The following is a 115,343-nucleotide window of genomic DNA, read 5'->3' on the forward strand; positions in this document are numbered from 1 at the left end:
GTATCCTTTTTTAATGTCTTGAAAATAATAGTAGACAAAGTAAGTGTATTTTTTAGCAACTCTATGTTGATACTTCCTACTATTAAGGAGAGATCAAATCATTATTTGTTGCCACCTGCTTTTTATTACAGCTTATGGTGCTTTAAATTAAGTATATTTATTTCTTTACGCTAGTCAATCTAGATCGCTTCTACACATACATCAAGTCACGTTTTAGATACTCGTAGTTGATATATTTAAGTGATTTGATTTGCACTCCATAGGCTTAACTTTTTATTGAGTAAGCCATCAAAACCTCCGCTATCCAAATCTATTTCATGCTCCTAGAATTATAAACATGAATATTATTCATGTTATATTTAAATAGTATCGTTTTTATTCATGTAATGTTTTAGGTATGATTCATCCCATACAGAAATTTGGTTTTATCTCAGTTAATGAGATTAGGGTAGGGGATTACCATGAATAAACAATTTACATATTCCATCTCAAGCATTCGTTTTGATGAAAACTATCAACCTGCAGACAGCACACGTCTGACGACGAACTTTGCAAATTTGGCGCGTGGCGAGAGTCGTCAAGAGAACTTGCGCAAGACATTAACAATGATAAACAATCGTTTCAACGATCTAGCGCATTGGGACAATCCGACCGCAGACCGTTATTCTGTTGAAGTTGATATCATTTCTGCCGACTTGGATATCGCAGGCAATGGTCATACCTTCCCAGTCATTGAGACCTTAAAAACAACGATTGTGGATCATAAGGAAAACAAGCGTATTGACGGTATGATTGGCAATAGCTTCTCCTCTTATGTGCGTGATTATGACTTTAGCATCGTGTTGCCAGAACACTTTGAAAACCATCCAAAATCCGCGCCGCCAGAAGCGTTTGGCGATTTACATGGCAAACTGTTTCAACATTTATTGAACTCAGAGGCCTACCAAGCCAACTTTGATAAACAACCAGTGATTTGTCTGAGTGTGTCAAGCAGTAAAGTCTATCAGCGTACGGGCAATCAGCATCCTGTATTGGGAGCCGAATACAGACAAGATGGCGGCTCTTTGAACAAGGGGTCATTAACTGATGAGTACTTTTCCAAAATGGGCTTAGCAGTGCGCTATTTTATGCCTGCTGGTAGTGTGGCGCCTTTAGCATTTTACTTCGCGGGTGATTTGCTAAGTGATTACACCGACCTTGAGCTAATCAGCGCCATCAGTACTATGGAGACTTTTCAAAAGATTTATCGGCCTGAAATTTACAATGCCAACTCGACCGCCGCTCAAGTGTATCAACCAAGCTTAAAGTACCAAGATTACTCACTGACGCAAATTATCTATGACCGCGAAGAGCGCAGTCAGATGGCAGTGACGCAAGGTAAGTTTACGGAAGATGAGTTCATCACACCGTATCAAGCTGTCCTTGATGAGTGGGCGGCAAACTATGTGATGACAAGCGAGACTTTTCAAAAAGAAGCGGTGCAAAAACGCGCTGATGATAAACAAGCTGCCTAGGGCGTGTCCTCAATTCAACCGATAGCGATCTAAATGGGCTAAAAGTGGTTAAATCTTGCCAAACATCGTCAACTAGCTAGGTAATATCTCGATATTATCTGCGCTATTTTCCTTGTTTGGCTGCCATTTACCTCACTTTTATCCTCATTTTTAAAATGAGGACACGCCCTAGCATAACCTCACTGGACACCAAAATAAAAAAATAAACATTATAGAAGATTAAAAATTATGACACTATTATTACCGACATCGACAGCTGGTAGCTTACCAAAACCATCTTGGCTCGCTGAACCTGAGAAAATTTGGTCACCTTGGGCATTAGAAGGGGAGCAACTGCTTGAAGCCAAACAAGATGCCTTACGTTTGACATTGCAAGAACAGCAGCATGCTGGGATTGATATCGTCAGTGATGGTGAGCAGACCCGTCAGCATTTTGTGACTACCTTCATTGAGCATCTAGATGGCGTCGATTTTGAGAATCGTAAAACCGTCAAAATCCGTGACCGCTATGAGGCCAGTGTGCCGTCAGTCGTTGGGGCGGTGAGCCGTCAAAAGCCAGTGTTTGTAGACGACGCTAAATTTTTGCGGGCGCAAACCGATCAGCCAATTAAATGGGCGCTGCCAGGGCCTATGACGATGATTGATACACTGTATGATGGTCATTATAAAAGCCGTGAAAAATTGGCTTGGGAGTTTGCCAAAATTCTGAATCAAGAGGCGAGAGAATTAGAGGCAGCTGGCGTGGATATTATCCAGTTTGATGAGCCTGCGTTTAATGTGTTCTTTGATGACGTCAATGACTGGGGTATTGCCACTTTAGAGCGCGCTATCGAAGGTCTAAAGTGCGAAACAGCGGTGCATATTTGCTACGGCTATGGCATTAAGGCCAATAACGATTGGAAAAAGACACTGGGTTCAGAGTGGCGTCAATACGAGCAAGCGTTTCCAAAATTGCAGCAGTCAAGCATTGATATCGTCTCGCTTGAGTGCCAAAACTCGCACGTGCCGATGGATTTGATTGAATTGATTCGCGGTAAAAAAGTGATGGTCGGTGCTATCGATGTGGCAACTAATACTATTGAAACCCCTGAAGAAGTGGCAGATACCCTACGCAAAGTTCTACAATTCGTCGATGCAGACAAGCTCTATCCTTCGACCAACTGCGGCATGGCACCTTTGCCTCGCGAGGTAGCACGCGGCAAGTTAAAAGCGTTGAGCGAGGGCGCGGCAATCATTCGTCAAGAGCTGAGCGCTTAGTTACTGGCTCGCACTTATCAATAGGTGGGATAGGTCTAATCAAGTTTGTTTATTCGGTTTGATTGAAATACTGTGGGTAGGCCATCAAGTAGTCTTAATGCCATTTAGAAATAAGTCATAGCCAAATTTAGGAGTTCAGCGATGAGTAAAGATATGATTGAAACCACCGACTTTAGAGATGCCATGTCGCTATTGACGACTGCCGTTAATGTGGTTACCACAAAAGGTAGCTCTGGTATTCATGGGTTTACGGCATCTGCGGTATGTAGCGTCACAGACACACCGCCTACCTTGCTGGTCTGTATGAATCAGACCTCTCGCTCACATGGCTACTTTCTTGAAAACAAAACGTTGAGTGTCAATGTATTAGGTGCACATCATGAGCCAATATCTAATGCCTTTGCCTCCAAATTAGGTTCGGAAGAACGATTTAAACAGGGCGTTTGGACGCAATTAGCGACAGGTGCACCTGTTTTAGAGGATGCGCTGGTCAGTTTTGATTGTGAGATTGAGGATATTCAAGAAGTCGGCACGCACAGTGTCTTTATGTGCCGTGTGGTTGCCATTAAGCACGCCGTATCACAAGGTGGCGCTGATGAAAGTTTGGTGTATTTTAATCGTGCCTATCATCAAGTGGGTCAAACAGAAATTGCTTAAGCTGACTTTCTGATATTGATTATTTAATGGTCATCTAACTATAGTCAGCTCAATATAAAGAAAATACAGTAAAACTGGAATGAATTTTTTGTAGCCTCTGTCGGCGTAGGCACAGCAAGCTAGAAAAATTTGTATCAATTTTACATTATCAGATAACGTATCCATTTTATTTAGCATCGACTATAAAACTATCCTTTAACCGAGAAGTAACTATCCCGTGGAAATACTCATTTTTTTAATAATTGGTGCGCTAGCAGGGTTTGCTGCAGGGCTATTTGGCGTGGGCGGTGGCACCATCATCGTACCACTATTATTTATCGTCTTTACCCAAATGGGCTACAGTCCTGACAATATCATGCATTTGGCGTTAGGGACATCACTAGCGACCATTATTGTCACCTCTATTAGCTCGCTCATGGCGCATAATAAAAAGGGCGCGGTCATGTGGCCTGTCTTTAAAAATCTCGCACCAGGTCTAGCGATTGGTTGCTTTTTGGGTGCGGGGATTGCAGGGCAAATATCTGGGCTATATCTCCAGCTTATCGTTGGTGTATTTCTGCTTTGGGTCGCCTATAAGATGTTTTTTGGTGGTAAAAAGCAGGTCGCTAGTCATTCTAATGATGTTAATCCAGAACTGCCGTCTAAGCCTAAGCAATTAGCAGCAGGCGGGGTTATCGGTGTCGCTTCTGCCATTTTTGGTATCGGTGGTGGCAGCTTAACCGTCCCTTATCTCACGCGTTATGGCGTGGTCATGCAAAAAGCTGTCGGCACTTCAGCAGCATGTGGTTTACCGATTGCCATTGCTGGTGCGTTAGGCTTTATGGTTTTTGGCATGCAGCAGCAAGTTGATGTGCCTAACACTATTGGCTTTGTCCATATTTATGCTTTTTTAGGCATTAGTATCATGAGCTTTTTTACCGCAAAAGTAGGCGCGAAAGTCGCGCATATACTATCACCAGCATTACTAAAAAAATGTTTTGCGATATTATTAACTGTGGTAGGGTTTTATTTCCTTTATAAAGGCTTGCTCTAAGTGCCGCTTATAAAGAAAAATAGTTAAGCAGCTGCCATGCATTAATACAAAATTCTATGGAAAATATGACAATCCAATATTTTTTATTTAGCCAAATACTTGCCACAATATCCAGAACAATCCTGTCATGATGAAGATAATGATTAGCAACCGCTTTGCCCAATACGGTAAAAGCGGTTTTTTATAGCCCAAATCATTCAACTGGCTGTCGACACCTCGCTGTAGGCTTTTGAATCCTTGATCTGTTTGAGTGGTTTTCACACGGTTTTTTATTAAACGATCTGGTTCTTCCTCTGCTTGCTCTCTATCAAAACTGATCGCTTGATTAGGAATACCTTGCTTATTGGCAATAGTATTTAATTTCTGCTGTTGTTTTACCTTTAGTGCCGTCTCATAAGCATCGATTCTACTCTTTGCTTCATCCATACTGATATTTTCATCGGCTGCCAATGTTTTGATCGCCATCACCAAATTGTTTTTTTCAATCATCATGATGATCGCTTTCGGCAACTTTGTATTGACTGGTTTTGCGCTAGGATCAGGATTAAACATGATTGTCCTTATTACAACATGAGAGTGTGAATAGGTCGTACGGTGGTTCATTATAACCATTTTCTATCAGCAAGATTCAAGCAAAAAAATACCGCAATCATAATAATGACTGCGGTATTTTAATAGTTATCTTTATCAGCATTTCTGCCAATCTTTGATAAATTATAGATCTTTCCAGCGTTGGATAGACTTTTTGATCACTTCTTTAGCTTCTGCAACATCATCCCAAGATTCAACCACTGTGCTACCTGGTTTTTTCAGGTCTTTGTAATGGCTGAAGTGGTACTCTAACTGGTTGATTAGCTGCTTTGGCAGATCAGCTAGGCTGTTGTAAGCATTGCCTGTGTCACGGTCGTCAGCAGGTACGACAACGATTTTGTCATCCACTTCGCCATCATCAACGAACTTCATGACGCCGATTACTTTGGCTTTTAAGAAAATACCTGTTGGTAATGGCTGCTCAGTAAGCAATAACACATCTAGCTCATCACCATCTTCGTCTAGCGTTTGTGGGATAAAACCATAGTTGCAAGGTTTGGCAAAAATCTGTGGATCAATACGATCAAGCTCAAATACGGCCAATTCGCGATTCCACTCAATTTTATGGCTGCTACCAGCAGGGATTTCTACTACTACGTTGATAATGCCGCCATCTACGTCGCCGGCGTCCAAAATTTTGTTAAAATCTGCCATAAAATGCTCCAATTTTCTTTTGTTTTAAGTGTTTGAATAATCAATGATAGTCAAAGGATTGAGCTGGACAAGCAGTAAGATTATTACTGTGCCCGATTTGTGCTGCATGCAATTATAGCAAGTTTGGTCTGAATTTTCTCATAATGCTTAAGTCTAAGCGGGCAAGATATTATGCAAAAAAAGATTATGCAAAATGGCCTCAGAAAATCACTTGGGTGCAATTGCTCGTAGCTCAATCAGTCCAGCATGACGTTTGGCAATATTATCAATAAGCTTTTGAGTTACTTGCTCATAGCTCAAAGAATTATGTATGTGCTGAGCTGTTTGCACCTCTGGCTCTTTTTGTATGGTCAAAAAATCAGCCAAGCGTAGCATTTGCATGCCAGCGTAGCCGCAAGGATTGATGGCATTAAAAGCTGATAAGTCACAATTGATATTGAGTGCAATGCCATGATAGCTAAAACCATGCTTAATCTTAAAACCCAATGAGGCTATTTTGCCAAGCATGATTTTGTCATCCAAAGAAGTGTTCTGGGCTTGCGCATCAGTATCAGTATCTGCATATAAATAAACACCGGGTGCATCACGGCGAGCGTGGGCGCTGATATTATCACTGATAGATGACGATGAGTTCTGTAGACAGTTATTTACCACGTCCTCGATCGCTTGCTCTGCATGCGATACCAGATTGCGTACACTCCAGCCTATACTGTCCAGATCAAATAGCCAGTATACAACCAGCTGTCCATGACCATGCCATGTCACCTGTCCACCGCGATCCGTCTTGATAATCGGGGTGTCAGTTCGTTGCAGGATATGTTCTTCTTTACCTGCTTGCCCAAGCGTGTAAACGTCATTATGATCGACAATCCATAGCTCATCAGGCGTGCGTAAGCCTTGCTCTTTTTTGAGTGCGATACGCTCCAAGGTACGCGCTAGCATAGCATCATGGGTAGAGACATAATCGGCGGCCGACAGCGATTTTGTAAGAAGGGTGTCGTAAGGAGAGGTATTGTGAGTCTGCTGCGTGACATTTTGCATAAGCGTGACTGTCTTATTGTTGTCTGGTGTAAAGTATTGGCGAATTTTGACTGGTGGCGAAAGCTCAACACCCCCCAATGCTGAGTGTAGCAGTTTTTGTGATTGCCGCCCAAATTTTAATAGATACCTACAATTTTAATCGATACCTACTATAAAGCCTAAATATTAAAGAGACTATAATTAAAGAGACTATAAGAGACGATATATCCTTTAAATGATGATTCAGTGCAGCTATTGTCTCTGTGACCGACACGTATTTTATACAAACCCAGCAGTCAATCAAAGACACTGTTCATTGCTTAGTCAATGCGCTACATTAAACAGCAACGAATGGAATCTTGTTAGTTCTTATAATGATATGCGCGCGTGCGGCTCTTTCCGCTAGCGCTTAAAGACAAATATAGAGTTATCAATCAAATACAGCGTACTGACTCTAACGCTTATGACAAGGAAGATATATGACAGACAATAATCAGAACACCACTAATCAGGCGCATACCAGTACCGATAAAGCGCTTAGTATTATGACTACTATCGATGAGATGCAAGCGCAGTTCTCTAGATTGCAAGCATTGAGCCGTGCTCAGCCAATAAATGATTGGGCGACGCGGGAGACTCAACTAGACAACTTAGAGATGATGCTTAGCGATAACCAACATAACCTTGCTCAAGCGATTAGCGCAGATTTTGGCTATCGCAGTGAGTCTGAAACCCAATTTGCGGAGCTTGTTCCCAGTTTTACGGGTATCAGCCATGCCAAAAAGCATGGCAAAAAATGGATGAAAACACGTCGCGCTTCTATTTCAGCATTATACATGCCAGCTCATAACGAGATTCAGCCGCAGCCATTAGGTGTGGTTGGTATCATGGTGCCGTGGAACTATCCATTGTTCTTAGCCGTCGGGCCAATCATCGATGCGCTCACAGCAGGCAATCGAATCATGGTTAAGATGAGTGAGTCAGCACCGCAGTTCGCGCAAGTGTTTGCAGATCTCATCGCTCACTACTTTTCGCCAGATATGGTTTGTGTTGTATTGGGCGAAGTAGAGATCGCTGCCGCTTTTAGTAAGCTGCCTTTCGATCATCTATTGTATACCGGCTCTACTGAAGTAGGCAAAAAGGTCATGGCTGCTGCTGCGCCTAATTTGACCCCGGTTACGTTGGAGCTTGGTGGTAAGTCACCCGTTATCGTATTGGACGGTGCCAATCTAGAAGCGGCTGTCAATCGCGTGATGATGGGTAAAACGCTGAATGCCGGTCAAACTTGTATTGCCCCTGACTATGTCCTAATCCAGCGCAAAGATCACGAAGCGTTCATTGGCTTAGCAAAAGAGTGGATGCAAAATCATTATCCGAACATCAGCGAAAACCCAGATTACTCGCGTATTATCAATGGTGAGCAGTTTAAGCGTATCAAAGGTTATCTAGATGGCGTCTCTAGCGAAAACATTCACAAGATAACTGATGCAGACTATGATATCGAAACGCGGTTGATGCCACCAGTTATTATCAGTGAGCCTGCACCCGATAGTGATGTGATGCAAAACGAGCTGTTTGCACCGATTCTGCCGTTGATGCACTATGATACGCTCGATGATGCGATCGATTTCGTCAATGCTCGTCCGCGTCCATTAGCGCTTTATGTGTTTGGTGAGCGTCACAGCGACATAGAAAAAGTACGTGACAATACGGTATCAGGTGGCTTAGCTATTAATGAAGTGATCCTGCATGTGGTGCAGCACGACTTGCCGTTCGGCGGAGTTGGGCACTCAGGCACTGGCGCGTACCATGGCAAAGCTGGTTTTGAGCGTTTAAGTCACATGAAGCCTGTGTTTGTACAAAATAAGCTCAACGGCATGAATTTCCTATTACCACCTTATGGCGGATTATTTAACAAAGCTATGGCATTTATGATGAAGTAAATGCTATGAGATTGTCCGTTTAATAACAATGGCATCTACGCAAGTAGGTGCTGTTTTTTTGTCGAAAAAACAAAATTTTGATGATTATAGTATTTATTTTGAATGGCTTTATAATATTTTTTATATATAAAAGAAAAGCTGAACCTAGCCAATAGTTATCTATAATCATTCTCATATGTCGCTACATTTCTTAATATTACTAGACGGTAGTTATGGTAAGTTTATATTTCTAATGAGAAATAAAGATTAAGTCCACATTTGCTATCAGCCAAGTGGTTCATAACTTAATATTGATACCTGACTTTGACATCGAAATAACTCATTTTAATAACGACATATAGGACATCCCATGCGCCAATGGATTGCGTTAAGTTTACTGTGTATGAGCGTGTTGTTAATGCCGGTCTCAGCGTCAGCCGCTTGCGCATCACCGATCAAATTTGGCGCGCTGACTTGGGAGAGTGGTCAGTTTACGACTGGGATACTCAAATATATTGCTGAGAGTGGTTACGACTGCACGATCGAAGAAGTACCTGGGGCAGGACCTGCACTCGAGACCGCATTGTCGCAAAACGATATTCAAATCATCGGCGAACAATGGATTGGGCGCTCACCAATTATGGAGCAGGCCATCAATGACAACAAAGTTGCGGTCATTGGCGATACGCTGCAGGGCGGTGCTACTCAAGGTTGGTACGTGCCTCAATATATCATGGATGACAATCCGGGACTGCGTCGTTATCAGGATTTGCCTAAGTATGCAGAGTTGTTTAAAGATCCAGAAGATCCTAGTAAATCACGGTTTATGAACTGTCCGTCGGGCTGGGCATGTGAGATTTTTAACACCCGACTGCTCAAAAATACTGGCTTAGATGCTGTTTTTAATAATGCCCATCCAGGTACTGGTGCAGCACTCGATGCTGAGATTGCCTCCGCCTTTGAACAAAAAAAACCGCTACTATTTTACTATTGGCAGCCAACGGGGCTCATCGCCAAATACGATTTTGCACCGCTAGCGTTCCCTGCCCATAAAGATGAGTGCTGGCAAGACTTGTTACTGGCTGATGGTACCTTGGATTGTGTCTCTGGCTTTCCTGTCTCCCCGCTTAAGATTGCTGCATCGACGCCTTTTATCAATGACAATCCTGAATTGGCAAGTGCCTTTGAAAAAATTCAGTTCACGCCAGACCAACTAAACAGTGCAATTTTAGAGATGAGTGAAAGCAAGCGCAGTGGTGATGAACAGGCGCTTGAGTTTTTACGTGCCAATCCTAATGTTTGGCAAGCATGGTTACCCAAAGAAGTCGCTGAAAATCTTGCTGCCAATTTAGGTATTAATCTAACGAACGATGGCACAGGCAATACCAGTGTCAATGCACCGTTGAATGACGCCACCTCAAGTAACGCCTTCCTAGCACTAACCTCCAGCTTTCCGTCATGGTCCCTTGAGACGCCACTTAATAAAGCCTTAGCGACTGTGGTTAGAGATTATGGTGATGTGTTTCGGAGTATCAGTAGCGTCACTTTGACCTATTTGTTGTTGCCTATTGAGCGCCTATTAACGGTAATTCCAGCATGGTTAATTATTGGTCTGGTGACCGTATTGGCATGGTTCGGGGTGCGCAAAGTATGGTTTGCCATTGCTTGCGGGGCAGGACTGTTTTTAATCGGTGCGTTTGGACTGTGGGGCGCTTTAATCGATACCTTAGCGTTATTGATCGTCTCCGTTTTGGTGACGGTGGTGATCGGTATTCCCATTGGTATTGCTATGTCGGGCAGCAGTCTGCTCCGAAAAATTGTCACGCCGATATTGGATGTGATGCAAACCATGCCAAGCTTTGTCTATTTAATCCCCGTGCTCATGCTATTCGGTATTGGTAAAGTGCCAGCATTATTTGCCACGATTATTTATGCTTTGCCGCCGCTTATTCGTTTGACGACGTTGGGCATCACGCAGGTCAATCATGAAATGATCGAAGCAGGGCGCTCGTTCGGTAGTACCCATTTTCAGCTACTCATTTGGATCAAGTTACCACAAGCGTTGCCCAGTATTATGGCTGGGATCAATCAGGCAGTGATGATGTCGCTTGCCATGGTCGTACTGGCGTCTATGATTGGTGCGCCGGGTCTGGGAGAAGACGTCTTACAATCTATTCAGACGCTCAATATCGGTCAAGGACTACAGGCGGGTACAGCCATTGTCATTGTGGCGATTATCATTGACCGTATTAGCCAAGCTTTTGGTCAAGGAAAACGCGCGCGGCAAAAGACCATTGAAGCTGGCAAACGTCCTATCGGTTAAACAATAATGAGAATAGCTATGAATCATATCCAGTTAGAGAATATCAGCAAAATTTATAATGCTAATGAGTCGCAAGCACAATCAGTGTTGAAACTACTAGCAGATGGTATGGATAGTGTCGCTGTCAAAAAGCAGACTGGCTATTCAGTCGGGCTTTACGATGTTAATTTGGCGATTAAAGCGGGGGAGCTGCATTGCATCATGGGACTCTCAGGCTCAGGTAAATCGACCTTGATACGTCATCTTAACCGTTTGATTGATCCAACCAGCGGCAAGATATGGGTCGACACCACTATTAACTCTAAAACCCTGTCATCAAAAGCACAAGGCATAGCAAAAGAAAAGGCATCGACTGCTGCTGCACCAGTAACCGCTAATACAGACGGGATAAACAATACCAACTCAAGCGACTCTATTAATATTCTAAAATTGGATGATAAGGCGTTACAGCAATATCGTCAGAATACCGTCAGCATGGTGTTCCAGCATTTTGGCTTGATGCCGCATATGACCGTCATACAAAATGTGGCTTATGGCTTACGTGTCCGTAAGATGAGCGTGGAAGCACGTCATGAAGTTGCGCGTCATTGGCTTAATGAGGTAGGGCTTCCCAATCTAGAGCACAGCTACCCTGATGAACTGTCGGGCGGTATGCAGCAGCGCGTAGGGCTGGCGCGAGCCTTAGCGACTGACAATCCGATTTTGCTGATGGATGAAGCGTTCTCTGCACTTGATCCGCTTATTCGTGCCCAACTACAGGATCAGCTGCTTGAGCTACAAGACCGTCTCAATAAGACCATTGTCTTTATTACTCATGATATCGATGAAGCGGTCAAAGTGGGTCAGCGTATTAGTATTTTAAATGGTGGTCGCTTGGTGCAAACGGGCACGCCTAGTGAATTAAGAGACAATCCTGCCGATGACTATGTCGCTCAATTTATGCGTGCTAAAGCCTAATAATGGATTTATTCACGTTGAGGTCACTCCAAACGTCTTTGTTATACCAATCTAAGCAGCAGTTTTTATAGACGTTTTTGATTATCGTATGATTTTTGCTGCTAGGGGTAGTCACGCCTGCAAAAAACAACAAATATCGTTATACTGAACGGTCTTTTAAAGGCTCATGAGCATTTATTATTAGAAGCCCTAAGATATCATTTAGTCAGTATCGCTTAGCTATTGAGCAATATGGATTTTTTACTTTTGCGTTTAAGGTTGTAACATGACGGTCACTTCTGCACCTATTATTACCTCGTTACTTGATAACGATTTGTACAAATTTACCATGCTACAAGCTATGTTACACCAGTTCCCGCAGACCCACGGTGTCTATCGGTTTCGCTGCCGTAATAATAGTGAGGCGGTTTATCCACTGGCCGATATTAAAGAGTCGTTAGAGCAGCAATTAGATATGCTATGTGAATTGCGCTTCTTAGAAGATGAACTGGAATATTTGCGTGGGTTACGCTTTATCCGTTCTGATTTTGTCGATTATTTAGAGTTGTTTAAACTTAAGCGCCGTTTTATTACCGTCAGTACGGACAGTAAAGGGCGCTTGTTGATCGATATCGAAGGGCCAATGATTCAGGCGATGTTCTTTGAAGTATTTGTGTTGGCCATTGTCAACGAGCTTTATTTCAATGCCTTATCGAGCCCTAGCGTGATAGAAGAAGGACAAAGGCGCTTGGATGACAAGGTTGCGCTGTTGCATCAGTATGCAAAGCAACAAAGTACAGATAAGCCACCGTTCATCGTTGCAGACTTTGGCACACGTCGACGCTTTAGCAAAAGCTGGCAAGCGCATGTGGTAGAAACCCTGCACAAAGCTGAGCCAAAAATTGTTAGCGGCACCTCTAACGTGTATTTGGCAAAGCAGCTTGGGATGACACCAATAGGGACGATGGCGCATGAGTTTATGCAAGCTTTTCAGGCATTAGATGTACGCTTGCGTGACTCACAAAAAGCAGCACTCGAATCTTGGGTGCATGAATATCGTGGGGATTTGGGTATTGCGTTGACCGATGTCGTTGGCATGGACGCATTCCTGCGTGATTTTGATTTGTATTTTGCCAAGCTTTTCGACGGTCTGCGCCATGACAGCGGCGATCCGTATATCTGGGGTGATAAAGCCATTGCTCATTATCAAAAGCTAAAGATAGACCCTAAGACAAAGATTCTAACCTTTAGTGATGGTTTGACGCTTGAAAAGGCGTGGGAGTTGCATCAGTACTTCAAAGAGCGTATCAGAACCAGCTTTGGTATTGGCACCAATCTCACCAATGACATGGGCATCACGCCGATTAACATCGTACTAAAATTGGTGGAGTGCAATGGACAACCTGTGGCTAAACTGTCTGATAGCCCAGGCAAGACCATGATTAACAATGATACTTATCTTGCCTATCTGCGCCAAGTTTTCGAGGTTGATGAACCTGAGTAGATGCCATTTAGCTATTTAGCTATCTAATTCCTCAGTTTTTACCTCTTCAGCAAAAGCTGCATCTAATGCTTGTTGTACGGCATTGATGCGTGTCTCGCAAACGCGGTAAGCAGCAATTGATTCTTCCACCGTAGTCATCAAATTGTCGATATCAGGCTCGTCTTGTTGCTGTAATTCAGCCGCATTGGTTTTTAGAATATCGTAAGCCGCTTTAAAGGTTTTTGGAGCGGCTTTTTTGCGCTTGCGAGTAGGAGTCGTCATGGGTTTTCCTAATTTTTAAAGTAAAAGTAAGTAGATAAGTAATCTTTAGATATTATTATATGGTTCAGTTGGTGTCTCTGAGATTTCTGTCGCTTTTTTCTCAATATTAACATCAATAATCTGAGCTTTAGCCTTGCCATCTTTTAAGACGATATGAATAGTTTGCTCAGGATAAAGCTGTGTACTGCTGGTGAGTATCTGTTTTTCTTTATCATCAGTCAGCATGGTATAGCCTTGCTTGAGCACACGAGACGGTCGGTGCAAAAGTACGATATCACGCAGATGGGCGCTATCACGCTGTGCCTGTATCAGCTGCTGCTGAGCGCTCTGCATGATGGTTTTTTGATAGATGCTACTATAGTTATGGGCGCTGGCTAATTGCTGATACGCAAGGGTTTGCGTCTGTGTGTGTAACTCAGTTGTCAGTCTCGCCGCTTGCTTTACTTGCCGCTGCGCACTCTGCTGAATACTACGCCACGCATAGTCGCTGTCTTTTTGCAGCGCGGTTAGCTGACCGATGGTACGCGACTGCATTTGGCTCAATTGTCGCGCCGTTTGTTGCTCCGCGATATTGAGTTGACGCTGGGCGGCTTGTTTGATTTGCGCTTGATAATGTAAAGTCTGCGTGACCAGTTGTGCTAAATGGCTACTAATGGCCGCTATCACTTTGGATGGCGTGTCAAAGCTGCTGTGCGCCACTTCATCTAAAATCACTTTATCGCGCTCGTGACCAATACCAACCCAAACGGGAACAGGCTGTTCAGCGACCAGTGCGGCAAGCTCGTAATCATTGAGGTAAGCCAAATCTCCCACCGCGCCGCCGCCACGAATAATCACTAATAAGTCAGGCAGGCGCTGATAAGTATCTTGGAATTGTTGCTGAGCACTGACGATGGCTTGGCGAATCTCGCTTGGGGCATGATTACCTTGAAAGGTCGCGTGATGGTAGTGAAATTGACAAGCGCCTGTACTCGCTAAGCGATCTGCATCGGCTTGAAAATCACCTAAACCTGCTGCCTTTTCGGGAGCAATCACTAGGACGTGCTCGATATCAAAGGGTACAGGCAACTGCTGATTGAGCTGCAATAAGCCTTCACCAGTCAAGCGATCGACCATTTCGGCATATTGCCGTGCCAAATCCCCTAAGGTATAGCTAGGATCAATGTCTTCAATGGTAATAGAGAAGCCATATTGTGCATGAAAACCTGCGGATACTTTGAGTAATACAGTCAAATCGCGCTCAAGAGGCATGCCAGTCGCCCGCTCAAATTTTGCCAATACGCGTGCAGCTTTAAAGCGCCAAAGGTTGCCACGGCAGCTGGCGACTACTTTGCCTTCCTCATCTTTTTCAGCCAACTCAAAGTAATAATGCCCACCTTTGCTAGACAGATTACGAATTTCAGCCTTCACCCATACGCGGTGGTCAAAGGTTTGTTTGATGACCATCTCAACCGCTGATAAATAGTCACTCAAACGCAAGACCGTATCTTCTAAATGATCTTCTTGTTCCGCCAGTTCGGCCTCCAGCGTCGCTAAATCTTTGGCAGGCGCTAACACTTTTGCTGGTTTGGTATTTGAAAGATTGGGTTTGCGCATAATAGTAGACCAAGGGTTTTGAAAACAAAGATTCTAAAAATAAGGACTCTAAAAATAAGGATTCTAAAAATAAGGATTCTAAAAACAAGCATTCTAAAAACAAGGGTTCTAAAAACAAGGGTTCTAAAAATAAGGATTCTAAAAATAAGGATTCTAAAAACAAGGATTCTGAAAACTAAGAAACTGAGTAGGGGGCGTAGAAGATTAGACAGGGTAGTTTACCCCAAAATCGCAGCTACAAAAAGTAAAGCCAGTAAGTCAGCGATCAATATATTATTTTCATCGCTGATTTACTGGCCAAACCCTATTATATTTTACACCAAATACCGTTATTTTTATTGAGCACAAGGCAAAGCTAGGGCTACTTACGTATTTATCAACTCATTCATTTAGCTTCAAAGTTTAGTAGAATGCTTTAACTTTGTCAGTTGATAATGGTTCTTTTATTGGCAACGGAAGTTGATCTTATACTCATAATCATCATCGCGTGACAAATTGGGTGAGCCCGTGCCAAAGATAGAACCGATAACCGCACTCGCTTGTCCGACCATACGACCCGTGCGCTCATCTAAAATACCATTATAAGCAACTTTGTCATCAACGATAATCACTTGTTTGCTGCGACAAGTATCCTTCGCGCTATCAAGCGCATTTTGCTGAGCTTTTACTTTGCTGTCCGCTATCCCAGTAGTCTCGTAAATAGAGTTGGCACGTTGAATGACTGGTGAGGAAGGCGTGCTCTGGCAGGCACTCAAAACAAGCGCAGTCGCTAAAGTAGCAGTAATGGTGGCAGTTTTATTAACAGTATTCATAAATTATTCCTCTTTTCTATAAATTAATCATAAAAACTAAAGACAAGTAGGGCAAGTATTTTGTTTATTAAAAGACAGATTAAATCTAACCTATTGCAGTCTGGGGTGTCTAGGCAGTTATTGTGTTCGGTATTGCGCTTGTATTACATGCTAACGTTGCAGCCAAGCAAATTATCCTAATTTTACTAGGGCGTGTCATCATTTAGATTTTAAGACCACTAAATGTATCCATGTGCTAATTGATGACACGCCCTAAGTGTTCCAAGCTATTATTTATGACAAAACCATGTACACCTGCCACAAACCTGAGGCGTACACAGCAAATCACTTGAAATAAAAATCATATCTAGGATAATTGAGGTATTCATTTTTAATTAGTAAGTAATTTTATGCCATTAATTCCTGCTCCTGCTGGCGTGCTCGAAGTTGACGCGCTATGGCAACAAGACAATCCTAACGATCCGAATACCGACACGGTGGCGCTGCTTTGTCATCCCAACCCGCTGTTTGATGGCACGATGAACAATAAAGTGGTCACCACAATGTACCGCTTTGCGCGTGATAACGGTATGCACGTGGTCCGTTTTAACTTTCGCGGTGTTGGTCAGTCGACTGGCGAGCATGATTATGCGGAAGGTGAGGTGGTGGATGCAATGACCGTGCTACAATGGATTGCAGAACAAACCAATGCGCGCAAGCTATGGCTTGGCGGCTTTTCTTTCGGTGGTTACGTGATTGCGCGTGCGGCTGAGCAGGTGCTCGAAGCCTCTCATGTTTGGGGGTTAAGTGATTTTGAGATTACTAAAATTGCTCTTATCGCTCCGTCTGTTGAAAAAAACGACAGCGAAGATTTAAGCTTGCCAGCTGACAGAACCTTTGAGATATATGGCAATGCTGATGAAGTGATTGATCCTGATAATATGCAGAAATTTGCAGAACGTTTAGGTCTAGCAGTCAGTGTCGTGGACGGCGCTGGACATTTTTTTCACGGTCGCTTATCTGAGTTAAAAAAACTGTTGCAACAGCATAGTTTTGATGAGCATTGAAGATCAAGTCACCTCATAAGTTTCACCACCTTCTTTGTTGAAAATAGGCGCTTAGAAATATTGCCTTACTGTCTCTAACGTCGAATCGCCTGAAAAATAGTCAGTGTCATGATCGAAGGATCAAACACGCCCTAATATTTATCTTTTTAAATGATGAGTCGTATTATGAGTTTATCTCCATTGCAACGTTACGAGCAAGCCGTCAGTACCGATGAGTTTACTCGAGATGAGCAGCAATATCAGGCCATGAGCTATCTTGATGAGCTACATCACCAGCTCACCAGTCGCGTGGAACAAAAAAAAGGCATTTTTAGTTTTTTAAAATCTAAGCCGGCTGCCCCAAAAGGTTTGTATATGTGGGGCGGTGTTGGCCGTGGTAAGACATGGATGATGGACATGTTTTATGATTCTTTGACGATTGATCGCAAGATGCGGCTTCATTTCCATCATTTTATGCAGCGCGTTCATCGTGAGCTAAACGCCATACAAGGCGAAAGTAACCCACTGGAGAAAGTGGCTGACATCATTTACAAAGAAGCAGTCATTATTTGCTTTGATGAATTCTTTGTCTCTAACGTCTCTGATGCGATGATTTTGGGCGATCTCTTTACCATGCTATTCAATCGTGGTATTACATTGGTCGCTACCTCAAATATTGAGCCAGCAGGACTCTATAAAGACGGTTTACACCGCGATCGCTTTATGCCCGCTATCGCTGAAGTTGAGCACCATACCGCCGTGATGAATATTGACTCCGGTATCGATTATCGTTTGCGCGTGTTACAGCAAGCAGAGCTGTATGAATCTCCCATGACCAAAGCCAACCACCATTGGTTGGCCAACCGTTTTGCGAGTTTATCTAATAATCAAAAAATCAGTAATGAGCCTATTACTATTAATGGTCGTCAAATTAAGATTAATGCTCGCACCGAAGATGTTTTATTTTGCGACTTCCGTCATTTATGTATGGAGCCACGTTCGGCTGCTGATTTTATTGAGCTTGCGAAACAATTTAGTACGGTCTTAGTCGATTCAGTACCATCATTGGATGATGACCTGCGTGATCCGACGCGGCGTTTTGTCTATCTGGTCGATGAGTTTTACGATCGCCGCGTAAAATTACTGATTCGAGCAGAGCAATCAATTCTTGAGCTGTATCAAGGCGAAAAACTGGCGTTTGAGATTGAACGGACGCGTTCGCGCTTGCTTGAGATGCAGTCAGAAGATTATTTAAAAATGGAGCACCGTGTTGAAAATGCAGATGTGGCTTGATGGTATGATCACTATTTAAAGTGAGAGGGTAAAGGCTGCTTGGTTTTTCGTTTACGGTTTTACGATTGTCTAATCATATTTATAACGGGATAATCTGCTGATATAAACAGTAGCAGTCAATATCAATAATAAATAAGGGTGAATAATGAATAAGTCTGACGAAACTAATTCTACAACAGACAATCAAGTAAAGAAAAATGAAAAAATATCGATTAAAGCACTAACGACTGAGAGTACGCCATTTACTAGCGACGAGCTGATTCACTGGATCAATTCAAGACGTAGCGTGGGTAACTTAGATCTTCCTGCACCAACGCGCGCTCAGATTGAAGAAGCGATTGGGTGTGCTGCGACCGCGCCTGATCACAAAAAACTGCGTCCATGGCGTTTTATCGTGACTGCGGGCGATGCTCGTCATGATTTAGGGCGTGCCCTTGTCGAAGCAGCAAAAGCAAAGGCGACAGAAGAGGGCGAGGTGCTCTCTGAGAAAACAGTGCAAAAAACGCAGACGATGCCGCTGCGTGCACCAGTTGTGATTACCGTGGTTACTCAGATGCAAGAACACAAAAAAGTACCGCATTTCGAGCAAATGTTAAGTGCAGGCGCTGCGGTTCAAAATCTTATTCTGGCTTTAAAAGCGCAAGGCTTTAGCACAGTATGGCGCACAGGCTTACTGTGTAACGAACCTGCTATAAAAGCATATTTTGGCGTAAGTGCAGATGATTATGTCACGGCTTTTGTTTATACTGGCACCAGCCCTAAAGACGAACCCACACGCAAAGCTATTGATATCGAGCCGCTGGTCCGCTTTGAGCCATAAACATACTTGAGTGCTACCGAGCTAAGATTGGTTACTTATTAAACATAACTGGTCTCAGTAGCTGTGCACTAAAGATATTATTAATAATAAGTCAGTCAATACGGATAAATGCATATGACAAGCGCTAATGACAGCAATACCAATGCCAACAAAGATACCAATGAAAATAGTAGCAACGAGAGTAATAAAGCAGCTGACAAACAAAACAGTCTGTTGTCGGGTATCATTGGACGAGCTAGTAAATCTGGTATTGGCCGTAAGAAGCTAGATCCTAGTGCGGTAGAGTCTGCGGTGGCAAAAAACATGGCAGAGATTCATAGTAATCCTACCAAGCTGCGTTTGGCATTTTTGGGCGGTGGTAGTTTTGGTACAGCGATGGCGAACCTAGCCGCGCGTAATGGTTGTGATACCACGCTGTGGGTTCGTAACAAGCGTACCGTCAAGGCGATGCAAAAAACGCAGATGAACAAGAAATACCTGCCCGGTCACAAGCTTGATGACCGCCTGAAGTACAGTCATGATCTAGCGTCAGCAGTCAAAGATACCGACATTATCTTTATTGCAGTGCCAGGCTTGGCCTTTCGTGAAACGCTGAAAAACATCGCGCCCTTTATCAGTGGGCAGTCTATTGTGTCGCTAACGAAAGGCATGGAAAAAGACACTTTTGCCATGATGAGTGATATTATCAAAGAGGTGTTGCCTGAAGTGAATTTTGGCGTTATGTCAGGGCCCAATCTTGCTATAGAAATTATGAAAAATATGCCGTCTGCGACAGTGATTGCGAGTGAGTCTGAACCACTACGTCATGCTGTACAAGCAGCACTGCATAGTGCCTTCTTTAGAGTGTTCGCCAGCGATGATATTCGCGGTGTTGAGCTGGGCGGGGCGCTCAAAAACATCTATGCTATTGCGATGGGTATGGCGGCTGCCTACGAAGTGGGTGAGAACACCAAAGCTATGATATTAACTCGCGCGCTGGCAGAGATGAGTCGTTTTGGTGTCGAAGCCGGTGCCAATCCACTGACGTTTTTAGGGTTATCAGGTGTTGGTGATTTATACGCAACCTGCAGCTCAGAATTAAGCCGTAACTACCGCATCGGTAATATGCTTGGTCGTGGCATGAGTATCGATGCCGCCGTCAAAAAGCTGGGTCAGACTGCTGAAGGCGTTAATACTATTCAGCAAGTTCACGAAAAAGCGACTAAAGACGGTATTTATATGCCGATTACCCATGCACTTTATGCGGTCATTTATGAAGATAAAGCAGCACTAGGTGTGGCGCTTCATTTGATGGAAGCGGGATTTCGTAGTGACGTCGAGTTTGTGATGGCTCATGACCATAGCAATGCTGCCCTTACTGCGCAAATGAAAGCTGCCAATAGTACCTCTAAAAACGAGAGTAGCGATAAAGACAGCGACTCTAAGTAAAATGATTGCTAGAAATGTGTATTGCTGAAAATGTGTAAGGTCAGGCAGTGGCAAAGCAGGTTATAGAAAGGCAGCTGATAAAAAGGCAAGCTATAGACAAGGAAAGTTATGAAAATTATACTAGTGCGTCACGGTCAAGCAGAAGACGAAACGCGTCCAGATAGCGCTCGTCAGCTGACCAAGTTTGGGCAGCAGCAAGCCGCGCAAACTGCAGAATATATCACGACCAATTATAGGCCCGATCGTTTTATCGTGAGTCCTTATGATAGGGCGCAGCAAACGTTAGCAGAGCTGCAAGCGCATGCGCCTACAATACCAGCAACGGTACAAGATAATATAACGCCTTCTGACGATGCTCATAGTGCGTTGACCGATATAGCAAAGATTGAGGCGCAGTGTCTCGTGGTGGTGTGTCATATGTCTATCGTCGCCAATCTCGCCGGCTTATTAACGGGTGATTATCCGGAGTCGTTTTCTTTGGCAGAAGCACGAGTATTTGAGATGGATTTCATCATGTCTGGAATGGCAACCGAGGTCGATCGCTTTGTACCTGAGCAACCGTATTGATATCGCTCTTTCATTGGCTATAGTCGATCCTAAATAAAATGGATACGCTATTTCATAATGCGAAACTGGTATAAATTTTTCTGGCTTGCTGTGCCTACACCGACAGAGGCTGCAAAAAATTCATCCCAGTCCCGCTGTATCTTTTTCATATTGGAATGACTATATTTAGTAGTAGTAATATTATTCATCATGACCCTGTTTAAAAATATTAAGATGTTTTAAACATAAACATGGTCATGGGCGCTTACAGAACGTATAAGTTTGCTATTTTACAGCTTTGATATAATTAAGGACACACTTAGTGTTACATGTTTGGTTAAGAGCGCAGCACAGTCCGCTAGCTGTCTGGCATGAAGACGTACAACAATGGCAGTCAGTTGCTGGCTGGCAACAGTTGCATGACATTTATAACAGCTATAAATCCAATAGCCATAAAAAAGTATGCTTGTACTTTCCGTCAAGCCACGTATTACAAGTGGATACCGAGCTTAATGGTGCTCAGCTGAAGCAATTGGGCAATACCGGTAAGCAGTATCTATTTGAAGAGACGTCCTTGACCCCTGTTGAGCAATTGGCAATACGGCAAACCAGCCTTGCTGATAGCCAGTATTTATATGCGCTCGCGCAGGGTGATATTGAGGCATGGCAGCAAAGTGCCAAACTTGTCGGTATGAGTATCGCGGCATTACTGCCTGATTTTTTATTGTTACCAGTTCCAGAAGAAGGCGCGGGGCAGCAAATCACTCTATATCAAGATGACCAGACGATGCTGCTACGCCAATCATTATATCAAGGGATGGCGGTCAGCTATTTACCGTTGATTTTTGAGCGCTTTCCGCAGTTGAGTGAAGTGATGGTGGTGCCAAGCATTGAAGCTTTTGGTAATATCAATTTTTCAGACCTTGATGCTACAAAATCTGATCCTAGTATCGATTTGCAAAACCCAGTAACGACCACCGATTTTTCGGCACAAACAGCCGCGCTTATCGCAGATCATCAGCTGCTATTGACTATGTTAACCAGTACGCCAAAGCCGATTGATAGCCCTGAACGTCATGCGCTTAATTTCTTTATCAAATCAACCGATTCGCAATTATCGCCTTACCTACGTGTAGCAATGATGGTGGCGCTGTCAGCCCTAGTGCTGCAAATAGCGACAGATGGGGTGCAGTTTTATCAATATAATCAAGCGACGGCTGCAACAAAAACAGCGATTACTAATCAATATCAGTCTTGGTTTCCTGATGAACGTCTAAACCCACGCACCAATTTGACCACGCAAATGGCGCCAAAACTGGGTACCAATGGTCAAGCATCCCCACATATAGCCGTGCTATCACGCATATCACCGCTGATTAAGCAATCCTCCTTAAAGGCACAGTCTCTAGTTATGCAACCGTCCGCGCTCAGTTTTACCTTGATTGCGCCTGACCGAGATAGCCTTGATAAATTTGCCAATACCCTGTTCACACAAGGATTAACGGCCAAGTTAGAACGGGTAAATAGCAATGAGCAAGGGCAGTTTAGTGGGCAAATTACTGTGAGTATAAATGAAGAAGGTATTACGCCAGAAAGCGTTGGTGCAGATAAGGTAGCAGCATCTTAAGCTCGCTGAGAATTTCAACTTCTTATGACTGATATATTTTTGATGACAATAAGTATTATAGTAGTCACTTGATCGCAAACTATTGGCAATAAAGGTTAGAGAATGAAACGATTACAGCGCCGTGCCAAACGTAGCACCACCGCGCCTAAAGCAAGCGCTTTTTCAGAGCGGGTGAATAGTTATCAAAATGTCCTATCATCACGCTGGCAGGCATTGTCTCCACGCGATCAATTAGCATTGGCCATATTGTCTGCTTTTCTGCTGTTGTTTGTGGGTGGCTACGGCGGTTATACGGTTCATCAAGCTGCAAGCGATAGCAAAAGTGAGTATCAAGAGCAGGTTGCCGACTATTTTTGGCTGCGCGCGCAAGCGGGTAATATTGATAGTAATACGGTTAATACTGTAGATGGGGCAGCCGCTATGCCACCTGCCAGTACTGTCAGCGCGCTGTTAAATACTTCGGGTATTACAGATGCACAAGTAGTCGCGGCTGGCGATGCAATTCAACTGAGCTTTACCAATGCCAGTCAGGCGGTTGTGAGTGCGGCACTTGGTAAACTTAAACAGCAAGGTTGGCAATTTACTCAGCTCTCGATGCAACAGGACGCAACCACCAAAGCCATTGAGGTACAAGCGACTGTCACTTCTTAGAATCATAGTCAATTCTATATAAATCAGACTTCCTTATATCCAAATTATATTGAACCGATGATACGCTTAGGATTTTCTGCATAAGAAAAGTCACAGCGTAAACCGTGTTTTATTAACATTACTTTCACCCGCTGTTATTGCTTCATATTTTGAATTGAACTTCATTGAAAAACATCCTATCCGACACAATTAAAGTTTTATGGCACGCTTTAGTGATAGGTATTTTCTATAAATTATTTTCTATAAAATGTTTTCCTGAGCTTGAATGGATAAGCATCTGCGTCAACAGACTAATGTGAACATTAAGACGTCTGATTATAATATGACCTGTTAAGGATCAAGACACATGATAAACGATAATATAAGCGGCAACATGAGTGACAGTAAACGCCGTTCTTTGACCACTTATAATCACATCACCTATCTATTGTATGTGATCAGTTATTTTACGGCTGGTCTATTGTGGGTTGTGCCGATTATCATGAATTATGCTAAGCGCCACGATGCGGACGGCTCATGGCTCGCTACACATTTTGATTGGCAAATCAAGACGTTTTGGTACAGTATCGTCTGGTTTATCATAGGCATTCTTATCATCACGTTTGCTTTAGGCGGTTTTGGTGTCAGCATGCTTGCTGATAGCAGCAATATAGCCATCGGTTCGTTTTTATTGGTCAGTGTTGGTTTTATTATTATGGGCCTTACCTTTATTTGGCACCTTTATCGTATTATACGAGGTTGGATCGCCTTAACAGATGGGCGACCTGTGCCATAATATGGGCAATCTCATATCATTTTGATACGGTGTTTAGCAGCGCTTATTGACTTTTTGGAATAGAAATTTGCTGTATGAAACTTTGGTCTTATTTCTGTTAAGCTGATATAATCGCTGCGCTTAACCTCTTTCGTTTTTCTCATTCATCATTGCTTTTCGAGCAGGGTCTGTCGTTACTATGTCTTATGCCTTACTTCGCCCTTTTTTATTTAAGATGGATCCCGAACACGCCCATGAGATGACTTTATCTTTATTAGATAAAGCTCATAAAGCGCGTGCTTTAGGTTTGGTATATGGTCAGTCGATGCAACCCACAGACTGTATGGGGTTACAATTCGATAATCCAGTCGGTCTTGCCGCAGGGTTGGATAAAAACGGCGATTATATCGACGCACTTGCCGAGCTTGGCTTTGGCTTTATAGAAGTGGGTACGGTCACGCCAAGACCACAAATTGGTAATGATAAGCCACGACTATTTAGAATCAAGCAAGCCGATGCTATTATCAATCGTATGGGTTTTAATAATCAGGGCGTTGATTATCTGATTGAAAACGTCAAAGGCTGTAAATATAAAGGTAATATCGGCATCAATATCGGTAAAAATGCCAGTACGCCAGTGGAACAAGCCGCTGATGATTACGTCTATTGCTTAGAGCGGGTTTATCCACACGCTTCTTATATTACCGTCAATATCTCATCACCAAATACCAAAAACTTACGTGATTTGCAGAGTGGTGAAGCGTTAACGCAGCTACTTGATACGATTAAAAACCGTCATAATCAATTGGCAACAGAGTATGGTTTTTATGTGCCATTGGTCTTAAAAGTAGCCCCTGATTTAGAGCCGCTACAAGTGGATTATATTGCACAGCAGTTGTTAGATTTTGAGATTGATGGTTTGATAGCTACCAACACCACATTGAGCCGCGTCGGTGTCGAAGACTTGCAAGATGGTGACCAAGCCGGTGGCTTATCTGGTCGTCCAGTGAGCCACATTAGCACCCAAATTTTACAACAATTCTCTGATCAGCTGGATGGTAAAGTGGCTTTGATTGGCGTGGGTGGTATTGATAGCGGTGCCAAAGCGGTTAAAAAGATTGAAGCAGGTGCCGATATGGTACAGCTTTATACTGGGCTGATTTATCGAGGTCCTGGGCTGGTACAGTCTTGCCTTCAAGCGATTGGTGGCTATTACGATGCCATGGAAGGTTAGACAACCACTAAAAATGAGGCGTTATATATGAGTGGTCTAGACATCGTGATTGCTATTGTGGTCTTGATTGGCCTATGGCGTGGCTTTCAGGTAGGACTCATTAAGACGGCAGTAGGTCTGGTAGGCTGGTTTATTGCTCTCATTGCTGCCACACGCTTGGCAGGCTCAGTTGCTCCGCAGTTATCAGGTGTTGTACAAGCTCCTGTCTTACAAATGGCAATGGCCTTTTTAATCGTTGTGATTGTTATATTAGCGATTATGCATCTAGTGGCTTTTGTATTTTCAGGCGTGCTAAAAACCTTGCGTTTGGGCGTAGTGGACAAAATGGCAGGTGGTGTCCTTGGGGCAGCCAAAAATGTATTGATGGTGTTGGTTGTGCTTAGTGTTAGCGCACCACTATTGGTACAAATGCCGCAATGGCAAACCTCGGTGCTCGCGCCTGAACTACTGCCTTATGCACCGATGGGCAAAGCCTTGGTCTCAGATGTGCTCGGTATGGCTTGGGATCAAGTCAACCAGTCTTAATGCTTAGAACTTGCCTTAGACTTATTCTTTGTTCCTAAGGCCTGCGTTTCTAACATGCCAAACTTACATATATTTTGATATTACCAATTAAAACTCCAAAGACTGTCATTTTAAAGCTTGTGTTTTTAGAGCATTATTTTTTAAACAATGTGATGCTAAAAATCATGACTGAGTCTTTGTAATTCATCCTTGATAAAAAGTTATTTGATAGCATTTAGGGTTCATAAATTCCGATTTATGAATGATTGATGACTTTGCCGACTATACCTCAGCAAGGAAGTTGTCATCAAGATTTTAAGCTTAAGCAACATCATCAGGTCAGCGGCAAGGGTTAGATAGCTGTTTTTTATAGAACACTGTCAAGATTATGCCGTTATTGTTTTACTAATGTGTGGTTCAAAATAGGATATAACTATGTGTGGAGTCATTGGAGTTGCAGCTCATGAGCCAGTTAATCAGATTCTTTATGATGGCTTAACAATGCTACAGCATCGTGGGCAAGACGCGGCAGGTATCGTGACTTTGCAAGATGGTCGGCTTTATTTGCGTAAAGAAAACGGCATGGTACGTGACGTTTTTATGAATCGCCACATGATGAAGCTAGTTGGTAAATTTGGTATCGGTCATGTGCGCTATCCGACGGCAGGCAGCTCAAGCAGTGCAGAAGCTCAGCCGTTTTATGTCAACTCACCCTATGGTATTACGCTGGCACATAATGGTAATTTAACCAATGCTGAAAGCTTGGCTAAAGCCTTATACAAAGAAGACCGTCGTCATCTGAATACGGACTCAGATTCGGAAGTATTGTTAAACGTACTTGCGCATGAGATGCAGAATTTGGGCAAAACACACCCAACGGCTGATGATATTTTTGAAGCGGTAAAAGCGGTCTACAGCCGCTGCGAAGGCGCTTATGGTGTCGTTGCCTTGATTACTGGTCATGGCTTGCTTGCTTTCCGTGATCCAAACGGTATTCGTCCGCTCATCTTTGGTGAGCGTTTGGCAGCCAATGGCGGTACAGAATATATGGTTGCCTCAGAATCAGTTGCATTGACTGGCTCTGGTTTTACCATCATTCGTGATGTCAAACCCGGTGAAGCGATTTTTATTGATTTAGACCATCAGCTGCATACATATCAGTGCGTTGAGCAGCAAGAGTATACGCCTTGTATCTTTGAATATGTCTATTTCGCTCGTCCAGATTCTATTATGGACAATATCTCAGTCTATAAATCGCGTCTGCGTATGGGTGAGAAGCTTGGTGATAAAATTCTTGCAGAATGGGGTGAAGATCACGATATCGATGTGGTCATTCCTATTCCGGATACTTCGCGTACCTCAGCGATGGAGCTGGCGCTCAAGATGAATATCAAGTACCGTGAAGGGTTTATGAAAAACCGTTATATCGGTCGTACCTTTATTATGCCAGGCCAGCAGCAACGCAAAAAATCAGTGCGTCAAAAGCTTAGCGCTGTACCGTTAGAGTTTAAAGGTAAAAACGTTTTACTGGTCGATGATTCAATCGTTCGCGGCACTACTTGCCATGAAATCATCCAAATGGCGCGTGATGCAGGTGCACGTAAAGTATTCTTTGCCAGTGCAGCGCCACCCGTAAAATATCCAAACGTCTATGGCATCGATATGCCAGTGCGTAGTGAGCTTATTGCTTCAGGACATAGCGTTGAAGAAGTACGTAAAATCATTGGTGCTGACCGCTTGATTTTCCAAGACTTAGACGATTTGATCGAAGCGGTAAAAGATACCAAACACAGCAAAGTCGAAGGGTTTGACTGTGCGGTATTTAATGGTTGCTATATTACTGGGCAAATCAATGAAGCCTATCTTGAGCATCTGCAAGAGCAGCGCAGTGATACCGCTAAGACCGGTAAAAAAGGCGTACAAATAGTGGCTGATACCCCCGTAGATATGATGGGTGTAGAAGAGCTTTAAGCCTCTAAATACTTAAAGTCCTGAATACAAAAAGGCTGGATTCTTGATAGAATCCAGCCTTTTTTATTGCTTAAAATAAGAGATATCCTTTGAAAACCGCTATTTATGGTAAGAGGTGATCTTGGGAATATATATAGCGCTTTATTGGTAGGATTACCACATTAGATCATCTGGAATCACATAGGCGGCATAAGGATCGTCATCCGCTAACGCATTGTCTGAGGTATCGTTAGACACCACCATAAAGCCTTCCAATTTTGTATCTATACGATCGGCTAAAGGGCGAGGAAGCAGGGCATAGCTTTCTTCCAAGCGTGCAATGACCACATGACCGGCCACGATTTGATCATATAATTTTTGCGTAATAGAGATTTTTTTGACTTTAGTGTCATCAACGAATTGATAATTGACCTCACCTTGTGTATCGGTGATTTGATGCTGTCTAATCATTTGGACGATATTGGCCTTTAGCATTTTCTCTTCTAAAAGCTGCTGTTTTTCTTGATTCAGCTTCTGATCTTTCTCCAGCTTTTTCGCTTGGGCTGCTGCCAACGCTTTTTTAGCTTCCACATTGGACACATCACCAGTGCGCTTGGCATGTTCAGATTGCTTACTTATCTTTTTGGCTTTTTTGCTATCAACCAATCCCGCTTTTAAAAGTTGAGCTTGTAGGGCATTCTTGGCCATAATTATATTACCTAGATGATAAAAATAAAAACTAAATAGTAGCAAATTTTGCGGCAGTGTGCCGTTAATTCATTGCAGACAGTAAAAGTGCGCATTGTTGTATGAAACATAACATAGTCGATACTAAGTAAAATAGGTACACGACATTATGATGCGTGACTGGCACAAATTTTTCTTGCTTGCTGTGCCTATGCAGGCAGAGGCTGCAAAAAATTTATGTCAGTCACGCTGTCTCTTTTTTATATTGACCTAACTATAAATAGTTATTAGCGATTAAGCCAGTTGAGTAAATAGCCAAAGCAAACCATTAATCGCAGCAATGCCGACAACCATGCTGACCAATAATTGACGGCTCAAATGATAGACCAATAATACCAGAAGTAAAGCACCGATTTGTGCCATTAGTAAATGCAGCTCTGCACTTTGCAGGCCAGTGCGCGCTGATAAATCTTGGTAAGAGAGGCTGGTCAAAACAAGCAGTACCATCACGGATAACGGCAAGCTTTCATTTAGGCGATGTAACCATGGTGTATCCAGCAGATTTTTGGGTATCAAGGCGGGAAGGGCGCGAGTGATAAAAGTGACAGCAGCCATGGCAAAGGTAGCAAAAATTAGATAACTACTGGTCATGACTTCCTCCTGTTAAGCTGCGTTTGGTCCAGAACCCGCGTGCCAAAATCATTAGCATACAAATGCTAATCGCGACCAATAACAGCCAGTTGCTAGTAAATAAGGAGGCAACGGCTAAAGCAATTACGGCAATACCGATAGGGAAATAGCGCTTGATGCTCTGAAATTGCTCATAAGCTAAAATTACAAATAGACATACTAAGGCAAAATCCAAATGTGGTATTAAGTCACTGAGCGTGCTACCTATCATCACACCAAGCGTACTCGCTAGCACCCACCAGCTTTGATTAAACAAACTAATAGGTAAGATCAGAGCTTGTCTCGACTCATTGGGTAAACTGGTCATGACTGAAAAAGTCTCATCAGTCAGGGCAAATAAGCAGTATGTTTTAGCAAGTTTTTGTTTCGGTAAATACTGTAGCAATGGCATGCCATAAAATACGTGACGCAAGTTAATAGCAGCAATATTTGTCGCAATATTACCAATCGGTAGACCGGCACTTAGCATGGGCAAACAGGCGTATTGCGCCGCGCCCGCATACAAGATAATACTGAGCATAATCGTCGCCCACACAGGGATGCCAGCAACTTGCGCCAGCACACCAAAGGCGATGCCCGCAGGCAGATAGCCCATCGCGACTGGCAGGCTCTTCTTAAAGCCTTCTGTCCAATCATAGTGAGCCGCTTGTTGATGATTTAGTTCATTTGAATGAGTAGTCACATGACATCCTGATTTTTCTGACTGTATTTTTATAATTGATGGTCGGTCTTTATTTGATAAGACTAAGAAAGTCCTGTTTTTTTAGGTAAATAAACCTTTAGGCAATCGATGCTAAACATTGGGCTGTAATTTTTCATAGCTACCGGTTTGACATGCACGGTATAAAAATCCACCGAGAATAATAAGTCTTAGCAGCAACAAACACCAGACGCTAAGCCAGATACCAGTCATATCCCACTGCTGATAGAGTAGCCAACTCAGTGGGAAAAACACCACTGCCAATATAAGGGCGGCGTTACGAATGACATTACCCGCCGTTAAGCCAAAGAATATGCCGTCTAACCAATAAGCGCCAACACCGACCAGCGGTAATAGCACTGCATAAAGATGGTAGTCATAGGCAAGGGCAAAGACCGGTTCAATATTGGTCATAAGCTGCAAATAAGTTGGCATGGCAAGCCACCATAGGGCACTTAGCACGATGGCAAGCCCATAGCTGACTACGCCAGTGCGTTTGACGATAATACGAAACCGTGGCCAATCGCGTCGTCCTGCTGCTTGACCGCTCAAGGTCTCAGCGGATACTGCTACGCCATCGAGGGCGAAGGCTGAAATGCTCAATACTTGCAATAAAATAGCGTTGGCAGCCAAAATTACATCACCACTTTGCGCAGATAGACGAGTGATCCAAGCAAAGCTTAACGTTAAGATCAGCGTACGAATAAAGATATCTTTATTAAGCGAAAATAGCCTAAGCATTTTTTCTTTCGCAAAATGCTTAGGATCAGCTGTAAACAGCGCCGTCCAAGATATCTGCAGATGTTGGCGGCTCAACCATAAGGCCAGTAACACGCCAGACCAAAAGGCTATAGTAGTACCTAGTGCCACACCGACCAACCCCATTTGCAGTCCGTAGACAAAGAATAGAGTGAGAATAATATTAAGTAGGGCGATAAAGCCTTGTTGGTAGAGCATGTAACGTGTCTTACCTTGACCCGCAAACCAGCCTATAAATGCAAAATTCATTAGCTCAGCGATGACGCCCCAAAAACGTACGTCCAAATAAGTTTTGGCAGCAAGGCCACTGTTAGGGTTGGCAGATAAGGCTCTTAAGCCAAAATCAATCAACCATGGCTTTGCCAGCAGTAATAGTGTGCCGATGATGAATGCTAACAATAAAGCACGTTGCAAAATAGACAGCAGTGGTGAAGCAAGCAGACTTGACTGTTCTGTCGTCGTGTTTTTAGCACTGTCAGCATGGCTGACTGATTGTCCCAACGCTTGAGCTGATAGTCCAGATGAAGCGTACTGTAAGAAGTTAAAACTGACGAGTAACAAAGACAATAACTGTATGGCCAACCCCATACCAGCAAGCTTAGCAGTGTCATTCATATTACCGACAATGGCGGTATCAATCACGCTTTGTAGCGGCATCGCCAAGTTAGCCAACAATACCGGTAATGCGATGGCGATAATACGCGTATAACGAGTATCAATCGGCGGTATGGAGCGTGATGGCGTGACAGTTGGCATTGGTGGCTCGTTTATACTTAATGGCTATGGTTGTAGCAGTATATAAAGATAAAAGCACCCAACACTCATTAGTTATGAGTCAGGTGCTTTTATTTGTAGCTTACTTCCGTACAGTGAAAAACGGATTATAAGCTTGTTTGAATACTCTTTTATTTAAAGATTAACTTAGGGTCTATTGAACATTCAAATATTAGGACTGCTGATCGCTAAAATCGCATCAAACGTTTTATCAAATCAGGCGTAAACCGACGATAATGTCGAGACCTTAGCTAGGTTTACAACAACGTTTGGGGTGATTTTAGTATCAGCCTTTCAGGGCAGGGCTATTTTTTGCCAATACATGGCGAAATTGTCTAACCTAGAACGACTAGGCGTCAAAAATTTCACTGCGTATTGTCTAAAAAATAGCCACTGCCAGTTCCACATTTGAATACTCAACAGACCCTAACTAAGTTGCTTTAAATATTGTCTTGTTCAAACATTTTTGGGTCATTAAAGGTGACGATTTCTTCTTCAAATTCAGGCTTAACCTTGACCACGAAATCATCACGAGATAGCCCCATACGTAGTGGAATCGAGCTTGCGATATAGGTTGACGAATAAGTACCAGCCAACAAACCAATGAATAGTGCAACCGAGAACCAATAGAGACCATCACCGCCCAAGAATAGCATGGCTAAAACAACCAGTAACACAGTTGAAATAGTCATAATGGTACGGCGTAACGTTTCTGTTAATGACAAATCAATCGTTTGACGCGGTGTAATACCACGGACGCGGCGGAAGTTTTCACGAATACGGTCATAGACAACGATCGTATCGTTCAATGAATAACCGATTAAGGCTAAGATAGCCGCCAAAACAGTTAAGTCAAACGGAAAGCCAAATAGGGCAAAGACACCAATGGTCACGATAGCATCGTGGAAGAGGGACAGCACCGCACCCAGAGACAGCTTGAACTGGAAACGTAGTGCGACATAGCCAAGCATACAGATCAAGGCTAGAACCAGTGACATAACAGAGTTCAAATAGACTTCATTACCTACTTGGCTACCAATGATATTCACATTACTGATTTCAACCGTGTTATTAGGCAATGCTAACGCGGCACTAAGACTGGCATTGAGTCCGTCAATATTGTCAGACTGAGGTGGCAAACGTACCAGTAACTCTTGACGTGTGCCAAGATATTGTACGACAGCATCATCAAAGCCATTATCAGCCAAGGCTTTGACCACTTCTACTTGTTCAGCAGGCTGCTCATAACGTACATCTGCTGAAACACCACCGGTAAAGTCTAAACCTAGATTTAGACCATTAACGGCAATCGCGATAATACTACCAATCACCATGAGTAACGATAAAATAGCCATCGGCTTTTCTATCTTCATAAAGGGAATGATACGTTGATTACCAACGGCTTTGATACCGCCTTCAGCTTGTGCAGCAGCGTCCTCAGCGGCATCACTCATTAATTGAGTCTGGTCGACAGGTGTACTTGTCTGTGTGGTCAATGCTTGAGCACTTTGACCGCCACGACGCGTTTTGCTTTTGTCTGATTTCGCCGTCGTAGGATTGTTGGTTTTAGTATTACTACCTTTACCATCACGACGCGGTTTGTTACGGCGGCGCGTACTGTTACTGTTTGAATCGCCGTTTGAGCCATTTCGATCTGGATTATTTTGCTGTTCTAGAGGATTATTCTTATCGATCGCCATATGTTTCTCCTAACCGATGCTCAGACGTTTGATAGATTTACGTTTACCGTAAGCAATTTGTACCAGCGCACGCGTTACCAAAATCGCGGTAAATAGCGAGCTGACAATACCAATCGCTAAGGTGATCGCAAAGCCTTTAATCGGACCTGTACCAATCGCAAATAAGATAAAAGCGACCAATAAGGTAGTGATGTTGGCATCGAAGATACTACTAAAAGCGCGATCAAAACCCGCCACAATGGCAGATTTTGGCCGGACGCCATTTGCCAGCTCCTCACGTATCCGCTCAAAAATCAGCACGTTGGCATCGACCGCCATACCAATGGTTAAGACGATACCGGCAATACCGGGCAGGGTCAGTGATGAGCCTAAAATTGACATAATAGCAATGATGATAATGACGTTAATCGCTAGCGCCACGTTGGCAATGACCCCAAACAGACGATAGAAAATAATCATGAACGCAAAGACTAACAAGTAACCAACTTGCGTAGAGAAGAGACCTTTATCGATATTTTCTTGACCCAGTGAAGGACCAATGGTGCGTTCTTCTACAAAGTACATCGGTGCGGCTAATGCGCCTGAACGTAGGAGTAGTGCAAGTTCTGCTGCTTCTGCACTACTATCAAGACCAGTAATGCGGAAAGAGGAGCCTAGTACGGCTTGGATATTGGCGCGATTGATGACTTTGGTTTCAGCATAAGGCGTACGTACTTCGACCGTTTCGCCAGTCGCTGGGTCTTCTTCGTAAGTGATTCTTTGCTTATTTTCAATGAATAGGACGGCCATTTGCTTGCCAACAGCAGTACGTGTGGCGTTTTGCATCAGCTTACCGCCAGCACTATCCAGCGTAATACTTACTTCAGGTGAGCCGCTCTCATCAATACCCGTCTGTGCATTAGTGACTTTATCACCTGTGACGATAGATTGACGCTCTAGCAATACCGGTGGACCATCAAGCGTCTCAAACGGGAATGCTTCGGTACCAGCAGGAGGAATGCCACCGGTGTAGTTTTCACTGTCCTCAGCCACCATACGGAACTCAAGGTTCGCTGTGCGTCCAAGGACTCGTTTTGCTTCTGCGGTATCTTGTACACCAGGTAATTCAACGACGATACGACTCGCGCCTTGTGATTGTACCAAAGCTTCGGTGACTCCAAGTTCAGCAATACGATTGCGTAGGGTTGTTAAGTTTTGATTGACCGCATAGCTATTGATTTCGTCTAGCGTTGCATCGTTGTATACCAAAATCAGGGCAGGGCCTTGGTCATCAATAGAAGACTGTAAACTAAAAGTATTGCTCATCGAGCCTTGCAAGACATTTTGTGCACGATTACGTGTGTCTGTATCGGCGAAATGTAGCACGATGCCTTGGTTTTCAGTTTTGATGCCTTTGATCGCAATACGTTCAGCCCGCAGGTCACGGCGTACATCACGGCTGGCACTGGTCAGGCGTTGATCGAGAGCCTTATCCATGTCAACTTCTAGCACAAAACGCACACCACCACGTAAATCAAGACCGAGCTTCATCGGTCTAGCACCGATATCACGTAGCCATTGCGGGGTTGTCTGCGCTAAGTTGAGCGCGACCACATAGTCCTCGCCCAAGTTCTGACGCAGTACTTCCTGTGCTTTGAGCTGATCGACTGGGTTATCAAGACGTACCAGCGCGCTGTTGCCCTCAAAGGTGCCGTCATGATTGTTCAAACCAGCATCTTCGAGTAAGCTTTGAGACTGGGTCAAGATACCATCAGACAGCTGCGTACCTGCTGCTGCACTAGTAATCTGTACCGCAGGTTCATCAGGATAGAGGTTAGGAGCAGCATACAGACCGGCAATGATTAGCACGACGGTAATAAGTAAGTATTTCCAAGCGGGATATTGCATAATCACTTCTTTAAGTTGATAAACTATTGGCGACGCAGGCCACAAGTTAGCAGATGGGAAGTTAGTGAGAGCAATGGTTGAGTGCTTATTTAGCAGCCGTCATGATGCACCATTGCGATCATCCGCGATGATAATAAAACGTAAAAAGGTAAAGCGAAAAGTGACCGTAAATCAGATACGGTCACTTTTATAGCGGTTGCTTTTATAGCTATGACAACTATTCATTAATTATTATCAAAGCTATTGACAATAATTAGACGCTTTCGATAGTGCCAGCTGGCAATACTGAAATAACAGAAGCACGCTGTACTTTGATATCTGTATTATTGTTCAAGCTAACGACTGCATAATCGCCTTCTAATGCTTTGATACGGCCCATTAGTCCACCAGCAAAGATGATTTCACTACCGACTGTCAACGCATTGACCATAGCACGGTGTTCTTTCGTGCGCTTAGATTGAGGACGGATCACTAAGAAGTAAAAAATTGCAAAAAAAGCAACAGGTAATAAGATTTGACCAAATAGTGATGCAGCACCGGCAGTTTCGGCAGCATGGGCCGCTTGGATAAATAACAACATAATCTCTCTCAGTGAGTCATAGATAATAATAAATTAAACGCATAGTAACAAAAAATCCTAGACTTGGTAACTGTTAATCATAGGCTGAGGATGTTTTTCTTAACGTACTGGCATACTAGCAGTCAATATTTATCACTACAATCTCTTTGGTGTATAAAATAGGGTATCGTGGAGTGGAGACTGACTTGGAATATCTAAGGGTTAAGTTCATGCAAACTATGCCTAAACAACATCAGAATTATGCAATATGATCAGTATGGTCAAGACAATACTATTAAAAACATCCATTTTGAGCACCCAGTTACATTAAAACAATCCGCTTAAAAACAAATAGTGACTTATTGTGCATTCACATCATCAGTGCTACTATCAAAAGACAATAATTGCCTGTATTTAGTGCGCGCTGCTATTAGGCTATAATTATATCTAATAGAAGGTATGACAGCAGCATTACTGGAACATTTAGCACGATCCAGTTTTTTATAATAGATGGTTTGCTGTTTGATGTAGTCTGCTAATTATCTTTTTCGATTCCTTTTTTCTCTTTTATGTTTAGGTTACCTAACTTGTCCACCACTTTTATGTTTATACCTCGTTTGTGTCGTCCGCGCGCTTTTAAAGAAGCGTCTGCTAAACCTCCTCCGACACCACGCTATTTACAGCGTCTTAGTCTTACTAAATCAGTCTCTAGGCTGTCGGCACTACTAGCAATGCTGATGTTCTTATTGCCTCATTCCGCTTTTGCAGCGGGGGGCGTAGTAACAGAAAGTCTAGTAGCAGAGCCGACTGCTATGAGTGTATTATTGTTGATATTTTTTGTGGTTATTGCCATCGGTATCTCATTTGTGTGCTCTTTATCAGAGGCTGCATTACTGAGCATGACACCATCCTATATTGCGGATGTTCAAGAACGCAATCCAAAAAAAGCAAATATGCTAAGACGATTAAAGGTCGATAATATCGATCAGTCGTTGGCCGCTATTTTGACCTTGAATACAGTGGCTCATACGTTAGGTTCTATCGGAGCGGGTGCTCAGGCTACGATCGTGTTTGGTAGTGCTTGGTTTGGGCTATTTTCTGCCATTATGACGTTGGCTATTTTGTTTTTATCTGAAATTATCCCAAAGACACTTGGAACGGTATATTGGCGTCAGTTAAGTGGCATGGTCGCTTACTTTGTGCGCGGTATCATTTTACTGCTTTATCCGCTTATTTGGATTTCGGAGCGGCTAACGAAACTGCTGGTACGTGGCAAAGAACCACAAGCATTTAGCCGTCGTGAGTTTGCTGCGCTTGCTAGTATTGGTGAAGAGTCTGGACAGATCGACCCACTAGAATCTCGAATTATTCGCAATTTACTCGCATTTGGTGCTATTAAAGTCGAAGATATCATGACGCCGCGCTCGGTGATGTTGGCGTTTGAAGAAAACAAAACCGTGGCTGAATTGCTGGTTGATCGTCCTAAACTGACTTTTTCACGACTGCCGATTTATGATGGCGACTTGGACAATATTACGGGTTTTGTCTTAAAAACAGATATGTTGTTGGCGAAAGTCAATCATGCGATGCATAAGCCGTTGACTCAGTTCAAACGTGATATCACCTTTGTATTTTCAAAGATGAAGTTATTTGATTTATTGGAGCTCATGCTAAAAAATCGTATTCATATCGCTATTACCGTGGGTGAGTACGGTGAAGTAAAAGGCTTGGTCACCTTAGAAGACGTGTTTGAAACGTTATTGGGTCTTGAAATTGTGGATGAGATAGACCGCGTTGAAGACATGCAGGCGTTAGCACGGCAAATGATGGACAGACGCGTAGAGCGTTTGGGCATGAAACTGAGCGATGATGAGCAGTATGAAGACAGTAATACAGAGAGTAAGTTATAGCGTTATCATTGATGCGCCAGACATTGGGCTTCTGAGTCATGACAGTGCAGTTGACGTATGGCCAGTGCTTTAGAGCAATAAGTGCTGTAGGGTAATAAAGCTGTAAGGCGTTCATAGTAAAGTGATATTCGCAATAATTACACAGGGTGTCACATGGCTGTGAGAATTGAGTGATAGGCTAAAATCACTAACAAAGTATGCTGTTAAAAGTTTTAAGCAAACGCGTTAATAAAAGGTTAGCGTCCAGCGGGGCGTTATATTTGTCATATCTTTTTATATTGAACTGACTATAGCCATCTATAATTAAATAGTAAATAGGTGCTAAACGTCAATTAATGCCAACGACAACAACGAAAACGGTATCGTTAAGGATTATCATGAAACGACTATGGGGAAAAGGGCTGTTGGCTCTATTGCTAAAAAGTGCTGGCGCAACAGCAGCGGTTGCTGTGGCAAGCACCGTAAGCATCACTGCGCAAGCCGCGACCATGACCGAAGATTTGGTACAAAGCTATGCAGCAGCCATGAAGTCATCAGCGAATAATAAAAGCATCAATCAAGTCGCCGGTCTTGTCTCTGACGATGCGCTGATTTCATTATCAAGAAAAGGTAAGTCTACCAGCTTAGATAAAGATGCCTACTTAAAGTTACTGCAAAACAGTTGGAATGACACGTCCAATTATCGCTACGATATTTCTGTAGATAACGTTGTCATCACTGGTAATCAGGCCAAGGCTAATGTTACGACCAATGAAAGCTGGGTAAAAGACGGTCGCAATGTGTCTTTTGTCACGACCTCGCGAGTGACTTTGACGTTGTCTACTGGCAATGCAGTTCTGCTACGCGCTGTATCACAAGTGGCTATTAATTAAGAATTCAGTACTTATAGTTAGTACTTATAACCAGTAGTTATGGCTTAGCGTGCATGTTCAGCGCTGAGCTATAAAAAAGATGATGATTATTCAAAGCTATATTAGTTACCAGTTCGAACGTGCAATTTTTATGCATGTCGTCGTAACTTCTAGAGTATCGGCTGATTATTATCTTTTATATTAGGCTAGTGTTTGCTTAACATTGCATACTATACTAGCCATCAATATTACCTTATCAATTCTTGTCGTTAGGAAACTTCCAATACCATGTCTAATGTGCTCTCAAACTCTCGCTCATTTATTGCCTTACCATTGACGCTTGCGGTAACGACTTTACTTATCAGTGCTTGTAGTAATACGTCAGCGGTAAAAAATAAGGGCATGACCAACAGCTCAGCTGTGGTTACCAAACGTCCTGCCAATCAAGTCGCTAACCCAAGCACTAATGCTGATTATTCAACGGCATTTTTGGATGCTGAAAGCTTAGATGAGCTTGCGGATTTGCTAGAAGCGACTGACATGACGATGGTTGAAGGCAATAAGCTTGCTATTCAACAATACGGGGACTTATGGAATCGCCTACGTGCGGGCTATCGCATGAATGGTGGTCAGCCTGTTTATAATCAGCGTATCGAAGGGCAGAAGGGTTGGTTTACCAGCAGACAGGACTATCTAAATCGCTTAACGGCGCGTGCCAGTCGCTATTTATACCATACCGTACGAGAAGCTGAGCGTCGTAATATTCCCACTGAGCTTGCGTTACTGCCCGTGATTGAGAGCTCCTATGATCCAAGTGGTACCAGTAGTGCTGCTGCCGCAGGTCTATGGCAGTTCATTCCGAGTACGGGTCGTATTTATGGTCTCAACCAAAGCAGTAGTTATGATGGCCGCCGTGATGTCATCGAATCAACGCGCGCTGCTTATGACTTTTTGACAGCTCTACATAATCAATTTGGTAGTTGGGAGCTGGCATTAGCCGCTTACAATGCTGGCCCTGGTCGTGTGCAAAAAGCAATCGATGCTAACGCAGCTCGCGGTTTACCAACTGACTATTGGTCACTCAGATTACCGACTGAGACCATGAACTATGTACCGCGCTTTTTGGCAGTGGCTGAAATTGTGGCCAAACCTGAGCAATATGGCGTTTATCTGCCCGCTATCGCCAACCGCCAGCATTTCCGTAGTGTGCCAGTGAACTATGGCGTTAGCTTAGCCGAAGTGTCACAAGTGACAGGCGTTAGTTATGATGAACTAGAAAGGCTGAATACTGCCCTGACATCAGCCCGTGTGGATTCCTCAGGCCCGCAGCGTATTATCATTCCGAATGATGTGAGTCTCAATACTGATGCAAAATTAAGCTCGTTAAGAGGCAACGGTAGTAGCAATGTTATCGCTACCAGCAACACGAATCCTAATGCACCAACGACACCAAGCTACAATAGCAAGCCCTATACCGGCACGTCATTGCCTTCTACAGGCAGTGCGCTTGCGGATTATGCGGCGAGTGCCAGTGTGCCTCAGCAAACGACCAGCTATATTTCACCATCAGTCACGCCGACGAGCAGCTCTGTCTATAGCAACAATGCTGTGCGTACTGAGCCGCCTTTGACTACAGCAGAAACCAACAAAATCAATGCAGAGCTCAAAAGCAGCAACAGTTTACCGACTACTTCTGCACAGATCACCCAAAACAACACTATCGTCCAAGAGCCACCGCTAAGCAAAGAAGAGCGCGACTTTATTGCCAATCAAATTCGAAGCAATACTGCTGAGACCAACGTCATCAATGCGGATGGTAATATCAATCTTTCCGCAGTACAGACACAGCAGTCTATTTTAGAAGCACGCGGTGAAGAGAAAAAGCTGAGTTTTCCAAAGACATCAGTCAGTAAGCCAAAACCACAAGGCACACGTACCACTTATACCGTAAAACGTGGCGATACTTTATCAAATATCGCCAGTCGTGCTGATGTTAGCTGGCGTGATATCGCTGAATGGAACCAAATAGATGCCAGTGCTAAGCTATTGTCTGGCAGTACGTTATACTTGTATAGTGCCAAAACTATTGAGCCATTAAGCAGCAGTAGCGCCACCGTAGCAAGCCAGCCTGAGAGTTATGTGGTACAAGGTGGCGACACCCTAATTGGTACGGCCAACCGCTTTGGTTTGTCTGTGACACAGTTAGCAAGTTACAACAACCTAAGCAGCCGTGCTGACTTACTTAGAGGTCAAAAGCTGTGGTTGATACCAGGTAAAGTGACCGCTCCAGCAAGCACACCTGCTGCGCCATCGACTAAACCAAGTAAGTCGTCGACTGCGACCAAAAACTATAAAGTAAAAGCAGGTGATGGGCTAATTGCCCTAGCACGCCAATTTAACATCTCAACTGAAACCTTGGCGAGCCTTAATAACATTGGTACGACTGATTCATTGTATGTGGGTCAGACAATGAAAGTACCGGCCAGCGTTGACTTTAATTCTACTAGTAACAGCACTAGTGCCAGTAGTTCGACTAGCCGTGCAAGCTCTTCAGTATCAACGACCAACTATAAAGTAAAATCAGGTGATACCTTGATTGGCATTGCGAACAGTGTGGGGGTCAGTGCGGCAGAGTTGGCTGCGGTCAATAGCAGTTTTGATGCTAAGGCACGTCTACAACGCGGTCAAACGATTAAAGTCCCAGCGTCTAAAGAGTTGGTTGATCGTCAGTTGAATGATAAGTCGGTCAGTTATAAAGTGAAATCAGGAGATACCTTAACGGGTGTCGCTCAGCGTTACAATATCGGTTTGGGTGATTTGGCAGCAGCCAATAATTTAAAAACCAACTCCAATTTGATATTGGGTCGCACCATTACCATTCCTGCTAGCGGTAGTGCTCCTGCTACTTCTACTAGCAGCAATCAAAGCAGCAGTTCTGCTAGTACTACGGCTAGTACAGCAAGCAGTAATGGTAAAAAACTGGGCGACACTGAGAGTTATAAAGTGAAATCAGGTGATGGTTTAATCGCGCTGGCGCGTCAGTTTGGCGTTTCAGTCGAAGATTTGGCGGCGACCAATGATCTTGCGACCAATGCTCAGCTACAACGTGGACAAACCATCAAAGTGCCTAAAGTAACGGTAAGCTATACGGTTGGTTCAGGGGATAGTTTGATTGGTTTGGCTCGTAAATATGGCGTATCAACGCAAGAGCTGGCTGATATGAATAAAATAAAAGCCGACACCATGCTACAGCGCGGTCAGCGTTTGACCGTCCCCAACCGTTGATTTTAAAGAAGCTCTAACCAAAAAAGCTGCTCTATATAAGAGCAGCTTTTTTTTGTCTATTTTAGGATGGGACAATGAACATAAATAGTTCAGGGATAAAATTATTGCTCAAGTTGTGCCATGACGTCAGCAGAGAAATTCACATTGCTATAAACTTCTTGTACGTCATCGATGTCTTCTAGCATATCAATCATTTTCATAACTTTTTCGGCATCATCCACATTGTCTATCTCAGCAGTGGTTGAGGGCGACATGGTCACTTCCGCATTGTCAGAGATGAGACCTGCAGCATTAAGTGCATCTTTGACTTGACCGAAAGTTTCCCATTCGGTGATGACCAGCAAGCTGTCGCCATCATTTTCGATATCAAGCGCACCAGCATCTAGGGCGACCAACATCACTTCGTCTTCTAAGCTTGTATCATTAAAAGTGATTTCACCGCGTTTAGTAAACAGATAGGCCACTGAGCCTGAGGTGCCAAGATTACCCTCATGTTTGGTAAACGCGTGGCGTACTTCGCTGACGGTACGGTTGAGGTTGTCAGTCATGGTTTCGACCAGCACCGCCACACCGCCAACGCCATAGCCTTCGTAGCTGACTTCTTCCATGTTTTCGTTATCACCGCCGCCCGTACCGCGATCGACAGCACGGTTGATCGTGTCGCGGGTCATATTGACTGATAATGCTTTTTCAATAACGGCACGCAAGCGTGGGTTTTTGTCAGGGTCGGGGTCACCTTGCTTGGCAGCAGAAACAATTTCACGAATAATCTTGGTAAATACTTTACCTTTTACCGCATCTTGACGGGCTTTACGGTGTTTAATATTTGCCCATTTTGAATGGCCTGCCATATGACATCCTTAAATTTTTACGTGGTATTTATGGTGTGAATAAAAAGAGTATGAATGATGATTTTTGACACTTAACGAGCTATTTTTATTATATGATTGACCTGTTTTTCTAAGGTGATTGGCTTACTTACAAGTTAACAATTTGTATGTCGTTCGCAGTGCTTTTTTGCTACACTATTATTCTTTGTATTATGGCTACCTATATAACTATCTATCAAACTATCTATCAAACCTGATAATAGCTATTGGTACTCATAAGCTGTCGCGTATTATAAACCACTTTTGCGCATTTTGACCAATCTTAGCTTGTTCCTGCTAGCCTAAATCGTTCGGTTTTTTAAAACCATTGATCTTGTGACTCTATTGACTCTATGAAGCAACCAAATAACGAAGCTATTACTCACTTGCGTAACCGCATTCATATCATTGTCGAAGGCACAGATACCCGTATGGGTAAGCTTTTCGATGTCGTATTATTGATAGCGATTTTGACCAGTGTTGGTGTTGTGATGCTGGATAGTGTGTTATATATGCGTTTGCAATATGGTACGCTGTTTTTTTATGCGGAATGGTTTTTTACCATTTTATTTACTATTGAGTATGCTTTGCGCTGGTTTTCAGCACCCAATCGTTTTCGTTATGCCTTTAGTTTTTTTGGGATAGTAGATTTATTATCCGTTTTACCCAGTTATTTAAGTCTATTGTTCGTGGGCGTACAGTACTTATTGGTCATACGTATTTTACGTATTTTGCGCATATTTCGCGTACTTAAGCTCAAAGCCTATATGCAACAAGCGGGCTTCTTGGCCTCGGCACTTAGAACCAGTCAGCAAAAAATCACCGTGTTTTTCTTATCACTGGTTCTATTGGTAACGATTTTTGGATCGATTATTTATGTAGTAGAAGGTCCCGAAAACGGCTTTACCAGTATTCCGCTTTCTATCTATTGGGCGGTCGTTACCATGACTACGGTCGGTTACGGTGATATGTCACCTAAAACACCGCTAGGTCAAGCGATTGCGAGCATGGTCATGATTACAGGTTATTCGATTATTGCGGTACCAACAGGTATTTTTACCTCTGAGCTGGCTCGGAATATGCGCCCACAACTCAATCCGATCACTTGTCCGAATTGCGGAAAATTTGGGCATGCAGTCAGTGCCACTTTTTGTGATCGCTGCGGCCATGCATTGCACGTGTAATGCATACTCGTCTTTCTAATCAGGTTAACTAGTTGGTTATATACTGAGCAACCAGCGGTGACAGATCGATCTCGACACCCAAATTGACCAAGTTCCAATATTGTCCTGATACGGTGCGATCCAGCATCATTGTCGTGGCTGAAGGTTGAAATTGCCCAAAGTATTTTAATGAGGTGCGCATTTGGCTGATTGCTTCGTGATGAACTTGGCTGCTGCCAAAATCAAAAGCCCCTTCTTGATAAGGTGCAATGGAGAGCGGCTTCATCCCAATAGCCAGCCACTTTTCATAGAATTCACCTGGCACATTTTTATCATCCTCACGGCGAATATCAAGAGCGATTAAGTCTTGCTCGAGTGCGGTGACATCGCCTTTGACGGCGTGTTGCGCAAAGCGGCGAAACAATTGAACCTCACTATGGCTATAGCTGCGAATGCCACCAAAGTCGTAAGCCACGACACTGCCGTCATGACGAAACGCAAAGTTACCGGGGTGGGGGTCACAGTGCATGCGATATAAGCCAAACAGTTGGCCGGCAGTGAAATGAAATAGACGTTCGGCGATTTTCTGTTTAATCTCATTATCCCACGTTGCGGCGACTGTCAACGTTTCACCCATCTCTTCCGTCAACGTTAAAATTCGCCTAGTGGAATGGCTATTAATGACTTTAGGGATAATAAGCCCTTCGTCCTCAGCATGAAAAGCACCAAAGACCTGTAGGTTGTGGGCTTCTTTGACGTAGTCCAATTCATCGTGCAAGCTTTGGCGAATCTCGTTAAAGAGTTGCTCTTGTAATTGCTTGCTCATGTTTAGAACGCCAGCGATTTTCAGTGCCATGCGGACTTGCTTGAGATCACTATCACAGTTTTCATCCACGTCGGGGTACTGTACTTTGACGACGACTTTTTGCCCAGAAGGTAAAATAGCCTTGTGCACTTGTCCAATGGAAGCGGCGGCAAATGGTGTTTCTTCAAACACGGTAAATAGCTGATCGACAGGGGCTTTGAGCTCACGTTCGATTTGTGCCCGTATTTGCGCATAAGGCATGGGCGGCGCATCTTTTTGCAACTTCTCTAAAGCGGTCGCCACTTCAGGGGGAAACACGTCTTTATATTGTGAGGCAATTTGTCCCACTTTCATCACCGCGCCTTTCATCTCACCAAGCGTTTCGGCTATTTGAATACCCACATCTTGCATCAATTCTGAGCGTGCCTGCAGACGTTTTTCTTCGTCACTTGAGAGGTGCCTTAATGAGTTTTTAGCTGCTTTTCCAGCAATACTGGCTGTCATACCAGCCAGTTTCATAAAGCGTTTTCCGGACGATTTTGCCATTCATATCACCATGCAGGGGTTTATTTATCAAACCATAATTTTATTATTTTGAGTAAGCAATTGCTGTTTGACTCGTGTGCTAAAGATAAGGTTGTCTTGCGTGAATGAGTTTTTTCTTTCTGTATGACTTGCTCAATATATTTGAGCAACTTTACTATAAATATCCACTATAAAGCATTAATCGGTCAGGTTTATCGCATACATATTAGTCAGCCAATAATCCAATGCCATCTGATAGCCCCTATGTCCTAAGCCACAAATGACGCCTGTTGCAATATCGCTTAAATAAGAATGCTGCCGAAAGGCTTCACGGGCGTGCACATTAGACAGATGCACCTCGATAAAAGATTTTTGTGTGGCCAATAAGGCATCGCGTAGGGCAACCGAGGTGTGAGTGAATGCAGCAGGATTGATAATGATGGCGTCTACTTGTGCGGCTCTATCTGCCAGCAATCCGTGATGCTGAATATCATCAACGAGCTTACCTTCGTGATTTGATTGTATGCAAATCAGCTTAACACCATAATTGGCCGCGCGGTCAATTAAGTGCTGCTCAATATCAGCCAGCGTCGTATGACCATAAATATCTGGCTCACGTTTGCCCAGTAAATTGAGATTGACCCCATTAACCAATAATAATTTATGGGTTAACACTATTTCTGTTGATTGACCAGCAGGTTCTAATGTCGCTGCTGACTGAGAAGAGGTCGTCATAATGCTCTCTATCGCTATTGGATGGTATGGATAATTGATAACTTAATAATCAGTAGTAGGATTCAAAAATCAAGAAATGACGCGCTAAAACCAATCTTATTTCATTATGATAACAGCTTGCCAGTAAGGTTATAAAAAAATTACATGAAAAATCAATCTAAGTTTTAAAAACCATACTAAAAGTCTTTATGTTGCTAAAAACCCGTGCTATGATATTTTTTAAGCAATCTATATTACGAATTTGTTACTAGTGCTCTAATATCATCAACGCGAGCTTTATATAAGCTTTCTAACGTAAGTTATAGTGAATATAAAAGCTATTTTGGTATTAGTAAAAGGTAATGGCGAAACACTGCAATCTACAGGGTTCAGCTAAGTATATATTCAGACGATAGTGTTTAACGTAGTAAGGTTTAATTCTGATTTCACAATCTTAGACCCCGTTTATATGCAATGTTGCAAAGGAATTTGGGGCTAAGCGACTTTTTTAGGAAGTAAATTATGTCAGCTCGTGAGCAAGGTATCGTAAAGTGGTTTAATGACTCAAAAGGCTTTGGTTTCATTCAACGTGATAGCGGAGAAGATATTTTTGTCCATTTTCGTGCGATCCAAGGTGATGGTTATCGCTCTCTAAAAGATGGCGAAAAAGTTGAATTCAGCGTTGTCGAAGGTGATAAAGGTCTTCAAGCTGAAGAAGTCAGAAAAACAGAAGAGTAGTCGAGATAGTCATTAGCGCAGTTTAGTTGCAATGTCTGGATAAACTACTGATATACTACTGAGTCAAGCCCGTCTTATCTTACCTATGTTGATTTTAATTCATCATTATGGGTGAGGGTAGGCATCGGGTTTGGCTTTTTTATGCTTACCAATGCATGATTTTTATCGTTATTGGTAGCGATATACAGCGAGGCTAAGGCTTAGCATAAGCTTGTCACTGATTGAAAAATACAAGCAATTCATACAAAAGGATGATTTTTTGAGTAACTTCACAACGTTTACTGATTTACCACTCTCTGCACCGACCTTACGCGCGGTAAGTGATTTAGGTTTTACTGAATTGACCCCTATTCAAGCGCAGATATTACCGCACACCTTGGCAAATCAAGATGCTATCGGACAGGCGCAAACTGGTACTGGTAAGACGGCAACGTTTTTGTTAACTATTATGGAAGCATTACTCAAGCGTCCTTTTACCAATGATGAAGAGCGCTATTTAGGTGAACCACGTGCAGTGATCATGGCACCGACCCGTGAGCTTGCACAGCAGATATTTGACGATTGTATTGCTCTGACCAAATATACTTCGCTACACAGTGTTTGTATTATGGGTGGCACAAATTATGAAACCCAGCAGCACGAGCTTGACCGTCAATATGTTGATATTTTAGTGGCGACACCTGGTCGTCTGATTGATCTGGCCAATAAAGGCATGGTCTATTTGGATCGAGTAGAAGTGCTGGTATTAGACGAAGCAGATCGCATGCTGGATATGGGTTTTATTCCAGATATCAAGCGCTTGGTCGGTCGGATGCCTTCTAACACCGATCGCCAAAGTTTATTATTCTCTGCCACTTTCAACCAAGATGTGATGAACTTGGCGTATCGTTGGTTACATGAGCCGCAATTTGTTGAAATTGAGCCTGAGCATAAAACCAGTGAATTGGTCGATCAACACTTTTATCTATTAACAGAAGATCAAAAATTAGAAGCTTTGCAGCGTATTATCAGTGATGCCGCTGTCGATAAAGTCATTGTCTTTGCCAATCGCAAAGACCAAGTGAAGCGTCTCTATCACAAGTTGCGTCAAGGACACAAAATCGTGATGTTGTCAGGCGATGTCATTCAGCAAAAACGCGAAAAATACTTGCAGCGTTTTAAAGATGGTCATGCTTCTATCTTGGTCGCCACCGATGTCGCAGGGCGTGGTATTCATGTGGATGATATTAGCCACGTGGTCAATTATACCTTACCTGATCAGCCAGATGACTACGTACACCGCATTGGTCGTACGGGCCGTGCTGGACAGACTGGTATCAGTATTAGCTTCGTTAGCGAAGATGATGCTTTTAATCTGCCTGCGTTAGAGAAGCACTTAGATACCAAGTTTACGCTTGAGCAATGGCAGGAGTAATTGACCTAACTTAGGCTTTATCTTGCTAGCTTTGTATGAATAAAAAAGCCCTTAACGTCATGATTGATGTTAAGGGCTTTTTTTAATTATGACTTTTGATTCTTTATTCAGCAGATTCTATCATCGCTTCATGATGATTTTGCATGTCTGCTTCGCTGGTCATACTGTCCATATCGTGCATGCTATGATTCATGGTGTCATCCATAGCGGGTGTCATGTCATGATTCATTTGACTCATATCATGATGGGCATTGGTATCTGCATTGGTATCTGTATCAGTCGTCGTCGCAGAATGGCTGCCATGATTCATCGATCCATCCATGGGCATGTTCATCATTTGTGAATCATTCATCTGCATATGATCGCCATGCATATTGGACATATCATGCCCACCATGCATATTTGCCATAACTAAGGGCACGACAATGACGGCCATACCTGACATTACCATCAGTGCTCCATTCATCTGGCGTAGACGAAAGCGTCCAATTTTGTCGCGTAGCCAGCCAACAGTTTCGTGTGTCGCAACCAGCATTGGTACTGTACCCAGACCAAAGACGAACATCAATGCTGCACCGCTTAATGGGTCATGGGCAACTACTGCAATCAGTAGAGCGCCGTAAACCAAACCGCAAGGCAAAAACCCCCACAACAGACCAGCGGCTAATGCTCGTGGAAAGGTGTTTAAAGGAAACACTTTTTGACGCAGTGGACTGAGATACTGCCAAAAACGCATACCATAGCGCTCAAGTTTGGTCAAAAATGGCGCGCCAAGCATGGTCACACCAACAAAAACCAGCACAAGACCTAATAAGATACGCGGCATATTATTGCCTCGCATCAATGGCTCTAGTACGGTCGTACCAATCAGACCTGCGACTAAACCCAATAGCGCGTAGCTGCTAAGACGCCCTAAATGATAAGTGGCTACAAGAGCGCGGCGTTTGGCGGGGCTAACGTCTTTCATAGACAGACCAAAAGCCGTCACCAAACCGCCGCACATACCTAAACAATGCGGTGAACCAAAAAATCCCATTAGTAATGCCGCAACGAGTAAAGCTGTGGTCATGGGGTACTTCTCCTAAAAATGGCGAAAGGTGAGCCTACTTTTATAGTTGGTCACTGAGAAAAAAATGAACAGCAAGGTGTGCAAAGGCAAAATGTTTTTAAAGCTATGTTTTGGGTGTGCTATCAATATCAGCAGGCGCAATCGCCGTGATATCAGTATGAGCTGATTGGTCATTGACAGCATCATCCACCGGGATGGTACTGTCAATTTGCGTACTTGGTGCTGATTGCTCATGAGCTTGCATGGTTTGTCGACGTTCTTGACGATCATCTAATATAATGCGTTGTGAAGCATTGTCTAAGTCTTCAAATTGGTTTGATTTGACCGCATAACGCACTGCCCAGATGGCGACCACAAACAGCATTAAACTTAGTGGAATTAATAAAAATATACTGAGCATGGCAAACCTCTTGAATAGCAGTTTCTGACATTATAATACACTTGTCATTAGTGTAATGGATGACTTGTAGAGGTAAAAGTGATGGAGCGAATCATTGGAAAATATAAGGCACGGCAATCAACCATGGCATGCACCAATTATTGACGTTATTGCACAGGCGTTTTTGCGGCATTACCTCTGGGTGTCAATAGCTGTTCGGACGTCACGTCATTCGCATGGCGACAGTCTATCTGTGGACGTATCACATCTCGCAAGTAGGCCGCGATTTCGTAAACGGCACGCCGTGAGTGACTCAGGTTTTGTGCTGGTTTCATCCAATCACGCCTGACGGGTAATGGTGCCTCGATTGGCGTGCTATTGATACCATTTAGAGCAAATTGTCTGCGGGCACGTGCCATATGGTAGCCATCAGTAATGAGATAAACATGATGTAGCGGAATGCGCTTAGCCGTAAAGCGGGCATTTTCGCACGTATTCATACTGGCGTTTTCGCTTATCAGACCATCGATGCCATGCTCGATGAGCCATTGACCGAGCCAAGGTGCTTCGGCACCACTGAGAACAATAGGCAAGGGTAAATCATGATAAGCAGTGGCAGCGGTACGAGCACGATTGAGACTGTAATTATTGAGGATAATTTGGTTATCGTGATCGTTGGTTAGACCACCACCCAAAACCACGTAAGCGGTAGGTGGAGAACTCTTTGCGACCGATGGCATGCTGGGCAATGGCAAAAGCATAAATACATAAACGACCGCTTGCGAAAATAGCGGGGTGAATAAGCTAATGAGCACTAAAATGACAGAAGTTGAGCCGAGCAAAAAGGTGACGTTAATGATGCGAAACAGCTTCACCATACGCTCGGCTGATCGCAAATAGTATCGCCACAATCGCTTAGATAATAGCCGCTTAGACCACATGCTCATCATACCCAATGGAGCCGTCTGCATTTATCCAAACAGGCTCACGCGATAACTGAATGGCAAATTTTTCATATACGGTAGCAGCGATATAGCGCTGAGCTGTCGCCACATCATCTTGGGTTGCTCGATAAGGGGTGTGATTGGTCAGCACCAGTGCTTGCTGCTGATGGGTGACAATAGGGGCGATACCGCCACCTTTTAAACCAGCCTGTTCAATCAACCAACCAGCAGCAACCTTTACCATTGCCTCGGGCATAGGGTAGCCAACGATAGCAGGATAAGTCTGTTGTAGGGCAGTAAACTGTGCTTGAGGAATAATAGGATTCTGAAAAAAACTGCCACAATTAGGCAGCTGCTTAGGATCAGGGAGTTTTTGCTGACGAATATCGATGATCGCTTGCATGACGTCGGCGGGAGTGGGTTGCTCACGATGTTGCTGTTTAGCATAGCGCTGCGCCACTGTGTGTACATCGCCATAATTAGCTAGGATTCTACTGGCATCGGTATGCAATCTAAAGCCAACGCGGCTGATCAACCATGTATTAGGCGTGCGCTTAAAAATACTATCGCGATAGCCAAACTGGCAGTCTGTTAGCGATAGACGATGCCACGTTTGAGTTGGTAAATGATAAGCACGGACGTATTGTAAACAGTCCTCTAGTTGGACACCGTAAGCGCCGATGTTTTGTACTGGTGCAGCACCCGTTAGACCAGGTATCAGTGCCAGATTTTCTAATCCATACCAGCCTTGCTCAACGGTATGAACCACTAAATCATGCCAGTTCTCACCCGCCATCACTTCAATATCGACGTAGCTATCTGTCTCTGCCACTAGGCTAATACCGCGCATCTGTGGCTGTAATACCGTCGCCGTTAACTGCGCGGGCAATAACACGTTGCTACCGCCAGATAAGACGAATAACGATGGCTTATGCCCAGAATTATTGATATAGCTTGTCATAAAACTGTCTAGCTGCGCCTCATCTGTCAAGGTCACGACAGCATCAGCGACACAGGCCAACGCCATAGTATTATCATGCGACAAATCGACCGCCTGAGCACTGAATGAGTCAATCGGTAACTCAGTTGATACAGGGTGTTGGTCGCGGGATTCAAGATGCACAGCTGAGGTCATAACATAGCCTATGGGGCAAATAAACAAAAAATGATGCGGTGTTTATTATAAAGGATACAGTCTATAAAAGTAGCATAAATATGGACGGTATCGCTAGCAAGTCTTCCAACTTTCGATCCAAGCCTGTGCGCTTGACTCAATCCGTTCAATCACTTCTTCAAAGGCATCGCTATCGCCTTTATAAGGATCTGGCACGTCATCGCCGCCATAAGTAGGGTCTTCTTCACTGAATAACGCCAACTTTGCTAAATTGTCATCTGGATCCGAGAGACTGTCTTTAATGGCTTGTAGGTCGGCTAAATTTTGCGTGTCCATTGCCAGTATTAACTCAAAATTACGAAAGTCATCAGCACTTACTTGGCGGGCAACCAGTTTGTTGATTTTGTAACCGTATGCTTTTGCATGGCGCTGTGCACGCTCATCTGGCGCATGGCCAATATGCCAGTCGCCAGTGCCTGCTGAATCTACCTTGATCGATAAGCCTGCAATCGCCGCTTGCTGACGAAAAACTTCCTCAGCAGTTGGTGACCGGCAAATATTCCCTAAACAAACCAATAATACGGACGATGGGGTACAAGTTTTCATCAGCATAATATGACCTTTTCTTACAACAAAAAAAACATGCCATAAAAAACCGGCATTGATGATGCGGTTTATGAGCATGCTATCTAGTAGATAAATAAGTAATCAGCGTAACGCTTAATACCTTGAATGGCAAGGGTAGAAGCTAAACAATAGGGTCACGCAAGTGATTATCTCTAAAAGCAGCTCAGCTTTTAGAGATAGAATGATTTATTAACGTTAGTATAGTCGGTTCAATTTGAAAGTGGTACAAGGCAACCGAGTGTAGAGGTATAGGTCACACTTCAAGCGGGGTTAACGCTGTCACACTTTTATAGTGGATTTGACTATAGCTGTTAGTCTTGTTTGTTCTTAAAGCGTTGTATATCGCGGCGCTCTTTCTTATTGGGTTTGTTATCAGGGCGGGCAAGGTTGGCAAGTTTGCGCTGCTCAGCATGATAAGCACGGCGCTCTTCGCTCTCCTCAGTCTCTGAATACAATACTTGCGCGGCAATTGCATTACCACGTTGCGCTGTTAGCGATTCGACAATGACGGTTTTTTCAGTCATGGCAGTGGCCGAGCCTTGGCGAATACTCAATTCATCTCCAACGGCAATCTCTTTGCTGGTCTTTACACGACTACCTGCATAATGTACCCGTCCGCTCTCGATGGCTTCTTTGGCAAGGGTACGGGTGCGATAAAAACGCGCTGACCATAACCATTTATCAAGACGCATACGCACAGCATCAGGTTGGCTATGGCTGGGTTGATTGTGGTTTTTATTGTGTTTACTCATCAAAACCTCATAGATATCAATAAAGTAAGATAATAATGGTGCTTTTTTTGCCAATTGAAAGAGCAGAAAGCTATTAAAATATGTAAAAGTAGATTTTCATCGCCAATAGTGCTGAGCATGGAAGCTTCGACTTAGCCATTGAAGGAACATGCATAGCAGTCTCTCAATTTATGCTGTGTATAAAATCATTTACACCATTGTTTCTCACAGGGTATGCCATCATGGTTGCCATCCATTTTTGTGTTGGGACAGTGGTTGGAGAAGTAAGTCGCTTCTGCACAGGATGTCATCTGGGAACAATGTTTTCTACCGTCACACGAAAAGCTTGCTACGGCTGTTTGTGGCGCTAATACTGGATTTACCACTGAAACTGATGATGAAGGTGCCTCTAAATCGACATAGGTTGGTGGTATATCATCGAAGTCAGTAGATGTGAAAGCACCATTAGCAGAACGGTCAGCCATAATTTCAGTGGTAGGAGTGTTCGTGGCGTCTTTAGGTTGAAGCATCCTATAACCCACAAGTGCTAAAACGAGCAATATAACGGTTATTAATATCTTCTTAATCATCGTTCAGTACCTGTTTATAATCGCTACATTACTTTATAACCGCTACATTATAATCACTACAAGTGAATGATTTCTACAAACGAACAACCTCTACGAATGCATTAATGGCCATTTTTTAATCCATTAAAAAACGGCCATGTTAGAGAATGGCTTATCGCTATTCTGTTTATTTCAAAAACAGTTGATAGCCGATATTGTCGGTAATAGTCGTACAGTCATAGCCGATATCAAGTAGGGCGTCTTGTAATAAACGTGAATTACTTTCAGAGGCTTGTAGACCAACCAACACACGGCCTTCAGCAGCACCATGATTGCGGTAATGGAACAAGGTAATATTAAAATCATCGCCCAGCTTTTCTAAGAAAGTAAGCAACGCCCCGGGACGTTCAGGAAAGGCAATCTTTAACAGCTGCTCATTTTCGACATGTGCGTGACCACCAATCAAATGACGGATATGTGATTTGGCGATATCATCATCGGTTAGGTCATGCGCGGTATAACCATCGTCTGCCAACTGATTGCTGATGGTTTTGCGCTCTTTATCCCCCTCTTTTAGGGCGATACCGACGAATATCGCCGCCGGTTCCATCGAGTCTGGGGATTTTTTGCTATCGGCACGGTAGTTAAATTCAGTGATATTACGTCCATGTAGGCTACGGCAGAAGTTTAAGAACGCCCCAGTTTGCTCAGGAATCGTTACGGCAAAAATAGCTTCTTTTTTCTCACCAATTTCAGTACGCTCAGCGATATAACGCAGGCGATCAAAATTCATATTGGCGCCGCAAATAATACCGACGCAGTTTTTACCTTGTAGATTATGAGCTTCAATGTATTTTTTCATGCCAGCAACAGACAGTGCACCGGCGGGTTCAACGATACTACGGTTTTCTTCAAAAATGTCTTTGACGGCAGCACAGACTTCATCATTACTACAAGTAACGACCTCAGGTTCGACCACAGGACCCGAGTTATCGCTTTTTTGAGTACGTACTACCTCAAAAGGCAACTCGCCAATTTGGGCAACGGCCACACCATCGACGAAGAGTCCTACTTGCTCAAGTTTCACGCGTTCATTCGCTTGGAGTGCCGCTTTTAAGCAGGCTGATTGTTCCGCTTCTACGGCGATGACTTTGACATGCGGCGCCACTTCTCCTAAGAATGCGGCGACACCTGAGATGAGACCACCACCGCCAACTGCGACGAAGACGTAATCCATATTACGCCATTGTTGGGTCAGCTCAAGTCCAATGGTGCCTTGTCCGGCGATGACCAGCTCATCATCGTAAGGTGGAATAAAGGTTAGGCCCTCACGCTCAGCACGATCAATCGCATAGCGGTTGGCTTGGTCAAAGCTATCACCATGTAAATCGACATTCCCACCAAGCGCTCTCACCGCATCCACTTTGATATCGGGTGTGGTGGTCGGCATGACAATGATGTTGTTAAGCGATAATTTGCGCGCAGAGTAGGCAACCCCTTGTGCATGATTGCCCGCTGAAGCACAAATGACGCCGCGCGCTTTTTGCTCATCGCTCAATTGGCTGATGCGGTTATAAGCACCGCGCAATTTAAAGGATTTGACCGGTTGTAAATCTTCGCGTTTAAAACGAATATCATTAGCAAAACGTTGGGTCAGCTTGGGTGCCGCTTCTAGTGGCGTTTGAATAGCAACGTCATAAACGGTGGCTTGCAAGATGGCTCGTACCCAGTGTGACAGCATAATGATTCCTAAAAAAGTGAATATAAAAACGAAATAGATTAGCCTATGCTGATTTTAACTATCTTGCAAGACACAATTGCAGTTTTTGCATGATTTAAAAATTTGATGAAAGATGAGGTTGGTTGTCTATAAATATTTTATTAAAAAACATTGAATTATTTCCATATGTCTATATTATTGGACATATGGAAATAACCAATGCTATCGCAAGCTTTGCTGCGCTCTCTCAAGATACTCGTCTTAAGGCTTTTAGGTTGCTTGTTAGTCAAGAGCCTGAAGGTCTGCCTGCGGGTGAAATAGCCCGTCAATTGTCAGTGCCACATAACACCATGTCAGCGCATCTATCGGTGCTGGCACGAGCGGGGTGGGTGGTCTCTCAACGGCACAGCCGGCAGATAATCTATCGTGCCTCATTGTCGCATATGGAAGCTGTTGTGCAGTTTTTATTACAAGATTGTTGTGCAGGACATCCAGAATTATGCGCATCACTTATGAGCAGTTTAAACGGATGTGAAAGTGATATATCTGACAATAAAGATAGGCCCTAATACCAAGCCAAACCCATTTAATAAATTACATTGATAAAATAGGTGAAATTGCTATGACATCCTTAATTTTTCACAATCCAAAATGCGGTACTTCTCGTAATACGTTAGCCATCATGAAGGCATCTGGTGAGCATCCAGAAGTCGTGGAATACCTAAAAACCCCACCAGCCCGTGAATACTTAGTAGAGCTGTTGGCAAAGATGAACATCTCCCCAAGAGAGTTATTACGAAGTAAGGAAGCCATTAGTGATGAATTGGGATTAGATAATCCTGAGCTATCTGATGATCAGATTATCGATGCCATGATTACGCATCCTATTTTAATCAACCGTCCTATTGTGCTCACCAATAAGGGCGCAGCGCTATGCCGACCATCCGAGCGGGTATTTGAATTATTAGAGAATCCAGTCAGTAGCTTTACTAAAGAAGATGGAGAGGTTCTACATCATGGTTAAGGTTAATACAGGGCAACCTGACGTAGATGACTTGTCTAATCTAAGTGACTTGCCCAATATTGATTCACTCAATATACAACCTATTGATATTGAGTCATTAGTTAGTACAAACGACCCACGACACCCACCCAAGATATTGGTGCTATATGGTTCGTTACGTGAGCGCTCTTTCTCTAGACTGGCGGCCGAAGAGGCTAGCCGTCTACTGCGTTGGTATGGCTGCGAGGTGCGGATTTTTAATCCATCGGGTTTGCCGTTGCCTGACGATGCTGATAGCGACCATCCAAAGGTACAAGAGTTACGCGAGCTGGCGCAGTGGTCAGAAGGCATGCTGTGGGTCAGTCCAGAGCGTCATGGCAGCATTACTAGTATTATGAAAGCACAAATCGATTGGATTCCATTGTCACTGGGTGGCGTACGTCCGACCCAAGGTAAGACCTTAGCCGTGATGCAAGTCAGCGGTGGCAGCCAAAGCTTTAATACAGTCAATCAATTGCGTATTCTTGGGCGTTGGATGCGGATGATTACTATCCCGAATCAATCATCTATTCCTAAAGCCTTTTTAGAATTTAACGACGATAATCGTATGGATAAGTCGTCCTTATACCTGCGTCTTGTGGATGTCTGCGAAGAGTTGGTGAAGTTCACTTGGCTCACTCGTGGGCGTTCAGCCTATCTGACTGATCGCTATTCAGAACGGGTTGAAAACGCTGAAGCAGTGTCGCAACGTGTCAATCAAAAATCGATCTAATCTCTTATATAGTCAAAACACCCTAAAAACGCTACGGCACTGCTGATATTAATTTTTTGTAGCCTCTGTCTGCTCAGGCACAGCAAGCAAGAAAAATTGATATCAGCAGTGCATGATGTATCGATATTGCTTTTCACTGACTATATAATAAATACGCTGTAAATAAGGTTGCTCCATGCTCGCACTCATTATTTTTATCGTGACTTTGGTTTTGGTGATATGGCAGCCTAAAGGATTGGGCATTGGTTGGAGCGCAATGGGCGGTGCCTTGATCGCCTTGACTTTCGGCGTGGTGCAGTTATCCGATGTCGGTGTGGTATGGGACATCGTTTGGGATGCGACCTTTACTTTTGTGGCGCTTATTATTATCTCGCTTATCTTAGATAAAGCAGGATTTTTTGGTTGGGCGGCTCTACATGTGGCCAGACTTGGTAAGGGGCAAGGGCGGTTGTTGTTTCCCATGATTGTGATATTGGGCGCGTTTATTTCAGCCTTCTTTGCCAATGATGGTGCAGCACTACTCCTGACACCGATTGTCATTGCTATCTTGCTACGGCTTAAGTTCTCACCGCCATCCGCTTTGGCTTTTATCATCGCGACCGGCTTCATTGCTGATACCGCCAGCCTGCCTTTAATTACGTCTAATTTGGTCAATATCGTCAGCGCCAATTATTTTGATATTGGCTTTGGACGTTATGCGGCGGTCATGGTGCCGGTAAACATCGTCTCTGTCATCGCGACATTAGCAGTGCTATGGGTGGTATATGCTCGTCAAATCCCAAAACACTATGCCATTGCCAATCTTAGCGCGCCAATGTCTGCTATCGAAGATCCGTTAGTTTTTAGAGCGGCTTTTCCGCTATTGGCATTTTTACTGGTTGCTTATTTTGCAACGGAGTCCTTGGGATTGCCTATTTCACTCGTCACCGGAGTCGCCGCGCTACTACTGATGGCAATCGCAGGTCGCTGGTGGCAAGGTGGTCGAGGTGCTGTCATTTCTGTGTCTGACATTGTACGTAAAGCGCCTTGGCAGATCGTGTTGTTTTCAATCGGTATGTATTTGGTGGTTTATGGTTTGGGTAATGCAGGGTTAACCGCTTATGGTGCTCACGTTTTAACTTGGTTAGGGCAGCAAGGCAATCTCATAGCAACATTAGGGACTGGGTTTCTTTCCGCCATTGTGGCTTCAGTCATGAACAATATGCCATCTACTCTCGTAGGCGCATTAGCGATTGATAGCGCGCAAGTACCTGCCTCTACTCGTGAGTTGATGATTTATGCCAATGTGATTGGCAATGACTTGGGTCCAAAATTTACGCCTATTGGAAGTCTGGCAACCTTATTGTGGCTGCATGTATTGGCAGAGAAAGACTATAAAATCAGCTGGGGGCAGTATATGAAGATCGGGCTAATTATTACACCGCCAGTATTATTAGCCACGCTGCTAGCCTTGGTATTTTGGTTGCCACATTTATCTCGATTGTAAAAGATTGACGTGATATCTTGCTATCAGAACCGGCTATACGCTGACATCCATTAAAGTCATCGGTTATAATAGCCGCGCATTTTACCTCTTTTGCCATTTACTTTTTTGAAACGATACGTTTATTTTACCAAGGATTTATGATGAGTGATCAGCAAGCACAGAAGCAAGCCGCCGCCAAAGCAGCGCTAAGCTATATCGAAGACGGTATGATACTTGGGGTAGGCACAGGCAGTACGGTCAACTGTTTGATTGAGCTCTTGCCGCAGTTAAAGCTTGCTGGCGCGGTTGCCAGCTCACAAGTGACTGAAGATAAGCTTCGTGCGCTTGGCATTGAAATAGTCGATTTGAACTTTGCTGGTACGCTAGATGTTTATATTGATGGTGCTGATGAAGTCAATGAACACTTGCAATTGATCAAAGGTGGCGGCGGGGCACTCACGCGTGAAAAAATCGTCGCGGCGGCATCTAATAAATTTATATGTATGGTCGATGAGAGTAAGAGTGTCGAAATACTAGGCCGCGCGTTCCCAGTACCGATCGAAGTATTACCACAAGCACGCTCGTATGTGGCGCGGCAGCTAGCTCGTCTGGGCGGCGATCCTGTTTACCGTGATGATTTTGTCACCGATTATGGCAATGTCATTTTAGATACGTATGACTTAGATGTGAGCAATCCAATAGTGCTTGAGAAAGAGTTGAATAATATCGTTGGTGTGGTCTGTAATGGTATCTTTGCCGCCAACCAAGCGGATATTTTACTAAAAGCGGGTAGTGATGGGGTAATCACACTTACTCGTTAAAATTTCTTGATCATAATGTACCGAATTGATAGCAAAAAACAAAAAGGCAAATCACTGTAGATGTGATTTGCCTTTTTGTTTTTTGCTCGTTGATAAATAGCTTATCGCTATATTTCTTAGATTTTGATCTTATCTTTTAGCAAAAATTCCATCAATGCTTTTTGGGCATGTAAGCGGTTTTCGGCTTCGTCCCAAACGACAGAGCGGGGATCATTTAGCATATCATGGGAAATTTCTTCGCCACGATGGGCTGGCAAGCAGTGCATAAACACCACTTCAGGATCAGCTTTGTCCAATAGAGAAGGTGTTACTTGATAAGGCGCGAAACGACGCGCGCGCGTGTTTTGCTCTGACTCTTGCCCCATACTTGCCCACACGTCGGTGACGATTAAATTGGCGTCTTTTGCCGCATCTTGCACGTTTTCTACTAGACTGACGCAATGTGAGAAGCGCTCCATGAGCTTTGGATCAGGCTCAAATCCATAAGGCGCAGCCACACGTAATTCAAAGCCAAACTGATTGGCAGCTTGCATAAATGATGAGCACATATTGTTGCCATCACCGACCCATGTCACGATTTTGTTTTCAATGCTACCGCGATGTTCATAATAGGTCTGCATATCAGCAAGCAATTGACAAGGATGATAATCATCGGTCAACGCATTGATAATAGGTACACTTGAGTATTCAGCAAAAGTCTCAACTTTTTCGTGCCCAAAGGTACGAATCATGATGATATCAACCATGCTAGAGATCACGCGGGCTGAGTCTTCTAATGGCTCACCGCGACCGAGCTGCGTGTCGTTCGGTGATAAAAATATAGCATTGCCACCAAATTGACCCATGCCTGTCTCAAACGAGATACGGGTACGAGTCGATGACTTTTCAAATATCATGCCAAGCGTACGACCCACAAAAGGCTGATAGATCTCGCCTGCGTGTTGCATCTTACGCAGCTCGCTTGCACGTTTGATTAGGTTTTCTAGTTCTTGTTTGGTTAAATCAGATAAGGTCAAAAAATGGCGCAAACTCATAGTAATCCTAGCAGTCGATCGCAGTCAGTGAAACGTCATCAGTGTTCAATAGCATCGCGTCAATGTGTGTTCAGTGCGTATGCGGGGTTGACAACAAACTTTTAGTATAGCGTATTTACTTTCAATGTAAACGGGCAATTTTATCAAGAGTAAATGGCTCACTAAATACGTCAAACAGAGTAGTCAGCTATCAAATCCTGATAGGTTTCGATGACTACGCCAGTACACGGTTTGGACGTATGCTTAGGCGGCACAGTAGCTCGTAGCTAATCGTACCCGCATGCCCTGCGATTTCATCGACGCGCGGCGCATCGCCCCAAAGAACCACTTTGCTATCTATGGCTAGACTCTCGGGTGCGCTACTGATATCAACGACTATCATATCCATTGCCACACGCCCAATCACAGGACAGCGGTAGCTTTGATTGCTGCTAGCATCAATGACCGTGACATAAGCGTCGTCACTGATCACACGCGGATAGCCGTCTCCATAACCAACGCTAACCAATGCAGTTCTGGTATCTTGCTGAGCTTGCCAGCGACTACCGTAGCCGATAGCATCATTGGCACTGACATTCTGTAGCGCAATGATTTGAGCACTAAAATCCATCGCTGCTTGCAAGTTTAATTCCTGTGCGCTTTGGTCAGTAACAGGTGAGCTACCATATAAGATGATGCCTGGACGTACCCAATCATAATGGTGCTCTGGAAAATTAACGATACCAGCAGAATTGCATAATGAGCCTTTGATATCTGGGCTAATAGTACTTTGTAAAGTCGATAATACGTCTGAGAAACGCTGAATTTGCATCGCATTTAACTGGTGGTCGTGGTCATCAGCATTGGCAAAATGCGTGGTTAATATCAGCTGATATCCCGCTTCATGCAGACGCTTAGCCGCCAACAGCACGCCCTCGGCATTAAAGCCCAAGCGGTTCATACCCGTATTGTATTTAAGCCAAACCACTCTAGTCGCACTATTGGCTGGAGGAATGTTTTGTAGTGCCCATTCCAATTGTGGCCCGTGGTGAATCACGCAGCTGATATCTTGCTCAATGGCCTGCTGCCACTCATCGGCGGTAAACGCACCTTCTACCAATCCTATGGTTTTATTCCACCCCAATTTTCTGGCTTCTAGCGCTTCAGTTAAGGTGGCGACACCAATGCCATCTGCTTGCTGTAATGCTGGCAGGACTGCTGCAACGCCGTGTCCGTAAGCGTTAGATTTGACCATCGCCAACACTTTAGACTGGGGAGCACGTTGTTTTACTTGATTGAGGTTATGGGTAATGGCTTTTGGTTTTATAGTAATGGTGCGCATAATCGCCTTCTTTATGAGTAGAATTATGAAGTTATAAAGCCAGTACGGCATCAATTGGCTAATGCAGCACTGGCTATTTTCTAAAAAATTATTTATTAATTGATGATCAAACCTCTACGTCTTTATCAAACTTAAACTTTATAAGATTGGTTATTCATCATTTTCAAAGCTGGCGTTTTGATAGTACTCGGGCGTTAAGTTGATAAAGCGGGTAAATTGACCTTCAAAGCCTAACCGTAGCGTACCAATAGGGCCGTTACGTTGTTTACCGATGATAATTTCAGCCACACCTTTGTGGTCTGAGTTTTCATTATAGACCTCATCACGATAGATAAACATAATCAAATCGGCATCCTGCTCAATCGCACCCGATTCACGCAAATCCGACATGATAGGACGCTTGTTAGGGCGGTTCTCTAGACTGCGGTTAAGCTGCGATAACGCAATGACGGGACATTCAAGCTCACGTGCCAGTGCTTTTAGACTACGAGAAATCTCAGAAATCTCGCCCACACGGTTGCCATCGAGATTGGGTACTTTCATCAACTGCAGGTAATCGACCACGATAGCACCAAGCTTGCCATCATGGTTTTTGGCGATACGGCGACAGCGTGAGCGCATCTCAGATGGTGGCAGGGCAGTACTGTCATCGATATACAAGTGTTTTGATTGGAGGTGTTGAATGGCATTCATCATTTTTGCCCATTCATCTTCATTCATTTGTCCTGAACGCAAGTGCGTCTGATTGATTGCGCCCCACGATGACAGCAAGCGCATGACAATAGACTCTGCGGGCATCTCCATCGAAAACACCACAACCGGTAAATCTTCGTTAAATAAAATCCCTTCTGCCAAGTTCATGGCAAAGGTGGTTTTACCCATAGAAGGACGGGCAGCGACAATGATCAAATCGCCTGCTTGCAGCCCCTGCGTTTTATTGTTCAATTCAGCGAATGGCGTCTGCAACCCAATCATGCCGTCGGGATTGGATTTAAGCTCTTGAATTTTATCGATGACATTGGTCAGCACAGAGGTGATGCCTACAGGGCCACGTTGTTCGGCACGTTTATTGTGCTGCTCATTGATACTAAATATTTTGCCCTCGACACTGTCCAAAATATCACTAACACTTTGGCTTTTAGGATTATAGGCAAGCGCTAGCATCTCATTGCCAGTAGTGATCAGTTGGCGTAGAGTAGATAGCTCACGTACACGCTGAGCGTAAGCGGTGAGGTTAAATAAAGTGGCGGGACTTTGGCTCAAAATATCTGCTAAGTAACTGTCACCACCTGCACCTTTGAGTAATTTCTGCGCTTCTAGCCAGTCGTGTACCATGACCGTATCATAAGGTTCATTGACGGCTGCCAAATGGGCAATGGCATCAAAAATATATTGATGTCGTCCAGCGTAGAAGTCATCTTTTGTGACGATATCGGCAATCTTGTCGTACGCCTCTTCGATACTCATCAAAGACGCAAGCAAAGCCTTTTCAATATCGATATTGTGCGGCGGAGTTTGATTGAGTAAGTCGTCGGTTTTTTCAGTATCTGCCATGAGTGCCTAATGAGTTAAAAATCGGTATAAGAATGTGAGTTGGTCATGTAGCAAAACAAGTCAGGCATACTCTATGGTAAAAATCCCAGAATATAAGAAGTTCTAAAACGCAAAAAGTAATAAAAGGCGGTCTTGCGCTTGCTTGTAAATGCTACAATCAGAGGCGAAAGTTTAACACATTATGTGCTTTTTTTAGACGAGATAAATAACTAAATCCGTAGTTATAGAAATCCCTAGACTGTGAAATAGAATATAACGCCCAGATATAGAATATGATAATTTTAATTATAAATACAATAAAATCAATTACTTAATTTAAAATAAGGTCATTGTTATGACGAATAAAAGACTGCCGCTGCTTATTACCACAGGTGAGCCTGCTGGCATTGGTATGGACGTCGTACTGCTATTAGCGGCTGAAGGCAAGTTGCAAGATTTTGAACGTCCCATTTGGGTTACGGCAGATAGCACCGCTATGCAAAAGCGTGCAGATACACTTGTAATGGCAGGCGTACTCGAAAGCTGTCCAGCTTGGCAAACGATGGATGCAAATATAGAAGCTGATGATTTTTTAAGTCAATTATCACAGCAAACTGTGAACAGCGATAGTGCTTTTATTCTGCTGAATACGCCTTGTGCTGCGCCAGTCGTTTGCGGAAAAATTAATATCAGTAATTCAGCGATGGTCGCCAAGCAATTAGCAGTTGCCCATCAGTTGGCAACCAACAAAACAGTTGCTGCTATCGTCACAGGACCATTGCAAAAATCTGCCTTGATAGATGCTGGTATAAAATTGCTCGATGGCACGATGTTTAGCGGTCATACTGAGTTTTTTATGCAGCAAAGTGGCTGTGAGAAAGTCGTCATGATGCTTGCTAATCAAGCCATGAAAGTGGCGCTCGTCACCACGCATCTGGCACTAAAAGACATTCCTGCCGCCATCACTGCTGACAATGTCCGCCAAACAGTACAAATCGTCATCGATGATATGCGAGAGAAGTTTGGCTTAATGCAGCCACGCATTTTGGTTTGTGGTCTTAATCCTCATGCAGGCGAGGGTGGGCATTTGGGCATCGAGGAAATTGAGATTATCAATCCGGTATTACAAGCGTTTATTGATGCAGGCGTCAATATATCAACGGCGATGCCAGCAGATACTTTGTTTACGCCTAGACATTTAGCAAACTGTGATGCAGTGATTGCTATGTATCATGACCAAGGGTTGCCGGTGCTAAAATCGCATGGCTTTGGTGATACGGTCAACCTAACTTTGGGATTGCCTTATATTCGTACCTCGGTCGATCATGGTACGGCGCTTGATTTAGCGGGACGTGGTGGTGCAAGTGCTACCAGCTTATACCAAGCATTATTGATGGCAAATGAGATGGCCGATAAATCGCTTATTAATAGACCTCTTGTATAAAACTGGTGCCTGAGCGAGAGTTGTCACGCAGTATTGGCTCACTTTAGTGTCAGCAATGTCTACTTATACATCATCAAACATGCCCTAATATAGGTGGTTCCATTCTAGTGGTCTGTTAATAGGTTTGGAGGTCTGTTTGACTGGTTCCCTTGGGGTATACCCAAAACAGAGCCTAGTCTGCTACTTAAAAAACATCCTAATTCTCTCAACAATGAATAACCTAAGTTAGGAACGCTCCTGAATGGGTACAATTACATATTCCTATTGCACCTTTTTCTCATAAGGTGCATGGATACTTATTGCTTTAAATTCTTGTTTTTTAATTGAGTTGCCAATAAAGAGGGTGACCATAAACTTTGGCAAAATAATCAATTAATGTTCTAACATTTAGAGAGACATGACGAGTATGAGGGTAAATAGCTGCGACATGTTGAGGTGTGGTTTTAATGGCTGCATTATAATCAGGCAGTAGCTTTATGAGCTCACCACTCTTTAAATGCTCACCGATGAGCCAATCTGGAAAAAGCACAATCCCCATACCTTTGAGTGCAGATACCAATAAAGATTCTGCATTATTGGACATCAATAAAGCGGGTGCTAAAAATGGCGTCCAATCCTCACTTTCTGTTCTAAAAAGCCAACGATTGGGTCCTGTTGAGCCTTTATACAGTAGACATTTATGATGTGTCAGATCTGCTGGCACTTGCAATTTACCATGCGTGCTCATGTACGATGGAGAGGCGGCAAGATGATAGGTTTGCTCGCCAAAAATACGCGCATGAAAGGCGGAGTCATGTAACGTGCCAATTCTAAAAATAACGTCTGTTGCATAGTGATGCGGATCAATAAAGTCATCCGTTAAACTCAAATCTATCTGTAATTTAGGATACTGAGCACTAAGCTGTGGCAGCCAAGGTGCGATATGTCGTTGTCCAAAAAATACGGGAGCGTTGATTCTAATTAAACCACCCGGTTCTAATGTCCTGTCTTGAAGCTCCTGCTGTGCTGCACTCATGCTCTCGGTCATGGATTTTGCATAGCGCATAAATACGCGACCTGCCTCAGTCGGAATGACGGCGCGTGTATTACGGTAAAAAAGCTGCTGTCCCAGAGAGTCCTCTAACTGCTTGATAATACGTGACACTTTAGAAGCCGAGACGCCTTCTTTTCGAGCCACTACAGAAAAACTCTGAGCGTCAAAAACCTCTATAAAAAATAATAGTGTTTGTATGTTGATGGTATCTACCGGATTCATTTGTGCAACTTATGCAAAGGTCATTTTCGTATTATAGCGTTTTTTAATGGGTATACATTGCTGTAAGCTGCAGCGTATTGCTCATTAAGGATTTTTTCATGCAAATTTTATTGATACTCATTGTTGTGTTAGGCGGCATGGGGTTGTCTGTTGAAGCAGGATTACTTGGGCCTTTAGGGAGTCAGGTAGGCGAGCTGTGGGCAACATTGAGCATTTTTGGTGTTGGCGCTGCTCTGACATTCTTTTTGATGCTGTTTTTTAGTCCGCGAGACAGCCCTTCCTTTTTCTCACAGCCGCCTTTACTACTGGTTGGTGGTATTTTAGGGCCTGTTTATGTGGTGGTATTAACCGTGGTGACGCCTGTTATTGGCATTGCGCTGACGATGATTGGGATATTGGCTGGGCAAGTATTTCAGAGTTTAATCATAGATCATTATGGCTTATTCGAAACCATGGAACGAAAAATAGACAGCAAACGAATTATCGCTTTATTTTTCATTATTGCCGCACTTGTTTTTATGGCAAAAGGATAACCTAAATGATGCTTATTTTAATGATTTTATTAGCAATAATTGGCGGTGCGGCTTTAAGTGTTCAGGCAGCATTAAATGGTCGCCTTGGCGGCAATGTTGGCGTATTTAAAAGTGCCTTTTTAACCTTTTCTGTGGGTGCGGTTGTGACCGCTTTGCTTATTTTCTTTTTTGAGCCAAATCATACCGTTACTTTGATGGATGTCCCTAAGTGGCAACTACTTGGCGCTTTGTGTGGTGTTCCTTACATTGTCATTATGGTGGTTGCGGTCCAGCGTATTGGGACTGCTGTGGCAACGGTAGCGGTTATTTTTGGTCAGCTGAGTATGAGTGTATTAATTGATAATTTTGGTTGGTTGGGTAATGAGGCGATTAGCCTTTCAGGTAGTCGAATAGGTGCTTTGGTTTGTTTGGCAATTGCGCTTTATTTTATTTATGCTAGCAGCAAGTCTGAACCTAAAGAGGCTCAGTAATGAGCTATGCTGAAGAAATTGTAGAAACTAACATGGGAGGTTTTAATCAGACAGCTCGATCATAATGACCCATGCTGTTGATTTTATAGTCATTAAGTTCATATCTAACACTAGCAGTTCGATGCTTGTATAGCGCACCGAACATATACTGATAACTTATTGAGTGAATACACCACTTTGAAAATGGGTTTAGAGACTGAATAGGGATCAGTCCTAAAAAGGCAGCAGTCTGAGACGCTTTAGTAAAGTTTTTATCGTGCATGAGGGACAGCATCTGTCTTGGGACAATAACACCGACGCTGTTACTTGTTTGTAGCAGATCTTGGTCTTACTTATTCTTGGATATGCAACATGGCATGCCTACCGTGTCCTTGATCCGCTGAACGAAGACCTTAATCCGCAGGGTGAAGAGCGCGCAACCGCTTGAGCGAGACCACTGCCGCCTCCTGTTATGGCAGCGGTCAGTGTCTCAAACGCAGGCCTACATACCTAGGGTGAGGATCCTAAGCTTGTCTGGTCACGGATACTGATTGGTTGACAAATTCTATGGAGCCGAACGCAGTTAAGAACGCGACGCCAGACGCATCGGATCCAACACCGATGCGGGCCATCGTGTTGGCATCTGCCATGCCGGTCGGATCAATGAGGTGCCAGCTTCCCCCGAGATAGACCTCGGCCACGGCATGAAAGTCCTGTGGCGTCACATCGGGCGCATAAACGCTCGCGAACCTAGCAGGTATCGACGACGCGCGCGCTAGTGTCACGAGAACATGCGCGAAGTCGCGGCAGACGCCCTGACGTTGAACAAAACTGTCGAGCGCGGTGGTTTGTGCGTGGCTAGATCCGGGCACATAGCTAAACGCCGACTCGATCCAATCACGCATCGCGGCAATCCGTGCGCCGCCAGCGAGATCGCCAAACTCGGCGTCCACGAAGGCTTGGAACTCGTCTGACGGGCAATAGCGAGACGGCATCAAATGTTTGATCGTCTCTCCGGGCAAAAGGTGGAGTGGCGTTTGGGACAGTGCCGATATGTCCAAGATAGGACGGTCAACGGCAATTTCCGCGATGTAAGTGCAGCTAAAATCCCCTTCGGTGCGGATCCAAATCCGCTCTCCTATGCCATCATCGGCGGTAACCCGTGAAAAATGCGCAACGTCTGATGTCCAAATCTCGGCCGAACGCACCCGCTGATCCGTAAGATCGGCGGCTTCAATCTGAAGTAAAAGGTCCATCGGCGCGGAGAGTCGATAATGGAGTTTGACGTTAAGTTTCAGGATCATGTTTGAACTCTCTAAGGGTATTGATCTGGCAGGCTATATCAGAGACTGGTTTACTTAAGTCAATCAGCAATGCCTGACAGGGCTAAATTATCATAATACCGCTTTTCAAACTCAAAAGGCGAGACATAATCAACTGCACTATGCAGTCGAGCTTTATTAAACCTGAGAAGCGTTAAAAATAGATTAGTTATCGATTTAGCTTTGCAAGATGAGAGCTGTGCTCAAAGTGCCACCCATTGAATGAAGGGTTGCCAGCTCAACATCTTTCACCCCGTGCCACTGCTATTTTAGGTACTTAATCACCTCAGATTTATATAGCCCGTTGACGGTTTCAGCCAAGGAATTATTGTATGAATCGCCTGTTGTGCCAACGGAAGCAATCACGCTGCAATCAGTCATACTAGAAGTATAGCGAATGGATAGATACTGAACGTCGCGATCGCTATAATGAGTCACATCTTTAGGCTTGTTTCTGTCTGCTAGTGCTTGATTTAACGCTGCCATTGTTACTCTGACGGGTCTTGTCTTATGTTAAATGAAAATTGGCAAAAAAATTGGCAAAAAGAAGTCACTGTATCAGTTGCGCCAAGGTATGAGTAACTTATCGATAAAACGTCTCAAAAATACAGCCAAATTATGAGCTGTGGTATAATTTGTTATTATAATACCAGCATATTGCTGCCATAGCCCATTTCTCTTTTATACATTAAGACTCTTTTATGTCCAAAATTTCGTTTGATGCCCAAACCATTTCTAATAGCCTACGGGCTGCCAAACACCAACCGCGTAAACGCTTTGGTCAAAACTTCTTACATGACCGCAGTGTTATCTGTGAGATTGTTGAGAGCATTCGCTTAGAGCGCGATGACAATTTAATCGAGATTGGCCCAGGGATGGGTGCGCTGACTGAGCCACTATTGGCAGAAGTGGATGCGATGACCGTCGTAGAGCTGGATCGTGATTTGGCGGATAGCTTACGTATTCGTATCGGTGCCAATAGCCATCCAAATTTTGAAATTATTAAAGACAATGCTATGCATGTCGATTATCGTGAGTTGTATAGCGAGGAGCGCGGTAAGCTACGCGTGGTGGGTAACTTGCCATATAATATTTCTACACCGATACTTTTTCATTTGCTCAGTTATGCCGATGTGATTCAAGACATGCACTTTATGTTGCAAAAAGAAGTCGTTGAACGCATCACTGCTGACGTTGGCAGCAAGACGTATGGTCGCTTGTCGGTCATTATGCAATACCACTGTGATACGGATTATTTATTAACTGTGCCACGTGGCGCATTCAATCCGCCACCAAAAGTCACCAGCGCTGTCTTTCGCCTGACGCCGCACATTAATAAACCGGTTGTAGCAGAAGACGAAGAGTATTTCGCGATTGTGGTACGCGAAACCTTCAATCATCGTCGCAAGACCTTACGGGCTATTTTTAAAAAATCAACCTTGTTGCCGACGTTGAGTGAAGAAGATTTTGCTGCCTGCGCTATTGATCCACAAGCACGCCCTGAAGTATTGAGTGTGAAAGATTTTGTCAGTTTGAGCAATCATGCATGCAAAGTAGCAGATTAATTCATCATCCAAAAATAGTTATCTAGATATGAATAAAAATCATCGTATAAAAGTCATCACATAAAAGATAGAGGATTTATGAGTTTTCGCCACCAGTACGTCATCGGTGATCTGCAAGGTTGTTATGCGGCGTATCTGCATCTACTCGAAACATTGGATTTTGACCCTACTCAAGATAAATTGTGGTTTGCAGGTGACTTAGTGGCACGCGGCGAAGACTCACTAAATACGTTGCGCGATGTCAAGGCGCTCTGTGAGCAAGGCGCGGCGGCTACGGTGTTGGGTAATCATGATATTAACTTAATCGCTGTTTGGCGCGGTGCTGCTAAAATTAAGAAAAAAGACAAGACCGCACCAATTTTTGCTGCCGATGATTGTGATGAGCTATTACATTGGTTACGTCAGCAGCCGATACTGGCTTATCCTGATGCCAATACCGTACTGGTACATGCTGGCATCCCGCCGCATTGGACTATTGAAGCAGCAGCGGACTATGCCCAGCAGTTAGAGGCGCAATTACGAGGCAGCTTAAAGCAGCTTGATCGGTTGTTGCCACACTTATATAGCAAGACGGCCGATGATTGGCATACAGGTATCAACGGCTTTACCAAAATGCGCGCGATTGCCAATTACTTCACTCGTATGCGTTTATGCAAGCAGGATGGCACGCTCGAATTTAGCTTTACGGCAAGCTTAGATGATTCGATGCCAAAGGATTTTTTGCCGTGGTTTGAGTGGCAAGTGCCGCGCAAGCGTAAGATACTATTTGGTCATTGGGCAGCGTTAAAAGGTGAGGTTGATCTGCCACATGCGCGCGCTTTGGATGGCGGCTGTGTTTGGGGAAATCATTTATTAGCCTATCGATTGGGTGATGAAGCGGTAATAACGTCAAGTGCGCATTGTCATCCGCCATAATTATGGCAGCTCATTAAATGAAGCGTGTCATCAAAACCACCAAAACTGCCCATTTAACTGGGCAGATTGGGTGGTTTTTTCGGTTTTGGCAGTGGGGTTTTGGCATCGCCAGCACCTTTGCTATCAGAGTCAGTATTGTCTGCCTCATCACGGCTTATTTCATTACTACTAGTCGCAAAGCTATCAAGCGCCTTAGTGCTTCTATCATATTGAATATCATCGGTGTACGGCACACTATTGAGGTTGTCATCCATCAGACCATCATCGAGATCGATCACTTGTTTGGCCATGGTTGAATGGACGGTGCTATACGCTTCACGACTAGTCATCTCAGGATCAAAACTACTGTCTGATGTTTGATTATCATACTGTATGTCAGTCACTGCTGGATCATTTTTCATATTGCCTTGCATGGATTTGGGCAATATTTTTACGTCCGATAAGCGGCGAACAACGTAATTAGCAGGTATAGGCTTGCCGCCTTTTTGCCCTGAAGTGTCATCAAATATCATACGGCCTTGGCTATCGATGCGCGCATATTTCATCGGTTTGTCGCGTGGCCAAAAAAAGTCAGATGGGTGACTGATGATATGACCAAAAACCAATTTGGTCAGACGTCCCCATTCAAAGAAGCGCACTTCTTTTGAGCGTAGCGCCACGAACAAGGCGAGGGAAAAGCTGACCATCAAGTTGACGATACCGATAAGAGCAACACCAAGAATGGACAGTAAGATGACGTTCCAGCTTATATCATCAGCGGACATGTTAAACAGTCCATGCGCCAAGTTGGCTGAGGCAAAAGCAATGTGGCGAATATCAATTGGTAAGCCGAAGATAAAGCCGATAGTGGCAGTGCTGCCTAAAAACACCCCGAATAAAAAGTTGCCCATGATGGCACCCAAGTTCGCTTCTACAAAGCCACCAAAGCGCTGTAGCCATGATTTAGGCAAAAGGATTTTGAGTAACTTATGCCGCTGTATACGTGCGCCCACATGGTTATAAACCGCTAAGTTGTCATAATAACCAGCGATCAGACCCGATAAAAATAAATAGACACCAGCAATGGCAGCGTGGGGAAGGGCGAGCGAGCGAAAAGGATCAAGATCATGTAAGAGATGCCCAGCCTTCTCAGTATCAATCATCGGCGTGCCTGTATATTGCAGCCAAGCAAAAGAGATAATAAGAGCGACCGGTACCGCTAGCATTACATTACCCATGATAGCGACAAACTGGGTACGTAAAATATCGACTACCAATTCTGACAGCTTGGTTAGCTGATGAGACTTCTTGCCAGAGCCATCCGATATAGTGGAGGCAATAGCCGCCGCCGTCATGGCGGGCTGCTTGGTAGCAACGGTACCGCGAATGACATGGATAAAGACAAAACCCAAGCCATAAATCATGCTGTTGATAAATGCCCGACCCATTGGTGCGAGGGCTAAATGATAAGCCAATATCTTGGTGGTCGCCATAAAAGCAATGATAAAGCCACCGATAGAGGCTTTTTTAAACATTTTCTGATAGCCGGATTTATCAGTACTAATATAATGCTCACCGACACGGCTCGCGTTTTCAGTCACTTTGCGCGAGAGCAGTTTGGTATTATTATCAATCAAATAGCCGATACTATAGCGACGATTGGCAGTGGTAATCAGCGTTTGTATCAGTTCAATGACGGCCAGATCACGCTTGTTATAATCATCAGTCACCAGTTCAGTCAAGATACGCATACGCTGCAAGCTTTGGTCGAGGCGCAGCATCATATTGGTCAGTCGAATAGAAATACCCGTCTTATAAATACGTTTGCGAACCGTGGCAACGATATCTTCGCATTGCTCAATCATGACAAGTAACGGTGCTGGATCGACGGCTTTTTCGGGGGTGATATCAGTCAAAGTATCAAGCTCATGCGCCTGCCTATATTGATTGACGAATAAAACGGCTTCTTGGTTTTGGGCCACAAAAGAGGCTGAGTAGTTCAGCATTTGCGGGTAAGAATCCATCAAGTCAGGATGCAAGCCAAGACCGCTGATGCGATAAGATAAAATGATAATCGCGTTTAAAATACTGTTTTTCGCCGTGGCGACTAGATCTAAGTGTTCTTCTTTGACTCTCAGTAATTCAACCAGCTCATCCCATTTTTCTTTGTCGATATTGGCCAACCAACGCTCATCAGAACGCTTGTTAAATAGGTAACCAACCAACTCAACCACGGAGTCCTCTTGCGGTAGTATTGGCAAAAGTCGATGGCCAACTAAACGGCGCAAACTATTAAAAAATCCCTGATCCGACATAATGCCAGTATCGGTATAGAGTGCAATTTGCCGGTATTGGATAATGAGTTTTAGTACAAAACTGGCAAGGCCGTCACCATATTCTGGATGCTGACGAAGGATTTCAATGAGGTTCTGAATGTTATCATTGGCCAAGACCGGCTCTTTTTCAGTAACCCGTAGCTCATCTATTAAGCGTTTTAGTACCGCGGGATCGGGTACATCACTTAGCGCCGTAATCTGTTGTAAAATGCGTTTTAGTTCTGGCACGTCGCATCCTCTATCATGGTGGTTTCAACCGTTTTTATTGTTAGATTTTGAATATTATTATCTGGCGTACAACATAGGTTATGACTACAAGCTTGGTAATACTATGAAGTAACTTAAGCGATAGTTTGCTTTGCGTTATTCTAATCGGAACGATGCATCGATAGTTAATTATTTTGTTAGCAGTTATTTAAAAAATATTTTTGGCAAAAAAAGGGACAGTAGCGAGACTGTCCCTTTTGTCATGATATTTTAATTATTAAACATTAAACATTAAACATCGCTGATTAGTTAGCAGGTACATCAAAGTAGTCAAGATCAAAGTTCATCATAGGATCGCTACCTGCTTGCACCATTTGCGCATGCGCATCGATACGTGGCAATACACGACCAACGAAGTAGTCAGCAAGCTTGGCTTTGTTCGTGTAGAACTCGCCTTCTTGGCCGTCAGCAGCTTCAACCATTAACGCAAACATATACGAGTAGCACAGGTAGCCAAAGGCATGCATGTAGTCAACGGCACAGCCATTGATTTCGTTTTTACGTTCGCCAATGTTGCTCAGCACAGTTTTAGTCAACGCTTCAATCGTATCAGCGGCATCTAGTGTGGCTTGTTTGATGCCGTGATTGGCTTGCATATTATTGACAAAATCACGAATTTCACCTAAGAAATGAGTGACGTATTTGCCGTTATTGCGCGCCACTTTGCGGCCTAGTAAGTCAAGGGCTTGAATGCCATTGGTGCCTTCATAAATCTGGGCAATACGCGTATCACGAACGATTTGTTCCATACCCCATTCGCGGATATAGCCGTGACCACCAAATACTTGCTGACAATCAATAGTGGCTTCTAATGCTTTGTCCGTCAAAAATGCTTTGGCAACTGGAGTCAGTAGGGCAACGCGAGCGGAAGCCGCTTTGGCTGCTTCTGGATCGGTACTAAACTTTTCTTCATCAAGGTTCTTGGCAACATACATGGCAAAGCAACGTGACGCTTCAGTATTGGTCTTAGCATTTAACAACATGCGGCGTACATCGGCATGATGGATAATCGCATCCGCAGGTTTTTCTGGGCTTTGCAACTGGGTATCACTACGACCTTGACCACGGTCATTGGCATAAAGTGCCGCATTTTGATAAGCAAGCTCAGCACCACCAAGGCCTTGCAGACCCATAGTGACACGCTCATAGTTCATCATAATGAACATAGAGGACAGGCCTGTGTTTTCGGCACCAACCATCCAGCCTTTGGCACTATCAAAGTTCATCACACAAGTGGCAGATGCTTTGATACCCATTTTGTGTTCGATAGAACCGACTGCCAATGTATTGCGTTCACCCAAGCTGCCATCTTCATTGACCAAGAATTTTGGTACAACAAATAGCGAAATGCCTTTTGAGCCTTCTGGTGCATTAGGTGTTTTTGCCAATACTAAATGAATAATATTTTCAGTTAGATCGTGCTCACCGCCCGTGATAAAAATCTTAGTACCAGAGATGTCATAGCTGCCATCATCGTTAGGTACGGCTTTGGTCTTGATGATGCCTAAGTCAGTACCCGCATGTGGCTCTGTTAAGCACATAGTGCCAGCCCATTCGCCGTTGTACATTTTTTCTAGATAGGTTTGCTTTTGCTCTTCAGAGGCCGCTGCATTTAGGCAAAGCGTTGCGCCTACAGTTAGGTTAGGGTAAAGGGCAAACGATTGGTTAGCGGTAAAAACCATCTCTTCGGTGAGCATGGTCACCATTTTAGGAAAGCCTTGACCACCGTATTCAGAGTTACCGCTTAAGCCAACCCAGCCTGACTCAGCATATTGCTTGTATGCTTCTTTAAAGCCTGTTGGGGTAGTGACAACGCCATCACCCTGAAAAGTAGCGCCTTCTTCATCGCCACTACGGTTGATGGGCAGCAGAACGTTTTTGGTCAGTTTTGCCATTTCTTCTAAAATCATATCGACAGTGTCTATGTCAACATGAGCCAAATTGTCGTTGTTTTGCCAAAATGCATTCGCATTAAAAACATCATTTAAGATGAAGCGCATGTCATTAAGAGGGGCATTATAAACAGCCATCAGCAGTCCTTTGGTTCAAATGAATAAAAATTAAATACATTAAGATTATCAGTTGTTCTTTTTGAGTTAACCTTAATGGCTAGTAGCTAAAGTTTAGCAAATTAGAGGCTTAGCTTGTGTATTTCTTCGTGAATTATGCGTACACCAAAAACATTTATCATGCGAAATAATTGCTTTAATAGGCTTAAAAGGAATGGATAATACGCAAATCGGCAACATACTTTGGTATGTTGCCGATCGAAATTACGATAGTGATACTAATTCAACAAATCTTTGATAAATTGATGGCTTACTTAAAAGGCAAATTGATCAACATCCATCGACATGTACGGCTCAACACCAGTGCTGATGCGCTCTACGTGTGTGGTGGTACGTGGAAGCAATTTGGCAAAATAGAACTGTGCCGTCTTGATTTTAGCATCATAGAACGCAGGCTCGCTGCTGCCATCAGCAATAGCAGTTTGTGCCACAAGTGCCATACGTGCCCATAAATAAGCCAGAGTCACGTAACCACTGAAGTACATGTAATCAACCGCTGCACCGCCTACTGCTTCAGGGCTTTCAGTGGCTTGCATGCCAATGCGCGCTGTTAAGTCGCCCCATTCTTTTAGATGCTTGACCAGTGGACGGATAAATTGACCCATCTCATCATTTTCTTTGTTTTCATCACAGAAGTCTTGGATGACTTTGACAAAGTTTGCAAGCAGCTTGCCTTGTGAACCCAATACTTTACGGCCCAATAGATCAAGTGCTTGGATTTCAGTCGTACCTTCGTATAGACAAGCGATACGGGTATCACGGACGTTTTGCTCCATACCCCATTCACTGACAAAACCGTGACCACCATAAACTTGTATACCATGGTTTGCCGCTTCTAGACCAGTCTCGGTCAAGAAGGCTTTAGCAATTGGTGTCAACAATGACAGCATTTGATCAGCAAATTTAAGCGCTTCGCCTTCACCTTTTGCGACAGTATCTGCGAAATGTGAGAGATAATAGACCAATGCACGGCCGCCTTCAGCAAAGGCTTTTTCGGTCAATAGCATGTTGCGAACCGCTGGATGTACAATGATCGGGTCAGCTACTTTTTCTGGTGCTTTGGTACCTGATAAAGAGCGCATGGCCAAACGATCTTTGGCATAAGTCAATGAGCCTTGGAATGCGTACTCTGCTGCAGTCAAGCCCTGAACAGCAGTACCGATACGGGCAACGTTCATAAAGGTGAACATGCACTGTAGACCGCGGTTTTCTGGGCCAATTAGGTAACCTGTTGCGCCATCGAAGTTGATGACACAAGTGGCAGAGGCTTTAATGCCCATTTTATGCTCGATAGAGCCACAAACGACATTGTTACTATCGCCAACGCTGCCATCTTCTTGAACCGTCATTTTAGGAACGATAAACAATGAGATGCCTTTTGTGCCAGCAGGTGCGCCTGGTAAACGCGCCAATACAATGTGAATAATATTGTCGGTTAAATCATGCTCACCAGCTGAGATGAAGATTTTTTGACCAGTAATGCTATAGCTACCATCTTCTTTTGGCTCAGCTTTGGTACGGATAATACCCAAGTCAGAACCGGCGTGTGCTTCAGTCAGACACATCGTACCTGACCATTCACCGCTGATCATTTTTTCTAAATAGATGTTTTTCTGCTCATCAGTACCATGATGCTCGATGGTTTGGATCGCACCATGTGATAGGCCTGGGTACATAGAGAATGACCAGTTAGCCGTACCAACCATCTCATTGATGACCGTTGATAATGAAAACGGCATGTTTTGACCACCGAATTCTTCTTCAGCAGACAACGCAGGGAAACCAAGCTCACAATACGCTTTATAGGCTTCTTTAAAGCCCTTTGGTGTCGTTACTTTGCCGTTATCAAACTTGCAGCCTTCCGCATCGCCGCTTTGGTTCAATGGTGACAGCTCATTTTCAGCAAAGCTTGCAGCCATTTCAAATAGGCTATCCATTAGCTCGCGGTCTGCTTCTTGAAATGCAGGTAGCGTTTTGTAATGGCTTTCGCTATCGAGCAGCTCATGCATAACGAATTGAATATCACGTAAAGGTGCTTTGTATTGCATAACTTCCTGTCCTTTTGTAATGCAATCAATAATAGCTGGTCGTCCTATGACAGCGCTAGGGTTTAGCGCATGATGCAGGATTGACTATATCCAGATGGTCTGTTGAAGTCGCAGACCTATCTAAGGTATCGATTGCATAAAATAGTATTGAAAAGAATGGTGATTGTTAGAGTCAGTTTGATATTTAGTAAGCTCTAACAAATTCACTATAAAAGATAGGCTTTCATAGGCGATTATACAAGTTTGGTAACAGCACTGATAAGTCATGAACCTACCTTGCATCCGTTATGCAATCAACGTTAGGCGAAAAAAATAATGATAATAATCGACTAAAAAATGGTTGGCTCATTCTCGATTAAAATAATGACTAGGGCGTGTCTCATTTAGACAAATATTGCTGCGTTAACATTTCAGTTGCGATATCAGCAGGCACGGGTTTACTAAACCAATAGCCTTGTCCATATTTACAACCCATGTCTAACAGTAAATCGCGTTGTTGCTTGGTTTCGATACCCTCAGCGATGACCTGCATATTAAGCGCCACCGCTAACTCTAAAATAGCCTTGACGATCGCATATTGGGTACGGTCAGTTTCAATCTTAGAGATAAAACTTTTATCGATTTTGATAAAGTCAAAAGGATACTCTTGTAGATAACTTAAAGAGGCATAACCCGTACCAAAATCATCCAGCGCTAAACAAATCCCCAACTCTTTCAGTAAGTTGAGCTGTTTCTTGACATTGGCATGGCGCTGTATTAATGAGGATTCTGTGACTTCGATATGCAATTGATGGGCATGGATGTCGTGCTGCACAAATAAGTTGCTCACCATCTCAAAGAAATCAGGATGGCTAAATTCAGCAGCATCGGCGTTGATACAAATATGTTGATCGAAGCCAAGTTTTTGCCAAATAGACAACTGTTCCGCAATTTGAGTCGCCATTTGTGAGAACAGCTCAAATGACAGTTTGTGCGTGATGATGGCATTCATAAAGTGAACAGGTTTTAGCAGCCCACGAGTGGGGTGCTGCCAGCGTACCAGCGCCTCAAAGCCAGTAATAGCCCCAGTATCTAAGGAAAATTTCGGTTGATAATAGGGTACAAACTGAACATCATTGGTGGCAGCTCTAAGCTCCGCTTCCAACTGTAAACTATTGGCAGTTGCCTCATCGATGGTCTTGTTGTACCAACAGATGTCGTCACCACCTTGCTGTTTGACATACTGTAGGGCTTTCTCAGCTTTGGTCAACAACCCTATCATTTCGTAATCATTTTCAGGGAAAAAACTGACCCCGACTGAGATATGACAATAAATGGCTGTATCTTCTGCTGGCTCATTACTGACGAAAAAAGGATGCTCACACATTTGCATCAAGAGGTCTAACTGATTGCGTACGGAATTGGCATCAGTGCATTCAAATAATAAGGCAAAGTCATCACCACCAAAGTGTGAAAAACAATGCAAATCTTCGAGCTTTAAGGTTTTGACTCGTAGTACGAAGCTTTCTATGAGAGTATTAATACCGTCAGGGCCGAGTAGGCTTGCGAGGTTACGATAACGATCAATGTTTAGGCGTACAATCACGACTTCTTGATAACTTTCTAACAATAGCTCACTGGTCTGACTCAAAAAAACCTTGCGGTTGGGCAACCCTGTTAGTTGATCGTAATTGAGTAGATGAGTCATTTGTTTTCTGTCTTTTACGACCGACGACATATCGCGAACCACACCGATATAATAACCCGTTTCTCCTACGTAGATTCTTCGGTAAGTGATATGGCAATTCAGAACTTGTCCATAGCGAGTCGCTATCGAAAAGTCAATTTCATAAAATCCCTTACTGTCTAAATGACTGGTAAGATCATTTAAAATAGCTTGCTCTTCTTTTGATAAAAACTCAGCCGAATATATACCAAGTGGTCGCCCCAGCAAAAAAGATTCACTGTAACCAATCATAATCTCGTAAATAGCATTGACCGACAGATAACGAAAGTTTGCGTCTAAGATAAAGATAGCGTCTTCATATTGCTCACATAACTGTGTCAGCAGCTGCTGCTTATCTGAGAGCGGTAGGGTGGTAAAAGTAGTCATAATTGGACTCACTAAGTCAACGTCAAGTCTAAAAAATTGGTCAGTCATTGCTAGCAATAACCACCGTCAGTCATATGGATTACCTAAGCTCAGCGGCTCAAGCTATCTCCCAGTTTGCAAAGCAATAAGAAGCGTTGTATCAGAGCACTTCATTTAACCTAGGGCGTGTCCTCAATCTGGACGAAAGCGACTAAATGGGTTAAAAACGGCTAAATCTTGCCAAACTGCGTCAAACAGCTAGTCAATATCCTGATATTCTCTGCGCTGTTTCCCTTGTTTAGCTGCAATTTGTCTCATTTTTATCACCATTTTCAAAATGAGGACATGCCCTAGCCATCAGCATATATACAGAATGGCGTTTGGTGATTAATGGCTAAGCGCGTGCAACGTTGCCAAGGCGACGACAGGCGCGGTCTCTGTTCGTAGCACGCGATTACCGATCTGCCAAGGCGCAAAGCCTACTGTTTGTGCTTGCACTGATTCGTTATTACTGAGACCACCCTCAGGACCGATTAGCAGCTCAATGTAGGGTTTGTCTTGTGTTAGTGCGATTGATAGTGTCTCTGGCTGCAGAGGTTGTCCCGCTGCTGGCACGCTCATCATCAAACGGCTATCTGCTGGCTGGTTTAATACTTGATAATAAGGGGCTTCACTGAGGGCCGCGACAATGGGGCTAACCGCAGCGCTGGCAGATATGGCTGTGTCTGTAGCGTCGGTCGCTGAATCACGTAACCAGTCATTGATAGACAGTGGTGCAAGGATAAGAGGAGGGCGATTGAGGCCGCATTGTTCACAGGCGGCGATAGCGATTTGTTGCCAATGTGCCAGCTTTTTTTCGACTTGGGCGGGTTTGAGATTGACTTCGCCATGATGACTGCTGAGGAGCTGAATAGCAGTGACACCAAGCTCAGTAGACTTTTGGATGGCGTAATCCATCCGTTCACCACGACTCATTACTAGGGCGATTTTAGTCAATACAGGGGCGCTGCGGTCATCCGTTGAATGACTGAGCAAAGTAGCCGTTGCATTTTTTTTACTAATCGCTTGTAGCTCTACCTGATATTCGCCGCCAAAGCCATCAAACAAAATACCTTGATCGCCGATATTTGCGCGTAATACTCGGCACCAATGATGAACGATGCTGTCTGTTAATTCGACACTAGCACCAATAGATAATGCGCTAAGGGTAGGAAAGGTGGTGTTCAAATCGTTACTGATAGCATAAAAAAAACGTCGCACAGTCGTTTAGTCCTTTAATTGAACAATAATCCCTCTCAACATGTTAGCAGAATATGAGTGGCGGAGGGAAAGGTATTGTCACAGGTATTTGGGAAATAAAACAGGTCATGTAGAGCAGTTGTTAAGACAAGATAGATCATAAGTAAAACGAAAAAACTGGCACTCCGAAGAATGCCAGTCATTTAACAAGAAGTTCAACAAAGGTCTAAGCGGTAAGTCCCAACGCTTCAACCAAACGCTTATTCGGCTCAACCTTATTCATGCTATAAAAATGCATGGCAGGTACACCCTCATTGATTAAACGCTCACATAGACGATATACCACATCAAAACCAAATTCACGGATGGCCTTGCGGTCATCACCAAAGTCAGCCAACTGCTTACGCACATAACGCGGAATATCAGCGCCACAGCTATCGGCAAAGCGTACCAAGTTACTTGAGTTGGTAATGGGCATAATGCCAGCCACCAATGGCTGTGCTACGGTATCAATCCCACGCTTTTCTAAGGTATCACGCAAATATAAGTAGCTATCGGCGTTATAGAAAAACTGGGTAATCGACGCATTGGCGCCCGCTTGGTATTTATTGACCAAATTGTCAACATCAAACGCAAAGCTACGCGCTTGTGGGTGCATCTCAGGATACGCGGCCACTTCAATATGGAAGTGATCGCCTGAGTGTTCACGAATGAATTTTACCAAATCGACAGCAAATGGTAGTTCACCCATACCCACCTGACCTGAAGGCAAGTCACCACGTAGCGCGACTAGGCGCTTGATACCTAAGCTTTTGTAGTGCTCAAGCAATTCAGCGATTTCTGCTTTATCATCACCAATACAAGACATATGCGGCGCAATGTCAGTATCGCCGCGTGCACATAGTGCTTGAACGATATCTAAAGTGCGGTTACGGGTTGAACCGCCAGCACCGTAGGTCACCGAAAAGTACGCAGGTGATAGCTTATTCAGCTCATCATAAGTGCTGAGTAGCTTTTCATGACCCAGTTCGGTTTTGGCCGGAAAAAACTCAAAGGAGAAAGCAGGCTTAGTCACAGTCTGGCTCCTTTTAGTATTTATAAGCGTCAGGCTTAAATGGACCTTCGACAGGTACACCCAAATATTCCGCTTGTTTATCCGTCAGCTTCGTCAATGTACCGTTAAAACCGGCAACCATGGCAGCAGCGACTTCTTCGTCGAGCTTCTTTGGTAATACTCTGACGTATAAGTTGTCAGTGCGCTCATCAGCTGGCAAGTCAGCGAATTTTTCTTCGAACAAATACATTTGCGCCAATACTTGGTTAGCAAATGAGCCGTCCATCACGCGTGATGGGTGACCAGTGGCATTACCTAGGTTCACTAGGCGACCTTCAGCAAGCAAGATCAAATAATCATTCTCGTCGTCTGAGCGGAAGATTTGATGCACTTGTGGTTTAATCTCAACCCAGCGCCAGTTGTCACGCATGAATTGGGTGTCGATTTCGGTGTCAAAATGACCGATGTTACAAACGACTGCACCAGGTTTCAGTGCTGCAAGCATATGTCTATCACATACATGGTAGTTACCAGTAGTAGTAACAATCATATCCGTATCTTCTAGCAAGCGGGTGTTGATGTTTTCTGCGCCGCCAGTGTTATCGCCATTGATGTAAGGTGACAATACTTCAAAGCCATCCATACATGCCTGCATGGCACAGATAGGATCAACTTCTGATACACGTACGATCATGCCTTCTTGACGTAAGCTTTGCGTAGAGCCTTTACCCACATCGCCATAACCGATGACTAAAGCACGGCGACCAGCAAGGAACATGTCGGTAGCGCGTTTAATCGCATCGTTTAAGCTATGACGGCAGCCGTATTTGTTGTCATTTTTAGACTTAGTAACGGCATCGTTGACATTGATGGCAGGTACTTTAAGCGTACCTTTGTTTAACATCTCAACTAAGCGATGCACGCCAGTAGTGGTTTCTTCTGAGATACCGTGGATGCTATCAAGAAGCTCAGCATAATCATTATGGATCAATGCAGTTAAATCACCGCCATCATCCAAGATTAAGTTAGTATCCCAAAGCTGACCTGAGGTTTCACCGCCAACGTGAACTTGTTGACGCAAGCACCATTCATACTCTTCTTCTGTTTCGCCTTTCCAAGCATAGACAGAAATACCAGCAGCAGCAATCGCCGCAGCAGCATGATCTTGAGTTGAAAAAATGTTACATGACGTCCAACGTACTTCAGCACCTAGCGCGACTAATGTCTCGATAAGTACGGCAGTTTGGATGGTCATGTGGATACAGCCAGCGATTTTCGCGCCTTTAAGCGGTTGATCGGCTTCGTAGCGACGACGCAGACCCATAAGGGCAGGCATTTCAGCTTCGGCAAGGGTGATTTCACGGCGGCCGTAATCAGCAAGGCTGATGTCAGCGACTTTATAGTCAGTGAAAGAGGGATCGATCGTATGGGCAGATGGTGTAGTAGACACTGCGTCCATAATATGCTCCTATCAGTGGTTAACGTATGATAAAAAGAATAAAAACGCAGGTGCCGTTGTTTGCGCTGTGAGCGACCAAAATAGGGCGCTCGACAGTTAACCGAGCCTAACATAACTTATAATTTGCATGATTTTAGTCTCTCAATGCAATATCTATGGTCATGGCGCAACACCTCTCGGAGGCCGTTATTGTAATAGATGATCCATGAATTGTCACCTGTTGGATAACATAAATAGCTGACGGTTTAGGTCTGTAAAATGTCGAGCGGTAATATAAAGCACTAAAAAAAGGCCATCGATATTGATGACCTTTTTTATTCTCAGTTCAGACTGTCTGAAGGGTACTAAGAAAAACCTAGTACCAGTTATAGGTCAAAGAGGTGAAATAGTTGATACCATCAGTGTCGTAACCGGGTAGAGTAATATACTTTTCATTAGTAATATTGTCTAAACGTGCTGCCATGGTTAGGCTGTCTGTTAGCTGGTAGTTACCGCTGATATTAAACAATCCATAATGATCGACAAACTGCGATTCTGCATTGGCAACGTTGCTATAGTAGTCACCGACATATTCATATTCGGCACGAATGTCAAAGCTTGATAAGCGATAGCCTAAGTAAATCAGACCTTTATGCTCAGGACGAATGGCAAGAAAATTACCATCGTTGTTCCCGCCACTATTGTCTTCTGCCTGCTGGTAGTCATAGCTACCACCAAATAAGTAATTATCGACTATCCAATCTGATGTTAGTGTGAGTCCTTCGATTTTGGCTTCATCGACGTTTTCGCTAGAGCCTGCATAAGGATTGCTAGGCGTGGGGCTTGCGACATAGCTGATTAAGTCGTCAACTTTGTTGTGATAGCCTGTCAAACGAGTAGATTGAATAGGAGTATCGTATTCAATAAAAGCTTCATAGTTATCACTGGTTTCTGGTGTTAGTTCAGCATTGCCACCGAAAGGTGAGTATAGGTCATTGAAGCTCGGCGCTCGGAAACCTTTAGCATAACTAACGCCGATACGTAGATTAGGATTGATGTGTAGCGCACCACCTAGGTTGTAAGTAGTCTCATCACCATACTGTGAGTTATCATCATAACGTAGGTTTGCTTGTGCATCGAATTGATCATTAGCCAATACATAACCCAAAAATGCACTGGTCACATCACGGTCATCAACGTCATAGTCAGTCGTATCAATACTTTGGTTTAAATACTCTGCACCGTAAATGCCTGTACCGATAGGTAGGGCATGCTGACCGACTAGGCTGACTTGATCTTGCTCTGTATCATAGTTACTGCTATAGGTTTCTGTGTCTATGTTGTCGATAGAGTGCCCATACTGTAGCTTCACCGAAGCGCCTGGCTGGTAGCGCCAATCAACGAACGCTTGAGCCGCACCCGTTTCTTGATCAGAATAAACGTTTTCTGCAGCGCCATTATCAAAATAAGTCGTTGACTCGCTATACAGAGCACTAGCCCCTACTGACAATTGATCATTGATACGCTGATTTAGAGCAATGCTAAAGTTATCACTTTCGAAACCATCATCGTCTTTGTTGTAAGGGGCGTATTCATTACTAGGATCGGGTAGCGTTGCATTGATACCATCTGTTTCGTTGTGGCTGGCTGAAAGGCTCAAAGCGGTGCCAGTATCATTGACGAATTGTGCGCTAGCACCGTATAAGTATTGATCATTTGAGCCAACACCAGCGGTAACCGACATGCTGCTTTGATCTACATTGCTGCCTTTGGTGAATACTTGAATCACACCACCCATCGCGTCTGCACCATAAATACTAGATCCTGACGCACCATATAGTATTTCGATACGATCGATCTGGTCGGCTGGTAGTAAATTTAGGGCACTATTACCTGTGCTTAACGAGCTATAACGTATGCCATCAATAAGTACCAAGATTTGCTTACCATCATAACCGCGCATATAAAGATTGGAAACGGTGCCCATGCCGCCGCTTGTATAGTGACTGATGCCAGGCTGACGCTTCAGTGCTTCTAAAACTGTCTGCCCTTGATAACGGCGCAATTCTTCGCTATCAATCACGCGAGTTTGGGCGATTACGTTACTGGTTTTGGTAGGCGTACGCGTCGCTGTCACAACGATTTTATCAAGCTCGACTTGTGGCAGCTCACTATCATTGACTGTCTCTAAGTCAGGGTCAGATGGCGTGACAGCCATGGCTGTATTTACGGCAAATACGCCAAGTGCGCTTAAAATACAGCACCGCAAATAAATAGACGAAGAAGAGCGTGTTAACAACATAATGATTCCCAAGGTTACAAAAGCAAAAGTTAAGAAGGTAAAATTTACAAAAAACAGTAGACAAGTTACACAGGGTTCATTATCTATAAATATGCTCGCTTTATAAACCAGTTTTAGCCAATATTTATTCATGATAAGCTGAGGAATTTTCATGATGGCTGATCATTGAACCATTTTAAAGCGATGCACAGGGTATTTATTGCTTAGCAACTGTGCTCAGTACCAATAATTCCTTATCATTAGAAACATTCTTCGGTAGAAAAATTTGTAATCAAAAACACGACAGTTAGTTATAATTGCTATCATGGCGGCAGGTTGTGTTGATCATTGGCTATTTAGGCAATTTTCTCTTTATACCTATGTCTATCTATAAATTAAGAGGTTTGTTTTGTCTATTGAGCGTCGTATGAATCCTACTAGCTTACTTTTACCCTTAAAAGCATCATTATCAAGAGTCATGGTAGTGGCCACCTTGTTGCTGACTTTATTGTGTAGCCTGATACTGCCGAATGCTGCTTTCGCGGCTGAAGCTGGCGTGTTGGGACTTGGCGGGACTAGTGAGGCGAGCAGTGAGCCGATACCTGATTCCTTTGGGCGAGATACGCCGCGACATACGGTGCAGGGATTCATTAGTGCTTTAAGCGAAAACGATTATTTATTGGCGAGCAATTACCTTAACTTATCAAAGTCTGACAACCCAACTACCGTGGTGCGTCAGTTTAAGCAAGCACTCGATGCCGGTGGGCGTTTTTTACCTGACTTGCAGCTCAATAATACGCTTGAAGGCAATTTAGCCGATCAACTGCCACCCAGCCAAGAAAACGTCGGTGTGATTAATATCGGTGAAAAAAGCGTGCCGTTGTTATTAGAAAGAGTGGTGTCTAATAACAATGATCAGTACTGGCAATTCTCAAGTGATACGCTCAGTTCAGTGCCAGAAGTGATAGAAAACACTGAGCCGACCTTGGTATCTCGCTATACGGTTGATTCACTGGACGGCAAAAAGGTTTTTGGTTATCAATTGGCTGACTTGGTTGCAGCGCTAACCATGATTGTGAGCAGCTTTGTCCTCACTTATATTATGGTTTGGCTGTTATACCATCTATTGAGAATCACTTATCCTCATATACGCGGTGTACCGTTACCATTACCTGATAAAGTAATATTGCCACTTGCTGTCGTTGTTATGGCATTGATATTATCCGAAGTCATGGTCTATGCAGGCGTGTCAGTCACATTACGTGAGCCTATCAATCGGTTTACCGAGGTTGCATCATGGCTCGCGACAACGTGGTTATTACTGCGTGTCATCGATGCGATATTCACGCGTGCTGTCAACTTAAGCTATAAGAAAAACCATACTGAACGTGTCTCTATCTTGGGGCTGCTACGCAAAGTCGTCAAAGCGTTGCTGCTGATCTTTGCCGTGATTGTTATCTTCGGTAATTTGGGTTTTGATTTAACGACTGGTATTGCCGCATTGGGTGTGGGTGGTTTAGCATTGGCACTGGGTGCGCAAAAAACCATTGAAAATCTTGTTGGTAGCGTTGTAGTCGTGGCGGATTCGCCAGTACGTATCGGTGATTATTGTAAATTCGGTACTTATGAAGGCACCGTTATCGATATTGGTATTCGCTCATCACGCGTCCGCACATTGACCCGCACCATTGTCACCGTACCCAATGGCGACTTCTCGTCCATGCAAATCGAGAACTTTACCTCACGCGATATGTTCCGCTTCTTTCATCAGTTGTATCTTAAGCGTACCGCTGATATCGACGTGGTCTTTAAAATGGTCAAGGATTTGGATGAGTTTTTGAATGAGCATTATTTAACCAATAATGAATGGAACCAAGTGAACATTTTAGAGCTGCGCCAAGACTGCTATGTGATTCAATTACAAGCTTATATTAATGCCAACGACGTCATGGAGTTCTATGACAAGCAAAACGTGGTATTCGTGGATGTATTAAACCAAGTCGCAAAATACAAGGTTGAGCATGCTTTGCCAACACAGCAGTTGATTGTCAATCAAGCTGAACTTGAACATCATATGGAAAGCAATACAGTTGAATCGGTAGAAGAAGATACCTCACACAGCAGTAGCAATACGGATGATGGTGAAACGAATGTAAGCTTAGACAATCATGATCACTCTAGTAACAACGGCAGTGTTGATATTGATAAAATCAGCAACAAAGCGAGAGGTGATAACCAGAAATCATCGATGGCAACAGTAAGTAGGGAAGGTGCACTCAAAGCACTGAAACACAAAAGTCGTATGCTAAGAAAAAGTAAGTTTAAGCACACCAAAAGAAAATTTGGTTTTTCTATATGGAACCAGCCTTAAAAATGAGTTTTTTCTATATGGGCAGATATTCTGTATGGAGAGCTATTATAGGGAACTATAAAGGTACGGCAGTTTTATCACGTAGTAAGCCGTAATATGACCATAGAAGCAGGCTGGCGGCGCTACGATGTGGTGACCAGCTTTCGGTCAATCCTTTCAGCTGTTTCGGTGTCGGGCGTGCTGCCAGACCTAATACTGTCATCGCTGCGACTTTAATCGCTAAATCATCGACCGCCAGTATGTCATCGCGTTTTAGAGAAAACAATAAATACATCTCAGCCGTCCAACGGCCAATGCCAGTGACGGCTGTGAGTGTCTTTATAGCCGCTTCATTTTGCATGGTTGTTAAGGTAGCAAAGTCTATATCATGCGCTACTAAGGACCGGACATAGCGCATCTTTTGTCTAGATAAGCCTTGTGCTCGTAACGTTTCGTCCTGCGCTTCAGCAATAGCCTGAGGGTTTGTTAAACCTGCCGCAACCAGCTTTTTCCAAATACTGGCCGCGGCTGCTACTGATAGCTGTTGACCCACCATCGCTCTCATTAGTTGCTCAAACCCACCTGCATTGTGCCTAAGACTGGGCATACCAACTTGCTCATAAATAGGAGCGAATCTTGGTTCGATGGCAATCAAAGCAATGATATGCTCTTCTAATTCTTCAGTGTTTTCAATAGTCTGTAGGCTCATAAATGTCTTATCCTAAGTGAGTACCATGCCGCTGAAGTTGGACGCTGAAAATGATGTATAGTCAAAACACCCTAAAAACGCTACGGCACTATTGATATTAATTTTTTGTAGCCTCTGTCTGCGCAGGCACAGCAAGCAAGAAAAATTGATATCAATAGTGCATGATGTATCGATATTACTTTTCACTGACTATAAATAGTCGTTTTGATAATGAGCTAAACATAAAAAAGACTGCTATTTGCAGTCCCTTTTATTTCTAATACTGAGCTAACGATAAAAATTATTCGCCATCGGTTTTAGGCTTTTTAAGCAGTACTAATACCGCACCGTTTCCGCCATCTTTTGGCGGTGCAGAGCAAAATGCCAGTACTTCTGGCAATTGACGTAGCCAACCGTTGACGCAAGTTTTTAAAATAGCTTCGCTACCTTTACCATGGACTATTTTTACCATGGTTTCATTATTTTGCTTCGCTTGGCTCAATAGTTGAGTCATGGCAGCGCGTGCTTCATCAATGGTGCAACCATGGATATCTACCGCATCATACCAACGCAGCTTGCCCTGTTTGAGCTGGGTAAAAATTTTATTTTGTAGGGTCGGCTGCTTGTAAGACAGATAAGCTTCGCCAGCCACAGGATTGAGTAGCGCCTGCATATCTGATAAGCCAGCGCCTAAATCACTAGCCTCACTACCTTGCGCGGCAGCACGTTTCGAAAGTGTAGCGGCATCAGGTTTACGCGCTTTTGCGGCGTTGGCAGGGGAGCGGACGTTTTTGTCATCGAGCTGATTGACGCCATGCATCGCTTGCATAAACAGAACTTTATCGTCGTCTATATGCTCACTATCCAACTGTTTGACAGTCTTTTTGACTTGCTTTTGGGTGAGTAACGAGACAGGTTCTGTAGGCTTTTGATCTTCACCTTCAGGTGAATCGGTATCACGGCCTTTGCTCAGCTGTCCTTTTAACTCTTTGAGTTGGTCTTGCATTTCTTTTGAAAATAGAGAATTTGACATAAAAGTTAACGTATCGTTGATGGATGAATAAAGGGTTGAACAATCCGTATAGCACACGCATTGTTCAAGCGATCTAGCGTCTATTGAAGCTTGAATGATTGAGTTACTTTACCCGTCTGCTGCGCTGCCCGCAAGTAAGGATTGTAACGCTTGTCCAGGGTGATCGGTTTTCATAAATTGTTCACCGATCAAGAAGTGCTGAATGCCTTGCTCCAGCATTAAACGGATGTCACCGCTGCTATGAATGCCGCTCTCGGTAACGATAAGGGGTTTCTGTGCTGTGCTATCAGCATCGGTAGCCAATGCTTCGAGCAAAATATTTTTTAGGTCAAGCGTGGTTTGTAGATCAACGTCAAAAGTATTCAAATCACGATTATTAATACCATAGATATTATGATCAGAGCGTGGCAATTGTAAGGCGCGCTCAAGCTCGGCCTTGGTATGTACTTCAATCAATACGTCCATGCCCAGTTTGATACTCAAGGCATGGAGCTCTTGTACTTGCTCATCGTCGAGGCAAGCCATAATGAGTAGGATGCAATCTGCACCCATTAGATAGGATTGATATATTTGATACTCATCAATCATAAAATCTTTGCGCAGTATCGGCAGGCTTGAGGTATTAGCTGCTTGAATAAGGTAGCTGTCATCGCCCTGAAAATAATCGCGATCAGTTAGTACTGACAAACAACTTGCACCAGCTTGCTCGTACTGCTGAGCAAATAGCGCGGGTGCGAAGTTATGGTTGATAACGCCTTTAGAGGGAGAGGCTTTTTTAATTTCAGCAATGATACCAATACCGTTCTCTTCAGTACTGATAGCTCGCAATGCCTGAGCAAAACCTCGACGCGGTTTATTATCAGCTGCGACCTTGGCTTGTAAATTTTCAAGAGATAGTACTTCTTGAGCCTTTTTTACTTCTTCTATTTTAGTAGCGACAATGCGCTGTAGCACTGAAGGTATGTCTGAATGGGTTGTGGTCATGCTGGTATCCGAATATCGTTAGATGAAAATAGATAGTGATAGTAGTAAATGCACTATATTAGTGCTTACAAATTAATCCTGAGCCGCTAGCTGCTGTGTGTATTTGGCTAAAGACTCAAGCTTGATTAACGCATCGCCATTTTGAAGGATTTGTTGAGCACGGCTAACACCATTAGGATAGTTGCTGGCAAGCCCTGCGGTGTATATTGCTGCGCCTGCATTTAGGGCAATCATATCGCGGGCTTTGAGTACTGAGCGGTCGTTGGTTTCTGCGCCTGATAAAGCGGCGCGTATTAGCTCAAGGCTTTGCTCTGGTGAGTCTACATCGAGCCCAATCAGCGTCTGTGATTCGATGCCAGCATCTTCTGGCATCATCTCATAAACGGATATCTCACCGTTTTTTAACTCAGCGACAGTGGTAGAGGTGGCAAGGCTGATTTCATCTAAGCCATCTTTGGCACCAACCACCATGACATGACGTGCGCCTAGGTTTTTCATGACTTTGGCGATAGGCTCACACAGTTGAGCGGTAAAGACACCAATGACCAAGTTGGGTGTGCCAGCAGGGTTGGTTAATGGCCCTAAAATATTAAAGATAGTACGCGATTTTAGCTCACGGCGTATAGGATTGGCATAACGCATGGCACTATGGTGATTGGGCGCAAACAAAAAGCCGATGCCTTGGTTTTCGATACAGTCTTTTGCTTGCTCTGGGGTGAGTGACAGACTGATACCTGCCTGCTCAAGTAAATCTGAGCTACCAGATCTAGTAGAGACCCCGCGATTGCCGTGTTTAGCGACTTGTGCTCCCGCAGCTGCCACAACAAAGGCCGATGCCGTCGAGACGTTGAATAAATTCGCGCCATCACCGCCAGTACCAACGATATCGACTAGATGGTCACAATTCCTTGGTTCGATATTCGCCGCCAATGCACGCATGGCGCTGGCTGATGCCGTAATTTCATCGATGGACTCACCTTTCATGCGTAGACCAGTCAAAATAGCGCCCATCATAGCGTCGCTACATCTGCCTTGCATAATAATCAGCATCACTTGATACATCTCATCAAAGGTCAAATCAATGTGCTGAAAAATTCTACCTAAAGCGGTCGTCAGCAGTTGATGTGTTTCTGTATCGGACAGTCTCTCAATACTATCTGGCGTGTGCGTTTCTTCTATTTTCGTCGTACTCATTATGGTCTCGCTTAATTTTATTTTTTATATGGATCTACAAGGGATTTGGAATAGAGTAATCAAAGCAAGTACTTTAGTCAAAACTAACCAACTTGCGGTAGCTTGTCTGAGGCTAGTACAGCCAGATTATGAGTCTGCAAAAAGTTGTTGAGTAGCTGATAACCCGCTTCGCTCAAGATAGATTCAGGATGGAACTGTACACCTTCTATAGCAAGTTTTTTATGACGGATACCCATGATTTCCTCAATGCTGCCATCAATATTTTGTGTCCATGCGGTCAGCTCAAGACACTCGGGTAAACTGATCTTATCAATGACGAGTGAATGGTAACGCGTGACTTGTGAGGGATTAGGTAGGCCTGCAAATACGCCTGTGCCATTGTGGTAAACGGCGGATAAACGTCCGTGCATCACTTCACCTGCTTTGACGACCTGTCCGCCAAATGCCTGCCCAATGGCTTGATGTCCCAAGCAAATACCCAGTATAGGGATAATACCTTTAAAAGTCTCAATGACGGCTAACGAAATACCAGCGCGGGATGGGTCACACGGTCCTGGACCAATGACAATGGCATCGGGAGCTAAGACCTTAATTTGATCGATGGTGATCTGATCGTTACGCCACACAGTGATGTCCTGCTGCAACTCACCGAAGTACTGTACAATATTGTACGTAAAGCTGTCGTAATTATCGATCATTAGAATCATTGTGTTCAACTTATTGATTTTTAGGTGTTTCTATAGTTGAATTTGTCTGCGCTGCCATTGCCTGCACTGCTATGGGTTACTGTCAATGCATGATGCCATACCGCTATAAGAGTGACAGCTGTTGCTGTGGGATGCCGTTATCTTACCATTATTTCGTGCTCTATCAAATATGGCGCATAATGATGGGATTACTAAATAACTCTAGATATTAAATCGCACCAAAAGAAAGCAGTTTATTAATAATCACACTAATTTGGTGCAATGGTAGTGCGGTTCATTGCTCTACATAAGAAGTATTAAAAGATAATCATCTGAATAACAGACTTCATATATGTATATTTTTTTATGATAAGTCATTGTATTTACTATCAGTAATGGTGTTGCTTCAGCTATCAACACCATTCGCTTCTTAGAGAGTTGGCATAGCCCTTGCAGTTATGCTGTTATGATTATTTGTGACCACAAAGAGACAGGTCTAAAAATAATTATTAACAAGTGCCTGAAGAGTTCAGCATTATGAGTTATATATTGCTAGAATAACGTTAGAATTGACTTGGCGTATTTTTAGACCATTGAGATGACTGTTGGTCTGATTGAAAAAACGCTTTAGATGAGTATCTTGACTAATACGCTGAATAGTGCTGATAATAAGCAGAATATCGTATGCATTATTTTAGTATCAAAAGCACATCTAACATTCTTGAACAAGAATACTGCACTCATAATTTTAAATCGCAATCAAGTGATCAACACAACGGAGACTATTCATGTCGAATAAACTATTAGATCTTATCCAATCCTCTAATGCTAAATGGGTTGACTTTCGCTTCACCGATACACGCGGTAAAGAACAGCACATCAGCTTCCCAGCGCATAGCGTTGACGAAGATGTGATGGAAGATGGCAAAATGTTCGATGGCTCATCTATCGCTGGCTGGAAAGGTATTGAAGCGTCAGATATGATCTTGCGTCCTGATCCAGAAACGGCTTTTCTTGACCCGTTCTTTGATGCGGTCACTGTTGTGGTCACTTGTGACATCATCGAACCATCAACGCTACAAGGCTATGATCGTGACCCACGTTCTATCGCTCGCCGCGCTGAAGAGTATTTGAAGTCTACTGGTATTGGTGATACTGCCTACTTCGGTCCTGAGCCTGAATTCTTTGTATTCGATGACGTTAAATGGTCAATCGATATGTCTGGCGTTAGTCATAAAATCACTGCTGAAGAAGCAGCATGGTCGACTGGCGAGACTTACGAGTGGGGCAATATGGCGCATCGTCCGCGCGTTAAAGGCGGCTATTTCCCAGTACCACCAATCGATAGCTCACACGATATGCGTGCTGTTATGTGTGAACGTATCGAAGAAATCGTTGGCGAAGGCACAGTTGAAGTGCATCATCACGAAGTTGCTTCTTGCCAGTCTGAGATTGGTGTGGCATTCAACACCATGGTTCGTAAAGCAGATGAAGTTCAGCAATTGAAATACGTTGTTCATAACGTTGCGCATCAGTTTGGCAAAACAGCTACCTTTATGCCTAAGCCAATCGTTGGTGATAACGGTTCAGGTATGCACGTACATATGTCTATCTCAAAAGACGGTGTAAACACATTCTCAGGTGATGAGTATGCTGGTCTGTCTGAAACAGCCTTATACTTTATTGGTGGTATCATCAAGCACGCTCGTGCATTGAACGCGATTACCAATCCATCAACCAACAGCTATAAGCGTCTAGTACCACATTACGAAGCGCCTATCAAGCTTGCTTATTCAGCGTCTAACCGTTCAGCATCTATTCGTATTCCACATGTGAGCAGTCCAAAAGCAGTACGTGTAGAAGCCCGTTTCCCTGATCCAACGGCTAACCCATATCTAGCGTTTGCTGCATTGTTGATGGCTGGCCTTGACGGTATCCAAAACAAGATGCATCCAGGTGAAGCCGCTGACAAAAACTTGTATGACTTGCCACCAGAAGAAGAAGCACAAATCCCAACAGTTGCAGAAAGCTTAGACGTCGCATTGCAAGCATTGCGTGACGACCATGACTTCTTGTTAAAAGGTGATGTATTCACTGAAGATATGCTAGAAGCGTTCATCGCTTTGAAAGAAGAAGAAGTACAACGTCTGAACGTGACTGTACATCCTGTTGAGTTTGACATGTATTACAGCTGCTAATTTATAGCATAGACTCAATATTGTTTTAATGAATAAAAACCAGTTAAGTAACTCTTAGCTGGTTTTTTTATGTCTGCGGATAAAGCGCACAAGATAAATGAATAACATTTCTCCAAAATCACTACTGATTTCGACTTGAAAGTATCGCATAATGGTTACTGTAAAAGTATATTAATAGTAGACACTAATTAGGTTGACTGACTATGATTTCATCATCAAAACTGAATGTTTCGAAAGGCCATGCGAAGGTAGGGCTATTGACGATCACTGCCATAGCCAGTCTCTGTGCGCCTTTAGCAAATGCTGCACCCATTTATAAAGTGGTCGACGAGCAAACAGGTCAGGTGACCTTCACTGATCGCCCGCAAAGCTATGAGCAGCAGGTGGGTAAACAAGTCAGTCAGACGACAGTGACGACAGGTAATGAAACGAGTGGCTCAAATAATAGCACTAGAGATAATCAGACTGCTACGAATGCCACGCAAACCGCCTCTATACCTGCTACCAACGATGCAACGGTCAAAGCACCAATCAACTATCAACTGGCTATCACTGAGCCCAGCGAAGAACGTGCTTATCGGCGTCCAGCGCAAAGTATTAATGTAGCACTACAAATTAAGCCTGCGCTGCAAGCAGGTGATAGTGTCCGTATTTATTTTGACGGCAACGAAGTCGCTCAAGGTCTAAATGCGACGATTGCTACGATAGATGCGTTGCCAGGCGCTCATACGATAACGGCGGTCATTCAAAGCGTGAAAGGTCAAACGCTGCAGCAAGTCGCGCGCACGGTTTATGTGATTCAAAACAATACAACTTTGCAAAACAATAAGAAGATTGCAAAACAGCTTTTGGCTTATCAGAATTTACCTTGGCATCAAAAAGTGATGTTAAAACTGCGCCAACAGGACGGTAGTCTACAAAAAGTACAGAGCAGTCAATCTATTGCTAACGATGCTTTTACTAAATAATCTGTATAGGTGCTGAATAGAGTAGTAAAGCTCTCTAAGCTATTGGATTTTTGAGAATCTAAAAAGGAGCAGTCACTGTGATAAGTGAATGCTCCTTTGTTTTTGTTCAACCGTCTTACATTGGACGAACTTTGCTCAATTATTTAGTCAGCTCAATGGTACCGTTGGCAGTGACTGATACAGTACTATTACCAGATTCAAAGCTTTGGCTTGGCACTGCCTCGTCTGCCATTCCTGATTTCATGCTCATAGCGCTATACATTGGACGTGGATAGTTGCTACCTGTATTCAGGTTAACATTAACGACGCGGTAGCCACGAGCGTCCCAAGCACGGGTGAGGCTCTTGGCTTGCTGTTGAAAAGCGCGAGAGGCTTCGGTCATTAGCTTTTGCTCTAAAGCATCTTTTTTGGTATCTGAGACACCAAAGTTCAGATTGTCCATAACCAACGTTTCTTGTAAATCAGCAATGAGCTGGCTGGTCGCTGAGAAATCTGTACTCTTCAAATCTATATTTGCCTGACCTGTCCAGCCAATGATTTTGTCGTTTTTGTCATAGCGTGGATAAGTGCGCTGCTGTCCGGTGCTGACAGTGACGCTAGGGTAGCGCTTGGCAATTTTCATAGCGTTATTAATGGATGTATTGAGCGTTGTGGCTAGAGTTTTAGAATCCGCTGCCTGTGCTTTTTTGTACAAGCTGGCTCTTACTTCATCGTTTTGGATCTCTTCTTTTACTTCTGTTTGAAACGTTAGCTGGTCATAGCCTGTTGGCTCTGCATGGGCACTACCCATCATTGCGGTCATGAGACAAACCGTACCAGAAGCCAGTGCTGCTTTATTAAGTAAAGTATTTTTCATTATTATCTCCTAAGTTCATTTTAAGGGTCTTTATATGAGAAGCTGTACCTCTTATTTTCTAAATATTGATATGTGTGCAACTTCATTCACTAAAATAGCAAAATTTCTGTGAGTTGCTGTGAGAATTTTGTGACCTAAGTTGCTGACTTAAATTACAGGGCTAAGTTGCTGACTTAAATTACAGGGCTAAGTTGCTGACTTAAATTACAGGGCTAAGTTGCTGACTTAAATTACAGGGCTAAGTTGCTGACTTAAGTTACAGGGTCATTTTCCGTCTAAAACAAACAGTTTTAAGATAGGGGTTGTAAAATTAAAAAATCCTTGTATAATTTGCACCTGGTGGCTCCATTGGTAGCCTCGCAACATTGTTCTATGAATCCCGCCAGGACCGGAAGGTAGCAACGGTAATAGTTATGATGTGTGCCGAGGATGTGCTTTTGGAGTCGCTTTTTTTTGCCTAAAATTTGATATTAGTTTTGACGAAGTATCAAAGACACTTTTATGATGTATTAAGCCCTTCATTGTAAAGGGCTTTTTTTTGTCCAAAATTTCATTCGATTTCCTGTTTAATTTCTTTAATTTCAAAGCTTCATTGATTAATATAGGTTAAAATACAATGTATTAACTTTTATTAACATTCTAGACACTCTGGGGTTCGATTATGAAGATGTTTGTTTGGCTATTCATTATTATTGTGGTGTTGGCAGTAGTCTTTGGCATCACGATATTTAATAAGCTGGTACGCGCACGTAACCAAGCAAAGAATGGTTTTGCACAGATAGATGTACAGCTTAAACGTCGTCATGATTTGATTCCTAATTTGGTCGAAACAGCCAAGCGTTATTTGAGCCATGAACAAGAAACACTCACTCGCGTCATCAGTGCGCGTAATCATGCTCAAGAGCTACAAGACTCTAATAAGCATCAGCCAGAATCGCTTGATCATATGGCGCTATTTGCAAAAGCAGAAGGTATGTTGTCTAAAGCGTTGAGTCAGTTTTCTGCTGTCGTTGAAGCATACCCTGAGCTAAAAGCCGATAGTATGATCAAGGAATTAATGGACGAGTTAACCAATATGGAAAATCGTATTGGTTTTGCTCGTCAGCATTATAATGATAGCGTGATGTTTTATAATAACGACCGCGAAATATTCCCCAATAACCTCGTCAGTACGACTTTTGGCTTTCGTCCACTCAGTCCTTTAGTGTTCGAAGATAGAGAAGCGATTGCTCAGGCACCGATTGTCAATATGGGCTGAGGTTTAGATAAATTTGGTGAACTTTAGGCAGCCTAAACTGATGGATTTTTTCGGTGAACAGCGGATACGTACGCGGCGCAGTCTATTCCTTTATGGGCTTTTTTTGCTGATTGTACTTGCTCATATGGCGGTAGGACTGGCTGTCATGGGGCTACTATTAACTGTATTTACGGGCGGTATATCTCACTGGGTATTGGTTCTGGTCATTATCTTGATATTAGGTAGTTTCATTGGTGGTAGTTTCTTAGAGTATCGCCGCCTGAGAGCAGGTGGCCGCGCTATTGCTCAGCGAATAGGAGCGGTTAGGCTGTTCATCGATAATAGTCAAGAAGCATGGGAGCACAGCCACGGGGTCGCGCATCAACACGAAACTAAGGAGAAAGTTCGCTATAGTTCACGCCATATAGCCGTGCGTGATGAGCGTGACTTTCCACCAGTCTATCGTCGTTATAGTGAAATTGCCCAGCAGTTGGCGATTGCCTCGGGCTTGAATACACCGATCTTATATGTATTACCTGATGAGCAGGGTATCAATGGCTTCGTTGCTGGTCGTCATAGCCAAGATATGGTGCTGGTCGTTACCCAAGGCGCGCTAGATAAATTGTCTGATGAGGCGTTGTATGGTCTCATTGGTCATGAATATGGTCATATACTGCATGGTGATGCCACCTTCAATCTACAGCTGATGGTGATATTGGCAGGCTTGCAAATACTATATGACTGGAGTGATCCAATTTCCAATCATCGTTCCTTTGATACTGATATCACTTCCCATCATTCTCTATCACAGAGACAAGTTGATAATTTTGCACGCAGTACCGAGGCGCAAACCGCCAGTTTTACCACTCATAGTGAGTGGGTCGTTTACTGGCAGCAGCAACCACAACAAAAGCAGTCCTCAGCCAAGCGTCAGTCGAAATGGGTGCAAAATAGACCTGTGATAGATCGTCAAGCACCGCGTAGTGTTTGGACATTGCTATTACATGGCTTGAGCTTCTCTAGTATGGCAAGCGCTCAGTTGATTAAGCACAGCTTCAACCGCCAGCGTGAGCTACTTGCTGATGCCACTAGCGTGCAATTGACACGTTCGCCGGCGATTGTAGAAACCTTAAAAGCCATCCATCAAGACTCACTTGGCTCGCGTCTATCTGGCATCGCTGATATCAATGGACTCAGCCATTTTTTCTTTGCCAGTAGTGGGGCGGATTTGGGCGATGTGTCATGGTTTGCTACCCATCCAAGCTTGACTGAGCGTATGGGTGCTATTAATGCTGATGCGTATCATCAATTTTCGGTACAAGTCGCTAAAGATAAACAGATAAATCAGCAAAAAATAAAAGAAATATATGAGCAGCGTCGACTCGGGGATGTGGGGAAAGTAAAAACAAATAGCCTAAGCATTAATAAAAAAGACAATGCTAATAAACAATCATCCCACGTAGAACCACTCTCTACTCAAGCCTTGGATAGTAGAGTAGAGAAAGAAGAGAAAGGGCTAGATTTTGTTGTAGCAGAAGATGTAATCATTGATGGACGGTTGCAGGTAAAGTCGCAAGATGCTGGCACTCATCAACTATTAAAACCTTGGCAGGCAAAACCTGATAGCGATTTGCCATTGGCAGCGCTCATTAGCACTGATGATATGCAAAAAATCTCATTGCCACAGTACATTCTTGATCACAGTCATCATCCTTTAGGCGCACAAGCATTGATCGAAGCTGTGATGCTTTGTCATCAGGGTCAAGCTCTAGCTCTAGCAACGACAAGTACTTATGACTTGGTTGACATTTGGTACGAGATTTCTACTAACAAAGCCGATAATAATTGCCAATCGCAAATTCTACCGCATGCCATCGACCATAAATTGATAGAAACCGTGGCGAGTGTTGATCGACGATTGGACAGTGTTCTAATCACGACTGCCATAAAGAACTTGAGTCAGCACGACCTATCAGAAAGCGTGATTGCAGAGCTACGTCTGAAGCATGAGAGCAGCCATAGCAATCAAAGTTACCAGCATTATGTCCAGAAAAAAAAGTGCCGTACGATGTTGTTGCGCTATCAGCAGGGCATATTTGAGTTACTTCAAGGCTGCTTGACGGCTGATTTAAGCCAAAATTTTGCTGATAATATCATCAATGATTCTGCTGATACAGCTAAGTCAGGATTCACTCACTCAGAGAATGCAGTGTCTCAAGTACCATCGATTTTATCGTTATGGCAGGCGCTGCATTTACAGAAACTGTTGCCGATATTGTTTAAAGTTTTGAATGATAAAAGTACAGATAGACAGATTGCATGGCAGCAAACACTGCAGTCTGGCATGGACAGTATCGTTGCTCAGCTTGATCCGTCAGGTCAGGTGTTTGATGGTCTTAGGGCTTCTGATACAACGATGCTTACCTTATTGGCTTATCGCTTATCGAAAGATGTCAAAGGTCAAATGATATCGAGGCTAGATAGCTCGCTATTTGGTTATAATAATGACAGTGTTGCCCACTATATTGTGGATTTGAGACGACATGCGCGCTTGATTGACATCACTTTGAACGAAGTCAGTGATGCAAATTTGCAATGGCTATTATTGACGGCACAAGGTTTGAATAGCGTCCAGCTACTAGCTATCATTGACGCTGTACCTAGCTTTCACAAATCCACCTCTAGGTTGTCCATCACAGATACTCAGATTGAGGATAATTATCGAGAGAAGCAACAGGATAGCAGTCAAATAGATTATAATGAATATCGGCAATGGCTGAGTACATTGCATACGGTGATGTTACACGATACGATAGTCAGTCAAGATGAGCACGATTGCTTGATGCTACTGGCAGAGCATTGGCTAGGCGTTCGGCAGCTTTTCTAATAAATTGAATTGATTGAAGCGCTATGCCTATTCGGCTGACAAAGAGCGAGATGTTTGAAACTCTTTTTTAACGTTGTTTTCAGCATTAAAAATCTGTAAACCCATTTAAGATAAGTAGGATAGTAGAGTCGAATGAGTGATATCCAAGACCCGCTAATTGTATTGCAACATCGTATGCAGCAGCGTCAAATTTTAGCAATGATGGGTATCAATCAATGGGTACAGCCAAGCTCAGCTACTATTAATATGGCAGATATCTCTGTGCCTATTATTCCTGATCCTACAGATGATACTAGCACTCAAGATAATACTAGCACTCAGGCTGTGCCATCTGATATAAACATCGAACAACCAAGTATAGAACAGCAAGGTAATGCTGCTGCGAACGTTGATATGTCGAATATAGCGTTTGCTGATTCTGTATCAGCGCTCGTAGATGATGAGCCTATTAGTCACTATTATCATGATGCTAATGATATAGGATTAGCACAACCTGACGCACAAAGCCCCGTCACCTATAGTTTTGACACGAGTGTTCCTGACGTACCTGTTAAGTCTCTCGTAGACGAAATAACTCAGCAAACTACTGCCGCTATCGGGCAAAGTCCTATTGCTCATATAAATAGTGATGATAGCTTTAAAAAAGTCACCCCATTTGATTTGCAAGGTGGTCGCTATGGCGATTGGGTGATTTTGGTTGATATCCAAGCACTTAATAATGACAGTCAAAAGCTATGGAAAAATATCACTCAATCGCTATCAATCACTTGTGAGACCACCTCTTTTCCTATCTGTGAAGGTATGGATACTGCTGAGCTTGCCAATGCCAGTCTTGCTGGATATGTCTTTAAGATTGGTCGTAGCGAGGAGATAAAAGTGGCAGCATTAACTGCATTGCCTGAAGGGCTTGAGCATCCTCACTTTACGACTGTGCCCACGTTAGAGGAAATGCTTGCTGATAGCAGCTTAAAGCGGCAGCTTTGGGAGAAATTGTCTGCTTAAGCTATCTGCCTAATTGCCCATTGGTATTTTGGCAAGTTATTTGTATAAATAAAAACATTAGCAAATAAAGACAACTAAAATTACTTTTAAAATAATTTTGATCGATAGCTTTTACGCTCCAACAAACAACGATGATTTCATCATATTTAGGATAATGATTATGACTACCCAAGCTGCTCCTAACCGTGTACCTAATTTTTCAGCGGGACCTGCTACGATACCAACTGCCGTATTATCACGCGCTCAAGAAGAGTTGCTCGATTGGCAAGGACGTGGACTGTCGGTCATGGAAGTAAGTCATCGCAGTAAAGAGTATCTGGCGATTACTGAAAAAGCTGAGTCTAAATTGCGTTCGTTGATGGACATTCCAGATAATTATAAGGTGCTATTTTTACAAGGCGGCGCTAGCTTACAATTTTCAGCGATTCCACTAAACCTATTAAACGGCGGGCGCGCAGATTATTTAACGACAGGTGCTTGGTCAGGTAAAGCAGTCAAAGAAGCAGCGCGCTATGCCAAACTAGGTCTTGGCGAGACTAATGTGGTTGCAACAGGCAAAGAAAGCAACTTTACCGATGTACCTGATCAAAGCGATTGGAATCTGAGTGAAGATGCAGCTTACTTCCATTACTGCGCCAATGAAACGATTCATGGCTTGCAGATATTTGAGCCACCAACCGTTGATGCACCAATTATCGTTGATATGTCTTCTTGCATTTTGTCACAGCCAATTGATGTCTCAAAATTTGGGATGATTTACGCGGGCGCGCAAAAAAATATCGGTCCAGCAGGACTTGTCATTGTGATTATCCGTGAGGATTTACTAGGGCAGGCAAGTGAGTGGTGTCCGCTGCTAATGAACTATGAGCATCAAGCTGACAAAGAGTCTATGTCAAACACGCCAGCGACGTATTCTTGGTACTTGGCGGGATTGGTATTTGAGTGGTTGGAAGAGCAGGGTGGCGTTGCTGCTATCGGCAAAATTAATCAGCAAAAAGCAGACCTGCTCTACAAAACGATTGATGACAGCAGTTTTTATAACAACCCAGTTGCGCCTAAGTATCGCTCTATCATGAATGTGCCGTTTACTTTAGCAGACAGTAGCCTTGATAAAGTATTCTTAGAAGAGTCAGAAAAAGCAGGCTTACTGCATCTAAAAGGTCATCGTGATGTCGGCGGTATGCGTGCCAGTATCTACAATGCTGTACCGCTTGAGTGGGTACAGAAACTGGTCGACTTTATGATTGCGTTTGAAAAGAAACACGCTTAAGTCAGTACGGGTTTGAGAAAAAAGACGCAACTTTATGAGCTGCGTCTTTTTTTATGAGAATTATTATTGTTTTAGGGCAGATGATGCGCTATACCTAACACTGCAAACTATTAGGTTAAAAAACCTAAGTTTGTTATGATAAAATTTTCAGCTGTTGTAATAGCTTATGTTTTTGTTTGCTTCTCATTTAAGCTGCGATGAGTTTTCATTCATTAGGTAAATTCTCTATACATCCATTTGGTTTAGCAGAGGGGTTTGTTATAACTTTATTATGATAAAAAATACCATGCTAAAAACCGTTTTGTTAGTGGCAATGGCGAGTTGGATACCAGCCAGTATGGCGACACCAATTACCATTACTGCGCTTGCACATAACAGCACTGCTGAATATGTCAATGCGCCTTATATGCCTTATGCCAATCCAAACGCGCCGACAGGGGGTACGCTCTCACTTGATACGCGTGGCACTTTTAATGCTGCCAATAAATGGATGACCACGGGCGTGGCGATGATTGGTACCGATTACCTATATGATACTTTGATGACGGGCTCACTAAATGAAGCTTTTACGATGTATCCGCAGTTGGCAAGCAAGGTAACGTATGATCCTGATGACACCAGTTGGATTGTATATCATCTCAATCCTGCCGCCCGCTTTTGGGATGGATCGCCAGTGACCAGTCGCGATGTCAAAGCGACTTATGAGGCAATATTGAACAAAGGCCCGATGTATATTCGCAGTTATCTAAGTGATATCAAAGACATTCAAGTCATTGATGATCAGCAAGTCAAATTTGTCTTTGCTTCTACTGAAAACAAAGAAATCTTACTAACAGTTGGACAGTTTCCTATCTTTTCAAAGTCGTCTATCGATGCTGATTTTGAAAAGATAAGCTTAACGCCATTGATGGGTAGTGGGCCTTATAAGCTAGGTCGGGTCGATGCAGGGCGTTCGGTGAGCTATGTACGTGATCCCAATTATTGGGGACGTGATCTGATGGTCAACCGTGGTCGTTATAACTTTGATATGATTAAGTTTGTCTATTATCAAAGCGATGAGATTGCTTTTGAGGGTTTCAAGTCTGGTCAATATCGCTTCCGCCCTGAGAACAAAGCCTCTAATTGGGCAACGGGTTATAATTTTCCAGCAGTAAAAGCGGGTCTTATTAATAAAGAAACGATCACCAGTCAAAACCCAGTACCGATGCAAGCCTTGGTCATGAATATGCGCCGCCCAATCTTTCAGGACATTAGAGTTCGTCAAGCACTGACCGCCGCTTATGACTTTGAATGGATGAATAAGACCTTATTTCATGGGCAGTATGAGCGCTTGCAGAGCTTTTTTCATGGCTCAGAGCTGGCGGCAACGGGTACGCCGTCTAGCCAAGAAATGCAGGTATTAACGCCTTTATTGTCTAAGCTTGAGCCGATTCAACGTAAAGCCGTATTAGCAGAATGGCAACTGCCCACCAGTGATGGTAACGGCTTTAATCGTGAAGGGTTACTAAAAGCGCGGCAACTTTTGTTAGATGCAGGGTTTTATTATAACGATATGAAGTTATATCAGCCTAATGGATCGCTTGCTCAGATTGAAATTTTGATGACAGGCGAGACCATGGGCCGTGTATTGCTGCCTTATATTCGTAATCTAAAACGTCTGGGATTTGATGCGACTTTGCGCCAAGTCGATGGGCCACAATATTATGAGCGTATGCGACGTTTCGATTATGATATGGTTGTCGATGTATTTGCCCAAAGTCTGTCTCCTGGTGCTGAGCAAGCAGCATTTTGGGGCAGCGCTGCTGCCGATGAGCCTGGCAATCATAATACGATTGGTATAAAAAACGCCGCTATCGACGAAGTGGTAGCAGCGCTGGGTGGCGCTGAAAATCGTGAAGAGATTGTGTTGTATACTCAGGTACTTGATCGCTTGCTACGCGCAGGACATTATTTAGTGCCGCTATATGGTAAATCTGGCACCAATGTCGCCTATTGGGATCAATATCGTCATACTAAAAAACTGCCAACCAATGCCGTCGGTATTGACTACTGGTGGGTTGATAAAGAAGCAGAAGCACGCGTCAATCAGTACTTAAAACAATAAATGATATGACGCTTAGGGTCTGTTGAACATTCAAATATTAGGACTGCTGATCGCTAAAATCGCATCAAACGTTTTATCAAATCAGGCGTAAACCGACGATAATGTCCAGACCTTAGCTAGGTTTACAACAACGTTTGGGGTGATTTTAGCATCAGCCCCAAGTATACAAGCAGGGGCAGGGCTATTTTTTGCCAATACATGGCGAAATTGTCTACCCTAGAATAACTAGGCGTCAAAAATTTCACTGCGTATTGTCTAAAAAATAGCCCTGCCAGTTCCACATTTGAATGTTCAACAGACCCTAATCTTGAAGTTTTATTTGATGTTAAAAGAATGAATAAAAGATATTTGCAATAAAGACAATCATCTGTAAGGACTTAATATGAGTATCCGTATTCACCCAATTAAAGCATTTAGCGACAACTATATTTGGACATTAATCAACGAAAACAATAAGCAAGCGATTGTCATTGATCCCGGTCAAGCTGAGCCTGTCGTTGCCTATCTAGAAGACAACCAGTTAGAACTTACCTCGATTTGGACGACTCATCATCACCACGACCATACTGGGGGCGTCGCAGAGTTGCAAGAATCCTACCCGATGACGCATTTAGTCGCACATAGTGAACATACAGTTGATGAAGATCAAACGATAAAAGACGGTAGTACAGTCAGTGCGTGGGGCTGCTCTGCACAAGTTTGGGATATATCAGGGCATACCGCCAGCCATATGGCTTATATCTTGGATATTGATGGACAAAAACATTGCTTCTGTGGGGATACTTTATTCAGTGGCGGTTGTGGGCGTGTTTTTACTGGTACGATTGAGCAGTTGCATGACAGCTTTAAACGTTTAAATGAACTGCCTGCCGAGATATTGCTTTATCCTGCGCACGAGTACACAGCCAGCAATCTACGTTTTGGGCTATCTATTGAGCCTGACAACGAAGCGATGCAGCAAGCCTTAGCACAAGCAGAGGCGCAAACCGCACAAGGTGTGCCGACATTACCAGTGACCCTAGAGCATGAGCGCGCAATAAATGTATTTTTACGCACACAAGAACCGAGCGTGATAGCAGGAGTTAAATCCAAAGTGACTATCGATGATGACAAGTCTTTAACGGTATTTGCGGCGCTACGTGAGCTGAAAAATAACTTTTAAAGCCTTATGCATCTTTGATAGCTGTTTTTTAGATCATTGCTTTTTAAATAAGTGTTAGCTGCTAATTTTTCTGTTCCCATATTTGTTTATTTTAGGAAGCTGCCATTATGGGTCGTTATATCTTAAAAAGATTACTGTTGATATTACCGACGCTATTTTTGATATTGCTGGCGAATTTTGTGATTGTGCAAGCAGCGCCTGGAGGTCCTGTCGAGCAGCAAATGGCGCTCATCGAGCAAGGTGCAAAAGACAATGCGCTCGGTGGTAATATTGGCGCGGGCAGTGCAGGTGGTAATGACAGCACTTATCAAGGGACGCGTGGTCTCTCTGAGGAGATGGTTGCTGCGATCAATGCCCAATATGGCTTTGACAAATCTGCCCCCGAGCGATTTTGGCTTATGCTAAAAAACTACGCCCAACTGGATTTTGGTGAGTCATTTTTTAAAGGCCAATCGGTGACTGATCTCATCATAGAAAAGCTACCAGTCTCAATCTCGCTTGGGCTTTGGAGCACGCTGCTGATTTATATGATAGCCATTCCGCTTGGAGTCTATAAAGCCATGCATCATGGCTCGGGGATTGATAAATTCACTGCTATGCTGCTTGCTATCGGACATGCGATACCCGTCTTTGTATTTGCCGTCATACTACTGGTGTTCTTTGCTGGGGGCAGTTACTGGAATATTTTTCCGCTGCAAGGATTAACTTCCGAGAATTTTGATCAATTAAGTGCGCTTGGTAAAGTGAAAGATTACTTTTGGCACTTGGCCTTACCACTGTTGGCAAGTACGGTTGGTGGGTTTGCTGGCTTGACCTATCTAACTAAATTCAGTTTTTTAGAAGAGTTGGGCAAGCAATACGTACTTACTGCACGTGCCAAAGGTTTAGGAGAGCGGCAAGTGTTATACGGGCATGTGTTTCGCAATGCCATGTTAATTATCATTGCCGGTATTCCAGCTGCTATCGTTGGTATCTTCTTTGCCGGTAATTTTCTCATTGAAATTATCTTTAAGCTTGATGGTTTGGGTTTGTTAGGTTTCGAAGCCATTCAACAGCGCGATTATCCAGTGATATTCGGCACGCTATTTATCTTCACGTTAGTGGGACTGCTATTACAGTTAATCAGTGATTTGAGTTATCACTTAATCGATCCTCGTATTGATTTTGAGGGGCGCTAATGTCAAGTCATCCATTACCTTCAACGCCTTCATCTGCATCTCCTGTCTCTATGCCAAAAAAACGTCGGCTGAACCCTATTTGGCAAGCACGCCTAAACCGCTTTCGCCAAAATAGGCTTGGGGTGATATCACTGTTTGTTTTTGCGGTGATATTTGTCATTTGTATGGCGGCCAATGTCATTGCCAATGACAAGCCACTGCTGGTGCAATATCAAGGCGACTATTACTTTCCTGTATTAAAGGCCTATCCTGAAACGACGTTTGGCGGTGTGTTCGAGACCGAAACCAATTATAAAGATCCTGCGGTGCAAACGCTGATTGATGAGCAGGGCTTTTATGTGATGCCGCTTATTCCGTTTGCCGATCAGACGCCGAACGTTGAGTTGGGTCTGCCTTATCCAGCAGCACCAAACGATCAGAATTGGCTTGGCACTGATGACATGGGGCGTGATGTGCTGGCGCGGATACTTTATGGTATGCGGGTATCGTTATTGTTCGGTCTGGCACTGACGCTCGCGGGCGCATTAATTGGTATTATTGTCGGTGCAATACAAGGCTATTATGGTGGCTGGGTGGATCTAGCAGGGCAGCGCTTCATGGAAGTGTGGGGCGGTATGCCTCAACTATTTATGATTATTATTTTGGTTAGCTTATTCAGCCCCAGTATTACGATGTTATTTGGGTTAATGCTGTTATTTGGTTGGATGGGTCTGGTTGGTTTGGTACGGGCAGAGTTTTTGCGCGCCCGTAATTTTGACTATGTGCGAGCCGCGCGCAATCTTGGAGTGTCGGACAGCCAGATTATGCTAAGACATATCTTGCCCAATGCCTTAGCGTCAAGCTTGTCGCAACTACCGTTTATCTTGACGGCCAATATTATTGCTCTGACCGCGCTGGACTTTTTGGGATATGGATTACCGCCCGGCTCGCCGTCTTTAGGTGAGCTGATGGTGCAAGGGAAAAATAACCTCGATGCGCCTTGGCTGGCTTTGTCAGGCTTCTTTAGTTTGACTTTTATTTTGTCGTTGCTCATCTTTGTAGGCGAAGCGCTGCGTGATGCGTTTGATCCGAGGCGCTCTTAATATGACCATGATTAATAAAAAAAATAGCACGTCGAATGAAAAGCTCGACCGTGTACAAGATAAGCTCATGTTGACAGTAGATAAGCTAAGTATCAGGACCGCCACAGGCGTCCAACTGGTCAACGAGCTGTCTTATGAGCTGCGGCAAGGGCAAACCTTGGCCATCGTTGGTGAGTCGGGATCTGGCAAATCGATTGCCAGTCTTGCACTATTAGGTCTGCTACCAGATAATTTAACCATTACTGGTGCGGTTCAGCTGGCAGGCACCGCAGGCATGTCTAAATTACCAGTAGCCAATGACAAAGGGCGTAATGCTGCACTACGACCTATTCGTGGGCAGCGTATTGGCATGGTGTTTCAAGAACCGATGACCGCATTGAATCCATTACATACGGTCGCCAAACAAATTGCCGAATCACTGCGTCTAAGCGGCGTGCCAAAAAAGCAATGGCGAGCAACCAGCATCGCTTTGCTAGATGATGTCAATATTACGGATCCTGCTGACAAGTTGAACCGTTATCCACATGAGCTATCAGGTGGTCAGCGTCAGCGAGTGATGATTGCCATGGCATTAGCTCAGCAGCCTGATATCTTAATTGCCGATGAGCCGACTACCGCGCTTGATGTCACTTTGCAGCACGAGATTTTGGCACTATTAGATGATCTTAAGCGCCAGCATAATATGGCGATGATATTAATCAGTCATGATCTTAATTTAGTCAGGCGTTACAGTGATGAGGTCGTCGTCATGCGCCAAGGCCAAACGATTGAACAGGGGCAAACATCAGCGGTATTTAGTCAGCCTAAAGCCGACTATACGCGTACGCTTATTCAGCAAGACTTTGGTCAAGCCTTGACTATAGTAGATAATAATGCAGACAAGCAATCAAGCGTACTAGAAGTGAAGAATCTAAAAGTACAGTTCCCGATTGAAAAAAGCCTATTCGGTGGTACAAAACGCTGGTTTGATGCGGTAAAAAATGTCGATATGACGTTACAAAAAGGACAGGCGCTGGGCATCGTCGGTGAGTCTGGCTCTGGCAAAACCACCATCGCACTCGCACTCAGTCAATTACTGAGCAACCAAGCACGTGTGAATGGGCAGATAGTCGTCAATGGGCAAGACCTCTCGGCATTGTCCAAGAGCGAGCTGCGTAAGTTCCGCTCACAGATTCAGATGGTGTTTCAAGACCCATTTGCCAGTATCAACCCGCGCATGACGGTTATGCAAATTATTGAAGAAGGGCTATTGGTACAAGGCGTGGACAAGGTCGCGCGCCAGCAGGCAGTCATGGATAGTCTGGCTACTGTGCATTTGCCGGCGGATTTTGTACAGCGTTATCCGCATGAGCTGTCAGGTGGACAACGTCAACGCGTGGCATTGGCGCGCGCATTGATTATGAAGCCGAGCCTACTCATATTGGATGAGCCTACCTCGGCGCTGGACAGTACCACGCAGGTAACAGTGGTCAGCTTGCTACGTGAAATCCAAGAAAAGCTGCAAATCAGCTATGTTTTTATCAGTCATGATTTAAAAGTAGTACGCGCACTGTGTCAGTACATTATGGTATTAAAAGAAGGCACATGCGTGGAGTATGGTCACACTGAAAGTATATTTAATGACCCACAGCATCCATATGCTCAGCAGTTATTAAAAGCGAGTACCACTTAACAGGAACTAAAAACGGCTCAAAACTCAGAACATACCAGTTCATAATAATAGCGACATCCTAAAAAATGCAGTGGTACAATAAGTTTAGACACTCGTTTGCTCTATCGATATATTTTCGTGACCCATATATTTACCTATTTTGGCATCGTTTATCGTTAGCGGATCAAAATGGTCATCATTGCCATTAAAGCATTATTAAAAAAGGATTTTTTATGCCCAGTAAAAAGCAAAGCAGTCTTTCTAAATTAGTAAATAACAATCCATTACAGCACGCTGGTTACTTGGCGGTTGCCAAAACGCGCGCCAAAGTGCTGAAAGCCTTTTCTTATGTGATACCGATAAGAAGACCGATGCTATTCGTCGGTGAGACTGCCTGTGATGAGATATGTGATATGCTCATTAACGAAGGCAGTACCAATGTATTTATCGTCACTGATGCAGTGTTAAATAAGCTTGGTATACCTGCCAAAGTCACCGATTATTTAGATAGTAAAAGCATCAGCTACCAGCTATATGATGGTATCACGCCAGACCCTACTTTTAAGGTCGTCGAAGAAGGACTACGCAAATCAGTTGACGCTAAGTGTGACTCGATACTGGCCATCGGTGGTGGTTCAGTCATTGACGCGGCTAAGATGATTGCAATGTCGCAAGGTAATAACTGTAAACCTAGACAACTTATCGGTATTCTCAAAGCAAGAAAACCTTCTATGCCATTGTATTGCATTCCTACTACCGCGGGTACAGGCTCAGAGGCAACGCTTGGTGCAGTGGTATCAGACGATAAAACCCATCAAAAAGCCTTGTCTATCGACCCAAGAATGGTGCCATTAGCTGCAGCTATAGACCCAGTTATTATGAAAGGTATGCCCGCGCACATCACAGCGGATACTGGTATCGATGTATTGACACACGCGCTCGAAGCGTGGATGAGCGTAAACGCAAGTGTAGAAACTGATTACTATGCGGCCTCAGCTGTCAAATCAGTCATGCAGTATCTACCAATGGCCTATAAAGATGGTGGCGATCTAAAAGCACGAGAAGAGATGGGTATCGCAGCTCACTACGGTGGTATTGCCTTTAACAAAGCAGGCCTAGGTTATGTTCATGCTATTGCTCACCAATTAGGGGCATATTATAGTATTCCTCATGGTCGCGCGAATGCCATCGTTTTGCCTTATGTGCTGGATCTAAATCGTAAAGCGAGTGAAAAACGACTGGCAGCATTGGCAAAGAAGACAGGCATGGTCAAACATGGTCAAGCCAGCAGTGGCAACGGTGCGATAGCAGATAACTTAATTGCCCAAGTACGAGAGTTGATCAAAAGTTTAAACATTGATCCAACGGTTAAAGGCATGAAAACTAGTGATTTTGACAGTATTGCTAAAGCCGCTGCAAAAGAAGTCAGCGATACTTATGCAGTTCCGACTTATATGCCAGCGTCTGGTATCAAGGAAATCTTGACCAAGATTATGCAAGCCAGTGAAGGTCGTGCTGGTGAAAATAAAAGTAGCGATAAAGCAGCATAGACTATTGTAGTCTGCTTATAATCATTGACTGATAAATTAAAAAAAGTCTATTACCATAAGGTAGTAGACTTTTTTTTGAAAAATAATTGGACGTGCTGTACATATATATATAACAATATAGGAATACTTCGGTGAGACCTAGAGGTTATGATAGTTAAATGAAATCCTTTTAGGAGATAGTTATGAATCGTATATTACCGTCTAAAGTCATTGGGTTAGTAATCATGGCGAGCAGTGCTTTTTATGCAGGCTGTGCCTCGACTGAAACCAGCCCCACCGTGAAAGACACCACCGCTGCCAACCCTTATGCACCGACAACCCCAGGATTGGCAGTGGCTACGGTTGCTGGTGGGTGCTTTTGGTGTGTGGAAGCAGGCTATGAGAAAATACCTGGTGTGGTAGAAGTAGTGTCTGGCTATACAGGTGGCAGTGCTGAAAACCCAACCTATAAAGAGGTATCAGCAGGTGGCACAGGTCATACGGAAGCGGCGCAAGTATACTATGATCCTAAAAAGATTACTTATAACGGTATAGTACAGGCGCTATGGAGAATCGCTGATCCAACTGATAATAAAGGTCAGTATGTCGATCGAGGCACGCAATATCGCCCCGCTATTTTCTATAATAATGCCCAAGAAAAGCAGATAGCAGAAGCTGCCAAGCAATCATTGCAAGACTCTGGTGTATATGAAAAACCAGTAGTGATTGAGATTGTTCCTGCCAGCACCTTTTATCCGGCAGAAGAGTATCATCAGGACTATTACAAAAAGAATCCGCTACGCTATAAGGCTTATACTTTTAATTCTGGTCGATATCAGTTTATCGAAAGCGTCTATGGCAAAGATTATGAGCTAGATTTTAACCAGTTCAAACCCACTGCTAGTAGCGTACAGCAACTAACATCAAATAAGTCATCAACCACTAAAGCAAGTGCTGGCTTCAATCCAAAGACATTTGTGAAGCCAACACAGGAAACGCTGAAAAACTCGCTCAGTGACATTCAGTACAAAGTCACTCAGAAAGAGGGTACCGAGCGCGCATTTGATAACGAATATTGGGACAATAAAGCGCCCGGGCTATACGTCGATGTGATATCGGGCGAGCCACTGTATTCTTCTCGTGATCAGTTTAAGTCTGGCACAGGCTGGCCTAGCTTTATCCGTCCGTTGAGCGCTGATGTGGTCGTCGAAAAAGAAGACCGTGGTATTTTTTCAACCCGTACCGAAATTCGCAGCCGCTACGCTGACTCGCACGTGGGTCATGTATTTGACGATGGTCCAGCCCCAACGGGTAAACGCTATTGCATGAACTCAGCGGCAATGCGCTTTATTCCACTAGCCGAGATGGAAGCCGCTGGTTATGGCAACTGGGTAGATGATGTAAAACCAGTTAGCTAAGGCTGGTTTACTACGCGCTAACAGTATTTCTGTTTTAAAAATATCTAAATTGCATAAAAAAGGACACTTGATAAGTGTCCTTTTTTTATTTTTAATATTCTAAAGTACCATTTTAAAATGCCGGTTGGCGCTTAGGTACAGCACCCAAAAACTCATTTCGTGCTTGATTATCATGAACATATTCGCCTAGCATCGCCGTGCTTCGTGTGGTTGAATGCTGCTTATTAACACCGCGCATCATCATACACATATGCGATGCATCCATCACCACGGCTACACCGCGGCAGCCCGTCACGTCCATAATGGTTTGTGCCACTTGTTCACTTAAGTTTTCTTGAATTTGTAAACGACGGGCAAACATGTCTACGATACGCGCAAACTTTGACAGTCCTAATACTTGTCCATTCGGTAGGTAGCCAATATGTGCAACCCCATGAAAAGGAAGCATATGATGTTCACATAACGAATAAAACTCAATGTTTTGCACCAGCACCAGCTCGCGGTTGGTCGATGGGAATACTGCGTCATTGACCACTTCATCTAAGCTTTGATGATAGCCTTGGGTTAAATGAGCAAAGGCTTTTGCCGCCCGAATAGGCGTATCTTGTAATCCAGGACGATCTAAGTCTTCGCCAGTTGATTCAATCAGTTGGCGATAAGATTCGGTACTTTCTTTATAATCTGGGGTTATGATGGGAGTGTTACTCATAGGTTTGGCAGCCATCCAAAATGTGGGTGTAGCTTAACGTTGAATCCTATCATGTAAGGATTCTTATAAAAATTATGCAAGCTGGGAAGGGCTGTGATTATACTCGAAATCTGCTTAACTTCATACTGCTGTGGCGAGCAGTTAAGCGTTTAATCGCAAGAGTGGTGCCGATGGTGCCATCGAAACCACAATGGCAATTGTGTTTAATGGCTGAATTTTTGAAAATAAGCAGTAAAAAGATAACGGTATATGGGTTTTATTATCAATGTAGCCTGCTAAAATATACTGACCATCATTACGGGTCAGCATCATATTTTGATATGAGTGTATTTGAATAACGGCACTCAAGTACAGTTTACGACTGTTTACTTAAATCAATTCATGTATAATGGGCAATCTTCTGGTTTACATTTTTTATCACTTGCTACTTCTCACTTAAAAACTCTAAATAAATATCGATTCTAAATAATTTCTATCGATTCAAAAAGGAAATATTATGCTACTTCAAGGACAAAGATTCGTCGTCACTGGCATCGCAAGTAAGCTTTCTATCGCCTGGGCTATCGCAGAAGCGTTACACCGTGAAGGGGCTTCGCTAATCCTGACGTACCCAAATGACAAAATTAAGAAGCGCGTCGATATGGCGGCTGAAAAATTCGAAGCAGATTTGGTACTGGAGTGTGATGTTGCCTCTGATGAGTCTATTGCTGCTTGCTTTGAGCAAGTGACTGCCCATTGGGGTGATGGTATTGATGGCGTGGTACACGCTATTGGTTTTGCGCCGATGGATCAGCTGAACGGGGATTTTGTTAGCGCCACGACGCGTGAAGGCAGTCATATCGCCCATGATATATCGAGCTACAGTTTTGTCGCTTTGGCTAAAGAAGCTCGTGAATTATTAGCAATGCGCCATGGCTCTATGTTGACATTGACTTACGAAGGCAGTATTTCAGTATTGCCAAACTACAATGTCATGGGTATGGCAAAAGCCAGTCTTGAAGCCAGCGTTCGTTATCTAGCGACCTCTATGGGCGGTGAAGGCATACGTGTTAATGCTATATCTGCAGGACCTATTCGCACGCTTGCCGCCAGTGGTATTAAGTCTTTCCGCAAGATGCTCGATATCAGCGAAAAAATCGCACCACTGCAGCGTAACGTCAGTCAAACAGAAGTAGGCAACGCGGCTTTGTTTTTACTATCGCCTTGGGCATCAGGTATCACTGGTGAGATTATGTTTGTTGATGCTGGATTTAATACTGTCGCCATCAGTGAACAATTAATGATGCTTGATGAGCCACAGCAGTAATTATTTAAAAAGTCTTAATTGGCATTTATTGTGTTTTATGAATTCTTGAGAACTATAAAAGCCATAAGAGCCATTGGTTATAATAAACCCTTAGCGTAATAACAGAGAAGGCAGCCAACCGGCTGTCTTTTTTGGTTATACTACGGGCTTTTCGGTAACAAGCCTTTAGGTGGTGGATATGATAACCAAATTACCAAGGTGGATACTGTGGGGCGGGGCTGTACTGGCATTCAGTGCGGGCTGCCTCAATACGGCAGCGTTGATGGGATTTACCAATTTGTCCGTCTCGCATGTCACAGGTAACGTGAGTCTGTTTGCTGCTGCTATTGCTCATTTTGATGCCCGAAGTATTTTATATATTGGCGCGTCGTTGTTGTCATTTTTGGCAGGGGCAATATTGAGCGGTTTTGTCATTGGGCAAACCTCATTGAAGTTAGGACGGCGCTATGGCACTGCGCTTTATATTGAAGCGGCGTTACTGCTGATCAGCTATCTGCTGTATAAAGAACATGATTACTTTGGACAATTGGCGGCGGCAATGG

At 43.7% G+C, this 115,343-nt stretch carries 94 protein-coding genes, 1 other RNA gene and 2 pseudogenes (1 of these 97 only partly in view); 52 read left to right on the forward strand and 45 right to left on the reverse strand.

The genetic code is table 11. The features are described from left to right. The first annotated feature begins 461 nt into the window (after window positions 1-461). The 4 genes from ACTQ9T_RS04250 to ACTQ9T_RS04265 all read left to right on the forward strand — a co-directional run bounded on the left by ACTQ9T_RS04250 (window position 462) and on the right by ACTQ9T_RS04265 (window position 4,461). A complete protein-coding gene (locus ACTQ9T_RS04250) occupies window positions 462-1,514 on the forward strand; it encodes a DUF1852 domain-containing protein (RefSeq protein ID WP_440464171.1) in 1,053 nt (350 codons plus the stop codon). 228 nt (window positions 1,515-1,742) lie between these two features. Then, on the forward strand, window positions 1,743-2,771 hold the full coding sequence (locus ACTQ9T_RS04255) for a methionine synthase (RefSeq protein WP_440464172.1): 1,029 nt from the start codon (window positions 1,743-1,745) through the stop codon (window positions 2,769-2,771). 153 nt (window positions 2,772-2,924) lie between these two features. Continuing rightward, entirely contained in the window at window positions 2,925-3,428 is a 504-nt protein-coding gene (locus ACTQ9T_RS04260; protein ID WP_440464458.1) for a flavin reductase, read from the forward strand. Window positions 3,429-3,645: 217 nt separating this feature from the next. After that, window positions 3,646-4,461, forward strand: a complete 816-nt coding sequence (locus tag ACTQ9T_RS04265; RefSeq protein ID WP_440464173.1) for a sulfite exporter TauE/SafE family protein — start codon at window positions 3,646-3,648, stop codon at window positions 4,459-4,461. A gap of 87 nt (window positions 4,462-4,548) precedes the next feature. Here the strand turns inward: ACTQ9T_RS04265 and ACTQ9T_RS04270 are convergent, their stop codons facing one another. The 3 genes from ACTQ9T_RS04270 to lipB all read right to left on the reverse strand — a co-directional run bounded on the left by ACTQ9T_RS04270 (window position 4,549) and on the right by lipB (window position 6,747). Beyond that, the gene (locus ACTQ9T_RS04270; RefSeq protein WP_189581596.1) at window positions 4,549-5,013 is read right to left on the reverse strand and encodes a hypothetical protein; all 465 of its coding nucleotides are present in this window, start codon (window positions 5,011-5,013) and stop codon (window positions 4,549-4,551) included. Between the two features lie 162 nt (window positions 5,014-5,175). After that, window positions 5,176-5,706, reverse strand: a complete 531-nt coding sequence (locus ACTQ9T_RS04275; RefSeq protein WP_110923013.1) for an inorganic diphosphatase — start codon at window positions 5,704-5,706, stop codon at window positions 5,176-5,178. 207 nt (window positions 5,707-5,913) lie between these two features. Continuing rightward, window positions 5,914-6,747, reverse strand: a complete 834-nt coding sequence (gene lipB, locus ACTQ9T_RS04280) for a lipoyl(octanoyl) transferase LipB (protein ID WP_440464174.1) — start codon at window positions 6,745-6,747, stop codon at window positions 5,914-5,916. A gap of 458 nt (window positions 6,748-7,205) precedes the next feature. Between lipB and ACTQ9T_RS04285 the strand changes: the two genes are divergently transcribed. The 4 genes from ACTQ9T_RS04285 to pncB all read left to right on the forward strand — a co-directional run bounded on the left by ACTQ9T_RS04285 (window position 7,206) and on the right by pncB (window position 13,411). Continuing rightward, window positions 7,206-8,669 (forward strand): coniferyl aldehyde dehydrogenase, encoded by a 1,464-nt coding sequence (locus ACTQ9T_RS04285; RefSeq protein WP_201592490.1) that lies wholly within the window; start codon window positions 7,206-7,208, stop codon window positions 8,667-8,669. Window positions 8,670-9,018: 349 nt separating this feature from the next. Beyond that, entirely contained in the window at window positions 9,019-10,971 is a 1,953-nt protein-coding gene (locus ACTQ9T_RS04290; protein ID WP_440464175.1) for a glycine betaine ABC transporter substrate-binding protein, read from the forward strand. A gap of 18 nt (window positions 10,972-10,989) precedes the next feature. After that, window positions 10,990-11,928, forward strand: a complete 939-nt coding sequence (locus ACTQ9T_RS04295; RefSeq protein ID WP_440464176.1) for an ATP-binding cassette domain-containing protein — start codon at window positions 10,990-10,992, stop codon at window positions 11,926-11,928. A gap of 265 nt (window positions 11,929-12,193) precedes the next feature. Next, window positions 12,194-13,411 (forward strand): nicotinate phosphoribosyltransferase, encoded by a 1,218-nt coding sequence (pncB, locus tag ACTQ9T_RS04300; RefSeq protein ID WP_440464177.1) that lies wholly within the window; start codon window positions 12,194-12,196, stop codon window positions 13,409-13,411. Window positions 13,412-13,426: 15 nt separating this feature from the next. Here pncB and xseB read toward each other — a convergent pair whose 3' ends face one another. The 3 genes from xseB to ACTQ9T_RS04315 form a co-directional block, all read right to left on the reverse strand. Then, window positions 13,427-13,672 carry an exodeoxyribonuclease VII small subunit gene (xseB, locus tag ACTQ9T_RS04305; RefSeq protein WP_010198302.1) on the reverse strand — a complete coding sequence of 82 codons (246 nt, stop codon included), beginning with the start codon at window positions 13,670-13,672 and terminating at the stop codon, window positions 13,427-13,429. A 45-nt stretch (window positions 13,673-13,717) separates the two neighbouring features. Continuing rightward, window positions 13,718-15,268 (reverse strand): exodeoxyribonuclease VII large subunit, encoded by a 1,551-nt coding sequence (xseA, locus tag ACTQ9T_RS04310; RefSeq protein WP_440464178.1) that lies wholly within the window; start codon window positions 15,266-15,268, stop codon window positions 13,718-13,720. Window positions 15,269-15,711: 443 nt separating this feature from the next. Then, window positions 15,712-16,080: a hypothetical protein gene (locus tag ACTQ9T_RS04315; RefSeq protein ID WP_440464179.1), complete on the reverse strand. Its 369-nt coding sequence runs from the start codon at window positions 16,078-16,080 to the stop codon at window positions 15,712-15,714. Between the two features lie 389 nt (window positions 16,081-16,469). On the opposite strand from ACTQ9T_RS04315, the gene ACTQ9T_RS04320 reads away from it, so the two are divergent. The 11 genes from ACTQ9T_RS04320 (at window position 16,470) to purF (ending at window position 27,933) form a co-directional block, all read left to right on the forward strand. Beyond that, a complete protein-coding gene (locus ACTQ9T_RS04320; protein WP_010198309.1) occupies window positions 16,470-17,126 on the forward strand; it encodes an alpha/beta hydrolase in 657 nt (218 codons plus the stop codon). Window positions 17,127-17,291: 165 nt separating this feature from the next. Continuing rightward, complete coding sequence (zapE, locus tag ACTQ9T_RS04325) at window positions 17,292-18,398, forward strand: cell division protein ZapE (protein WP_440464180.1); 1,107 nt, start codon at window positions 17,292-17,294, stop codon at window positions 18,396-18,398. Between the two features lie 145 nt (window positions 18,399-18,543). Beyond that, a complete protein-coding gene (locus ACTQ9T_RS04330; RefSeq protein WP_194618658.1) occupies window positions 18,544-19,218 on the forward strand; it encodes a nitroreductase family protein in 675 nt (224 codons plus the stop codon). A gap of 114 nt (window positions 19,219-19,332) precedes the next feature. After that, on the forward strand, window positions 19,333-20,646 hold the full coding sequence (locus ACTQ9T_RS04335) for an NAD(P)H-dependent glycerol-3-phosphate dehydrogenase (RefSeq protein WP_194618657.1): 1,314 nt from the start codon (window positions 19,333-19,335) through the stop codon (window positions 20,644-20,646). A 108-nt stretch (window positions 20,647-20,754) separates the two neighbouring features. Continuing rightward, window positions 20,755-21,213, forward strand: a complete 459-nt coding sequence (gene sixA, locus ACTQ9T_RS04340; protein WP_194618656.1) for a phosphohistidine phosphatase SixA — start codon at window positions 20,755-20,757, stop codon at window positions 21,211-21,213. Between the two features lie 301 nt (window positions 21,214-21,514). Next, window positions 21,515-22,819, forward strand: coding sequence for a type II secretion system protein GspL (gspL, locus tag ACTQ9T_RS04345; protein WP_440464181.1), 1,305 nt, complete (start codon window positions 21,515-21,517; stop codon window positions 22,817-22,819). Window positions 22,820-22,921: 102 nt separating this feature from the next. After that, window positions 22,922-23,470 carry a type II secretion system protein GspM gene (gspM, locus tag ACTQ9T_RS04350; protein WP_440464182.1) on the forward strand — a complete coding sequence of 183 codons (549 nt, stop codon included), beginning with the start codon at window positions 22,922-22,924 and terminating at the stop codon, window positions 23,468-23,470. 346 nt (window positions 23,471-23,816) lie between these two features. After that, window positions 23,817-24,245, forward strand: a complete 429-nt coding sequence (locus ACTQ9T_RS04355; protein ID WP_189581640.1) for a DUF4870 family protein — start codon at window positions 23,817-23,819, stop codon at window positions 24,243-24,245. A 178-nt stretch (window positions 24,246-24,423) separates the two neighbouring features. Continuing rightward, the gene (locus ACTQ9T_RS04360; protein WP_194618650.1) at window positions 24,424-25,458 is read left to right on the forward strand and encodes a quinone-dependent dihydroorotate dehydrogenase; all 1,035 of its coding nucleotides are present in this window, start codon (window positions 24,424-24,426) and stop codon (window positions 25,456-25,458) included. Between the two features lie 27 nt (window positions 25,459-25,485). Beyond that, window positions 25,486-25,983: a CvpA family protein gene (locus ACTQ9T_RS04365; RefSeq protein ID WP_010198340.1), complete on the forward strand. Its 498-nt coding sequence runs from the start codon at window positions 25,486-25,488 to the stop codon at window positions 25,981-25,983. A gap of 414 nt (window positions 25,984-26,397) precedes the next feature. Then, the gene (purF, locus tag ACTQ9T_RS04370) at window positions 26,398-27,933 is read left to right on the forward strand and encodes an amidophosphoribosyltransferase (RefSeq protein WP_189581646.1); all 1,536 of its coding nucleotides are present in this window, start codon (window positions 26,398-26,400) and stop codon (window positions 27,931-27,933) included. A gap of 153 nt (window positions 27,934-28,086) precedes the next feature. On the opposite strand, the gene ACTQ9T_RS04375 is transcribed toward purF, so the two are convergent. The 7 genes from ACTQ9T_RS04375 to yajC all read right to left on the reverse strand — a co-directional run bounded on the left by ACTQ9T_RS04375 (window position 28,087) and on the right by yajC (window position 35,689). Beyond that, entirely contained in the window at window positions 28,087-28,620 is a 534-nt protein-coding gene (locus tag ACTQ9T_RS04375; protein ID WP_439293271.1) for a DUF2058 domain-containing protein, read from the reverse strand. Window positions 28,621-28,893: 273 nt separating this feature from the next. Next, window positions 28,894-29,250 carry an AzlD domain-containing protein gene (locus tag ACTQ9T_RS04380; RefSeq protein WP_201592464.1) on the reverse strand — a complete coding sequence of 119 codons (357 nt, stop codon included), beginning with the start codon at window positions 29,248-29,250 and terminating at the stop codon, window positions 28,894-28,896. Further along, window positions 29,240-29,971, reverse strand: coding sequence for an AzlC family ABC transporter permease (locus ACTQ9T_RS04385; protein WP_440464183.1), 732 nt, complete (start codon window positions 29,969-29,971; stop codon window positions 29,240-29,242). Before ACTQ9T_RS04385 ends, ACTQ9T_RS04380 begins: the two co-directional genes overlap by 11 nt. A gap of 111 nt (window positions 29,972-30,082) precedes the next feature. Further along, window positions 30,083-31,504: an MATE family efflux transporter gene (locus ACTQ9T_RS04390; RefSeq protein WP_440464184.1), complete on the reverse strand. Its 1,422-nt coding sequence runs from the start codon at window positions 31,502-31,504 to the stop codon at window positions 30,083-30,085. Window positions 31,505-31,962: 458 nt separating this feature from the next. Further along, the gene (gene secF / locus ACTQ9T_RS04395; RefSeq protein ID WP_440464185.1) at window positions 31,963-33,222 is read right to left on the reverse strand and encodes a protein translocase subunit SecF; all 1,260 of its coding nucleotides are present in this window, start codon (window positions 33,220-33,222) and stop codon (window positions 31,963-31,965) included. Between the two features lie 9 nt (window positions 33,223-33,231). Beyond that, a complete protein-coding gene (gene secD, locus ACTQ9T_RS04400) occupies window positions 33,232-35,109 on the reverse strand; it encodes a protein translocase subunit SecD (protein ID WP_010198348.1) in 1,878 nt (625 codons plus the stop codon). Window positions 35,110-35,362: 253 nt separating this feature from the next. Further along, on the reverse strand, window positions 35,363-35,689 hold the full coding sequence (yajC, locus tag ACTQ9T_RS04405; RefSeq protein WP_189581667.1) for a preprotein translocase subunit YajC: 327 nt from the start codon (window positions 35,687-35,689) through the stop codon (window positions 35,363-35,365). Between the two features lie 581 nt (window positions 35,690-36,270). Between yajC and ACTQ9T_RS04410 the strand changes: the two genes are divergently transcribed. The 3 genes from ACTQ9T_RS04410 to ACTQ9T_RS04420 all read left to right on the forward strand — a co-directional run bounded on the left by ACTQ9T_RS04410 (window position 36,271) and on the right by ACTQ9T_RS04420 (window position 41,714). After that, on the forward strand, window positions 36,271-37,578 hold the full coding sequence (locus tag ACTQ9T_RS04410; RefSeq protein ID WP_440464459.1) for a hemolysin family protein: 1,308 nt from the start codon (window positions 36,271-36,273) through the stop codon (window positions 37,576-37,578). Window positions 37,579-37,955: 377 nt separating this feature from the next. Next, window positions 37,956-38,450, forward strand: a complete 495-nt coding sequence (locus ACTQ9T_RS04415; RefSeq protein ID WP_201592458.1) for a hypothetical protein — start codon at window positions 37,956-37,958, stop codon at window positions 38,448-38,450. A 267-nt stretch (window positions 38,451-38,717) separates the two neighbouring features. Continuing rightward, the gene (locus ACTQ9T_RS04420; protein ID WP_440464186.1) at window positions 38,718-41,714 is read left to right on the forward strand and encodes a LysM peptidoglycan-binding domain-containing protein; all 2,997 of its coding nucleotides are present in this window, start codon (window positions 38,718-38,720) and stop codon (window positions 41,712-41,714) included. A gap of 101 nt (window positions 41,715-41,815) precedes the next feature. Here ACTQ9T_RS04420 and ACTQ9T_RS04425 read toward each other — a convergent pair whose 3' ends face one another. After that, complete coding sequence (locus tag ACTQ9T_RS04425; RefSeq protein WP_010198357.1) at window positions 41,816-42,565, reverse strand: YebC/PmpR family DNA-binding transcriptional regulator; 750 nt, start codon at window positions 42,563-42,565, stop codon at window positions 41,816-41,818. Window positions 42,566-42,936: 371 nt separating this feature from the next. On the opposite strand from ACTQ9T_RS04425, the gene ACTQ9T_RS04430 reads away from it, so the two are divergent. Then, a complete protein-coding gene (locus ACTQ9T_RS04430) occupies window positions 42,937-43,767 on the forward strand; it encodes an ion transporter (protein ID WP_010198359.1) in 831 nt (276 codons plus the stop codon). A gap of 28 nt (window positions 43,768-43,795) precedes the next feature. Here ACTQ9T_RS04430 and ACTQ9T_RS04435 read toward each other — a convergent pair whose 3' ends face one another. Further along, entirely contained in the window at window positions 43,796-45,097 is a 1,302-nt protein-coding gene (locus ACTQ9T_RS04435; protein ID WP_440464187.1) for an ABC1 kinase family protein, read from the reverse strand. 177 nt (window positions 45,098-45,274) lie between these two features. Then, window positions 45,275-45,811 carry a type II 3-dehydroquinate dehydratase gene (gene aroQ / locus ACTQ9T_RS04440; protein ID WP_240215711.1) on the reverse strand — a complete coding sequence of 179 codons (537 nt, stop codon included), beginning with the start codon at window positions 45,809-45,811 and terminating at the stop codon, window positions 45,275-45,277. A 501-nt stretch (window positions 45,812-46,312) separates the two neighbouring features. Here aroQ and ACTQ9T_RS04445 point away from each other — a divergent pair. After that, window positions 46,313-46,528, forward strand: coding sequence for a cold-shock protein (locus ACTQ9T_RS04445; RefSeq protein WP_010198374.1), 216 nt, complete (start codon window positions 46,313-46,315; stop codon window positions 46,526-46,528). 259 nt (window positions 46,529-46,787) lie between these two features. Then, entirely contained in the window at window positions 46,788-47,942 is a 1,155-nt protein-coding gene (locus tag ACTQ9T_RS04450; RefSeq protein WP_194618637.1) for a DEAD/DEAH box helicase, read from the forward strand. Window positions 47,943-48,045: 103 nt separating this feature from the next. Here ACTQ9T_RS04450 and ACTQ9T_RS04455 read toward each other — a convergent pair whose 3' ends face one another. The 8 genes and pseudogenes from ACTQ9T_RS04455 to ilvA form a co-directional block, all read right to left on the reverse strand. Further along, complete coding sequence (locus ACTQ9T_RS04455) at window positions 48,046-49,011, reverse strand: sulfite exporter TauE/SafE family protein (RefSeq protein WP_440464188.1); 966 nt, start codon at window positions 49,009-49,011, stop codon at window positions 48,046-48,048. Between the two features lie 103 nt (window positions 49,012-49,114). Continuing rightward, a complete protein-coding gene (gene ccoS, locus ACTQ9T_RS04460) occupies window positions 49,115-49,411 on the reverse strand; it encodes a cbb3-type cytochrome oxidase assembly protein CcoS (protein WP_440464189.1) in 297 nt (98 codons plus the stop codon). Window positions 49,412-49,557: 146 nt separating this feature from the next. Beyond that, window positions 49,558-50,286, reverse strand: a complete 729-nt coding sequence (locus ACTQ9T_RS04465) for a YdcF family protein (protein WP_227676114.1) — start codon at window positions 50,284-50,286, stop codon at window positions 49,558-49,560. Between the two features lie 34 nt (window positions 50,287-50,320). Continuing rightward, on the reverse strand, window positions 50,321-51,469 hold the full coding sequence (gene murB / locus ACTQ9T_RS04470; RefSeq protein ID WP_440464190.1) for a UDP-N-acetylmuramate dehydrogenase: 1,149 nt from the start codon (window positions 51,467-51,469) through the stop codon (window positions 50,321-50,323). 93 nt (window positions 51,470-51,562) lie between these two features. Continuing rightward, a complete protein-coding gene (locus ACTQ9T_RS04475; protein ID WP_352309249.1) occupies window positions 51,563-52,060 on the reverse strand; it encodes a low molecular weight protein-tyrosine-phosphatase in 498 nt (165 codons plus the stop codon). Window positions 52,061-52,386: 326 nt separating this feature from the next. Continuing rightward, complete coding sequence (locus tag ACTQ9T_RS04480) at window positions 52,387-52,827, reverse strand: RNA-binding S4 domain-containing protein (protein ID WP_010198411.1); 441 nt, start codon at window positions 52,825-52,827, stop codon at window positions 52,387-52,389. A gap of 185 nt (window positions 52,828-53,012) precedes the next feature. Beyond that, window positions 53,013-53,165: pseudogene (locus tag ACTQ9T_RS04485) on the reverse strand (excalibur calcium-binding domain-containing protein); the annotation flags it as partial. A 397-nt stretch (window positions 53,166-53,562) separates the two neighbouring features. Further along, window positions 53,563-55,116 (reverse strand): threonine ammonia-lyase, biosynthetic, encoded by a 1,554-nt coding sequence (ilvA, locus tag ACTQ9T_RS04490; RefSeq protein ID WP_440464191.1) that lies wholly within the window; start codon window positions 55,114-55,116, stop codon window positions 53,563-53,565. A gap of 185 nt (window positions 55,117-55,301) precedes the next feature. Here ilvA and ACTQ9T_RS04495 point away from each other — a divergent pair, with 185 nt between their 5' ends. The 5 genes from ACTQ9T_RS04495 (at window position 55,302) to rpiA (ending at window position 59,156) form a co-directional block, all read left to right on the forward strand. Further along, complete coding sequence (locus ACTQ9T_RS04495; RefSeq protein WP_189581705.1) at window positions 55,302-55,664, forward strand: ArsR/SmtB family transcription factor; 363 nt, start codon at window positions 55,302-55,304, stop codon at window positions 55,662-55,664. Between the two features lie 53 nt (window positions 55,665-55,717). Then, window positions 55,718-56,119: an arsenate reductase (glutaredoxin) gene (arsC, locus tag ACTQ9T_RS04500; RefSeq protein WP_440464192.1), complete on the forward strand. Its 402-nt coding sequence runs from the start codon at window positions 55,718-55,720 to the stop codon at window positions 56,117-56,119. Beyond that, entirely contained in the window at window positions 56,112-56,870 is a 759-nt protein-coding gene (gene arsH, locus ACTQ9T_RS04505; protein ID WP_440464193.1) for an arsenical resistance protein ArsH, read from the forward strand. The genes arsC and arsH overlap by 8 nt, the downstream gene beginning before the upstream one ends. 175 nt (window positions 56,871-57,045) lie before the next feature. Next, entirely contained in the window at window positions 57,046-58,356 is a 1,311-nt protein-coding gene (locus ACTQ9T_RS04510; RefSeq protein ID WP_440464194.1) for an arsenic transporter, read from the forward strand. Window positions 58,357-58,496: 140 nt separating this feature from the next. After that, window positions 58,497-59,156, forward strand: a complete 660-nt coding sequence (rpiA, locus tag ACTQ9T_RS04515; protein ID WP_440464195.1) for a ribose-5-phosphate isomerase RpiA — start codon at window positions 58,497-58,499, stop codon at window positions 59,154-59,156. A 116-nt stretch (window positions 59,157-59,272) separates the two neighbouring features. Here the strand turns inward: rpiA and argF are convergent, their stop codons facing one another. From argF to dnaB, 3 genes are all read right to left on the reverse strand, one after another. After that, window positions 59,273-60,190: an ornithine carbamoyltransferase gene (gene argF / locus ACTQ9T_RS04520; protein ID WP_010198425.1), complete on the reverse strand. Its 918-nt coding sequence runs from the start codon at window positions 60,188-60,190 to the stop codon at window positions 59,273-59,275. A 214-nt stretch (window positions 60,191-60,404) separates the two neighbouring features. Further along, entirely contained in the window at window positions 60,405-61,511 is a 1,107-nt protein-coding gene (gene alr / locus ACTQ9T_RS04525) for an alanine racemase (protein WP_440464196.1), read from the reverse strand. Between the two features lie 150 nt (window positions 61,512-61,661). Then, window positions 61,662-63,065 (reverse strand): replicative DNA helicase, encoded by a 1,404-nt coding sequence (gene dnaB / locus ACTQ9T_RS04530; RefSeq protein WP_010198448.1) that lies wholly within the window; start codon window positions 63,063-63,065, stop codon window positions 61,662-61,664. Between the two features lie 334 nt (window positions 63,066-63,399). On the opposite strand from dnaB, the gene pdxA reads away from it, so the two are divergent. Then, the gene (pdxA, locus tag ACTQ9T_RS04535; protein ID WP_440464197.1) at window positions 63,400-64,488 is read left to right on the forward strand and encodes a 4-hydroxythreonine-4-phosphate dehydrogenase PdxA; all 1,089 of its coding nucleotides are present in this window, start codon (window positions 63,400-63,402) and stop codon (window positions 64,486-64,488) included. A gap of 319 nt (window positions 64,489-64,807) precedes the next feature. On the opposite strand, the gene ACTQ9T_RS04540 is transcribed toward pdxA, so the two are convergent. Beyond that, window positions 64,808-65,743 carry a LysR substrate-binding domain-containing protein gene (locus tag ACTQ9T_RS04540; protein WP_440464198.1) on the reverse strand — a complete coding sequence of 312 codons (936 nt, stop codon included), beginning with the start codon at window positions 65,741-65,743 and terminating at the stop codon, window positions 64,808-64,810. 98 nt (window positions 65,744-65,841) lie between these two features. On the opposite strand from ACTQ9T_RS04540, the gene ACTQ9T_RS04545 reads away from it, so the two are divergent. Together ACTQ9T_RS04545 and ACTQ9T_RS04550 are read left to right on the forward strand one after the other, a co-directional pair. Next, on the forward strand, window positions 65,842-66,276 hold the full coding sequence (locus ACTQ9T_RS04545) for a DMT family transporter (RefSeq protein WP_181210410.1): 435 nt from the start codon (window positions 65,842-65,844) through the stop codon (window positions 66,274-66,276). Between the two features lie 8 nt (window positions 66,277-66,284). Further along, window positions 66,285-66,746, forward strand: coding sequence for a DMT family transporter (locus tag ACTQ9T_RS04550; RefSeq protein ID WP_440464460.1), 462 nt, complete (start codon window positions 66,285-66,287; stop codon window positions 66,744-66,746). 503 nt (window positions 66,747-67,249) lie between these two features. Here the strand turns inward: ACTQ9T_RS04550 and ACTQ9T_RS04555 are convergent. Both ACTQ9T_RS04555 and ACTQ9T_RS04560 read right to left on the reverse strand, forming a co-directional pair. After that, the gene (locus ACTQ9T_RS04555) at window positions 67,250-68,029 is read right to left on the reverse strand and encodes a transglutaminase-like domain-containing protein (protein ID WP_440464199.1); all 780 of its coding nucleotides are present in this window, start codon (window positions 68,027-68,029) and stop codon (window positions 67,250-67,252) included. A 59-nt stretch (window positions 68,030-68,088) separates the two neighbouring features. Next, window positions 68,089-68,539: pseudogene (locus ACTQ9T_RS04560) on the reverse strand (hypothetical protein); the annotation flags it as partial. Window positions 68,540-68,748: 209 nt separating this feature from the next. Between ACTQ9T_RS04560 and rsmA the strand changes: the two are divergent. Together rsmA and ACTQ9T_RS04570 are read left to right on the forward strand one after the other, a co-directional pair. Continuing rightward, window positions 68,749-69,612 (forward strand): 16S rRNA (adenine(1518)-N(6)/adenine(1519)-N(6))-dimethyltransferase RsmA, encoded by an 864-nt coding sequence (gene rsmA / locus ACTQ9T_RS04565; RefSeq protein ID WP_440464200.1) that lies wholly within the window; start codon window positions 68,749-68,751, stop codon window positions 69,610-69,612. Window positions 69,613-69,690: 78 nt separating this feature from the next. Further along, window positions 69,691-70,527: a symmetrical bis(5'-nucleosyl)-tetraphosphatase gene (locus tag ACTQ9T_RS04570; protein ID WP_194618627.1), complete on the forward strand. Its 837-nt coding sequence runs from the start codon at window positions 69,691-69,693 to the stop codon at window positions 70,525-70,527. A gap of 53 nt (window positions 70,528-70,580) precedes the next feature. Here the strand turns inward: ACTQ9T_RS04570 and ACTQ9T_RS04575 are convergent, their stop codons facing one another. The 8 genes from ACTQ9T_RS04575 to ACTQ9T_RS04610 form a co-directional block, all read right to left on the reverse strand. Continuing rightward, window positions 70,581-73,070, reverse strand: coding sequence for a site-specific recombinase (locus ACTQ9T_RS04575; protein ID WP_440464201.1), 2,490 nt, complete (start codon window positions 73,068-73,070; stop codon window positions 70,581-70,583). Window positions 73,071-73,354: 284 nt separating this feature from the next. Further along, on the reverse strand, window positions 73,355-75,139 hold the full coding sequence (locus ACTQ9T_RS04580; RefSeq protein ID WP_440464202.1) for an acyl-CoA dehydrogenase C-terminal domain-containing protein: 1,785 nt from the start codon (window positions 75,137-75,139) through the stop codon (window positions 73,355-73,357). A gap of 293 nt (window positions 75,140-75,432) precedes the next feature. Continuing rightward, window positions 75,433-77,226 carry an acyl-CoA dehydrogenase C-terminal domain-containing protein gene (locus ACTQ9T_RS04585; RefSeq protein WP_352309231.1) on the reverse strand — a complete coding sequence of 598 codons (1,794 nt, stop codon included), beginning with the start codon at window positions 77,224-77,226 and terminating at the stop codon, window positions 75,433-75,435. Window positions 77,227-77,605: 379 nt separating this feature from the next. Continuing rightward, window positions 77,606-79,318: a putative bifunctional diguanylate cyclase/phosphodiesterase gene (locus ACTQ9T_RS04590; RefSeq protein ID WP_440464203.1), complete on the reverse strand. Its 1,713-nt coding sequence runs from the start codon at window positions 79,316-79,318 to the stop codon at window positions 77,606-77,608. Between the two features lie 366 nt (window positions 79,319-79,684). Further along, complete coding sequence (locus tag ACTQ9T_RS04595) at window positions 79,685-80,557, reverse strand: 16S rRNA (uracil(1498)-N(3))-methyltransferase (protein WP_440464204.1); 873 nt, start codon at window positions 80,555-80,557, stop codon at window positions 79,685-79,687. 205 nt (window positions 80,558-80,762) lie between these two features. Continuing rightward, complete coding sequence (locus ACTQ9T_RS04600) at window positions 80,763-81,611, reverse strand: methylenetetrahydrofolate reductase (RefSeq protein ID WP_194618616.1); 849 nt, start codon at window positions 81,609-81,611, stop codon at window positions 80,763-80,765. A gap of 13 nt (window positions 81,612-81,624) precedes the next feature. After that, window positions 81,625-83,049, reverse strand: a complete 1,425-nt coding sequence (ahcY, locus tag ACTQ9T_RS04605) for an adenosylhomocysteinase (RefSeq protein ID WP_210539497.1) — start codon at window positions 83,047-83,049, stop codon at window positions 81,625-81,627. 355 nt (window positions 83,050-83,404) lie between these two features. Next, window positions 83,405-85,330 (reverse strand): TonB-dependent receptor plug domain-containing protein, encoded by a 1,926-nt coding sequence (locus tag ACTQ9T_RS04610; RefSeq protein WP_440464205.1) that lies wholly within the window; start codon window positions 85,328-85,330, stop codon window positions 83,405-83,407. 457 nt (window positions 85,331-85,787) lie between these two features. On the opposite strand from ACTQ9T_RS04610, the gene ACTQ9T_RS04615 reads away from it, so the two are divergent. Next, the gene (locus tag ACTQ9T_RS04615; RefSeq protein ID WP_440464461.1) at window positions 85,788-87,680 is read left to right on the forward strand and encodes a mechanosensitive ion channel family protein; all 1,893 of its coding nucleotides are present in this window, start codon (window positions 85,788-85,790) and stop codon (window positions 87,678-87,680) included. A 55-nt stretch (window positions 87,681-87,735) separates the two neighbouring features. Here ACTQ9T_RS04615 and ACTQ9T_RS04620 read toward each other — a convergent pair whose 3' ends face one another. The 5 genes from ACTQ9T_RS04620 to ACTQ9T_RS04640 form a co-directional block, all read right to left on the reverse strand. Beyond that, window positions 87,736-88,368, reverse strand: a complete 633-nt coding sequence (locus tag ACTQ9T_RS04620) for a DNA-3-methyladenine glycosylase family protein (protein WP_440464206.1) — start codon at window positions 88,366-88,368, stop codon at window positions 87,736-87,738. A gap of 280 nt (window positions 88,369-88,648) precedes the next feature. Continuing rightward, entirely contained in the window at window positions 88,649-89,380 is a 732-nt protein-coding gene (locus ACTQ9T_RS04625) for a Smr/MutS family protein (RefSeq protein WP_010201940.1), read from the reverse strand. A 108-nt stretch (window positions 89,381-89,488) separates the two neighbouring features. After that, window positions 89,489-90,364, reverse strand: coding sequence for an indole-3-glycerol phosphate synthase TrpC (gene trpC, locus ACTQ9T_RS04630; protein ID WP_201593621.1), 876 nt, complete (start codon window positions 90,362-90,364; stop codon window positions 89,489-89,491). 72 nt (window positions 90,365-90,436) lie between these two features. Beyond that, window positions 90,437-91,558, reverse strand: a complete 1,122-nt coding sequence (gene trpD, locus ACTQ9T_RS04635) for an anthranilate phosphoribosyltransferase (protein ID WP_440464207.1) — start codon at window positions 91,556-91,558, stop codon at window positions 90,437-90,439. Between the two features lie 83 nt (window positions 91,559-91,641). Beyond that, window positions 91,642-92,265 (reverse strand): anthranilate synthase component II, encoded by a 624-nt coding sequence (locus ACTQ9T_RS04640; protein ID WP_440464208.1) that lies wholly within the window; start codon window positions 92,263-92,265, stop codon window positions 91,642-91,644. Window positions 92,266-93,032: 767 nt separating this feature from the next. Between ACTQ9T_RS04640 and glnA the strand changes: the two genes are divergently transcribed. Further along, the gene (gene glnA, locus ACTQ9T_RS04645; RefSeq protein ID WP_010201934.1) at window positions 93,033-94,442 is read left to right on the forward strand and encodes a type I glutamate--ammonia ligase; all 1,410 of its coding nucleotides are present in this window, start codon (window positions 93,033-93,035) and stop codon (window positions 94,440-94,442) included. Window positions 94,443-94,645: 203 nt separating this feature from the next. Next, entirely contained in the window at window positions 94,646-95,410 is a 765-nt protein-coding gene (locus ACTQ9T_RS04650; RefSeq protein ID WP_440464209.1) for a DUF4124 domain-containing protein, read from the forward strand. Between the two features lie 139 nt (window positions 95,411-95,549). On the opposite strand, the gene ACTQ9T_RS04655 is transcribed toward ACTQ9T_RS04650, so the two are convergent. Next, window positions 95,550-96,266: an SIMPL domain-containing protein gene (locus ACTQ9T_RS04655; protein ID WP_189581806.1), complete on the reverse strand. Its 717-nt coding sequence runs from the start codon at window positions 96,264-96,266 to the stop codon at window positions 95,550-95,552. Between the two features lie 346 nt (window positions 96,267-96,612). Here ACTQ9T_RS04655 and ffs point away from each other — a divergent pair. The 12 genes from ffs (at window position 96,613) to msrB (ending at window position 112,786) form a co-directional block, all read left to right on the forward strand. Continuing rightward, window positions 96,613-96,709, forward strand: an RNA gene (gene ffs / locus ACTQ9T_RS04660) — signal recognition particle sRNA small type. A gap of 218 nt (window positions 96,710-96,927) precedes the next feature. Continuing rightward, window positions 96,928-97,524: a LemA family protein gene (locus ACTQ9T_RS04665; protein ID WP_440464210.1), complete on the forward strand. Its 597-nt coding sequence runs from the start codon at window positions 96,928-96,930 to the stop codon at window positions 97,522-97,524. A 40-nt stretch (window positions 97,525-97,564) separates the two neighbouring features. Continuing rightward, window positions 97,565-100,390 (forward strand): M48 family metalloprotease, encoded by a 2,826-nt coding sequence (locus tag ACTQ9T_RS04670; RefSeq protein ID WP_440464211.1) that lies wholly within the window; start codon window positions 97,565-97,567, stop codon window positions 100,388-100,390. A gap of 132 nt (window positions 100,391-100,522) precedes the next feature. Next, window positions 100,523-101,392, forward strand: coding sequence for a hypothetical protein (locus ACTQ9T_RS04675; RefSeq protein WP_440464212.1), 870 nt, complete (start codon window positions 100,523-100,525; stop codon window positions 101,390-101,392). Window positions 101,393-101,552: 160 nt separating this feature from the next. Beyond that, on the forward strand, window positions 101,553-102,662 hold the full coding sequence (gene serC / locus ACTQ9T_RS04680) for a 3-phosphoserine/phosphohydroxythreonine transaminase (RefSeq protein ID WP_440464213.1): 1,110 nt from the start codon (window positions 101,553-101,555) through the stop codon (window positions 102,660-102,662). 271 nt (window positions 102,663-102,933) lie between these two features. After that, entirely contained in the window at window positions 102,934-104,766 is a 1,833-nt protein-coding gene (locus ACTQ9T_RS04685; RefSeq protein ID WP_440464214.1) for an extracellular solute-binding protein, read from the forward strand. Between the two features lie 382 nt (window positions 104,767-105,148). Continuing rightward, complete coding sequence (gene gloB / locus ACTQ9T_RS04690; protein WP_440464215.1) at window positions 105,149-105,928, forward strand: hydroxyacylglutathione hydrolase; 780 nt, start codon at window positions 105,149-105,151, stop codon at window positions 105,926-105,928. Window positions 105,929-106,035: 107 nt separating this feature from the next. After that, window positions 106,036-107,106: a microcin C ABC transporter permease YejB gene (gene yejB, locus ACTQ9T_RS04695; protein ID WP_189581824.1), complete on the forward strand. Its 1,071-nt coding sequence runs from the start codon at window positions 106,036-106,038 to the stop codon at window positions 107,104-107,106. Window positions 107,107-107,156: 50 nt separating this feature from the next. Then, window positions 107,157-108,188 carry an ABC transporter permease gene (locus ACTQ9T_RS04700; protein WP_440464462.1) on the forward strand — a complete coding sequence of 344 codons (1,032 nt, stop codon included), beginning with the start codon at window positions 107,157-107,159 and terminating at the stop codon, window positions 108,186-108,188. A 7-nt stretch (window positions 108,189-108,195) separates the two neighbouring features. Further along, window positions 108,196-109,860: an ABC transporter ATP-binding protein gene (locus ACTQ9T_RS04705; protein WP_440464463.1), complete on the forward strand. Its 1,665-nt coding sequence runs from the start codon at window positions 108,196-108,198 to the stop codon at window positions 109,858-109,860. 212 nt (window positions 109,861-110,072) lie between these two features. After that, window positions 110,073-111,389, forward strand: a complete 1,317-nt coding sequence (locus ACTQ9T_RS04710; RefSeq protein WP_440464216.1) for an iron-containing alcohol dehydrogenase — start codon at window positions 110,073-110,075, stop codon at window positions 111,387-111,389. Window positions 111,390-111,571: 182 nt separating this feature from the next. Next, window positions 111,572-112,786, forward strand: a complete 1,215-nt coding sequence (gene msrB / locus ACTQ9T_RS04715) for a peptide-methionine (R)-S-oxide reductase MsrB (protein WP_194618593.1) — start codon at window positions 111,572-111,574, stop codon at window positions 112,784-112,786. A 112-nt stretch (window positions 112,787-112,898) separates the two neighbouring features. Here the strand turns inward: msrB and folE are convergent, their stop codons facing one another. Next, on the reverse strand, window positions 112,899-113,495 hold the full coding sequence (gene folE / locus ACTQ9T_RS04720; protein ID WP_010196233.1) for a GTP cyclohydrolase I FolE: 597 nt from the start codon (window positions 113,493-113,495) through the stop codon (window positions 112,899-112,901). A 496-nt stretch (window positions 113,496-113,991) separates the two neighbouring features. Between folE and ACTQ9T_RS04725 the strand changes: the two genes are divergently transcribed. Continuing rightward, window positions 113,992-114,801 (forward strand): enoyl-ACP reductase FabI, encoded by an 810-nt coding sequence (locus ACTQ9T_RS04725; protein WP_010196229.1) that lies wholly within the window; start codon window positions 113,992-113,994, stop codon window positions 114,799-114,801. A 178-nt stretch (window positions 114,802-114,979) separates the two neighbouring features. Beyond that, window positions 114,980-115,343 carry the 5' portion of a YoaK family protein gene (locus ACTQ9T_RS04730; protein WP_440464217.1) on the forward strand. 347 nt of this gene lie beyond the right edge of the window, so only the first 364 of its 711 coding nucleotides appear in the window; it begins with the start codon at window positions 114,980-114,982; the stop codon falls past the right edge of the window.

It is taken from the genome of Psychrobacter sp. ASPA161_6, assembly GCF_051970285.1.
Classification (GTDB): Bacteria; Pseudomonadota; Gammaproteobacteria; order Pseudomonadales; family Moraxellaceae; genus Psychrobacter; species Psychrobacter glaciei.

Excerpts from the sequence above, each read along its gene's own strand:
- ACTQ9T_RS04250 (WP_440464171.1), top strand. The coding sequence starts at position 462 with ATGAATAAACAATTTACATATTCCATCTCAAGCATTCGTTTTGATGAA.
- ACTQ9T_RS04255 (WP_440464172.1), top strand. The coding sequence starts at position 1,743 with ATGACACTATTATTACCGACATCGACAGCTGGTAGCTTACCAAAACCA.
- ACTQ9T_RS04260 (WP_440464458.1), top strand. The coding sequence starts at position 2,925 with ATGATTGAAACCACCGACTTTAGAGATGCCATGTCGCTATTGACGACT.
- ACTQ9T_RS04270 (WP_189581596.1), bottom strand. The coding sequence starts at position 5,013 with ATGTTTAATCCTGATCCTAGCGCAAAACCAGTCAATACAAAGTTGCCG.
- ACTQ9T_RS04275 (WP_110923013.1), bottom strand. The coding sequence starts at position 5,706 with ATGGCAGATTTTAACAAAATTTTGGACGCCGGCGACGTAGATGGCGGC.
- lipB (WP_440464174.1), bottom strand. The coding sequence starts at position 6,747 with ATGCAAAATGTCACGCAGCAGACTCACAATACCTCTCCTTACGACACC.
- ACTQ9T_RS04285 (WP_201592490.1), top strand. The coding sequence starts at position 7,206 with ATGACAGACAATAATCAGAACACCACTAATCAGGCGCATACCAGTACC.
- ACTQ9T_RS04290 (WP_440464175.1), top strand. The coding sequence starts at position 9,019 with ATGCGCCAATGGATTGCGTTAAGTTTACTGTGTATGAGCGTGTTGTTA.
- ACTQ9T_RS04295 (WP_440464176.1), top strand. The coding sequence starts at position 10,990 with ATGAATCATATCCAGTTAGAGAATATCAGCAAAATTTATAATGCTAAT.
- pncB (WP_440464177.1), top strand. The coding sequence starts at position 12,194 with ATGACGGTCACTTCTGCACCTATTATTACCTCGTTACTTGATAACGAT.
- xseB (WP_010198302.1), bottom strand. The coding sequence starts at position 13,672 with ATGACGACTCCTACTCGCAAGCGCAAAAAAGCCGCTCCAAAAACCTTT.
- xseA (WP_440464178.1), bottom strand. The coding sequence starts at position 15,268 with ATGCGCAAACCCAATCTTTCAAATACCAAACCAGCAAAAGTGTTAGCG.
- ACTQ9T_RS04315 (WP_440464179.1), bottom strand. The coding sequence starts at position 16,080 with ATGAATACTGTTAATAAAACTGCCACCATTACTGCTACTTTAGCGACT.
- ACTQ9T_RS04320 (WP_010198309.1), top strand. The coding sequence starts at position 16,470 with ATGCCATTAATTCCTGCTCCTGCTGGCGTGCTCGAAGTTGACGCGCTA.
- zapE (WP_440464180.1), top strand. The coding sequence starts at position 17,292 with ATGAGTTTATCTCCATTGCAACGTTACGAGCAAGCCGTCAGTACCGAT.
- ACTQ9T_RS04330 (WP_194618658.1), top strand. The coding sequence starts at position 18,544 with ATGAATAAGTCTGACGAAACTAATTCTACAACAGACAATCAAGTAAAG.
- ACTQ9T_RS04335 (WP_194618657.1), top strand. The coding sequence starts at position 19,333 with ATGACAAGCGCTAATGACAGCAATACCAATGCCAACAAAGATACCAAT.
- sixA (WP_194618656.1), top strand. The coding sequence starts at position 20,755 with ATGAAAATTATACTAGTGCGTCACGGTCAAGCAGAAGACGAAACGCGT.
- gspM (WP_440464182.1), top strand. The coding sequence starts at position 22,922 with ATGAAACGATTACAGCGCCGTGCCAAACGTAGCACCACCGCGCCTAAA.
- ACTQ9T_RS04355 (WP_189581640.1), top strand. The coding sequence starts at position 23,817 with ATGATAAACGATAATATAAGCGGCAACATGAGTGACAGTAAACGCCGT.
- ACTQ9T_RS04360 (WP_194618650.1), top strand. The coding sequence starts at position 24,424 with ATGTCTTATGCCTTACTTCGCCCTTTTTTATTTAAGATGGATCCCGAA.
- ACTQ9T_RS04365 (WP_010198340.1), top strand. The coding sequence starts at position 25,486 with ATGAGTGGTCTAGACATCGTGATTGCTATTGTGGTCTTGATTGGCCTA.
- purF (WP_189581646.1), top strand. The coding sequence starts at position 26,398 with ATGTGTGGAGTCATTGGAGTTGCAGCTCATGAGCCAGTTAATCAGATT.
- ACTQ9T_RS04375 (WP_439293271.1), bottom strand. The coding sequence starts at position 28,620 with ATGGCCAAGAATGCCCTACAAGCTCAACTTTTAAAAGCGGGATTGGTT.
- ACTQ9T_RS04380 (WP_201592464.1), bottom strand. The coding sequence starts at position 29,250 with ATGACCAGTAGTTATCTAATTTTTGCTACCTTTGCCATGGCTGCTGTC.
- ACTQ9T_RS04390 (WP_440464184.1), bottom strand. The coding sequence starts at position 31,504 with ATGCCAACTGTCACGCCATCACGCTCCATACCGCCGATTGATACTCGT.
- secF (WP_440464185.1), bottom strand. The coding sequence starts at position 33,222 with ATGGCGATCGATAAGAATAATCCTCTAGAACAGCAAAATAATCCAGAT.
- secD (WP_010198348.1), bottom strand. The coding sequence starts at position 35,109 with ATGCAATATCCCGCTTGGAAATACTTACTTATTACCGTCGTGCTAATC.
- yajC (WP_189581667.1), bottom strand. The coding sequence starts at position 35,689 with ATGTTGTTATTTATCCAAGCGGCCCATGCTGCCGAAACTGCCGGTGCT.
- ACTQ9T_RS04410 (WP_440464459.1), top strand. The coding sequence starts at position 36,271 with ATGTTTATACCTCGTTTGTGTCGTCCGCGCGCTTTTAAAGAAGCGTCT.
- ACTQ9T_RS04415 (WP_201592458.1), top strand. The coding sequence starts at position 37,956 with ATGAAACGACTATGGGGAAAAGGGCTGTTGGCTCTATTGCTAAAAAGT.
- ACTQ9T_RS04420 (WP_440464186.1), top strand. The coding sequence starts at position 38,718 with ATGTCTAATGTGCTCTCAAACTCTCGCTCATTTATTGCCTTACCATTG.
- ACTQ9T_RS04425 (WP_010198357.1), bottom strand. The coding sequence starts at position 42,565 with ATGGCAGGCCATTCAAAATGGGCAAATATTAAACACCGTAAAGCCCGT.
- ACTQ9T_RS04430 (WP_010198359.1), top strand. The coding sequence starts at position 42,937 with ATGAAGCAACCAAATAACGAAGCTATTACTCACTTGCGTAACCGCATT.
- ACTQ9T_RS04435 (WP_440464187.1), bottom strand. The coding sequence starts at position 45,097 with ATGGCAAAATCGTCCGGAAAACGCTTTATGAAACTGGCTGGTATGACA.
- aroQ (WP_240215711.1), bottom strand. The coding sequence starts at position 45,811 with ATGACGACCTCTTCTCAGTCAGCAGCGACATTAGAACCTGCTGGTCAA.
- ACTQ9T_RS04445 (WP_010198374.1), top strand. The coding sequence starts at position 46,313 with ATGTCAGCTCGTGAGCAAGGTATCGTAAAGTGGTTTAATGACTCAAAA.
- ACTQ9T_RS04455 (WP_440464188.1), bottom strand. The coding sequence starts at position 49,011 with ATGACCACAGCTTTACTCGTTGCGGCATTACTAATGGGATTTTTTGGT.
- ccoS (WP_440464189.1), bottom strand. The coding sequence starts at position 49,411 with ATGCTCAGTATATTTTTATTAATTCCACTAAGTTTAATGCTGTTTGTG.
- murB (WP_440464190.1), bottom strand. The coding sequence starts at position 51,469 with ATGACCTCAGCTGTGCATCTTGAATCCCGCGACCAACACCCTGTATCA.
- ACTQ9T_RS04475 (WP_352309249.1), bottom strand. The coding sequence starts at position 52,060 with ATGCTGATGAAAACTTGTACCCCATCGTCCGTATTATTGGTTTGTTTA.
- ACTQ9T_RS04480 (WP_010198411.1), bottom strand. The coding sequence starts at position 52,827 with ATGAGTAAACACAATAAAAACCACAATCAACCCAGCCATAGCCAACCT.
- ilvA (WP_440464191.1), bottom strand. The coding sequence starts at position 55,116 with ATGCTGTCACACTGGGTACGAGCCATCTTGCAAGCCACCGTTTATGAC.
- ACTQ9T_RS04495 (WP_189581705.1), top strand. The coding sequence starts at position 55,302 with ATGGAAATAACCAATGCTATCGCAAGCTTTGCTGCGCTCTCTCAAGAT.
- arsC (WP_440464192.1), top strand. The coding sequence starts at position 55,718 with ATGACATCCTTAATTTTTCACAATCCAAAATGCGGTACTTCTCGTAAT.
- arsH (WP_440464193.1), top strand. The coding sequence starts at position 56,112 with ATGGTTAAGGTTAATACAGGGCAACCTGACGTAGATGACTTGTCTAAT.
- ACTQ9T_RS04510 (WP_440464194.1), top strand. The coding sequence starts at position 57,046 with ATGCTCGCACTCATTATTTTTATCGTGACTTTGGTTTTGGTGATATGG.
- rpiA (WP_440464195.1), top strand. The coding sequence starts at position 58,497 with ATGAGTGATCAGCAAGCACAGAAGCAAGCCGCCGCCAAAGCAGCGCTA.
- argF (WP_010198425.1), bottom strand. The coding sequence starts at position 60,190 with ATGAGTTTGCGCCATTTTTTGACCTTATCTGATTTAACCAAACAAGAA.
- alr (WP_440464196.1), bottom strand. The coding sequence starts at position 61,511 with ATGCGCACCATTACTATAAAACCAAAAGCCATTACCCATAACCTCAAT.
- dnaB (WP_010198448.1), bottom strand. The coding sequence starts at position 63,065 with ATGGCAGATACTGAAAAAACCGACGACTTACTCAATCAAACTCCGCCG.
- pdxA (WP_440464197.1), top strand. The coding sequence starts at position 63,400 with ATGACGAATAAAAGACTGCCGCTGCTTATTACCACAGGTGAGCCTGCT.
- ACTQ9T_RS04540 (WP_440464198.1), bottom strand. The coding sequence starts at position 65,743 with ATGAATCCGGTAGATACCATCAACATACAAACACTATTATTTTTTATA.
- ACTQ9T_RS04545 (WP_181210410.1), top strand. The coding sequence starts at position 65,842 with ATGCAAATTTTATTGATACTCATTGTTGTGTTAGGCGGCATGGGGTTG.
- ACTQ9T_RS04550 (WP_440464460.1), top strand. The coding sequence starts at position 66,285 with ATGCTTATTTTAATGATTTTATTAGCAATAATTGGCGGTGCGGCTTTA.
- ACTQ9T_RS04555 (WP_440464199.1), bottom strand. The coding sequence starts at position 68,029 with ATGATCCTGAAACTTAACGTCAAACTCCATTATCGACTCTCCGCGCCG.
- rsmA (WP_440464200.1), top strand. The coding sequence starts at position 68,749 with ATGTCCAAAATTTCGTTTGATGCCCAAACCATTTCTAATAGCCTACGG.
- ACTQ9T_RS04570 (WP_194618627.1), top strand. The coding sequence starts at position 69,691 with ATGAGTTTTCGCCACCAGTACGTCATCGGTGATCTGCAAGGTTGTTAT.
- ACTQ9T_RS04580 (WP_440464202.1), bottom strand. The coding sequence starts at position 75,139 with ATGGCTGTTTATAATGCCCCTCTTAATGACATGCGCTTCATCTTAAAT.
- ACTQ9T_RS04585 (WP_352309231.1), bottom strand. The coding sequence starts at position 77,226 with ATGCAATACAAAGCACCTTTACGTGATATTCAATTCGTTATGCATGAG.
- ACTQ9T_RS04590 (WP_440464203.1), bottom strand. The coding sequence starts at position 79,318 with ATGACTACTTTTACCACCCTACCGCTCTCAGATAAGCAGCAGCTGCTG.
- ahcY (WP_210539497.1), bottom strand. The coding sequence starts at position 83,049 with ATGGACGCAGTGTCTACTACACCATCTGCCCATACGATCGATCCCTCT.
- ACTQ9T_RS04610 (WP_440464205.1), bottom strand. The coding sequence starts at position 85,330 with ATGTTGTTAACACGCTCTTCTTCGTCTATTTATTTGCGGTGCTGTATT.
- ACTQ9T_RS04615 (WP_440464461.1), top strand. The coding sequence starts at position 85,788 with ATGGTAGTGGCCACCTTGTTGCTGACTTTATTGTGTAGCCTGATACTG.
- ACTQ9T_RS04620 (WP_440464206.1), bottom strand. The coding sequence starts at position 88,368 with ATGAGCCTACAGACTATTGAAAACACTGAAGAATTAGAAGAGCATATC.
- ACTQ9T_RS04625 (WP_010201940.1), bottom strand. The coding sequence starts at position 89,380 with ATGTCAAATTCTCTATTTTCAAAAGAAATGCAAGACCAACTCAAAGAG.
- trpC (WP_201593621.1), bottom strand. The coding sequence starts at position 90,364 with ATGACCACAACCCATTCAGACATACCTTCAGTGCTACAGCGCATTGTC.
- trpD (WP_440464207.1), bottom strand. The coding sequence starts at position 91,558 with ATGAGTACGACGAAAATAGAAGAAACGCACACGCCAGATAGTATTGAG.
- ACTQ9T_RS04640 (WP_440464208.1), bottom strand. The coding sequence starts at position 92,265 with ATGATTCTAATGATCGATAATTACGACAGCTTTACGTACAATATTGTA.
- glnA (WP_010201934.1), top strand. The coding sequence starts at position 93,033 with ATGTCGAATAAACTATTAGATCTTATCCAATCCTCTAATGCTAAATGG.
- ACTQ9T_RS04650 (WP_440464209.1), top strand. The coding sequence starts at position 94,646 with ATGATTTCATCATCAAAACTGAATGTTTCGAAAGGCCATGCGAAGGTA.
- ACTQ9T_RS04655 (WP_189581806.1), bottom strand. The coding sequence starts at position 96,266 with ATGAAAAATACTTTACTTAATAAAGCAGCACTGGCTTCTGGTACGGTT.
- ACTQ9T_RS04665 (WP_440464210.1), top strand. The coding sequence starts at position 96,928 with ATGAAGATGTTTGTTTGGCTATTCATTATTATTGTGGTGTTGGCAGTA.
- ACTQ9T_RS04670 (WP_440464211.1), top strand. The coding sequence starts at position 97,565 with ATGGATTTTTTCGGTGAACAGCGGATACGTACGCGGCGCAGTCTATTC.
- ACTQ9T_RS04675 (WP_440464212.1), top strand. The coding sequence starts at position 100,523 with ATGAGTGATATCCAAGACCCGCTAATTGTATTGCAACATCGTATGCAG.
- serC (WP_440464213.1), top strand. The coding sequence starts at position 101,553 with ATGACTACCCAAGCTGCTCCTAACCGTGTACCTAATTTTTCAGCGGGA.
- ACTQ9T_RS04685 (WP_440464214.1), top strand. The coding sequence starts at position 102,934 with ATGATAAAAAATACCATGCTAAAAACCGTTTTGTTAGTGGCAATGGCG.
- gloB (WP_440464215.1), top strand. The coding sequence starts at position 105,149 with ATGAGTATCCGTATTCACCCAATTAAAGCATTTAGCGACAACTATATT.
- yejB (WP_189581824.1), top strand. The coding sequence starts at position 106,036 with ATGGGTCGTTATATCTTAAAAAGATTACTGTTGATATTACCGACGCTA.
- ACTQ9T_RS04700 (WP_440464462.1), top strand. The coding sequence starts at position 107,157 with ATGCCAAAAAAACGTCGGCTGAACCCTATTTGGCAAGCACGCCTAAAC.
- ACTQ9T_RS04705 (WP_440464463.1), top strand. The coding sequence starts at position 108,196 with ATGATTAATAAAAAAAATAGCACGTCGAATGAAAAGCTCGACCGTGTA.
- ACTQ9T_RS04710 (WP_440464216.1), top strand. The coding sequence starts at position 110,073 with ATGCCCAGTAAAAAGCAAAGCAGTCTTTCTAAATTAGTAAATAACAAT.
- msrB (WP_194618593.1), top strand. The coding sequence starts at position 111,572 with ATGAATCGTATATTACCGTCTAAAGTCATTGGGTTAGTAATCATGGCG.
- folE (WP_010196233.1), bottom strand. The coding sequence starts at position 113,495 with ATGAGTAACACTCCCATCATAACCCCAGATTATAAAGAAAGTACCGAA.
- ACTQ9T_RS04725 (WP_010196229.1), top strand. The coding sequence starts at position 113,992 with ATGCTACTTCAAGGACAAAGATTCGTCGTCACTGGCATCGCAAGTAAG.